Source organism: Variovorax sp. J22G73 (genome assembly GCF_030317035.1).
In the GTDB taxonomy this organism is placed as follows: domain Bacteria; phylum Pseudomonadota; class Gammaproteobacteria; order Burkholderiales; family Burkholderiaceae_C; genus Variovorax.
This window is the reverse complement of the sequence record NZ_JASZYK010000001.1, coordinates 340,145-454,114: the sequence shown is the minus strand read 5'-3', so window position 1 is coordinate 454,114 and position 113,970 is coordinate 340,145. Positions and strand designations below refer to the sequence as shown.

Below are 113,970 nucleotides of genomic sequence, written 5' to 3'. Positions count from 1 at the left end.
GCCGAAGGCAAGATCGTGCTGAAGCTGCACAACGAACTCGACCAGGTGCTGGGCGACGACACCGGCGTGACGGGCATCCGCATCAAGAACACGCAGACCGGCGCCACCGAGCAGATCGACCTCAAGGGCTGCTTCATCGCCATCGGGCACCACCCGAACACCGACATCTTCCAGGGCCAGGTGGAGATGAAGGACAACTACATCCTGACGCGCTCCGGCCTGCAGGGCTTTGCGACGATGACCAGCATTCCGGGCGTTTTCGCCGCCGGCGACGTGCAGGACAACGTGTACCGCCAGGCCATCACCAGCGCCGGCACGGGCTGCATGGCCGCCCTGGACGCCCAGCGCTTCCTGGAGCAAGACGGCACGCTCTGACCCAGCGGCGCCCGAAAGGGCTATAATCCGAGGCTTTGCCGAAATAGGGCCACCCTTCAACGAGGGGCAGGGTCACGGCAAAGTCGGGGTACCGCCACCCGTTTCTGGCGAGGTCAAGCTGCAAAACACCCTGCGACTTTCCGGTTGCGAGCGGTGCCAGCTGTTCAAGAAAGAGTGTCCTCATGGCACGCGTATGCGACGTAACGGGCAAAGGCCCGATGGTCGGAAACAACGTTTCCCACGCCAACAACAAAACCAAGCGCCGGTTCCTGCCGAACCTGCAATACCGCCGTTTCTGGGTCGAAACTGAAAACCGCTGGGTTCGCCTGCGTGTTTCGAGCGCTGCCCTGCGCCTGATCGACAAGAACGGTATCGACGCCGTGCTCGCAGACCTGCGTGCACGCGGCCAAGCTTAAGGAGCTGAATCATGGCAACGAGCAAAGGCGGACGCGAAAAGATCAAGCTGGAATCCACCGCGGGTACCGGCCATTTCTACACGACGAGCAAGAACAAGAAGACGATGCCTGAAAAGATGTCGATCATGAAGTTCGACCCCAAGGCACGCAAGCACGTCGAATACAAGGAAATCAAGCTGAAGTAATTCAGTTCTGGTTTTCCCAAACAAGAAACCCGCTGCTCACCCAGCGGGTTTTTTGTTGTCTGCAGTTTTCCATCACGCCCTCCTGCACCCCGCGGAAATGGCTGAGGGAAGGAAATGGGAAATGACAGGCACAAAAAAGCCGACCCTCAGGCCGGCTTTTTGATGAGCAAAACTTTCTCGTCAGGCGCGTGCTGCACGCAAGCGGGTCGAGAAGTCGCGCAGGCCAGCAATGCCGCTGGCTTCCGCGCGATGGCACCAAGCCGCCAGATCGGCCGCCAATTGCTCGCGGGACTGCGAGGTGTTCAGCCAGAGCTGGCGCAGCTCTTCGCGCATCGTCACCATCTTGTCGAGCACCGGGTGGGCAGCGCGCGCTTGCACGACGTGCGTACGGGCCGAGGCCGGCACTTTGTCGTCGTCACGGTGAAGCCAACGCTTCGCAGCCTTGAGCACCGACAGGTCGGCACCCTTCGTCTTCAGCGCTTCCAGTTCCAGGCTGGTGGCATGGCGCATTTCGCGCGCATAGCCAGCCATGACTTCATAACGGTTGGCGATGACGGCCTCGAGCGTCTTCTCGTTAGCCACGGGCTGGATGTCGCCCATCTGCATCTTCGGCGGCACCTTCTTGACCTTGGCCCAACCCAGCTTCTGGAACGCCTGGATGTAGACCCAGCCGATGTCGAACTCGTACTTCTTGACCGAGAACTTGGCCGAGGTCGGGTAGGTGTGGTGGTTGTTGTGCAGCTCTTCGCCGCCAATGATCAGGCCCCAGGGCATGATGTTGCGGCTGGCGTCCTGCGCCTCGAAGTTGCGGTAGCCCCAGTAGTGGCCAATGCCGTTGATGATGCCGGCGGCGGTGATGGGAATCCACAGCATCTGCACGGCCCACACGGCCATGCCGAGCGTGCCGAACAGCGCGAGGTTGATGACCAGCATCAAGCCGACGCCTTGCCAGCTGTAGCGGGTGTACAGGTTGCGTTCGATCCAGTCATCGGGCGTGCCATGACCGTAGCGCTCCATCGTTTCCTTGTTCTTCGACTCGGCGCGATAGAGCTCGGCGCCGCGCCAAAGCACTTCGTCGATGCCCTTGACCTGCGGGCTGTGCGGATCGTCGACGGTTTCGCACTTCGCGTGGTGCTTGCGGTGAATGGCGACCCATTCCTTGGTCACCATGCCGGTGCCCAGCCACAGCCAGAAGCGGAAGAAATGCGACGGGATCGGGCCCAGGTCCATGGCCCGGTGCGTTTGCGTCCGGTGCAGGAAGATGGTGACCGCGGCGATCGTGATGTGCGTGGTGACGAGCGTGTACAACACGACTTGCCACCAAGCGAGGTCCCACAGGCCGTGTCCGAGCCATTGGATGGCCGCGTCGAGAACGGCGGAGTCAGGAAGCAACATTGAGTCAGGTACTCCATGGCCACACGAAGGTGCAGCCTTCAGATAACCAGCGATTTTAAAGGGGCGGGCCTGACACAGACCCTTTAAACCTTCAAGAAAACCGCAGATTAACCCTCGTTTGGAGTACCGCCCCTATTTGCGGTTCCACACCGCCGCAAAGAAACCGTCCGTCGAATGGCGATGCGGCCAGAGACGCAGGTAGCGCCTGGCGCCCTCCCCGCCTGCGCAAAGCGCCTCGAAACCCTCCACTTTCAGGCCTTGCAGCAGTTCCGCGGCGTCCACAGGCACGAAATCGGGGTTGGCGGCACTGAACGCTTCGGCGATGGCCTCGTTTTCCTCTGGCAACACGCTGCACGTGGCGTAAACCAAACGCCCGCCCGATTTCACAAGCCGGGAAGCGCTTTGCAGGATGGCGGTCTGCTTGACCGTCAATTCCTCGACCGACTTGGCCGACTGGCGCCATTTCAGGTCCGGATTGCGCCGCAGCGTGCCCAGGCCCGAGCACGGCGCATCAACCAGCACGCGGTCGATCTTGCCCGCCAGGCGCTTGACCCGGTCGTCGCGCTCGTGCGCGATCGCGGCCGGATGCACGTTCGACAGCTTGCTGCGCGCCAGCCGCGGCTTGAGCGCGTCCAGCCGGTGCGCCGAGGTGTCGAAGGCGTACAGGCGACCGGTGTTGCGCATCGTCGCGCCGATGGCGAGCGTCTTGCCGCCCGCGCCGGCGCAGAAGTCGACCACCATTTCGCCGCGCTTGGCGTCCAGCAGCAGTGCCAGCAGCTGCGAGCCTTCGTCCTGCACCTCGATGGCGCCGCGAACGAAAGCGTCGAGCTTGGTCAGCGCCGGCTTGCCTTCGATACGCAAGCCCCAGGGCGAAAACGGCGTTACTTCAGATTTGATAGCAGCCTTGGCAAGCTCGGCCTTCACTTCCGCCCGCTTGTCGGTCAGCGCATTGACGCGCAGATCGAGCGGTGCAGGCTGCTGCAGGCTCTCGACCAGCGGCCAGAAGCCGTCGCCGAGCTGCGCTTTCAGCGGCGCGACCAGCCACTCGGGCAGGTTGTGGCGATGGCGCTCGAGCAGGTCGTCGGGCTTGACGGCGTCGCAGTTGTCGAGCCAGCGCTTTTCGGTGTCGTTCAGCGCGCTCTTCAGGAAATCGCGCGGGCCGTGAAAGCCCAGGATCGCCATGCGGCGCTCCTTAGAGCCGGAGCCCGAAGGCGAGAGATGGTCGAACAGCAGCTTCTTGCGAAGCACGGTGTAGACAGTTTCGGCGAGCGTCGCGCGCTCGCGCGGACCGAACTCGCGGTGGTCACGGAAAAACCGCGAAACGACCTGGTCGGCCGGGTGATCGAATTTCAGGACAAGGCCGACCAGATCGGCGGTGGCCTCCAACAGGGCTTTGGGGTGCATCCCCCGATTGTCTCAGCCAGCCGACCCCTTGGTCCCAAGGGGCGCCAAACAGGCTATGCGGCACGGGCCCAGAGTTCGCCGAAAGCCTGCCGTTCGATGTCTTCCACCGTGGGCGAATGGCCCGCCCACAGCACCAGCGCCGCCCCCGGCAGCGTCAGCGTCTGCTCCAGCTGGCGGCACATCTGCCAGCGGTCCTCGTCGTCCAGCCCTGGCAGGTCGACGAAGACGATGTAGGCGCGGCGCCACGGAAACTCGCGCAGGTTCTTGCGCACCAGCCACGCCCGCGACGCGGGCAGGCAGCGCACCAGGTCGGCCCGAAGCTCGCCCAACTCGTAGTCGCTCAGGTCGTGCCGCGAGATCTGGCTGAAAAAAGGCGTGCCGGTAATTTCTTCCCACGCGCGCGTCTCGGCCTCCTCAGCCTCCTTGAGGCGGCCGCGCCACAGCTTCAGCGCTTCTTCGTCGTGCGCGCCTGCATCGGGGTCTTCCAGCGAGGCCACGGCGCTCTTGGCGGCCCACCAGCGGCTGGCAGCGCCGGCGCCGTGCAGCCTTTCGAGCACGGCGAGGCGTCCACCCCTGTCGTTCGCGGGCAGCATCTGGGCCAGCCCGCGCAGCGCGCCCGGGTGCTCCGGCGCGATGCGCAGGGCGCTTTCATAGCGCGGGCGCACCGGCGCGGCCGGGTCGAGCCGGCGCTCCGAATCGGCCCACTCGACCATCTCGTCCGGCGTGTTGTGCTCGCCACGCGCCGCCAGCACCGAGATGCGTTCGCGAATGCGCGAGCGGTGCGCGTGGTGCTGCTTCCAGTCGGCGGCGTGGGCGCGGCGCCAGCGGTTGTCGAAGTGCTCGATCCACTTCTTGCGATCTTCCAGCAACTCGAGCGCCGAGCGCTGCGACCATTCGGGCAAGGCCGCCTTCTGGCCCAGCGCCTCGAGGCGGTCGCGCAGCACCGGGTGGGTGTCGTCCATGTCGCTCACACGGCGCATCGCCTCGCGCAGCGCCTGCCGCGCGAAGTCGTCGCCGGGGGGCGTGCGCACGCGCTTGCGCAACGCGGCGAAAGGGCCGGGCGGCTGCGGGTCGTGCTCGGCGCGCGACCAGTGCCAGGGCCAGAACTCGTTGGCATACCAGTTGCCCTTGATGGCGATCTCGGTCAGGGCCGCGGCCGCCACCGACGTGCCCAGCAGGCGCCCCGAAATACGGTCGGCCTCGTATTCGTCCTGCCGCGCCAGCGCGAAGGTCTTGGCCGCGAAGCGCGGGAAGTACCAGCGAAAGAACGCCCCCGAAAACAGCGCCATCACGCTCTCGTTGCGTTGCAGGTTGGCGTCGAGCTTGAGCCACGAGATCCGCGTGCGGTAGATCCACGCGCTGAGCTTGCCGTGGTTGCCGCGCAGGTGACCGTACTCGTGCGCCAGCACCGACAGCAGCCGGCGCCGGTCGAGCATCATCAGGAGCGGCAGGCCGATGCTCAGCGAATTGACGGCACCGCCGAACAGCCCGAAGCGCGGCACCTGGCGGATGCTGGCGTTGAATTCGTCATCCAGGTAGACGTGATGGACCTGCGGCCCCTTGATCTTCGCGCGAATGCGGTCCAGCGCCTCGAACAGCGCGGGCGCGTCGTCGCGATGGAGCTCGACGCCCTCGGGCTCCTCCAGGCGCACCCACAGCGCGCGCAGCGTGGTCCAGAGCAGGCCGCCGGCAAACAGCAGCACCCAGCCGCGCGTGAAGCTGAAGCGCTCCTCGCGGATCGACCACAGCGCCCACACAATGAGGCCCACCGCGAGCGCCAGGCAACCCAGCACCCACACATAACCGAGCGCGGCAAAGGCTGCCACGCTGCGTCGATAGCGCGCACTGTCGTCCGCACTGGCATGCTCGCTCAGTCGAACCAGGTGAACAAAATCAGCGCGATCCATCCGACTCCCGTCACATCAAGCCAAGACAGTTTTTGAAAGAAGCCCCGTTGAACGACGAAGACCTCCCTCCCCTCATCGAAACACCCCCCGGCCGCTACCGTCACTACAAAGGCGGCGAGTACGAGGTGATCGGCACCGTGCGCCACAGCGAGACGCTGGAGCCGATGACGCTGTACCGCGCCCTCTATGGCGCCCACGGACTCTGGGTCCGGCCGGCCGCCATGTTCGGCGAGACCGTCGTCATCGACGGCACCCCGCGGCAAAGATTCACCAAGATCTAGCACCCTGGGCAGGGCCCGCCCTGCGCCTAGATCACCCTCGTCGAGCCGATCAACCGCAGCGAACGTCCGTCACGCGGTTGCGCGCGTCCACGTCGAGGTTGAGCCGCCCGCCATTCAATTCGGTCGTTGCCGCTTCGTTCGGCTTCAGCACGCGCACCGTGCCGGCGCCGGCACGCACGCGGGCGGCGGCTTCCAGCTGGGGCGTCAGGGGCTGTCCGACGGCAAAACGCGCGCCGTCGGCGCTGCACTGGTAGACCGGTTCCGGCGGCGGCGCGGGGGCCGCCGCAGCGGCGGGGGCAGGCGCCGGTGCCGGAGCGGCACAGCCCACCAGCAGGAGAGCGGCACCAAAGGCGGTCAACAGCAACGATTGGGTTTTCACGTCAACACTCCCGGAAAACCCGCGAATATAAACAACTTTAACGAATGTGACTCAATGTATCTGCAAGCCATCCCGCGATGGCACGCGGATACAACAGATGCTCTTGCGCCAGCACCCGGCCGGCCAGCGTGGCGGCGGTGTCGTCGGGCAGAACGGGCACCACGGCCTGCGCCAGGATCGGCCCGTGGTCGAGTTCGGTGGTGACCTGGTGCACCGTCACTCCGGCCACCTTGCAGCCCGCCTCGATGGCCCGCTGGTGCGTGTGCAGCCCCGGAAACGCCGGCAGCAGCGAAGGATGGATGTTCACCAGCCGCCCCGCATAGCGACCCACGAAACCCGGCGTCAGGATCCGCATGAAGCCGGCCAGCACCACCAGTGCCGGGGAATGGGCGTCGACCACCCGGGCCAGTGCCTCGTCGAAGACCTCGCGGGTCGCGAAGTCCTTGTGCGGGACGACGGCGGTGTCGATGCCGTGCGCGCCGGCGATCGCCAGGCCGCCCGCGTCGGGCTTGTTGCTCACCACCGCGGCAATGCGCGCGCCGAAGCGTTCGGCCCAGCGCTCGTGCTCGGCGGCACGCACGATGGCGGCCATGTTCGAGCCGCCGCCGGAAATCAAGATCACGATGTTCTTCATGGGAGGCGGGATTATCCGTGCCCGCCTCCCATGTCGCGGCGCGGACACCGGATCGCAGCACGACCGTGCTAAAACTCCGGGTTCCGGAGACACACCGCGTCTGCGGTGAACCGATCAACACAGCGAGGCACGCATGGATTTGAGCTTCACACCCGAAGAACAGAAGTTCCGCGAAGAGGTTCGCGCCTGGGTCAAAGAAAACCTTCCCAAGGAGATTTCGCACAAGGTGCACAACGCGCTCGAACTGACGCGCGACGATCTGCAAGGCTGGGCCAAGATCCTCGGCAAGAAGGGCTGGCTGGGCTACGGCTGGCCGAAGGAATTCGGCGGCCCGGGCTGGACCGCCGTGCAGCGCCACCTGTTCGAGGAAGAAACCGCGCTGGCCGGCGCGCCGCGCATCATCCCCTTCGGCCCCGTCATGGTGGCCCCGGTGATCATGGCCTTCGGCAACGCCGAGCAGCAAAAGCGCTTCCTGCCCGGCATCGCCAGCGGCGAGGTGTGGTGGAGCCAGGGCTACAGCGAGCCGGGCTCGGGCTCCGACCTGGCCTCGGTCAAGACCAAGGCCGAACGCAAGGGCGACAAGTACATCGTCAACGGCCAGAAGACCTGGACCACGCTCGGCCAGTACGGCGACTGGATGTTCAACCTCGTGCGCACCAGCAACGAAGGCAAGCCCCAGACCGGCATCAGCTTCCTGCTGCTGGACATGAAGTCGCCCGGCGTCACCGTGCGCCCGATCAAGCTGCTCGACGGCGGCCACGAGGTGAACGAGGTGTTCTTCGACAACGTCGAAGTGCCGGCCGAGAACCTGATCGGCGAAGAAAACAAGGGCTGGACCTACGCCAAGCACCTGCTCAGCCACGAGCGCACCAACATCGCCGACGTGAACCGCGCCAAGCGCGAGCTCGAGCGCCTGAAGCGCATCGCCAAGACCGAAGGCGTCTATGAAGACGCGCGCTTCCGCGACGAGATCGCCAAGCTCGAAGTCGACGTCGTCGCGCTCGAGATGATGGTGCTGCGCGTGCTGTCGGCGGCCACCTCGGGCAAGAACTCGCTCGACGTGGCGGGCCTGCTGAAGATCCGCGGCAGCGAGATCCAGCAGCGCTACAGCGAACTGATGATGCTGGCCGGCGGCCCGTACTCGCTGCCGCTGATCCGCGAGGCCATGGAGGCCGGCTGGCAAGGCAACTTCCCGGGCGGCAACCCGGCGCTCGCGCCGCTCACGTCCACCTTCTTCAACATGCGCAAGACCACCATCTACGGCGGTTCGAACGAAGTGCAACGCAACATCGTCGCGCAGACGGTCCTGGGCTGAGGAGACACGAACATGGATTTCAATTTCACCGACGACCAGGAACAGCTGCGCGACGCCGTTCGCAAGTGGGTCGACAAGGGCTATGACTTCGAGCGCCGCCGCGGCATCGAGGCCAAGGGCGGCTTCTCGCGCGAAGCGTGGGACGAACTGGCCGAGCTCGGCCTGGGTGGCCTGTACATCGGCGAGGACGACGGCGGCCTGGGCATGGGCCCGGTGGCCGGCATGGTCGTCATGGAAGAACTGGGCCGCGGCATCGTGCTGGAGCCCTTCGCGCAGACGTTGATCGCCGGCGCCGTGCTCAGCGGCTATGCCGACGGCGGCACGAAGGAAAGCTGGCTGCCGCGCATCGCCGGCGGCCAGGCCATCGTGGTGCTGGCCTACCAGGAGCGCAAGGCGCGCTACCGCCTGGACGTGTGCGAGGCCACGGCCGTGAAGTCGGGCGACGTGTACGCGCTGACCGGCGCCAAGAGCGTGGTGCCCGTGGGCGACGAGGCCGATGCCTTCATCGTCCCCGCCAAGCTCGACGGCAAGATCGCCCTCTTCCTGGTCGAGCGCAGCGCCAGCGGCGTCGAGGCCCGCGGCTACGGCACGCAGGACGGCAGCCGCGCCGCCGAGGTGGTGTTCGACAAGGCCGACGCCACGCTGGTCACGGCCGACGGCCTGGCCGCGCTGGAATACGCGGTGGACGTGGGCATTGCCGCCACCTGCGCCGAAGCGGTCGGCGTCATGGACAAGACCGTGGCACTGACCGTCGAGTACCTGAACCAGCGCAAGCAGTTCGGCGTGGTCATCTCCAGCTTCCAGGCGCTGCGCCATCGCGTGGCCGACATGAAGATGCAGCTGGAGCTCGCACGCTCCATGAGCTACTACGCCACGCTCAAGCTCAACGCCCCGGCCGACGAGCGCCGCCAGGCGCTGGCCCGCGCCAAGTACCAGCTGGGCACGTCGATGCGCTACGTGGCCGCCAACTCGGTGCAGCTGCACGGCGGCATCGGGGTGACCGACGAATACATCGGCAGCCACTACTTCCGCAAGCTCACGCAGATGGAACTGACATTCGGCGACACGCTGCACCACCTGGGCGAAGTCTCCGCGCGCATGCAGGACACGGCCGGCGTGTTCGCCTGACATTTTTCTGCCCTAGCATCCAACGCCCGCCCGCCTTGCGCCGGCGGGCGTTTTTACGTGGAACGCCACCCCAGGAACGAAACATGCAATCCCGCCGTACCTTCATTGCCATGGCCGCCACCACCACCTGTGCGACCGTCGCCACCGCCATGCTGACCGCCTGCGCCATCGCCCCCGCCCCCGACGCCCCGCCGACGCTGGCGGAGCGGCCGCCCATCGTGTTCGTGCACGGCAACGGCGATTCGGCCGCGCTGTGGCAAACCACGATCTGGCGCTTCGAGTCGAACGGCTGGCCCGCCGAACGGCTCTTCGCCTTCGACCAGCCGAACCCGCTCGCGCGCGACGACGACGCCGTGGCCCAGCCCGGACGCAGCTCGACGAGCGAGTCGGCGGCGTTCCTCAAGGCGAATGTCGAGCAGGTGCTGAAGGCCACGGGCGCGAGCAAGGTGGTGCTCATCGGCAATTCGCGCGGCGGCAACACCATCCGCAACTACGTGCAGAACGGCGGCGGCGCGGCCGTGGTGAGCCAGGTGGTGCTGGGCGGCAACCCGGCGCACGGCATCTGGGCGGTGAAGGCGTTTCGCGAAAACAACGAGTTCTCGGGGCTGTCGGGCTTCATGCAGCAGCTCAATGCGCCCAAGGGGCCGAACGGCGACGAGGTCACGCCCGGCGTGAAGTGGCTGACCCTGCGCTCCGACAACAACGACAAGTACGCCCAGCCCGACGGCGTGTGGATCGGCGCGCCCGGCAAGCCGACGAACATCGGCTTCGACGGACCGGCGCTGAAGGGCGCGACCAACGTGGTGCTGCCACGGGTCGACCACCGCGAGACTTCGTTCTCGCCGGCCGCCTTCGCGGCGGCATGGCAATTCCTGACCGGCCAGGCACCGCGCACGACCAGCTTCGTGTCGCAGGGAGGCCCGGTGCTCGACGGCCGCGCCATCGGGGCGGAAAACCAGTCGCTGAACGGCGCGACGGTGACGGTGTATGCCGTCGACCCGGCCACCGGGGCGCGCCTGGGCGAGGCCGTGCACAGCAAGGTCATCGGCGCCGACGGCCGCTGGGGCCCGTTCAACGCGTACAACATCACGACGAGCTATGAGTTCGTGCTGGCCGCGCCCGGCTTCGGCACCACGCACATCTACCGCAGCCCGTTTCCGCGCAGCGGCAACTTCGTGCACCTGAAGCCCGAGCGCATCGTGGCTGCAGACAACGGCGCCAGTTCGGTGGTCGTGTTCACGCGTCCGCGCGGGTATTTCGACGCGCAGCGCGACACCATGCGCTTCGACGGCAAGAGCCCGCCGCCCGGCGTGCCGCCGCAGGGCGCGGGCGTGGCGACCTCCCGGCTGCGGCTGGAAGGCGGCGGAGCCCCGCGGGCGGTTACGGGCGAGTTCAACCGCGAGCGCGTCACGGGGCTGACGTGGCCGGCCGCGAGCGAGCACACGACCGTGCTCGAGCTGACGTACTGAAACCAGGGATGGCGGCGCCGGCTAGGCCGGCCCAAGAACGCGCCAGCGGTCCGCAGGTCGCCTGCGCCGAAGCTAGCTGTCGTGCAGCCGCGAGCTTTGCGGCAGGTGCGCCATCAGGAACTCCATCTGGTCGGCCAGGATGCGGCGGTTGCGCAGGATGAAGTCTTCCCAGAGGCTGGGCACGTACGGCGCGTACAGCAGCGGCATGTTCGCCTGCTCGGGCGTGCGGCTGCTCTTGCGGTGGTTGCAGGGCTTGCAGGCCGTGACCACGTTCATCCAGGTGTCGATGCCCTTCTGGGCGAACGGGATGATGTGCTCGCGCGTGAGCTCGTCTTCATGAAAATGCCCGCCGCAGTACGCGCACACGTTGCGGTCGCGCGAGAACAGCTTGCTGTTGGTGAGGCCGGGGCGCTGGGTGAAGGGGTTGATGCGCGGCACGCCCTTGGTGCCGATGATGCTGTTGATGGCAATCTGCGACTGCTCGCCGGTAACCGCGTTGTGGCCGCCACGGAAGACCGCCACTTGCGCGCCCACCTCCCAGCGAACTTCGTCCGCCGCATAGTGGATCACCGCTTGTTCGAGCGAAATCCATGACTGGGGCAGCCCTTGGGCCGACAGCTTCAAGACCTTCACACACGCCTCCTCAAAAAAGGGAGAGAACACGGAAAGACCAGGGACACGGAGTGCGCCGGAAACCCACGCCAATCAACGCACTGCGTCACAATATACCGGCTTTGTGACAAATCGGCCTGATTCGCCCATTTGGCGGGCAAAAGGCGCTATCAAAAAGATACTCACCGATGCAGGTTTTTCGCGGCTTTCGGCACCCGGGCGTGGCCCCTGCCTGCGCTCTCACCATTGGCAATTTCGACGGCGTGCACCGTGGCCACCAGGCCATGCTCGCGCTGTTGCAGACCGAGGCCCGCCAGCGCGGGCTGCCGAGCTGCGTGCTCACCTTCGAGCCCCATCCGCGCGACTATTTCGCCGCGCTCACCAAGAAACCCGACCTGGCGCCGGCGCGCATCGGCACGCTGCGCGACAAGCTCAGCGAGCTGGCCGCCTGCGGCGTGGCGCAGACCATCGTGCTGCCGTTCGACGGGCGCCTGGCCTCGCAATCGCCGGAAGAGTTCATCCAGAACGTGCTGGTCGATGGCCTGCGCGCGCGCTACGTGCTGGTGGGCGACGACTTTCGCTTCGGCGCCAGGCGAGCGGGCGACTACGCCATGCTCGACGCGGCCGGCGACGCCCGCGGCTTCGACGTGGCGCGCATGAACAGCTACGAGGTGCACGGCCTGCGGGTTTCCAGCTCCGCCGTGCGCGAGGCGCTGGCCGAAGGCCGCATGGCCGACGCCCACACGCTGCTGGGGCGGCCGTACACCATCTCTGGCCACGTGGTCCACGGCCGCAAGCTGGGCCGCGCGCTGGGCGCCTCGGCGCCGGGCCAGGACGACGGCTTTCGCACGCTGAACCTGCGCTTCAAGCACTGGAAGCCGGCCGCCAGCGGCATCTTCGCGGTGCTGGTGCACGGCCTGTCCGACCGGCCGCTGCCGGGCGTGGCCAACCTGGGCGTGCGCCCTTCGCTGGACGCCAACGACGTCAACGGCGGGCGCGTGCTGCTGGAAACCCATTGCCTGGAGTGGCCCTCCCATCTCGGGACCGAAGGGGCCTACGGTAAAATCGTGCGCGTGGAACTGCTGCACAAACTGCACGACGAATTGCGCTACACCAGCCTCGAGGCCCTCACAGCGGGCATCGCGAAGGATGGGCGCGACGCACGTGCGTTCTTTGCATCGACCCACGCAGAAACCCATCGCCAGACCACGCGCGATCGAATTTAGCCCTGCACGCACCGTGCTGCCGCCCTTCGACAAGCTCAGGGCGAACGGCTTTATCTTCCGCACCGACACGCTTCCCGCGCTTCGGGCTGAGCCTGTCGGAGCCCTCCTGTTTCGCCGCACCCCACCATGTCTGACGCCGCTTCCCCCAAAGATTACCGTTCCACGCTGAACCTGCCCGACACCCCCTTCCCGATGCGCGGCGACCTGCCCAAGCGCGAGCCGGGCTGGGTGAAGGAATGGAACGACGAAGGCCGCTACCACCGCCTGCGCGACGCCCGCCACGGCGCGCCCAAGTTCATCCTGCACGACGGCCCGCCCTACGCCAACGGCCAGATCCACATGGGCCACGCGGTGAACAAGATCCTGAAGGACATGATCACCAAGGCGCGCCAGCTCGAAGGCTTCGACGCGCTCTACGTGCCCGGCTGGGACTGCCACGGCCTGCCCATTGAGAACGCGATCGAAAAGCAGTTCGGCCGCAACCTGAGCCGCGACGAGATGCAGGCCAAGAGCCGCGCCTACGCCACCGAGCAGATCGCCCAGCAGATGGCCGACTTCCAGCGCCTGGGCGTGCTCGGCGAATGGGACCACCCCTACAAGACGATGGACTTCGCCAATGAAGCCGGCGAGCTGCGCGCGTTCAAGCGCGTGATCGAGCGCGGCTTCGTGTACCGCGGCCTGAAGCCCGTGTACTGGTGCTTCGACTGCGGCTCCTCGCTGGCCGAGTTCGAAATCGAATACGCCGACAAGAAGAGCCAGACCATCGACGTGGCCTTCAAGGCGCACGAGCGCGAGAAGGTGCTCAAGGCCTTCGGCACCGACCACACGATCCTGGGCGACATCTTCGCGGTCATCTGGACCACCACCGCGTGGACCATCCCGGCCAACCAGGCGATCAACCTGAACCCCGAGCTGGAGTACTCGCTGGTCGACACCGAGCGCGGCCTGCTCATCCTTGCCAACTCGCTGGTCGAGATGTGCATGACGCGCTACGCGCTGGACGGCAAGGTGCTGGCCACGGTGAAGGGCGAGGCGCTCGGCGGGCTCGAGTTCGAGCACCCGCTGTACGACGTGGACGCTGGCTACAAGCGCCTGTCGCCCGTGTACCTGGCCGACTACGCCACCGCCACCGACGGCACCGGCCTCGTGCACTCCTCGCCCGCCTACGGCGTGGACGACTTCAACTCCTGCATCGCCCATGGCGTGGCGTACGACGACATCCTGAACCCGGTGCAGGGCAACGGCAGCTACGCGCCCGACTTTCCGCTGTTCGGCGGCCAGAACATCTGGAAGGCCGTGCCGGTCGTCATCGCCGCGCTGCGCGACGCCGGCCGCCTGCTGACCACCGAGACCATCACGCACAGCTACCCGCATTGCTGGCGCCACAAGACGCCGGTGATCTACCGCGCCGCGGCCCAGTGGTTCGTGCGCATGGACGAGGGCGAAGGCGTGTTCACGAAGGACAAGGCGCCCAAGACGCTGCGCCAGACCGCGCTCGACGCCATCGAGAAGACCAGCTTCTACCCCGAGAACGGCAAGGCCCGCCTGCACGACATGATCGCCGGGCGGCCCGACTGGTGCATCAGCCGCCAGCGCAGCTGGGGCGTGCCGATTCCGTTCTTCCTGCACAAGGACTCGGGCGAGCTGCATCCGCGCACCATGGAAATCCTCGACCAGGCCGCCGACATCGTCGAGAAGGGCGGCATCGAGGCCTGGAGCCGCGTGACGACCGAGGAAATCCTCGGCGCCGAAGACGCCCCCAGCTACACCAAGAGCACCGACATCCTGGAGGTGTGGTTCGACTCGGGCTCGACCTTCTATCACGTGCTGCGCGGCACGCACCCCAAGGTGCACCACGACGCAGGCCCCGAGGCCGACCTGTACCTCGAAGGCCACGACCAACACCGCGGCTGGTTCCATTCGTCGCTGCTCATCGCCTGCATGCTGGAAGACCGCGCGCCGTACCGCGGCCTGCTCACGCACGGCTTCACGGTCGATTCCAAGGGAATCAAGATGAGCAAGTCGCTCAAGAACGGCATCGACCCGCAAGAAATCAGCACCAAGCTGGGCTCTGAAATCATCCGCCTGTGGGTGGCCGCGAGCGACTACTCGGGCGACATCGCGGGCGACGACAAGATCCTGGCGCGCGTGGTCGATGCCTACCGCCGCATCCGCAACACGCTGCGCTTCCTCATGGCGAACACCAGCGACTTCGACATCGCGAAAGACGCCGTGCCGCTCGACCAGCTGTTCGAGATCGACCGCTACGCGCTGGCGCGCGCCGCGCAGTTCCAGGCCGAGATCCTCGCGCACTACAAGGTGTACGAGTTCCACCCGGTGGTGGCCAAGCTGCAGATCTACTGCTCGGAAGACCTGGGCGGCTTCTACCTCGACATCCTGAAGGACCGGCTCTACACCACGGCCCCCGGCTCGCTGGCGCGCCGCAGCGCACAAACGGCGCTGTGGCACATCTCGCAAGCCATGCTGCGCTGGATGGCGCCCTTCCTGAGCTTCACGGCCGAGGAGGCCTGGAAGTTCGTGGGCACCGGCAAGCCGGGCGAGTCGATCTTCACGCAGACGTACAGCCAGTTCGACGCACCCGACGAGGCGCTGCTGGCCAAGTGGCAGCGCATCCGCGAGATCCGCGACGCGGTGAACAAGGACATCGAGGCCGTGCGCGCCGACGGCAAGGTGGGCTCGTCGCTGCAGGCCAACCTGCAGGTGACCGCGCCGGCCGACGACTTCGCGCTGCTCGGTTCGCTGGGCGACGACCTGAAGTTCGTCTTCATCACCTCGGCCATCGCGCTGGCGGCCGGCGACGCGCTGGCCACGGTGGTCACGCCCAGCACCGCGCAGAAGTGCGAGCGCTGCTGGCATTACCGCGACGACGTGGGCGTGGACGCCGCGCACCCGACGATCTGCGGTCGCTGCACCAGCAACCTGTTCGGCGCCGGTGAATCGCGGAGCTTTGCCTGATGGCCACGACACGTTCCACACGCTCCGCATCGGCGTCGCGTTCGCGCGGTGGCAGCCTGGGCATCTGGCCCTGGCTGGGGCTGGCGGTGATCATCGTGATCATCGACCAGTTCACCAAGACGCTGATCCTGGGCTACTACAAGCTCGGCGACGCGACCTACGTGACGAGCTTCTTCAACGTCGTGCGCGCGCACAACACGGGCGCGGCCTTCTCGTTCCTGGCCGACCACTCGGGCTGGCAGCGCTGGCTGTTCACGGCCATCGGCGTGGGCGCGGCCATCTTCATCGTGTGGATGCTGCGCTCGCACGCGGGGCAGAAGCTGTTCTCGTTTTCCATGGCCTGCATCCTGGGCGGCGCCATCGGCAACGTGGTCGACCGGATGATGCATGGCTACGTGGTCGACTTTCTGAGCTTTCACGCGGGCAACTGGTACTTTCCGGCGTTCAACGCGGCGGACAGCACCATCACGCTCGGGGCCATCTGCCTCATCGTGGACGAGATCCGGCGGGTGCGCCGGGGCAAGTAGGCGGCGTTTCTCGCAAGGGCTTTAGGGCCCTGCGTTCACCAGCAAGGGCCTTCGGGCCCTTTTTCTTTGGCGCCGCGGGGCGCCGAGGGTTTCTCCCGGCTTCAAACCCTGTCATCGCAAAGTCATACTGCCGCGGTCCAATGTAATCGATTACATGAACGCCGATCACTGACTTCCACGCGATGAGCATCCAAGCCGTAGCCGCCAAAGCCGGGGTCTCCGTGGCCACCGTGTCGCGGGCCTTCAACTTCCCCGACAAGGTCACGCCCGCCACGCGCGAGCTGGTGGAGCGCGTGGCGCGCGAGCTCAACTACCTGCCCAACGCCAGCGCGCGCACCTTGCGCACCCAGCGCAGCCGCGTGCTCGGCGTGGTGCTGCCCACGCTGCTGAACCCGACCTTCGCCGAGTGCCTGCAAGGCATCGCGCGCGCGGCGGTCGCGGGTGGCTACGCCATCATTCCCGTCACGACCGGCTACCGGCTCGACGAGGAAGAGCGCGCCGTGCACCTGCTGCTGGCCGGCAATGTTGACGGGCTGATCCTGGTGGTGTCGAACCCGTCCACGTCGGCCACCTTGCCCCGCCTGCAGGCCGCGGGCGTGCCCTATGTGCTGGCCTACAACCGCCACCCCGACCACCCGTGCGTGTCGGTCGACAGCGAAGGCGCCGTGGCCGATGCGGTCACGCGCCTGGTGCTGCTGGGCCACCGCCGCATCGCCATGGTCAGCGGCACGCTGGCTGCCTCCGATCGCGCGCAGCAGCGCTACCGCGGCTACCAGCGCGGCATGGCCGAGGCCGGGCTCGACGCACCCGCGCTGATCGAGGTGCCCTTCGTCGAGACCGCCGTCGATGCGCTGTGCGCCCAACTCCAGGTGCGCCAGCGCCCCACCGCGCTGGTCTGCTCGAACGACCTGCTGGCCATTCGCAGCATTCGCGCCGCGCACCTCAGCGGCCTGGCGGTGCCCGACGACCTGAGCGTGGTCGGCTTCGACGGCATTGCGCTGGGCGAAGACCTGACGCCTGCGCTCACCACCATCGCGCAACCCAACAGCGACATCGGCCGCCACAGCGTCGAGTTGCTGATGCAGGCCATGGCCGGCGGCACCGCGCTGCGTGCCGACGCCAGCCTGCTGCTGCCCCATGCCTTCAGAGACGGCGAGTCGTGCGCAAGCGCGCGCGAAGACAACAACGCCGCAGTGTCCTGACCTTTCGCCTCCCTCGTCCCTTCTCTCTTCCCCCGCTACCTCCCGTTCTTCGAACTCATCCTCCAAGGAGCTCCTCGATGTCTCTCCGCTTCCAACGATTCGCCCGCCTCGGCGTGCTGGCCGCCGTGTTCGCCGCCAGCGGCGCCATGGCGCAGACCGCCATTTGCTACAACTGCCCGACCGAATGGGCCGACTGGGGCACGCAGATCAAGGCCATCAAGGCCAAGACCGGCGTGACCGTGCCGCCCGACAACAAGAACTCGGGCCAGTCGCTCGCGCAGATGTCGGCCGAAAAGGCCAGCCCCGTGGCCGACGTGACCTACCTCGGCGTGACCTTCGCGGTGCAGGCCGCGAAAGACGGCCTGGTCGAGCCCTACAAGCCCGCCGCGTGGAAAGACATTCCCGACGGCCTGAAGGACCCGGCGGGCAACTGGTTCACCATCCATTCGGGCACGCTCGGCTTCATGGTCAACGTCGACGCGCTCAAGGGCAAGCCGGTTCCCAAGTCGTGGGCCGACCTGCTCAAGCCCGAATACAAGGGCCTCATCGGCTACCTCGACCCGGCCTCCGCCTTCGTGGGCTACGTGGGCGCGGTCGCGGTGAACGAGGCGCGCGGCGGCACGCTCGACAACTTCAAGCCGGCCATCGACTACTTCAAGGCCCTGCAGAAGAACGAGCCCATCGTGCCGAAGCAAACCTCTTACGCGCGCGTGTTGTCGGGCGAGATCGCGATCCTGCTCGACTACGACTTCAACGCCTACCGCGCGAAGTACAAAGACAAGGCCAACGTCGCCTTCGTCATTCCGAGCGAAGGCACCCTGGCCGTTCCCTACGTGATGAGCCTGGTCGCCAAGGCCCCGCACGCGGCCGACGCGAAGAAGGTGCTCGACTTCACCTTGTCCGACGAAGGCCAGGCCATCTGGGCCAAGGCCTACCTGCGGCCGGTGCGCGCCAGCGCGATGCCCAAGGACATCGAGGCGCAGTTCCTGCCTGCTGCCGAGTACGCACGGGCGAAGAGCGTGGACTATGGGCGCATGGCTGCTGCCCAGCGTGCCTTCTCTGACGAGTATTTGAAGGAAGTGCGCTAGATCTATTTGTTCCTTCGCGTTCAGGTCGCGATCACGCCGGCGGGGCACCCCTTTTCTCGAATGTCCCCCGGGGCTTCGCCCCTCCTCCTTTATTTCTCGAAAAGGGGCGCCCCACCGTCGTGATCGTTGTCAGCAGCGGTCGTTGATCGCCGTGAACCGACAGCGTGCCCAGGTGAACAGGGCGTCGGGTGCTTCCCGCAGCGAAATAAAGGGGGAGCCCGAAGGGCGGAGGACATTCGCGGAGGGAAGTACCCGGCGGCCTGTTCACACGCCCTGAACAGCAGCAACAACAAACACGAACAACACGAGCCAAAACCCGAAATGAAGTCCGACAACGCCTGGAACCCAAGCTGGCGCCTGCTGGCCTGCGTGGCACCCGCGGCCGCCTTCTTCGCGGCCTTCTGGCTGCTGCCGGTGGTGCGCCTGCTGACGCTGCCCGCCGACAAAGGCTGGGCCACCTACTTCGCCGTGCTCACGGACTCGCGCTACCTCGCGAGCATGGCCAACACCGTCGTGCTCTCCGTGGCCGTGACCCTGGCCACCCTGGTGCTGGGCGCCGCGGTAGGCATCTACCTCGCGCGCCACGACTTCGTCGGCAAGCGCATGCTGCTGTCGCTGCTCACGCTGCCGCTGTCGTTCCCGGGCGTGATCATCGGTTTCTTCGTGATCCTGCTGGGCGGCAGGCAAGGGGTGGTGGCCGACCTGAGCGACAGCCTGTTCGGCGAACGCATCACCTTCGCCTACGGCCTGCTCGGACTGTTCCTGGCGTACCTGTACTTTTCATTACCGCGCGCCATCGCGACCTACACCGCCGCCGCCGAATCGATGAACAGCCAGCTCGAAGAGGCCGCCCGCTCGCTCGGCGCCTCGCGCCTTCGCGTGGCCCGCGACGTGTGGATGCCCGAGCTCGCGCCCACCACGCTCGCCTGCGGCGCCATCCTGTTCGCCACCTCCATGGGCGCCTTCGGCACCGCCTTCACGCTGGCCAGCAAGTTCGAGGTGATCCCCATCACCATCTACAACGAGTTCACCAACTACGCCAACTTCGCGCTCGCCGCGTCGCTGTCGATCTCGCTGGGCATCGTCACCTGGCTCGTGCTGTTCGTGGCACGGCGCTTCGGCGCGAACCCCGTCGCACGCTGAGGGCCCGCACCATGCGAACCAACACACACGCCAAGGCGCCCTTCCTGCTCGCCGTGACCGTCATCGTGAGCCTGTTCATGGTCTCGCCGATGCTGCTGTCGGTCATGGCCGGGCTCGTCAACAACTACAGCGCCGGCCTGAAGAGCGGCCTCACCCTGCGCTGGCTCGGCGAGGTCTGGGAGAACTACGGCGGCACCGTGGGCTGGTCGATTGCGCTGGCCATTGCCTGCGTCGTGGGCACCGTGCTGCTGGGCGTGCCCTGTGCCTACGCGCTGGCGCGCAGCCGCTCGCGCGCGGCGCGCGTCTTCGAAGAGCTGCTGACGCTGCCGGTCGCGGTGCCGGGCCTTGCCACGGCGCTGGCGCTCATCCTCGCCTACGGCCAGCTCACCGCCTTTCGCCAGAGCTTCGCCTTCATCTTGGTGGGCCACATGATCTTCACGCTGCCCTTCATGGTGCGCACCGTGAGCTCGGCCTTCCAGCGCGACGACCTGCTCGCGCTCGAAGAGGCCGCGCGCTCGCTGGGCGCCAACTTTCGCCAGCGCTTCATGGGCATCCTGGTGCCGGCCGTGTTCCCCGCCATCGTGGCCGGCAGCCTGATGGTGTTCACGCTGTCGGTGGGGGAGTTCAACCTCACCTGGATGCTGCACACGCCGCTCACGCGCACCCTGCCCGTGGGGCTGGCCGACAGCTACGCCTCGATGCGCATCGAGATCGGATCGGCCTACACGCTGGTCTTCTTCGCCGTCATTCTTCCGGTGCTGTGGGGCCTGCAGTACCTTGCCAACCTGATGCAGAAACGCCATGGAACTTGAACGCATCCCCATCGACATCGCCAACTGCGCGAAAACCTACGCCGACGGCACGCGCGGCCTGCAGCCGACCGACCTGCGCGTGGAGGCCGGCGAAGTGCTGGCCCTGCTCGGCCCCTCGGGCTGCGGCAAGACCACGCTGCTGCGGCTGATTGCCGGGCTCGAATCCCCCGACGCGGGCACCCGCATCGTCTTCGGCGACCAGGACGTCACGCAGCGTCCGGTCGAGCACCGCGGCGTGGGCATGGTGTTCCAGAGCTACGCGCTCTTTCCGCAGATGACCGTGGCGGCCAACATCGGCTACGGGCTGCGCATTCGCGGTGTGTCGCCCGACGAGGAGAAGCGCAGCGTGGGCGAGCTGGTCGACCTGGTGCGCCTGGGCGGCCTGGAAAACAAGCGCCCCGCCGAACTCTCCGGCGGCCAGCGCCAGCGCGTGGCCCTGGCGCGCGCCGTGGCCGTGCGGCCGCGCGTGCTGCTGCTCGACGAGCCGCTGGCCGCACTGGACGCCAAGTTGAAGGAATCGCTGCGCGACGAGCTGGCCGAACTGCTGCGCCGGCTGCACATCACGGCCATCCACGTCACGCACGACCAGCAAGAGGCGCTGGCCATCGCCGACCGGCTGGCGGTAATGCGCGCCGGGCGCATCGTGCAGGTAGGCCGTGGCGAAGACCTGTACCGCGCGCCAGCGCACCCTTTCGTCGCCGAGTTCCTCGGCCGGGTCAACCGGCTGGCGCGCGAGGCCGACGCCATCACGCAGGGCGTTGTCCGACTCGGCGGCTCGGCCGTGCCCTGCCCGACCGTGTGGCTGGCCCATGCGAGCCTGCTGGTCCGGCCCGAAGACATCGAGGTCGACACGCCCCAGCCCGGATGGGGCGCCGCCACCGTCGAACGCCGCACCTTCCTGGGCGACCGGGTGCAGTTGCACCTGCGCACGGCGGACCAACCCGTGCTCGTGGCCGACGTAGGCCGCGACAACCCCTTCGGCCCCGGCGACGCGGTGGGCCTGCGCATTCACCCCGAGCGCCTGATGACGTCGCAGGAGAGCAACCCATGACGACCCCCACGAACAACCCGCTCACCGTGCTGGTCCAGCTGACCGACCTGCACATCCGCGAGCCCGGCCGCCTGGCCTATGGCCGCATCGACACGGCGCCCTACCTCGAGCGCGCCGTGCAGTCGGTGCTGGCGCTGCGCCAGCAGCCCGATGCCGTGGTCGTCACCGGCGACCTGACCGACTTCGGCCGCGCCGCCGAGTACGAGCACTTGGCGCGCCTGCTCGCGCCGCTGACGATGCCGGTCTACCTGCTGCCCGGCAACCACGACGACCGCGACCAGCTGCGCCGCAGCTTTCCGGGCCACGCCTACCTGGGCACGGGCGCAGACACGGACGGCTTCATCCAGTATTCGGTGCGCGTCGGCCCGCTTCGCCTGCTCACGCTGGACACCTGCGTGCCCGGCGCCAGCCACGGCTCGCTGTGCGAAAAGCGCCTGGCCTGGCTCGAAGCCCAGCTCGACGCCTGCCGCGACGAGCCGGTGGTGGTCGCCATGCACCATCCGCCGTTCCAGACGCTGATCGGCCACATGGACGAAATCGGCCTGCTGGAGGGCGCCGAGGCGCTCGAGGCGCTGCTTCGCCGCTACACGAATGTCGAACGCGTGATCTGCGGCCACCTGCACCGCGCCATCGACGTGCGCTTCGGCGGCACCATCGCCTCGACCTCGCCGGCGCAGGCGCACCAGGTCTGCCTCGACCTGGCAAGCGACGCTCCCTCGGCCTGGACGCTGGAGCCGCCCGCTTTCAGGGTGCATGCCTGGTCCCCCGCCGGAGGGCGGCTGGTGACCCATCTGGCCGCTTGCGGGCACTTCGAAGGGCCTTATCCTTTCCACGACAACGGAGCGCTGATCGACTGAAACGCGTATCTGTGGAAAATGGGGTCGAAAACGAACCAAAACGAAAAGGATAGAACCCGACACCCATGAAGCATCTTCTGAATCTGCTCGCGGCCATTGCCTTGCTGGTGTGGGGTACGCAACTTGTCCGAACCGGCGTGCTGCGCGTGTTCGGCGCCAACCTGCGCAAGATCCTGGTGCAGAGCATGCGCAACCGGTTCACGGCCGCCCTGTCGGGCATCGGCGTGACCGCGCTGGTGCAGTCCAGCACCGCCACCTCGCTCATGACCTCGTCCTTCGTCGGGCAGGGCCTGGTCACCTTGCCCGCGGCGCTGGCGGTGATGCGCGGGGCCGACGTGGGCACGGCGCTGATCTCGGTGCTGTTCTCGGCCGACCTCTCGTGGCTGTCGCCCATGTTCATCTTCGTGGGCGTGGTGCTGTTCATCACCCGCGCGGACACGGTGGCCGGGCGCGTCGGCCGGGTGCTGATCGGCCTGGGCCTGATGCTGCTGGCCCTGCAGCTGGTGGTGGAGGCCACCGAGCCCCTGTTCTCCTCCCCGGCCGTGCGCGCGCTGCTCGCCTCGATCAACAGCGACGTGCTGCTGGAGATCACCATCGGCTCGGTGCTGGCCATCGTGGCCTATTCGAGCCTGGCGGTGGTGTTGCTGGTCGCGGCCATGGCCACCTCGAACGTGGTGCCGCTGGACGTGGCGCTGGGCCTGGTGCTGGGCGCCAACCTGGGCAGCGGCCTGCTGGCCGTGCTCACCACCGCCAAGGCCAGCGTGCCGGTGCGCCAGGTGACCATCGGGAACCTGCTGTTCAAGGCGCTGGGCGTGGCGCTGGTCGCGCCCTTCATCGGCCTGTGGATCCGCTACGTGCAGCCCGAGCTGCCCAACCAGACGCACGGCGTGGTGCTGTTCCACCTGGCGTTCAACGTCGTGATCAGCGTGGGCTTCATCGGCCTCACGCAGTGGGTCGCCAAGCTGGTGACGCGCATGCTCCCCATGCCGCAGCAGGCCACCGGCACCAGCCGGCCGCACCACCTGGACCCGTCGGCGCTGTCCACGCCCTCGCTGGCCATTTCCAACGCCGCGCGCGAGGCGCTGCACCAGGCCGACATCGTGGAGACCATGCTCATCGGCGTGCTCGACGTGATCCGCAACAACGACACCCGCCTGTCGCAGGAGCTGCGGCAGCTCGACGACACGGTGGACGAGCTGTACTCGGCCATCAAGTACTACATGACGCGCATCTCGCGCGAGGCGCTGGGCGAGGAAGAGAGCCGGCGCTGGACCGACATCATCAGCTTCACGATCAACATGGAGCAGATCGGCGACATCATCGAGCGCGTGATCATCGATGTGGAAGACAAGAAGATCAAACCGCAGCGCAATTTCTCCGAAGCCGGCATGGCGGAGATCGTCGAGCTGCACGGGCGGCTGGTGGCCAACCTGCGGCTGAGCATGAGCGTGTTCCTGAACGGCAATGTGCGGGACGCGCAGAAGCTGCTGGAAGAGAAGGCGCGGTTCCGCGACCTGGAGCGTGCGTATGCGACGACCCACCTGGACCGGTTGTCGGACCGGACGACGCTGAGCATCGAGACCAGTTCGCTGCACATCGACCTGATCAGCGATCTGAAACGAATCAATTCGCACATTTGCTCTATTGCTTATCCGATTCTGGAATCGGCTGGGGCGTTGGCGCCTAGTCGGTTGAGGGAGTCTCGGCTTGGGAAGATTGAGGGGTAGGTTGTTTTTGTGACTGGTTTGGGTTCCGGGGTCGGGTCTCGCCCCGGCGGGCGATCTACTTTCTTTTGCTTCGCCAAAAGAAAGTAGACAAAGAAAAGGCGACCCCACTGTCTGCGTCCCTCCGCTTCGCTGCGGGCAACCTGCGGTGCTCGAGGTAGAGGGGGGTCCGCAGAACTCGCTTCGCTCAAACAGCTGCGGCCCTGATCCCCTCTACCTCTGCGCTCCTCGGCGCAGCCAGAGGGGCTTGGAAACCAGGCGGGCCATCGCTGCGCTCGGCCCCAGGCCGCCGCGGCGCTTCGCGCCTGCGGCGGCTGGAATGCATTGACTGTTGGCTATTTACAGGCCGAGCGAAGCGACGGCTTGTTGGTCTTACCCCTTCTGGATGCGCCGAGGAGCGGAGCGTTTCGCGGATCAGGGCTCGCCCTTGTTTGAGCGAAGCGAGTTTGGGCGAGACCCCGCGAAACGTGAGCACCGCAGGTTGCCCGAAGCGAAGCGCAGGGACGCAGCCAGCAGGGGTCGCCTTTCTTTGCTTACTTTCTTTGGCGAAGCAAAGAAAGTAAGTCGCCCGCCGGGGCGAGACCCGGCCCCGGGAAAAAACCTACTCAGCAGCCTTCAACCCGCCAGAGGCAGAGGCAGGAGCAGCAGGCTCAACAGCCCTGCGCGCATACCGCTGCGCCAACACAGCACAAACCATCAACTGCATCTGATGAAACAACATCAGCGGCAAAACAATCGCCCCCACCGCATGCGAGGCAAACAAGACCTTCGCCATCGGAATCCCACTGGCCAGGCTCTTCTTCGAGCCGCAAAAAACAATGGTGATCTCATCGGCCACATCAAAGCCGAACTTGCGCGCCATGAAGGTAGTGAGCGTCAACGCCAGCGCCAGCAACACGGCGCAAACCAGCAGCAACCCCAGCAGCGCACTCACGGGAATCTGCTTCCAGAGCCCCTCGATCACCGCAGCGCTGAACGCCGTGTAGACCACCAGCAGGATCGACCCCTGGTCGACGAACTTCAGCACGGCAGCCCGCTTCTGCACCCACTTGCCGATCAACGGCCGCAGCAGGTGCCCCGCCAGGAACGGCACCATCAGCTGCAGCAGGATGCGCCCGATCGAATCGAAGGAAGACGTCGCGTTGCCCCCGTGCGGCAGCACCACCAGGTTCACCAGCACCGGCGTAATGAACACCCCCAGCAGCGTGGAAGCCGACGCGCTGCAGATGGCCGCCGGCATGTTGCCGCGCGCCATGGCGGTGAACGCAATGGCCGATTGCACCGTCGCAGGCAGCACGCAGAGAAACAGCACGCCGGTGTACAGGTCGGGCGTCACCAGCGGCGACAGCACCGGCTTCAGCGCCAGCCCCAGCGCCGGGAACAGCACGAAGGTGCTCGCGAACACCAGCAGGTGCAGCCGCCAGTGCGTGATGCCGGCCATGATCGCCTCGCGCGAGAGCTTGGCCCCGTGCAGGAAGAACAGCAGCCCGATGGCGACGGTCGTCAGCCCCTCGAAGAAATGGGCAACTCGCCCGCTGGCGGGCAGCAGGCTGGCAAGGGTCACGACCGAGACGAGCGCGAGCGTGAAGTTGTCGGGGAGATAGCGTGAACGTGACATGGCCCGAATTGGACGCCCGCGCCATTCAAAAGAGAAATGGATTTATCGGATGGATATATGATTTCAGCGCATGAATGTCACCCTGCGCCAACTCCGCGTGTTCCGTTCGGTGGCCGAGGGCCGCAACTTCAGCCGCGCGGGCGACCAGGTCGGGTTGAGCCAGCCGGCGGTGAGCCGCTCGATCCTGGAGCTTGAATCGCAGCTCGGCCTGAAGCTGCTCGACCGCACCACGCGCGAAGTGGTGCTGACCGAGGCCGGCCAGTGGCTGGCGGCCCGGCTGGAGCGCGTGCTCGACGACCTCGACCAGACGCTGCAGGACGTGGCCGGCCTGGCCAGCGCGCGCGGCGGCAAGGTGCGGGTGGCGAGCAGCCCCACGCTCTCGGCCAACCTGATGCCGGCCTGCATCGCCACCTGCGCCGAGCAGGCGCCGGGCATCCAGTTCCTGTTGCTCGACCGCATCCAGCAGGACGTGCTCGACAGCGTGCGCAGCGGCGAGGTCGATTTCGGGGTGGTCATCGAGCCCTCGGAGGCCGACGACCTGCACTGCGAGGCCATCCTGAACGACCCCTTCGTGCTGGTGCTGCCGCCCTCGCACAAGCTGGCGCAGAAGCCCTCGGTACGCTGGAGCGCGCTCGACGGCCAGCCGCTGGTGCTGCTCGACCATGCGTCCGGCAGCCGGCGCCTGATCGACCAGGCGCTGGAGCGCCATGGCGCGCAATGCGAAGTGAAGCAGCAGTTGGGCCACCCGACCACGGTGTTCCGCATGGTCGAGGCGGGCATCGGCATCAGCGTGATGCCGGGCATGTCATTACCACCGGAAGGGTTGGCGCAACTGGCGGTACGCCCGCTGGTGCCGCGCGTTCAGCGCGCCATCATGCTCATCCGGCGTGGCAACCGCGCCCTGTCTCCCCTCGCGCAGCGCGTGTGGGGCATGGTGCGCGACACGGCCGCGCTCAGTGCGGCAGCGGGTTCTGGCGCGACGACGGCTGAAGGTTGAAGTACAGCTGGCGCTGGCGCACGCAGTAGTCGATCAGGTCTTCCACCTCGGTGGCCTTGTCGAACACCGCATCGGCGCCCAGCAACGCGCACTTGCGGCGCATCTCGGGGGTGGCGTAGTTGCTCAGCACCACCATCTTCTGCGCCGGATTGCGGTCGCGGCAGGCCTCGAGCACGCGAAAACCCGTGCCGTCCTTCAGGAACAGGTCGACGATGGCCAAGTCCCACTGCGCCAGGTTGGTTGCAAGCCAGCGCGTGCCTTCGGCTTCGGATTCAGCCTGCCCGATGGGCTCGATGCGAGCGACCTCGCGCAGGGTGCCGACCAGGTTCTCCCGGATGGTGGGGTTGTCTTCGACGATGAAGGTACGAATGGTGGTCATCACTGCCTGAGCTTGAAATTGGTGCGCTTTGCGCTTGGGTCCAAGGCTACAAAGTGCATTCCGCACAAGTCGAAGGCATGACACCCCAGCGCGGGTAGGACAAGACTGGCTTGCCCGCACCAAAGGTGCGCCGAATACGTGCTGGAGGTGTGCCTGAGCTCCGTCAAAGCGTCAGGATCGTGCAGCCCGTGGTCTTGCGCGCTTCCAGGTCGCGGTGCGCCTGCTGCACGTCGGCCAGCGGGTAGCGCTGCGCGATGGGGATCTTCACCGCGCCGCTGCGCACCACCGCGAACAGGTCGTCGGCCATGGCCTGCGTGCTCTCGCGCGAATGCATGTGCGTGAACAGCGTGGGCCGCGTCACGTACAGCGAACCCTTCGACGCCAGCGTGCCCAGGTTGATGGGCGGCACCGGGCCCGAGCCGTTGCCGAACACCGCCAGCAGGCCGAAGGGGCGCAGGCAGTCGATGGAGCCCTCGTAGGTGTCCTTGCCCACCGAGTCGTACACCACCTTCACGCCCTTGCCGCCGGTGATCTCCTTCACGCGGGCCGCGAAGTTCTCGGTGCTGTAGTTGATGGCGTGCGCCGCGCCGTGTGCGAGCGCAAGTTCGCACTTGGCGTCGCTGCCTGCCGTGCCGATCAGCTGCAGGCCCAGCGCCTTGGCCCATTGGCAGGCGATGAGGCCCACGCCGCCCGCGGCCGCGTGGAACAGCACGAAGTCGCCCGCCACCAGGCCTTCGGCCGGCAGTGTCTTCTTCAGCAGGTACTGCGTGGTCAGGCCCTTGAGCATCATGGCCGCGCCGGTGTCGAAGGAGATGTCGTCGGGCAGCTTGCACACGTTTTTGGCCGGCATCACGCGCAGCTCGCAGTAGGCGCCAGGCGGCGGGCTGGCGTAGGCGGCGCGGTCGCCGGCCTTCAGGTGCGTCACGCCCGCACCCACCGCCTCGACGACGCCCGAGGCTTCCATGCCGAGCTGCAGCGGCATCGCGAACGGGTAGAGCCCGCTGCGCTGGTACGTGTCGATGAAGTTCAAGCCCACCGCCTTGTGGCGGATGCGGATCTCGCCGGGGCCGGGCTCGCCGACTTCCACGTCGACGATCTTCAGTTCTTCGGGACCGCCGTGGCGGTCGATTCGGACGGCTTTGCTCATCATGTTTTCAGTCTCCATGCGCAGGGGAAAAACGGAGCACGCATCCTGCCACGCCCGGGTGTCCCGTGGCGGCGCAGGGCATCATTGCCCGGTAGAGTCGGCGGCCATGTCGACACCGCCGCAGCACCTTCCCCGCCACGCGCCGCTCACGGCCCTTACCGTTGTCCTGCTGCTCATTCCGCCGCTGCTGTGGGCCAGCAACGCCGTGGTCGGGCGCATGGTGCGCGAGCTGGTGTCGCCCCTCACGCTGAACTTCGTGCGCTGGGTGATCGCCTTCGTGCTGCTGCTGCCGTTCGCCGCGCCGGTGCTGCGCCGCCACAGCCCGCTGTGGACGCACTGGAAGCGCTACGCGCTGCTCGGGTTGCTGGGCATCGGCCTGTACAACGCCTTCCAGTACCTGGCGCTGCAGACCTCCACGCCCATCAACACCACGCTGGTGGGCTCCAGCCTGCCGCTGTGGATGCTCGCGGTGGGCAGCGTGTTCTTCGGCGCGCGCGTGAACGCGCGCGAAATAGGCGGCGCGCTGCTGTCGATGGTGGGCGTGCTGCTGGTGCTCAGCCGCGGCGAATGGCAACAGCTGCTCGGGCTGCGGCTGGTGCCGGGCGACCTCTACATGATCGTGGGCACCATCGCCTGGGCCTTCTACAGCTGGCTGCTGGCGCGCACGCACGAGCCGAAGGCGGTGCGCCAGGACTGGGCGGCGTTCCTGATGGCGCAACTGGTGTTCGGCCTGGCATGGTCGGGCGCGCTGGCCGCCGGCGAATGGACGCTGACCGACGCGCACATCGACCTGGGCTGGCCGCTGCTGGCGGCCATGCTGTTCATCGGCATCGGCCCGGCGCTGGTGGCCTACCGCTGCTGGGGCACGGGCGTGCAGCGCGCGGGCCCGCAGGCGGCGAGCGTCTTCATGAACCTCACGCCGCTGTTCGCGGCGGTGCTGTCGGCCGCCTTCCTGCGCGAGCCGCCGCACTGGTACCACGGGGTGGCGTTCTTGCTGATCGTGGGCGGCATCGTCGTGGCGGCTCGGCGCTGAAGTTGCGCCGCGGCGCCAACCCGGCGGGTTCACCCCGCGTGTTCACCCGGCAGCGGGCTCCGGCGCGAACTCGATGCGGTAGCCGTTGCGCTCGAACATCTGCAGGATCTCCCGCTCGCCGTACCACGCGTCCAGCTGCGACAGCGGAATCAGCGAGCGCAGCGTCAGCGGCGACAGGCTCACCAGCTGCCGCACCCTGGCGTGATGCCCGAACAGAAGGCTCGCGTCGTAGCCGTGGTGCAGCTGCGGCCCCGCATGCTCGATGGCGAAACCGCGCGCCAGCTCCAGCGGCGCAAAGCGCAGGCCCACCGCTTCGAGCGCCGGCCGCAGCACGCCGCTGAGCTGCACGTCTTCGAGAAGCGCGTTGTGCTGCCAGTGCATCTTCAGCGGCTCGCCCTCCACCGCATCGGGTGGCGGCACTTCGACACGGATGTGCGGGTGGTCGACCAGCGCGCGCATGAAGCGCTGGCTGCGCAGGCTGAAGCCGCCGTTCTGGATGGGCGTGACCACGTGGCCGGGCTTGCCCAGCTCGTCCGCCCACGCGAAGCGGTTGCGCCAGTACGTGCCTTGCGGCGTGTCGATCTTCGCGAGATGAATGGGCGCGCCGATGTAGTCGCAGCCCAGGAACTCGTCGCGCCAGTTGCCGGCGTTGACGACCCAGCCGTCTTCCTGCACGACCAGCGCGAACTCGGTGGACACCACGCGCCAGAGCGCGAACATCATGAACCAGCTGTACTCGTGGTAGTTCAGCGGCGCGATCGCGCGGTGTTCGATGCCGGGCGCCAGCTGCTCCGGCGCGCGCGGGCTGCACAGCAAGGCGCGTGCGCCGGGCATCTGCGCCAGGCTGTGCTGCAGGGCCATCGCGGCGCCGCCCGCGTCGGGCAGCCCGGTGACCGAGACCAGTGTTATTTTTTCGAAAGACGCCCTGTTCACGATGCGCCTTTCGTCGTGCGCTTGAAGTCGCTCAGTAGGTGCCCGGGTAGGCGCCACCGTCGGCCAGCACGTTCTGGCCCGTCATGTAGCCCGCCTGCACGCTGCACAGGAACGCGCAGATGGCGCCGAACTCCGCCGGCGTGCCGAAGCGCTTGGCCGGAATGTTCTTCTTGCGCGCTTCCCACACGGTGTCGAAGTCCTGCCCTGTCTTCTGCGCGGTGCCGGCCATCGTGCCCTTCAGGCGGTCGGTGTCGAAGGAGCCCGGCAGCAGGTTGTTGATGGTCACGCCCTGCGCCGCGATGGGCGTGCGTGCCACGCCGGCCACGAAGCCGGTGAGGCCGCTGCGCGCGCCGTTCGACAGGCCCAGGATGTCGATGGGCGACTTCACCGAGCTCGACGTGATGTTCACGATGCGGCCGAACCCGCGCTGGGCCATGCCGTCGACCGTGGCCTTGATGAGCTCGATGGGCGTGAGCATGTTGGCGTCGACCGCCTTGATCCACGCCTCGCGGTCCCAGGTACGAAAGTCGCCGGGCGGCGGGCCGCCGGCGTTGGTGACCACGATGTCGAAGTCGTGGCCCAGCGCGAACACCGCCGCGCGGCCTGCCTCGGTGGTGATGTCGGCGGCCACGTGCTTCACGAACGCGCTCGCTGTACCCGCCGCGCCCGCGGCTTGCGCCAGCGTCTTCGCGGCGGCGTCCAGCGCCTCGGCGCCGCGCGCCACGATCACCACGTTCACGCCCTCGCGCACCAGCGCCTCGGCGCAGCCGTAGCCCAGCCCCTTGCTTGCGCCGCACACCAGTGCGGTCTTGCCTGCGATACCCAGATCCATGTCGTTGCTCCAGTCGGTCTTGTTGATTTCGAGAAAGTTCGAAGGGGCCTCAGCGCCCCTTGCGCGTGAAAACGAAGATGCCCGCGATGACGAGCACCGTGCCGGCGGCGATCCACGGCGTGAACGGCTCGCCGAGTATCACCACCCCCATGAGGATGGTCGACAGCGGCCCGATCATGCCGGTTTGCGCCGCCACCGCCGGGCCGATGCGCTCGATGGCCATCATCACCATCAGCACCGGCACCGCCGTGCACAGCGTGGCGTTCAGCACCGACAGCCACACCACCTCGGGCGCCACCTCGAAGGCCGCACCCAGCGGCCGCGTGAGCACGAACTGCAGGATGCACAGCACGCACGCCACCGTGGTCGCCAGCCCCACGAGACGCAGCGACCCCAGCCGCTTGACGAACTCGCCGCTGTACACGAGGTAGCCCGCGTAGCTCACCGCGCTCAGGAACACCAGGAACGCACCCCACGCCGCCGCCCCGCCGCCCTTGCCGCCCCCGCCGGTCCACAGTTCGTGGCCGAACACCAGCAGCACGCCGGCATAGCTCACGACCATGCCCAGCACCTGCGGTCGCGTGGCGCGGCGCCGGTACATGAGCCAGCCGAACAGCAGCACCAGCGTCGGGTTGAGATACAGAATGAGCCGCTCGAAGCTGGCCGAGATGTACGCCAGCCCGGCAAAGTCGAGAAAGCTCGCGAGGTAGTAGCCCGAAAAGCCCAGGCCGAACACACCGAGCCAGTCGCGCGAGGTGAGCCTGGGCTTGCCGCGCCCCGCCCACCACGCCATCACCGCGAACAGCGGCAGCGCGAAGAGCATGCGCAGCATGATGAGTGTGATGGCGTCCACGCCGTGGCGGTACGCCAGCTTGACGATGATGGCCTTGCCGCTGAACGCGATGGCGCCCAGCGTGGCCAGCACCAGGCCTGTGGCGTAGCCCTTGCGCGGTGCTTCGAGAGGGGGAATGCCGGCCGATGCGGCTGTCTTGTTCATCCCCCGATCATCGCGGCAAGCGCAAACCCCGTGCCGCCGCTCGCGTTCAGCAACGCGTGGCCACGCGCGTTCAGGCTTTCGTTCAGGCTTTCGTTCAGTAGCCCGCGGCCACGCCGTCGCGGCGCGGGTCGCTCGCGGCCACGTAGCCTTCCACCGAAGGCTCGCCCGCGCGCCAGATGAACTGGCCCGCGCCGAAGTCCTGGTACGAATCGTTGATCACTTCCAGGTGGTGGCCCAGGTCGCGCAGGCCTTGCAGCGCCGCCGGGTTCATCGCGGCCTCGACGTTGATCTCCAGGCCCGCGTTGAAGCGCCAGCGCGGCGCGTCGCAGGCGGCCTGCGGGTTCTGCTTGTAGTCGAGCATGCGCACCAACGTCTGCATGTGGCCCTGCGGCTGCATGTTGCCGCCCATCACGCCGAAGCTCATCACCGGCTGGCCGTCCTTGGTGAGGAAGGCCGGAATGATGGTGTGGAACGGGCGCTTGCCAGGTGCCACCACGTTCGGGCTCTCGGCCTTCAGGCTGAAGCCGTGGCCGCGGTTCTGCAGGCTGATGCCGAACTCGGGCTCCACGCAGCCCGAGCCGAAGCCCATGAAGTTGCTCTGGATGAAGCTCACCATCATGCCGCTCTCGTCCGCGGCCGTGAGGTAGATGGTGCCGCCCTTCACCGGGTTGCCGGCCTTGAAGTCCTGCGCCTTCTTCACATCGATGAGGCGTGCGCGCGAGGCCAGGTAGGCGTCGTCGAGCATCTGCTCGGTCGTCACTTCCATGGTGCCGCGCTCCGACACGTAGCGGTACACGTCGGCAAAGGCCAGCTTCATGGCTTCGATCTGCAGATGCTGCGACTGCACCGAGTCGACCGGCAGCGAGGCGATGTCGAACTTCTCGAGGATGCCCAGCGCGATCAGCGCCGCGATGCCCTGGCCGTTGGGAGGAATCTCGTGCAGCGTGTGGCCGCGGTAGTCGCGCGAAATCGGCTTGACCCACTCGGGCTGGTAGGCGGCCAGGTCGGCCACGGTGAGCGCGCCGCCCTGCTCGGCCGAGAACCTGGCCAGCGCCTCGGCGATCTCGCCGTTGTAGTAGGCCTCGCCCTTGGTGCGGGCAATGGCCTTGAGCGCGCGTGCAGCTGCGGTGAAGCGGAACAGCTCGCCCACCTCGGGCGCGCGGCCCCAGGGCAGGAAGGTCTGCGCAAAACCCGGCTGCGACTGCAGCACCGGTGTGGCCGCGGCCCACTTGCCCTGCACCACCGGCGGCACCAGGTAGCCGCGTTCGGCGATGTCGATGGCCGGTGCCAGCAGGTCGGCGAACGGCAGCTTGCCGAAGCGATCGCTCATGGCCACCCAGCCGCGCACCGCGCCCGGCACCGTGACCGAGTCGATGCCGCGCATGGGCGGCGTGGTGGCGTCGGCGCCGTACTTGGCCTTGAAGTACTCGGGCGTCCAGGCCTTGGGCGCCGGGCCCGAGGCGTTCAGGCCGTGCAGTTCCTTGCCGTCCCACAGAATGCAGAAGGCATCGCTGCCCAGGCCGTTGCTCACCGGTTCCACCAGCGTCATGACCGCGGCCGTGGCGATTGCCGCGTCCACCGCATTGCCGCCCTGCTGCAGGATGCGCAGCCCGGCCTGCGAGGCCAGCGGGTGCGAGGTCGACACCACGTTGCGCGCGAAGATCGGAATGCGGGTGGAGAGGTAGGGGTTGTTGAAGTCGAAGTTCATGTCGGCGTGCTCTTGCTTATTCGTTGGTGATCTTGCGGTCGACCACGATCTTTTTCCACTTGGCGGCGTCGACCGACACCATCTTCGCGAACTGGTCGGGCGTGCCCGGCGTCGCGGGCTCGATGCCCAGGCGCGCGAGCTTCTCCTTCACCTCGGGGTCGGCCAGCGCTTCGTTGGCGGCCTTGTTGACCTTGGCGACGATGTCCGCCGGCAGGTTCTTCGGGCCGTAGAAGCCGAACCAGGTGTTCGACTCGTAGCCCGGCAGCGTGTCGGCGATGGGCGGCAGCTCGGGCGCGAGCGGGCTGCGCTTGAGCGAGGTGACGCCGAGCGCGCGCAGGCGCCCGTCGCGCACGTGCGGCATGCCGGTGGGCAGCGAGTCGAACAGCACGTCGACCTTGCCGCTGATCAGGTCGGGAATGGCCAGCGCCGTGCCCTTGTACGGAATGTGCGTGACGAACACGCCGGCCTGCGCCTTGAACAGCTCCGCCGTCAGCTGCACGATGGTGCCGTTGCCGCTGGAGGCGTAGTTGAGCTTGCCGGGGTTCTTCTTGGCGTAGTCGATCCACTCGCGCACGGTCTTGGCCGGCGAATTGACCGGCACCAGCATGATGCTGGCCGCGTCGCCCACGTGGGCGATGGGCGTGAAGTCGCGCACCGTGTCATAGGGCAGCTTGCTGATGGCCGGGCCGATGGAATGCGTGCTGGTGGTGGCCAGCAGGATGGTGTAGCCGTCGGGCGCGGCCTTGGCGGCCTGGTCGGAGCCGATGGCGCCGCCGGCGCCGGGCTTGTTGTCGACCACCAGCGTGGTGCCCAGCTTCTCGCCCATCTTCTGGCCCAGCGTGCGGGCGAAGAGGTCGGTGGCGCCCGCCGCCGGAAACGGCACGATCAGGCGAATGGGCTTGTTCGGGTAGCCCTGGGCCAGGCTGGCGGACGACGCTGCCACGCCAAGCGCAAGGGCGAGCACCTGGAGGAACTGGTTTCTTTTCATGTGCAGGATTCTGAGCGTCTGAGGGGAAAAACGGATGCTATTCAGCACCGGCGCATCAAGCCAGATAATTCAGCTTATTCAACTATCAATGCCGCTTATGTCAAAGCCCGCCACGGAAGCCATCTCGCTGCAGCAGTTGCGCGCCCTGGCGGCGGTGGCCGAAACCGGCAGCTTCACGCTCGCGGCAGAGGCCCTGCAGCTCACCCAGCCGGCCATCAGCCACCTCATCAAGCGCATGGAGGAAGAACTGGCGCAGCCGCTGGTGGTGCGCGGGCGCCGCATCCGCATGACGAATGCGGGCGAGATGATGGTCGACACGGCGGTGCGCGCGCTGCGGCTCATCGATGAATCGGTGGGCGCCTGCCGGTCGCAGTCGCAGCTGCGCGAAGGCCGCGTGGTGCTCGCGGTGGGCCACCTGACGGCGGGCGCCCTGCTGCCGCCGTTGCTGGGCCGCTTTTCGCAGCAGCATCCGACGCTGGCGACCACGCTGCTCGACAGCACGGCCGAGCAGATGATTTCACGCGTGCTGTCGCAGGAGGCCGACCTGGGCTTCGGCTCGGACATCGGCCAGAAGCATTCGGAACTGGCGACCGAGCCCTTGTTCTCGGAGCGCATGGCCTTGTTCGTGCGCGACGACCATCCGTTGGCGCAGCGCGTGGTGGTCGACGCCCGGCACCTGGAGTCGCTTCCCTTCATCCACGTGAACCCCGACGCCAACGTATGGCGCGCGGTGAGCCGCCAGCTGTCGAGCACGGCCAATGTGTACCCGCAGGTGGTGCACCATGTGTCGATGCTCTCGACGGCGTTCGGCCTGATCCAGGCGGGTGCGGGCGTGGCGTTGTTGCCGCGCTATGTGGAGGTGCTGATGCCGGCCAACCTGCGCGCGGTGGCGGTCACGCGCCCGATACTGGAATACCCCGTGGTCGCCGTGCGGCTGGCCAAGCATCCGCTGAGCCCGGCGGCGCTGGCCTTCCTGGCCATGGCGCGGCAACACATGAAGCCGCCTCGCTCGAGCAAGTCTTAGTTTTTGGGTTTTTTCCAGGACTGTTGTTCAGGGCGCGATCACGCCGACGCGGTACCCCTTTCCTCGAATGTCCCCCGGGGCTTCGCCCCTCCTCCTTTATTTCTCGGAAAGGGGTACCGCGCCGTCGTGATCGTTGTTCGCATCGGTCGTCGATCAGCGGTTCACCAGGAGCGTGCCCAAGTGAACAGGGCGTCGGGTGCTTCCCGCAGCGAAATAAAGGAGGAGCCCGAAGGGCGGAGGACATTCGCGGAGGGAAGTACCCGACGGCCTGTTCACACGCCCTGAACAACAGCGACAACAACAAACAAAAACGGCGCCCGAGGGCGCCGTTTTTCAAGCGTAAGAAACCCGAAGGATCACTCCTCGACAAACGCCTCTTCGCGCTTCGACTTCACCGCAGGCAAGAGCACGATGATCAGCAGCAATGCAGCCGCGGCCAACAGGCTCGCCGAGATCGGACGCGTCACGAACACGCTCCAGTCGCCACGCGACAGCAGCAGCGAGCGGCGCAGGTTCTCTTCCATCATCGGGCCCAGGATGAAGCCCAGCAGCAAGGGCGCGGGTTCGCATCCCAGCTTGAAGAAGGTGTAGCCCACCAGGCCGAAGATGCCCACCATCCAGATGTCGAAGGTGTTGTTGTTGGTCGAGTACACGCCAATCGCGCAGAACAGCACGATCGCCGGGAACAGGTACTTGTACGGCACCGACAGCAGCTTGATCCACATGCCGATCAGCGGCAGGTTCAGGATGATCAGCATCGCGTTGCCGATCCACATCGAGGCGATCAGGCCCCAGAACAGTTCCGGGTTGCTGGTCATCACCTGCGGGCCGGGCTGGATGTTGTGGATCGTCATCGCGCCCACCATCAGCGCCATCACCGCGTTGGGCGGAATGCCCAGCGTCAGCAGCGGGATGAAGGAGGTTTGCGCACCGGCGTTGTTGGCCGACTCAGGTGCCGCCACGCCGCGGATGTTGCCCTTGCCGAAGGGCACTTCGCCCGGCTTCAGCTTGGTCTTCTTCTCGATCGTGTAGGCCGCGAAAGCCGCCAGCAGCGCGCCGCCGCCGGGCAGGATGCCCAGGGCCGAACCCAGTGCCGTGCCGCGCAAGACCGCAGGCACCATGCGCTTGAAGTCTTCCTTGGTCGGGAACAGGCCGGACACCTTGGCGGTGAACACTTCGCGCTCGTCGTCCGGACGCGAGAGGTTGGCAATGATTTCGCCGTAGCCGAACACGCCCATGGCGATGGCCACGAAGCCGATGCCGTCGGTCAGCTCAGGGATGTCGAAGCTGTAGCGAGCGACACCCGAGTTCACGTCGGTACCGACCAGGCCCATCAGCAGGCCCAGCACGATCATCGCGATGGCCTTGAGCAGCGAGCCCGAAGCCAGCACCACGGCGCCGATCAGGCCCAGGATCATCAGCGAGAAGTATTCGGCGGGGCCGAACTTGAAGGCCAGCTCGGTCAGCGGCGGCGCGAAGGCAGCCAGGATGAGCGTGCCCACGCAACCGGCAAAGAACGAGCCCAGGCCGGCGGCAGCCAGCGCGGGACCCGCACGGCCCTTGCGTGCCATCTGGTAGCCGTCGATCACGGTCACCACCGACGAAGACTCGCCAGGCAGGTTGACCAGGATGGCGGTGGTGGAGCCGCCGTACTGGGCGCCGTAGTAGATGCCGGCCAGCATGATCAGCGCCGACACGGGTGGCAGCGCGTACGTGGCGGGCAGCAGCATCGCGATGGTCGCGACCGGGCCGATGCCCGGGAGCACGCCAATCAGCGTGCCCAGGATGCAGCCGACCAGGCAGTACAGCAGGTTGGTGAAGGTAAAGGCAACGCCAAAACCCATCGAGAGGTGTTCAACCAATTCCATGATGTGAGCAGCTTTCTTCTCAGCCGGTGATGAAGGTCGGCCAGACCTGGATCTGGAGCTTCAGCGCCCAGATGAATGCAACGTAGCTGCCCACGGCCAGGACGGTCGCGAGGGCAATGACCTTCTTCAGGTCGAACTCGTTGCCCGCGAGGCTCGAGATGATCACCAGCGCGTAGATGGCGATGATCATTCCCATGGCCGGTACACCCAGGCTCGGCAGGCCGCCGAGCAGGACGCCGAACGCAAGGTTGGCACCCAGGATGAACACGACCTGCTTCCAGGCCCACTTGCCGATTTTTTCGCCGTCGGTCGTTTCAACGGTCAAGCCGGTAAACATGATCCCGAGGCCGATGACGGCCATCAGGATGCCGAGCATCAACGGGAAATAACCCGGACCCATTCGGGCACCCGAGCCCACCGTGTAGGTGGTGGCGCCCCATGCGAACGCCACACCGACCACGGTGAACATCAGACCCGAGAAAAAGTCTTTCTGACTTTTGATCTTCACGAACAGTCTCCTCGAACAATTTCGATGCGGGATTGTCCGGTCAGCATCCGGTCAGGTTGATGTGGATTCCACTAACGAAAGGCCTAGGGATAACCCGAAATACCTCAGCCCCGCGCGGCCGCGCGAAGCGCCGCCGATGTCAGGTCATCTGTCAGGTCATTCGAGCGGCGGGGTCGCGCTCAGCACCTCTTCGATGGTCGTCACACCCTCGGCCACGCGCAGCGCGCCGGCCAGCCGCAGCGGCCGCATGCCGTCGATCACGGCCTGCCTGCGCAGCCCCGACAGGTTGGGCTCCTTGGTCACCTGGTTCTTGAACGGCTCGCTGATGCTCAGCAGCTCGTACAGCCCCATGCGGCCCATGAAGCCGGTCATGCGGCAATCGACGCAGCCCACCGGTTTGTAGGCACGCACCGAACCCGTGATCTGCCAGGGCTTGACGATGGTTTCCAGCTTCTCGCGCGTGATGGTGTCGTCGGGCTGCTTGCAGCTGGGGCACAGCGTGCGCACCAGCCGCTGCGCGAGCACGCCCAGCATCACCGCGTTGACCAGGTACGAAGGCACGCCCAGCTCCATCAGCCGGGTGATCGCGCTGGGCGCGTCGTTGGTGTGCAGCGTGCTGAACACCAGGTGGCCCGTGAGCGCAGCCTGCACCGCCATCTCGGCCGTGGCCAGGTCGCGGATTTCGCCGACCATGATGATGTCCGGGTCCTGCCGCATCAGCGCGCGCAGGCCCTCGGTGAAGCCGAAGTCCAGCTGCGGCTGCACCTGCGTCTGGTTGAACGCGGGCTCGATCATTTCGATCGGGTCTTCCACCGTGCTCACGTTCACCTCTTCGGTCGCCACGCGCTTCAGCGTGGAGTACAGCGTGGTGGTCTTGCCCGAGCCCGTGGGCCCGGTCACCAGGATGATGCCGTTGGGCCGCGTCACCAGCTGTTCCCAGCGCTGCGCGTCGTGCTGCGCGAAGCCGAGCGCGTCGAGGTCTTTCACCGCGGTGTCAGGGTCGAAGATCCGCATCACCATCTTCTCGCCGAAGGCGGTGGGCAGGGTCGACAGCCGCATTTCGACTTCGTCGCCGCGCATGTTGCGCGTCTTGATGCGGCCGTCGAGCGGGCGGCGCTTTTCCACCACGTCCATGCGGCCCAGCAGCTTGATGCGCGCCACCATTGCGTTCATCACGCCCATGGGCATCTGGTACGCCGGATGCAGGATGCCGTCGATGCGAAAGCGCACCACGCCCTGCTCGCGGCGCGGCTCCAGGTGGATGTCGCTCGCGCGCTGGTCGAAGGCGTACTGCCACAGCCAGTCGACCACCTGCACCACGCTCTGGTCGTTGGCGTCGAGCAGCTTGTTGCTCTTGCCCAGCTCCACCAGCTGCTCGAAGCTCGCGCCGCCGGTGTTGCCGCCGGCCTTCTGCGCCGCGCGCACCGACTTCGCCAGCGCGAAGAACTCCGCCGTGTAGCGCTGGATGTCGGCCGGGTTGGCCACCACGCGGCGCACCGCGCGCTTCGCCTGGCGCTCCACCTCGGAGATCCAGTCGGTGAGAAAGGGCTCGGCCGTGGCCACCACCACCTCGTGCGCCAGCACCTGCACCGGCAGCACCTTGTGGCGCTCGGCATAGCCCGCGCTCATGGTGTCGGCGACCTTGCCCACGTCGACCTTCAGCGGGTCGATGCGCAGGTAAGCAAGGCCGGCGCGGCCCGCCAGCCATTGCGTGAGCATCTCGAGGTCGAGCGGCTTGCCGTCGCTTTCCCGGGTCATGGCCACGTTGGCCAGCCGCACCAGCGGGGCCTGCCGGCTTTCGGCCTGGGCGCAGCGCGCCATGGTGCGCTTGGCCTCGGCGGGGGAGATCACGCCGTCGGTGGCGAGCCACTCGATCAGGCGGCGCAGTTCGAGCGGGCCTTCATGGCGCGGCGTGGCGGAGGTGACCGACGTGGAGATGGAAGCAGCAGGAACAGCGCTCATGAACCGGAAAGAATTAAGAAAAGCGGGGCTCGACCGCCACCACGGCACAGGGGTGCGCGCGCAGGCGGGCGAGGCCCAGCGAGTCTGGATGGTTTGCACGCGCTCGGCAAGCCCGCCGGGTGTCATTCGACCCGCTTTGCCGCCGGAACCGGGTCGGCCGTGACACGCCCGCCACAGGTGGCGCGCCGTGCTTTCTCATGCACGACAAGCACTTAGCGCTCGCGCGCATCGCAACGCGGCGTGGCACAGCGATTGCACCCTTGGCAGGGATGCGCACCGGCCCACCCGGTGCAACCGCCAGTCCACACGAGCGAAGGGAACGCTATGGTCCAGGTGACATACCCCGGCGTCTACATCCAGGAGCGCGCCAGCGGCGTGCACACCGTCACGGGGGTCGCGACCTCCATCGCCGCCTTCGTGGGCTACACCCGCAAGGGCACGCCCGACACGGCCGTGGCGATCACGAGCTTCTCGGACTTCGAGCGCGGCTACGGCGGGCTCGACCACGACAGCCCGCTGTCGTATGCCGTGCGGCAGTTCTATGCCAACGGCGGCAGCCAGGCGCTCGTCGTGCGCGTGGCCAGCGGCTTTGCCACCGCGGCCTTCGTGCTGAACGACGACACGCCCGCCCCCGTGCTCGACGTGAGCGCAGCAAGCCCAGGCAGCTGGGCCAACAGCCTGCGCATCGCCGTCGACCGCACCGCCGTGCGCAACCCCGACGCCGAGTTCAACCTCGTGGTGCAGCAGCTCGGCAGCGACGGCGTGACCCTGCAGACGCTGGAAACCCACCGCAACCTCAACCTCGATTCGAACTCGCCGCAGTACGCGGTGTCGGTGGTCAACGGGGCCTCGGCCGCCATCACCCTCGCGCGGCGGGCGCTGGTGTTCGCCAACGCCGGCTTCGCTGTGGGCACCGACAGCTCGACGCTGGCCTGGCCCATCAACCCGGCGCAGCGCACCATCGCCGGCGTGCTCGACGGCACCACGCCCTTCACGCTGGCCGTGGGCGCCGGCCCCTTCGCCGACCTGGCCGCCGTCATCACCGCCGTCACCGCCGCCATCACGGCCGCGGGCGTGGTCGGGCTCACCGCCTCGGAAACCGGCGCCGACGGCACAGCCGGCACCGACCACCTGAGGCTGGCCTCGGCCACCGCGGGCGAGTCGTCGGGCGTGAGCATCGGCGGCGGTGCCTTCGGCGGGCTGGCCGCGCTGCTCGGGCTGGGCCTGGCCAACGGCGGGCGCGAGTTCACCGGCAGCGCCGAGCACCGCCCCGCCGTGGTGGCCGCGCCGCTGCCCGCGCCGTCCACGCCGGGCGTCGACGGCGTGCGCGCCGGCGCGGTCGAGCTGGTCGGCAGCCCGCTCGCCAAGACAGGCATGCAGGCGCTGCTGGACACGGACCTGTTCAACCTGCTGGTCATTCCCGAAACCTTCGACATGACCGACGCGCAGGCCGCGGCCGTCATCGCCTCGGCGGCCGACCTGTGCGAGAGCCGGCGCGCCTTTTACATCCTGGACGCACCCTCGGGCAAGACGCTGTCCAACATCGCCGCCTGGGCCAACGGCGTCACGCAGACGCGCAATGCCGCCGTGTACTTTCCGCCGGTGCGCATCGTCGACCCGCTGGACGGCCTGCGCCCGCGCGCCATGCCGCCCTCGGGCACGCTGGCTGGCGTGTACGCGCGCACCGACGCCACGCGCGGCGTGTGGAAGGCGCCGGCCGGCACCGACGCCACGCTGAACGGCGTGATCGACCTCGGCCTGCCCATCAGCGACCTGGAAAACGGCAACCTCAACCCGCACGGCATCAACGTGCTGCGCAGCTTTCCGGCGTACGGCCGCGTCGTGTGGGGCGCGCGCACCACGCGCGGCTCCGACGCGCAGGCCGACGACTACAAGTACGTGCCCATCCGCCGCCTGGCCCTGTTCCTGGAAGAAAGCCTGTACCGCGGCACGCAGTGGGTGGTGTTCGAGCCCAACGACGAGCCGCTGTGGGCGCAGATACGGCTGAACCTGGGCGTGTTCATGAACGGCCTGTTCCGCCAGGGGGCCTTCCAGGGCTCGACCCCGCAGGAGGCCTACTTCGTGAAGTGCGACAAGGAGACCACCACGCAGGCCGACCGCAACCTCGGCATCGTGAACATCGAGGTCGGCTTCGCGCCGCTGAAGCCGGCGGAGTTCGTGGTCATCACGATCCAGCAAATGGTCGGCGACCTGTCCTGACCCCATAGAAGGGAGCTGCACATGCCCAAGGGTTTCATCGTCAACGCGCACCGCGTCGACCCCTACAAGAACTTCAAGTTCCAGCTCATGTGGGACGGCCGCGTGGTGCTGGGCATCAGCAAGGTGGGCGCGCTCAAGCGCACCACCGACGTCGTCAAGCACCGCGAGGGCGGCGACAACAGCACCGACCGCAAGTCGCCCGGGCGCACCACCTACGACGCCATCACGCTGGAGCGCGGCATTACGCACGACCTGGAGTTCGAGAAGTGGGCCAACCTGGTCCACCCCATCACCGACGCGGGCATGGACCTGAAGAACTTCCGCAAGGACGTGGTGCTGCTGATGAACAACGAGCGCGGCCAGACCGTGAAGCGCTACAAGATCTACCGCGCCTGGGTCAGCGAGTACACCGCCGTGCCCGACCTCGACTCGAACGCCAACGCCATCGCCATCGAGCACCTGAAGCTGGAAACCGAGGGCTGGGAGCGCGACATCGATTCGCCCGAGCCCGACGAGACCGGCGCGGTGCCGCAACCGGCGGGCTGAGCTTGCCCGCCACCGCCCATGGACGCCACGCCATGCCGACACCGTCGATCACGCTGCGGGCGTTCGGCCGTGCCGAAGACCTGGACATTCCCCTGGACATCGCGCTGGACGCCTCGCTGGACACCACCGCGCGGGCCGACCGCCCGGCGCTGGTGACGCAGCTGCTCGAGCGCTGCGACGACCGGGGCCGTGCTGGCGACCGCGAGGCCTTCTGGTGGTCGCGCCCGGTCGGCATGCGCATCGGCGCGCTGCTGCGGCTGGTGGCGCTGACCGAAGCCACCGACAGCCTGGGCGTGGTGCTGCGCTGCGTGCAGCCCGACTGCGGCGAGCGCTTCGAGATCGAGCTACCGCTGGGCGAACTGGCGGCACGTGCGCCAGACGCCCCGGAGGCACCGGACTCACCGGGCTCATCGAACTCGACCACCAGCAACGTGCCGCTGCGCCTCGCGCTGCCCGGCGGCCGCTCGGCCAGCCTGCGCCTGCCGACCGGCAACGACCTGCGCGACTGGGCCACGCTGCCGCACGCCGGCTCCGCGGACGCCATCGCCGCCGTCATCGCCTCGCTGCGCATCGACGGCGACCTGCAACCGGGCGACGCCGCCGCGCTGGCCGAGGGCATTGCCGCGCACGACCCGCTGGTGGCCTTCAGCGTGGCCAGCACCTGCCCGGCTTGCGGCGCGGAAGACGAGCTGCCGGTCGACCTCGAAGGCCTGGCGCTGCAGAAGCTCGCGCAACACCAGCAACGGCTGGTGATGGACGTGCACCGGCTGGCCTCGCGCTACGGCTGGACCGAACAGCAGGCGCTGGCCGTGCCGCCGCGGCGCCGCGAGCGCTACCTCGCGCTGATCGACAACGACGCCGGGGACGCGCTGCCATGAGCACCCCCTACTTCGGCGCGTTGCTGCGGGCGGCAGGCTGGCAGGCAGGCGTTGCCGCGCCACCGCGCGCGAATGCCTCGCACGGTGCGGACCTGACGGAGATCGATGCGGAGCGCGAGGTGCGAGCGCCCGCGTCGCCCGCGTCGCGCAGCCCGGTTGCGCAGCCGCAGCAGCCAGTGTCGCCATCGCCATCCAGCAGGGCGATCGCACACGCCGAGCCAGAAGCCGAAGCGCCGCGAACACGCGCCGCCGCTGCTGCTAAAGCCCTGCCCAAACAGCGCGATGCCCAACCCGCCGCACCCGAGGCGCATGCCGTCGCTCCACCACCTTTGCACGCCGCCGTGCAGGCCGCGGTGTCCTGGGTCGCATCGGACCCGCAGGGCCGCGCCGATGTCTCTGCTGCCCAGATGCTGATAGCCGAAAGCACGGTCGTGCAAACGCAGGCCGACATCAGCGAGATAGAAGAAGAGACGCAGGAAGCGCAAGGCATCGATCCCGACATGCCGATGCAAAGCGACATCGACGACGAAGGCATGCCCTATCCCTCGTCCCCCGCCCTCGTTCACCGCCGCGCGCCAGCGCCCCGCGCGGAACGGCACATGCGCGCATCACCTGCCGCCGCGCCGCGCGAGGAAGCCATCGAAATCACCATCGGCGCCATCCACCTGCACGTCGAGGCGCCGCAGGCCACCGGCGTCGTGCCCGCAGCCGCACCGGCCCCACCGCCCGCAGCCCCTTCGCTGCGCTCCCCTGCCCCGCGCTCGGCGCTCTCGCGCCGCGCCCTCTACCGGCTCTGACGCGCCATGGCACTCGTCGACTCCGGCAGGGCCATCGGCGCGGTCACGCGGCTGCTGCAAGACCACCTGATCCGGCGCGGCTTCGACGTGAGCATCGGCAAGCCCGAGGACGCGGCCGGCAACAACGCCAACGCCAAGCTCAACCTCTTTCTCTACGAGACCGGCTTCGACCCGCACCTGCGCAACCACTCGCTGCACAGCGGCCAGCCCGCGCCGCTGTGGCTGGTGCTCAAGTACCTGCTGACCGCCTTCGACCGCGGCGAGGACAGCGACAGCGCCGACGCGCACGAGCTGCTCGGGCGCGGCCTGGGCGCGCTGCACGAGCTGAACTTCCTGGCGCTCGATGCCGCCGTCGCGCCCGCCGTGGCGCAGGCGCTGGAGAACAACCCCGAGCCGCTCAAGCTCAGCTTCGACGACTCGGGCGTGGAGCTGCTGTCGAAGATCATGCAGGGCACCGACGAGCGCTACCGCCTGTCGGTCGCGTTCGAGATGCGCCCCGTGATGATCGTGCCCGGCACCGACCCGGCCTCCTCGCTGCTGGTGGGTGTCGACTACGAGACCACGCCGAATACCGTCATCGGCGGCGAGGGCGTGCAGGTCGACGTGCAGCCCACGCTCGGCCCCACGCTGGAGCGCGTCGAGCCCGAGGCCTTCGAGGCCGGCGACACCCTCACCCTGTTCGGCGACGACCTGAACGGCGGCGACCTCGAGGCCGTGCTCGACGGCGTGGTGCTCACCGTCACCGGGCGCCGGCCCGATCGCCTGCAGGTGAAGGCCGAGGGCTCGCCCGCCGTCACGCCGGTGGCCGACGGCACCGTCATCTCGGCCGGCGAGCACCCGCTGACCGTGCGGCGGCGCATCTCGCCCACGCGCACGCGCTCCAGCAACCTCGTGGCCGCGCGGCTGCTGCCCACGTTGACCGGCGCGGCCATGGCCGGCGGCGACCTCACGCTCAGCGGCAACCTGCTGGGCACCGACGCCGACGACGTGATCGTCGCGCTGCTGCGCAACGGCGTGGCGGTGCGGCAGTTCGACACCGTCGTCGCCTCCGGCGCGCCCGCCGTGCCGCCCTGGCAGCAGACCCTGACCGTGCCCGGCGTGGCCGCCGCCGTCGGCGCGGGCGTGTACCGCGTGGTGCTGCGCGTGAACGGCCAGCAGGCGCGCTCCAGCCCGGACGTGACGGTGCCGTGATGACCACCCACACACCGCTGCAACGCCACGCCGAGGCCGTGGCCTTCCTGCCCGGCGCGCGCGGCGAAGACAGGCTCGCTCAGCACTGGCTGCGGCAGGTCACGCTGCGGCTGCGGCGCGAGGTGTGCTGGCTGTGGCGCGAGCGCGCGGCGCAGGGCATGGCGAACAACGAGGTGCACGCCGACGGCCTGCTGCCGCCTTTTGCCGACCGCGCGCTGGGCTCGCTCGACCTGCTGCGCTATGCCGACGACAAGCGCCGCTTCTTCGCCGAAGACGCCACGGCGCGCCACCTGGGCGAGCTGATCGACGCACCACCGCCGTCGGTGCCATCACCGGCACCATCGATGGCCAGCGGCGCGCCGCGCGGCTCCTTCGCCTGGCTGGCGCAGGCCCTGGCGCTGAGCCCGCTCGACCGCTTCGTGCTCGCGATGGCGCTGCTGCCGGCCATCGACAGCGCCGCCGCCCCGGTGATCGCCACCTGCCTGAGCGACCCCGCCCGCACCGAGCCCACGCTCGCGCTCGCGCAGCGCCTGTGGGACGAGCCCGACGCGCTGCTGCGCAGCTTCGACGCGGCGCACCCGTTGCTGCGCCATGGCGTGCTGTCGGCCGACGGCGCCGGCTGGCATGCGCCGCTGTCGGTCGCGGCACCGGTCGCGCGCGAGCTGCTGTTCGCAGGCCGCGAGGCGCCGTCTTCGCTGCACCGCGTGCAACCCGGCAGCGGCGTCACCGCGCCGCACGGCCTGTTCGCGACAGGCACGCACGCGCACATGCGCGTCGTTCCGCTGGTCGGCCCGGTGGGCGCCCCGTTGGCGGAAGTCGCAGCGGCGGCTTGCGCCCCCGCCCATGTGCAGCTCGTGCAGCCCAGCCCCGCGCTCACGCGCGAGCACCTGCCGGCCTTTCTTGTCACCGCCTGGCTGCGCGGTTGCGCGGTGTACCTGCCGGTCGAGCTGCTCGCGGACGGTTGCGCACACGACGCGAATGTCGAACCCCCGCCCTTGCCCGCGTTGCCGCTCACCGTCTTCGTCGGCCTGCACGATCGCGAGCCGCTGCGCGGCCTGGGCCCGAACGCGATGCCGCCGACGGAAATACCGCCGATGACGCACGCCGAGCGCCTGGCCTGCTGGCGCGACGCGTTGCCCGGCGTGCACGATGCGAACCTGCTGGCCGAGATGGCGCGGCGCTTTCGCTACGAGCGCGAAGCCATCCGCCGCATCGGCGCCGACCTTGCTGCCGCGGGCGGGGTGCCCACCATGTCCACCATGTCCACCGTGCCCACCACCCCCACCGCCCACGCCGTGTACGAAGCCGCCCGCGCCGACCTCGACCTGGGCGCGCTCGCGCAGCCGGTCGCGCCACGCTTCAGGCTCGACGAACTCATGCTGCCCGCCGAGCAGACCCGCCAACTGCAAGAGATCATCACCGCCATGCGCAACCTCACGCGCGTGCACTACGAGTGGGGCACGGCCCGCGCGTGGAACGAAGGCGGCCTGGCGGCCTTGTTCGCCGGCCCGCCCGGCACCGGCAAGACGATGGCGGCCGAGGCCATCGCCCACGAGCTCGCCCTGCCGATGTACCGCATCGACCTGTCGCAGGTGGTCAACAAGTACATCGGCGAGACAGAAAAGAACCTGCGCCGCCTGTTCGACGCGGCCGATGCCGCCGACGTGATCCTGTTCTTCGACGAGGCCGATGCCCTCTTCGGCAAGCGCACCGAGGTAAAGGACGCGCACGACCGCTACGCCAACCTCGAGGTCAGCTACCTGCTGGAACGCATGGAACGTTTCAAAGGGCTGGCCATCCTGGCCACCAACCGCAAGAAGGACCTGGACGAAGCCTTCCTGCGCCGCCTGCGTTTCGTGCTCGAACTGCCGTTGCCCGGCCCCGCGGAGCGCCTGCGCATCTGGCAAGGCGCCATGCCACCGGATGTGGACGCGAGCGCGCTCGACCTGCCCTTTCTCGCCCAGAACTTCGCATTGGCCGGCGGCCACATCCGCGGCATCGTGTTCCAGGCATGCCTTCAAAGCGCGAGCGAAGGCGCTCCGCGTTCGTTGGGCATGCCGGCCGTCATCCGCGCCGTGCACCGCGAGTACGCGAAGCTGGAGCGGGCGCACAGCCTGGACCAGTTCGGACCTTATGCGTCGCTTGTTGCTGCGCCCAGGAACGCGTCATGAACTCTTGTTCTTTTACTTGTCGCGTTGGGTTTGGACTTTGCTGTTCAGGGCGCGATCACGCCGACGCGGTGCACCGGCAGCGTGCCCAGGTGAACAGGGCGTCGGGTGCTTCCCGCAGCGAAATAAAGGAGGAGCGAAGCGGGGGACATTCGCGGAGGGAAACACCCGGCGGCCTGTTCACACGCCCCGAACAACAGCCGGAGGAAACAACATGACCAAGCGCATCGTCATCGACCGCCTCGACCTGAACTTGCGCGGCATCGACCAGGCCACGGCACACGCGGCGGCCAGGCTTCTGGGCCCTGCCCTGTCACGAGCACTGCAACAGAGAAATTTCACGGCACGCGCCATCGACACCCTCGACGCAGGCCACATCGACACACCCGCCTCGCCGCAACCCGCCGAGCTGGCCACTCGCATCGCGCGGCAGATCGCGCGACACACCAGCACCCCACGCACTCCGCACACCCCGCAGAACAACACCCGGAAGCACACGCCATGACCATGCTGCGCGGCGCCCTCATCGAATACGGCACCGACCTGATCGGGCCGATTCCGAACGTCGTCATCTTCCAGTACAACCCCGAGTCGCTCTCGCGCGTGCTGCAGATACCGCCGCGCCCCACCGGCGCCACCCAGCGCGAAACCACCCAGGCCGGCGAGCACACCTTCGAGAAGATCAGCTTCAAGGCCCACTTCAGCGCCGCCAACCTGCTGGCCGACGACAAGACGCTCGCGCGCACCTTCGGCATCGGGCCGCAGCTCAGCGCGCTCGAGAAGATGGTGCTGCCCAGCAGCAAGCTCGCGGGCTTGGTGGGCGCGGCCATCGACGCCATCGGCAGTGCCATCTCGGGCGGTGGTGCAACACCCGCGGCGCAGCCCATTCCGCGCGAGAAATACCCGCGCATTCTTTTCATCTGGGGCCTCACGCGCGTGCTGCCCGTGACCATCGACAGCATGACCATCGGCGAGCTGGAGTACGACGCCGTGCTCAACCCGCTGCGCGCCGAAGTCGACATCTCGCTCAGCGTGATCGCCGTAGATGGCTGCTCCGACGACGTGCTCGCCAAGGGCGCGCTGGAGTTCACCACCCTGGCCAAGGAAGCACAGGCCATCGCCAACCTGGCCAACACCGTCGACCAGGTGGCCGACCTCATTCCGCTGTGAAAAAAGAGAAGGAGCCTTCATGTTCCTCGCCAACTCCCGCTACGCCAACGTCGCCACCGTCGAAACCGTTGCGTCCACCGGCGAGCGCGTGACCGCGCTGCGCCTGCGCAAGCTCACGCCCGTCACGGGTGACACGCAGACCGTGCAGGCGCACGACCGGCTCGACCTGTTCGCGCAGGCCAACCAGGGCGATGCCACCCAGTTCTGGCACGTGGCCGACGCCAACACCGCGCTCGACGGGCGCACCCTGGTCGACGTTCCGGGCGACACGCTGGCCGTGCCGAAAAGCTGATGGCCGACATGCGCTTTCGCCTCTGGTTCGGTGACCGCGCCGCGAGCGCGGACGAACTCGCGCGCGTGGAGCAGATCGAGGTCACGCAGGAGATGGACGCCTTCTGGGAAGCGCATGTGCGCATGGCGCTGTGCCTGGACGCCAACGGCACCTGGCAGCACTGGCCGGGCGACACGGCCACGCCCTTTTCGCGCGTGCGCATCGAGCTCGACCTGGGCAGCGGGCGCTTCGTGCCGCTGATCGACGGGCCGCTGGCCAGCGTCGACGCGGGCCTCGACGCGCAACCGGGCCGCAGCACCGCGACCATGGTGGTGCGCGACGACAGCGCCTTCCTCGACCGCGACGAAGAGGCCGAGAGGCCTTTCGAGAACAAGAGCGACAGCGAGGTGGCGCGAATCCTGTTCGAGCGCTTCTCGCAGGTCATCGGCGAAACGCGCATTCCCGCGACGCAGGGCACGCCCGCCACCACCACCCGGCGCGGCACGGTGCTGACCTTTCTGCGCCGCCTGGCGCGGCTGAACGGCCGGCACGCCTATGTGCTGCCCGCCGAGCAGCAAGGCGGCAAGAGCATCGGCTGCTTCCTGCCCGACCCCGGCGCCGCGGACGGCGCGCCCGACCTGCCCGCGCTGGTGATGATCGGCATCGAGCGCAACCTGGCCGACGCCGAGATCACCGAAGACCCGCGCGGCCCCGAGCGCACCCGCTCGCGCGTGCTGCGCGTGAACGACCAGGGCGTGACCACCTTCGAGACCAGCGCGCAAGACCTCGGCCTGATGCGCGACCTGCCCGCCACGCCCGCCGACCTGACGCCGCGGCGCCTGCTGCACCCCGCCGACAACCACCGCGAAGACCCGAGCGCCGCGGTGAGCGGCCAGGCCCGCCGGCGCGGCTACGTGTACCACCTGCGCAGCCGCGTGGTGCCGGGCTGCTACGGCGCGGTGCTCAAGCCCTACAAGAAGGTGCGCGTCGACGCAGGCGCCACGCCGTACAGCGGCGACTACCTCATCACCCGCGTGGTGCACCGCATCACGCCATCGCTCTACACCCAGGAGTTCGAAGCGCAGACCGACTCGACCAGCACGGTGCCCGGTGCCGCCGTGGCGGAGGCACTGGGCGGTGGGCTAGGCGTTTCGGTCTCCGCCAGCGTGGGAATCTTCTGACCATGATCGACCTTGCCGAACTCACCCTGGAGCGCGTTGTCGAGCGTATCGGTTCCACCTACTACGGCAAGTACCGCGGCCTGGTGAGCGATGTGTCCGACCCCGAGAACCGGTGCCGCATCAAGGCCACGCTGCCGGGCCTGCTCGACGGCGAGGAGTGCGGCTGGGCCATGCCGGTGCTGCCCTTCGCGGGCGACGGCCACGGCATGGTCATGCTGCCGGCCGTGGGCTCGGGCGTGTGGATCGAGTTCGAGGCCGGCAACCTCGACCTGCCGCTGTGGTCGGGCTGCTGGTTCGCCGACGGGCAGCGGCCCGACCCGCAGGGCGAGAAGGTGCGCGTGATCGTCTCGGAGAACGGCCACAGGATCGTGCTCGACGACGAGAGCGACGAGGTGAAGATCGTGCACAGCGGCGGCGCGGAAATCGTGCTGAGCGGCGACGGCATCGCGTTGAGCTTTCAGGCCTGCAAGCTGGAGATCAGCGGCACGAACATCTCGCTGAACAACGGGTTGATCAAGGTCGGCCTGGCGGGCGTGAGCCTTGTGAACGGCGCGATGGCGTTCGGGGTGCCGCCATGATCCCGCTGCTCACCACGGCCAGCACGGTGATGTGTCCGCACGCGGGCATGGCGCAGCTCTTCACCACCAACACCGAGGCGGTGATCGACGGTGCGCCGGCGCTGCTCGAAACCGATGTGCACCCCGTGGTCGGCTGCACGTTCTTCTCGGGCCCCAACCCGATGCCGTGCCTGCTCATCCGCTGGACCTGCGGCGCGGTGCAGACCAAGCTGCACGGCGTCGGTTTTCTCCTGCAGTCGAGCGTCGGTGTTTGCTACAACGCGCTGCAGGCACCGCAAGGCGTCGCGATCGTGGTGCAGACGCAGACGCGGGCGACGGGGGTCTGAGATGAACATCCGTTCTTCTGCTTGCCGCCGTCGTGGTCGTTGGGCGCAGCGGTCGTCGATCGCGGTTCACCCACAACGTGCCCAGGTGAACAGCAACACAAAAGGGAGTCCCTGACATGGCCACCCTCCCCAACGGACGCCATCTCGCCTTTCCCTTCCGCATCGGCCGCGACGGTCGCACGGCCGCGCCGGTGTCCGATGCGGACCAGGTGCGCGACGAGCTTCTGCAGCTGCTGCTCACGGCCCCCGCGGAACGGCTTTTTCTTCCCGAATTCGGCGCCGGCCTGCGCAAGCTGGTGTTCGAGCCCGCGTCCGATGTGCTGCGCGGCGTGGTCAAGGCGCGCATCACGCAGGCGCTGTCGCGCTGGCTCGGGCAGCGGCTCACGGTGGAGCTGATCGAGGTCGACTGGGACGACGGGCTCGCCATGCTGTCGGTCACCATCAAGTACCGGCCTGCGGGCAGTCCCGATTCGCGGATCGTCAAGTTCCAGAGGGCCGGGTCATGAGCGAAGTCGTGTTCCAGGAACTGGTCGACGACCGCGCCGACGTGCTCGCAGGCAAGAACCTCAACGGCATGAAGCTGGTGCTGGTCGCGCTGCCGCCGGGTGCCGACCCCGACCACGCCGACCTGGACCTGCGCTTCTTCAACGAACTGCACGTGGCCGCGATCCTGGCCGAGATCACGGCCACGCCCGCGCGCGCGGGGCAGATCTTTCGCGTGCGGGGCGGCACGCGCGTGCCGGCGGGCGCGGCGGCCGGGCAGGTCAAGGTCACGGCGGTGGCGGGGGTGGACGCCACGCGGCTTTCGCTGCGCGTGGCACCGGTGGGCGACTACTCGACCTACACGCTCGAGCTGGTGTGGGACGGCAGCCGCATCGACCCCTTCTTTTCCGCCATCGGCTTCAAGTTCCGCCCCGGCTGCTTCACCAACGACTGCGCGCCGCCGCAAGACGGCCCGCCGTTGTCGCCCGGCCCGAAGATCGACTACCTGGCGCGCGACTACGACTCCTTCCGCCACACGCTCATGACCGCCATGGCCGAGCGCGTGCCGGGCTGGAAGAGCACCAGCGAGGCCGACCACGACCAGGTGCTGATCGACCTGTTCGCCGCCGCCGCCGACGAGCTGGCCGACTACCAGGACCGCGTGATGGCCGAGGCCTACCTGGCCACGGCGCGCAAGCGCGTGACACTGGCGCGGCAGGCGCGGCTCATGGACTACCACCTGCACGAGGGCAACCAGGCCAGCACCTGGCTGGCGCTCGAAGTGGTGGCCGGGCAGGCGCCGTTTCGCCTCGACGACCAGGACGTGCTGGTGTGGACCGGCGTGTCGCCCGCTGAAGACGACGCGGTGTTCTTCGCAAGCCGCGAGCGCTTCCTGCCGAGCGCGCAACGCCAGCGCTTCGACCCGCTGGTCAACCGGCTGCGCATGCACACCTGGCGCAACGCGCACCCTGCGTTGCGCGCGGGCAGCACCGTGGCCGACGTGGTGCCGCTGGTGCCCGGCGCGGGCCAGGCCGAGGCCGATGCGCTGCGCGACCTGGTGCGCGCGGGCGCGCTGCCGCAGCTGCTCATCGCCGAGCAGCTCAACCCGCTCACCGCGCTGCCGCCGGGGCGCAACCGCAACAAGCGCCAGCTGCTGCGGCTGCTGGCGGGCAACCACGCGGCGCAGACGCTGCACGACCCCGTCACCGACACCTGGCTGGTGCGCCTGCAGTGGCGCGAAGAAGACCGGCTGCGCTTCGACTACAGCTTCACCACCTTCTGCGCCGGCGTGCCGAAGGAAGACATCTCGCTGTTCTTCGGCAACCTGGTGCCGGTGCACGAAGGCCTGCCGATGGCGGTCGATTTCTTCGAGGCAGGCGCGGTGCTGCCCACCGACACACCCGACCACAAGCACCGCTACCACCAGCGGCTGGAGCGCCAGGGCGACCCGAACGACTGGGTGCTGGCCGCGCTGCCCGAAGGGCCGCTGGCGTACCTGCCCAAGCCGATGGACGGTGCCGTGGATGGCGCCGTGGATGGCGCCTTGGATGGCGAAGTACCCGCGCGCTCCACGCTGCAGGTCAGCGTGCTCACCGGCATCGAGACCCAGGCATGGAGCGAGACCGAGAGCCTGGTGCACAGCGACGACTCGGCCTCGTTCGGGCGCCGCTTCATGGTCGAGACCGACGAGCGGCAACGCAGCACGCTGCGCCTGGGCAACGGCATCAACGGCCAGCTGCTGCCCTTCGGCGCGGTGCTGCGCACGCAGTACCAGATCGGCGGCGGGCACCAGGGCAACGTCGGCGCCGACCAGCTGGTGAACGTCGCCAAGCTTTCCGGCGCGCTCGAAGGCGCCTTCACCGACGCCTGGAACCCTTTCGACGTGACCGACGGCCGCGACCCCGAGACACCCGAGCGCATCCGCCGCAACGCGCCCGAGGCCTACCGCGCGCGCCAGTTGCGCGCGGTGACGCTGGCCGACTACGTGCGCCGCGCCGAAGAGGTGCCGCGCGTGTCCCGCGCCGTGGCCCGCTACGCCTGGACCGGCAGCTGGCGGACCGTGCGCGTGGTGATCGACCCCGCCGGCAGCACCACGCTCGACGAGGCCCTGCGCGCCGACGTGGCCGCGCACCTGGAGGCCGTGCGCCTCATCGGCGAAGACCTGGAGCTGCGCCCGCCGCACTACATCCCCATCGAGCTGCGCATCGTGGTGTGCGCGCAGCCCGACCAGTGGGTCGAAGACCTGCGCTTCGTGCTGGAGCAGGCGTTCTCCGACGGCTACACCGCCGCCGGCCGGCCCGGCTTCTTCCACCCCGACGCCTGGACCTTCGGGCAGGACCTGCACCGCAGCGCCATCGAAGGGCGGGTGCACGGCGTGGCGGGCGTGGCGCACCTGGTGTCCATCGTGATGAAGCGCTTCGACGCGCCCACGCCGGGGCTGCCCGGCACCGAGGTGCTGGAGATGGGGTTCGACGAGGTGGTGCTGTGCGCCAACGACCCCGACCACCTCGAACGCGGCCTGGTGCGCATCGACGTGCAGGGCGGGAGGCAATAGCGATGGCCTGCGATGCGCTCATTACTGACGGCTTCCGCTTTCCGCGGCTGCCCTTCAACCGGCCGGGCCTGCCGCGCATGGCGTGGCGCATCGGCCGCTACCCCGACTTCGTCGAGGCCATGACGCGCCGCATCGACGCCGCGCCCGAGCTCGCCGAATGGACGCACCGCGACCCCGACGACCCGGCCATCGCGCTCATGCAGGGCGCGGCCGTGCTCGGCGACATCCTGAGCTTCTACCAGGAGCACTACGCCAACGAGGCCTTCCTGCGCACCGCCGCATGGCGCACCAGCGTGAGCGACCTGGTGCGGCTCACCGGCTACCGGCTCGCGCCCGGCATCGGCGGGCGCGCGACCTTCGCCTTCGAGGTGCGCGGCACGCAGCCGGTGACGGTTCGCGCGGGTTTTCCGGTGAAGGCCGACCTGCGCGACGTGAGCGCGCCGGCGGACTTTCAGACGGTGGACGAGCTGGTCGCGTGGCCGCACCTGGGGCGCTTCAACCTGTACCGGCAGCGGCAGTACGGCTGGGTCATCGGCGCGGGGCAGGCGCGCGTGGAGCTGGCCACGGTGGGCGGCGCGGGCGACTCGGCCTCGCTCGAGGCGGTGGAACTGAAGAAGGGCGACCGGCTGGTGTTGGTACCCGAGGAGAACCTGCTGGGCCTGCAGTTCCAGCTGGCGCTGGGGTGGACGCTGAACCAGAGCTACGAAGAAATCGTGGTGGTGGAGAAGGTCGAGCGCCAGCTCGGGCGCGTGGTGCTCACGCTGGCCGGCAACTTCACGCACGGCTGGTTCACGCACTGCCGGGCCTTCCTGCTGGGGCGCAGCTTCAGGCACTTCGGCGCGAGCGCGCCGCCGCAGTTCGTGGAGAGCAGCGGCGGCAGCGCGCCCGTCACCACGGTGAGCAACACGCCCTTCACGCGCGGCAGCAAGTCGACCGTGGCCTACGCGAGCCCCTACATGGCGCTCGATGCGCAGACCTTTCCGCTGGAGCAGGAGGTGCACGACCTGGCCGCCGGCGGCACCGCGCTCGTCACCGGCACGGTGGGCTTCCCCATCGCGGTGACGCGCACCATCGCCACCGTGCGCTCGCAGCCCGCGCGCTGGGGCAACCTGAACATGCCCGCCAGTTTCGTGCGGCTGGACCGCGCCTTCGCGCCCGACTGGACATCGGCCTTCCCCACCTTCCAGGCGCTGGCCGACCTGCGCACCTTGCGGCTGCACGAAACCAGGGGGCCGATGCTGCAGCTGCGCCCGCTGGCCACCTTCGACGGTTCGGCCTTCGCCAACGGCACGCAAGCGTTGAGTTTCTACGGCAGCGCCGCGCAGGCCGGCGCGCTGGCGGGGCGCAAGCTGTACCTGTCGCATGCCGACGGGCGCAGCGTGGAGCTGACCTGCACGAACGTGCCCGCGGACTTCTCCGCACCGGTGCCACCTGCACAAAACGTTGCGCGCATGTGGCCGCTGTCTTTCGACCGCGCGCCTGCGCCCTTCACGCGCGCCGACTTCGACGAGGCCACGCCGGCCGTCACCGTGTTCGGCAACCTGGCCGATGCCACGCAGGGCAAGCAGGAGGCCGACGCGGTGCTGGGCAACGGCGACGCGCGCCAGGCGCTGCAGACCTTCGTGCTGCCCAAGTCGCCGCTGACCTACTGGCTGTCGAACGGCGCGGTGCCGCCGCAAACGCCGTTCCTCGACGTGTGGGTGGGCGGGCGCCTGTGGACGCGGGTCGATGCCTTCTTCGGCCGCGGCCCGCAGGAAGAGATCTACATCGTGCGCGAAGACGCCGAGGGCCGCAGCTTCGTGCAGTTCGGCGACGGCGAGACGGGCGCGCGCCTGCCTTCGGGCATGAAGAACGTGGTGGCGCGCTACCGCAGCGGCACCGGTGCGCGCGGGCCGGTCAAGCCCGGAGCCACGCCTTCGTCGAGCGAGCGGCCCGAGGGCTTCGACAAAGTGTCGCTGGCGGGCATCGTGTCGGGCGGCGCCGACCCCGAAGACCTGGAGAAGGCGCGCGAGGCCGCACCCGGCAAGGTGCAGAGCCTGGGCCGCCTCGTGAGCCTGCGCGACTTCGAGACCGAGACGCTGTCGGTGCCCGGCGTGACGACCGCCACCGCGGCGTGGGACCTGTACCAGGGCGTGCCCGCGGTGATTCTCCGGGTGCTGCTGGAGGCCGGGCGCGAGGCCGAGTTCGCGGACGTGCGCGCCACGCTCGCGCACGCGCAGCGCTGCCGCGGCCCCGACCGCTTTCCGGTGATCGTGCAGCAGGCCTTGCTGCGCTACGTGTTCGTCGACGTGAGCTACGCGCGCGACCCGACGTACCGGGCGGAGGACGTGGCCGCGGCATTGCGCGCGGCCATGGGCCTGGCCGGCGATGCGGACCACGAGCGCACCGGGCTCTTCGGCCTGCGCGCGCGCCGGCTGGGCGAGCGCGAGTACGCGAGCCGCATCGAGGGCCGGCTGCAGAACGTGCCCGGCGTGCTGTGGTGCCGCGTGAGCGCGATGGGGCGCTTTGCCGCGGGGGTGACGGACACGGCGACGCTGGCGCTGCCGAACCCGCCGCGCCCGATGGCCGCGCTGCTGCCCTGCACGCCGCGCGAGCTGCTGCAGCTGCTGCCGGCGCACCTCACGCTGACACCGGCGGTCGAGCCGTCGGCAGGGGAATGCGCATGAACACGAAACCCACGACGGTCTCGCATTGCTCCTTCCCCCTTTGGGGGAAGGCCGGGATGGGGGCAGCCAGAGCGCCCGATGGACACGCCGCGTGCCCCCACCCCAACCCTCCCCCAAAAGGCGAGCGAGAAAGAAAACAACTGGGAGCGCCCGCATGAGCACCCCCACCGTCCCCCTCTTCGACCGCCTCCCCGAGATCTACCGCACGCGCGACTCGGAGCAGTCTCCCGCCTACCCGCTGCGCGCCTACCTCGGCGCCATCGAGGAGGCCTTCGGCGCGCTGCACGACGACATCGGCCGGCTCTACGACAACCTCTTCATCGACACCTGCGAAGACTGGGTCGTGCCCTACCTGGGCGACCTGCTGGGCACCACGCACCTGAAGGGCGAGCCGCGCACGCTGCGCGCCGACGTGGCCGACACCATCGCGCTGCGCCGCCGCAAGGGCACGCTGGGCGCCATCGAGCGGCTCGCGGCCGACCTCACGGGCTGGGCCTGCCGCGGCGTGGAACTGCGCGAGAACCTGGGCTGGCGCCAGCACCTGAACCACCAGCGCCCCGACGCCGGCGGACTGCCGCCGTGGGGCGGAGACGGCATCACGCGCTTCATGGTCCCGCGCGGCGGCACCGCCCCCGTTCGCGACCCGGCCTCGCTCGCCCTGCTGGGCACGCCCTTCGACACCTTCGCGTACAGCGCCGACGTGAAGCCGGCGGTGGACGACGTGCGCCACGTCAACCTGCCGAACCTCGCGATCTTCCTGTGGCGGCTCTCCGCCTGGCAGTGGCCTGCGCTGCCGCCGCTGGTGAAGGGCACGAGCGACCTGGGCGCGCAGCCCGCGCCGCTCGCGCGCTTCGCGATACGGCTGGACCTGCACCCGCTGGACCGGCCGGTGCGGCTCTTCAACATCGCGCGGCCCGCCGACCTCGACCTGAGCGCCTCCGGCGGCGTGGTCGCGCCCCTCACGCAGCCCGACGCCGTGCCCGGCCCCATGCTCGACGCGCGCATCACGACCGGGGCCACCAGTACCACCGGCGCGCAGGCCGGCCACCCCGAGGCCTATGTGCACATCGACTTCTTCGACGACACCGCCGCCCCGCCCACCGGGCTCGACCTGGCGAACGTCGGGCTGAACCTGTTCCTGCCGCAGTCATCGCAGGCACTGTTCGCCGCGACCGCGTGGCGCTTTCGCGGCGACAACCTCTGTGCCTGGGAAACCGGCCTGCGCCAGCCGGTCGCCGACGGCGAGGTCGTCATCGACCCCGACATCGGCCGCGTGCTGGTCGGCGTGGGCACCGCGGCGCAGCGCGATGCGCTGGTCACGGGCACGGAGGCGCGCTTGTACGCCAGCTTCACCTACGCGAGCCCCGGCCCGGTGGGCGCACAGCCGGTGGTGCGCCGCCCGTTCGAGCGCGACGGCGTCGAGGTGCGCGAAGCCAGCGCATTGCCCGGCGGCACGCCGCTGCAGGCGCAGATGGACAACCTGGCCACCGCCACGCAGCCGGTCGTCATCGAGCTGCAGGACAGCGGCGTGCACACGCTGGACATCGGCGCGCTCGCAGGCACGGCCATCGACGGCGGCGTGTCGGTGCGGCTCGCGCATTCGCTCACCGTGCGCGCTGCCGACGGGCAGCGGCCCGTGGTGCTGCTCGCGCGACCGCTGGGTTTCAGGCCCGTCGACGCGGTGGACGCGACGCTGGACGCGCCCGCCGTGCGGCTCGAAGGCCTGCACCTCGCGCCCGGCGCAGGCTTTGCGGCGGGCAGCGCGCTCATCGCGCGTGCCGCCCTCGCGCGGCTGGAAATCATCGGCTGCACGCTGGACCCCGGCGGCCACGCGCTGCGCGACGACAGCCGCGCGCCGATGACGCCCGCGCTGCATCTGGAAAACGGCTACGGCTTCGCGCAGGCCGCCGACCGCGACGCCTTCGTGCCGACGCCCGACATCGTGGTGCAGCGTTCGGTCGTGGGGGCCATCGCGGTGGACGACCGCTACCGGCTGGACATCGCCGACAGCGTTGTAGACGCAGGGCTTGGCGTGGACGATGTACCGAACGGCACCTTCGCCATCGGCGCCGCCACCGACCCTGGCAACGCCTGGGCCGCGCCGCTGCAGTTCCAGGGCGTCACGGTGTTCGGCCCCGTGCGCACCAGCGCGGTGGGCGGCGCGGGTGGCCTGTTCGCGCAGCGCTTCGAGGTGCTCGACAACCAGCACGGCTGCATCAAGTGGAGCTGGTTCAGCGCAGGCGCGAACCGCCTGCCGCCCAACCACTTCTGCCTGCACGCGGGCGATGCGCGCCTGGCCTTCACCGCCGAGCGCTTCGGCGACCCGGGCTATGCGCAGCTGGCGCGCGGCAGCGACGTGCGCATTCGCACGCGCGGCCCCGACGACGACGCGATGGGCGCCTTCGGCTTTCTGCTGGAGGCGCACAAGTGGACCAACCTGCAGGTGCGGTTGCGCGAGTTCATGCCGGTCGGCGTGCGGCCGCTCGTCGTGCCTGTGACATGACAAAGAGGGGGCTGTGATGCAAGGCGATTTCTCCAACCTCGACTTCGATCCGCATGCGCACGAGCGCGGCGTGGCGCCCGCCGCCAACGGCGTGCTGCGCAACGTCAACGGGGTGCTGCACCAGCAGGGCCGCGTGTCGCTGGACACCGACTTCACCGACGGCCAGCTGCTCGAGCTGGGCTGGCAGGCGCAGGCCGGGCGCGACGTCATCGGCGCGGGCGTGTGCGCGGTGCCGGCCGACGAGGCCGACGGCTTCAAGGTGCAGTCGGCCGCGGTGGTGAACGGGCAGGTGCATGTGCAGCTGCACCCCGGGCGCGCGTGGGCCGACGGCATCCTCGCGCGGCTGGCCGGCGCGGCGGCCGACCCGGCGGCGCTGGTCGAGCGCACGGCCACCTACTTCGGCCCGCCACTTTCCAGCCCGCTGCCCTCCAGCCCGTTGCCCACGCCCGACAGCATCGACGACGGCGTGCGCGACGCGGTGATCCTCGAGGTGTCCGAAGAGTCGCTGCACGGCTTCCAGTACCCGGAGCGCCTGATCGAGCCCGCGCTCGGCGGGCCCGACACCACCGAGCGCGCCTACGTCAACTACCGCATCCGCCTGCTGCGGCTGGGCGCGGACGAAGACTGCGACACCATTCGCGCCAAGCTGCGCGACGACCTGTCGGCCAAGGGCCGGCTCACCGCGTCGCTGGCGCCGGTGATCGCCATCGCGGGCGACTGCCCGGTGGTGGGCGGCGGCGGGTACACGGGCTTCGAGCACAACCTGTACCGCATCGAGATCGCCGAAACCAGCCAGGGCACGGCGCGCTTCAAGTGGTCGCAGTGGAACGGCGGGCTCGCCGCGCGCGGGCGCTTCGACGCCACGGTGAACCCGCCGCGCGTGACGCTGGACGCGGGCCGCGCGGCGGTCATCCACTCGGGCCTGAATGCCTTCTACCTGGAGGCGCTGCAGTACGACGAGGCCATCGGCGCGTGGCAGCCGAGCTATGGCGCCATGGCCACGCTCACCACCGACCACGACCTGGAGCTGGCCGTGCCACCGGTGTTCGGCGCCTTGCCCTCGACCACCGATTCGGTGTTCTTCCGGCTGTGGAACGGCATCGCCGATGTGGCCGCCTTCACCAACGCGGTCGACCCGGTCGAGCTGCGCGACGGCATCCGCCTGCAGTTCGACGCACCGGGCGCGGGCAACTATCGCCCCGGCGACTACTGGACCTTTGCCGTGCGCGCGGGCGAAATCGCCAACCCCGCCGTGCTGGTGGACGACGCGCCGCCCACGGGCATCGTCTACCACCGCGTGGCGCTCGCCGAAATCGACTGGACGGGCCGGCGCAACACCGACATCTCGGGCGCCATCGAAGACTGCCGCAAGCGCTTTCGCCCCCTCACCAACCAGAAGATCTGCTGCACCTTCCTGGTGGGCGACGGCGTGTCCAGCTTCGGCGACTTCAACGCGCTGGAAGAAGCCGCGCGCCACCTGCCGCTGGCCGGCGGCGAGCTGTGCCTGCTGCCCGGGCTGCACCGCGCCAACCTCGCGCTCACGGGCCGGCGCAACGTGGTGGTCCACGGCTGCGCGCGCCGCTCCATCGTGCTGCCGCGCACCGACACGCGCACCCAGCCCATCCTGTCGTTCACCGATTGCGACGGCATCGAGGTGCGCGAGCTCGACCTGGTCACCTACGACGGCATCGCCATCGCCATCGAAGGCACGGCCGAGGGCAGCTGCCGCGACCTGCGGGTGCACGGCTGCCGCGTCATCGCGCGCACCAACGCCATTCGCGCCACGCAGGCGGCCGAGCTGAAGATCGACGACAACCGGCTGCACCTGCTCGACACGGTGGACGGGCGCGCCACCATTTCCATCAACGCCGACGACGTGCTCATCGAGCGCAACACGCTGGTGCTGCTGCCCTTTGTGGACGACACGCCCGACGACCCCGACACGCCCGACGACGACCCCACGCGCGACCCTGCCGACCCCTGCGCGCGGCCGCAGGTGATCTACAGGTTTCCGAAGCTGGTGCTGCTCTATGCGTTCAAGGTGTGGGCCTTCGCGCTGGTGAAGCTGGTGCCCCGGCAGCCGTACCGCGCCTTCGGCGGCATCCATGTGCGCCAGGGCTCGGAGCGCGTGCGCATCGTGCAGAACCGCATCGTGGGCGGCGGCGGCAACGGCATCACGCTGGGGGGCGACATCGACCCGCCGCCGCCGGTGATCATCGAGCGCGCGAACCCGGGCAATGTGACCGGTGGGAGCCTGAGCGCGTCGCTCTCCACGGCGTCCTTCGCGACCGCTGCAGCGGCAGCCGCCCCCGATGCGCCGGGCGCCGCCGTGAACGTGACGGCCAACGGCCAGTTCCTCGCGCTGGTGCAGGACGAGAAGGGCAAGCCCGTGCCCGATGTCGACGTGTACCTCGAGGCCGACACCACCGCCACCGACCGCAGCGACGCCCAGGGCATGGCCAGCGTGAAGACCGCCGCCGGCGCCTACACGCTGGACGTGTCGCCGCAGTACCGCGTGCTGCGCGTGGCCGAGGCGCGCGACGCCGACGGGGTGCTGGTGAACGCGGTCACGGTCGCGCCGCGCGCGGTGGACGTGGCCGCGGCCAAGCGCGGCTTCCTGCACGAGATCGGCATCGAGGGCAACGACGTGTCGATGATGGGCCTGTCGGGCATCGGCTTCGCGCTGCGCGACGGCGCCACGCTGGCCGCCAAGACGCCGGCCATTCCGGCCAACGACCCCAAGGGCGCGCTGCTGGCGTACATCGACGCGGCCATCCTCAACCTGGGGCTCACGCCGCTGCTGCGCGCCACCGACCCGGTGCGCGACCTGGTGGTGCTGGCCAACCGGCTGCACCACAACCTGCGCAACCCGTTCACCGACCCGATGGTGAAAGACGCGCAGAGCATCGGCCGCGGCGGCGTGTCGCTGGCCATCGTGGAATCGGCGGTGCTCAGCGGCAACCACGTGTACGAAAACGGGGCCAGCCTGATCGACCCGGTGTGCGGCGTGTTCGTCGGCTACGGCAACGACCTCGAAATGACCGACAACGTGCTGGCCGCGAACGGCCCCGTGGGCACCGCGGCCGACGACAACCGGCGCGCCGGGCTGCGCGGCGGCTTCTACGTTCGCTTCGCGGGCGCGCTGACCTCGCAGGCCTCGACCGCCACCGGGCGCAAGCCGGCCTTGCGCGTGCACGACAACCGGGTGGACCAGCCGGCGGGTCGCGCGCTCACGGCCTATGCCTTCGGGCCGGTGTCCGTCGCCAACAACCACCTGAACAGCGAGTTCAGCGGGCGCTTCGGCCTGCTCGACACGGTGGTGGGCGGCGTGCTGCTGTTCAACCTGGGCGGCATCCACCGGCTGCTGGCGCGCACGCTGGGCAAGTACTTCGACAACGCCAATGCCTACGCGGCGCGCGCCGAGGCGGTGCTGCCGGGCGGCGAGACGCTGTTCGACGACAACTACGTGCGCCTGGGCAGCGTGAACCGCTCGCTGGTGTCGCAGGCGCTGCTGTGCTTCGACGACCTGGGCTATTCGGCCAACACCGCGTCGGTGTTCAGGCGCGAGCCCTTCCTGGCCAATGCGGTGCTGATGGGCGACACGGTGCGCGTCACGGGCTCGCGTTTTCGCGAGGACGCGAACCACACCATCTCGGCGCTCACGCAGGGCTTTCGCACCAACATCACCACGCTCAACCAGGCCGACCACTGCATCGTGGCACGGCCCGCGCGCGTGGGCGCCAACCCGCTGCCGACCATCGACACGGCCAACCAGGTGCTGGACGCGGCCTTCTGCGACCGCACCTTCGGCAACGCGGCGGGGCTGTCGCAGTTCGCCACGCAGTCGCTCTCGGCCAATGCGCGCGAGCTGGGCGGCGCGCTGCCCGACAACGCCTTCACCACGGCCGAGATGGCCGGGCTCTCGCGACAGTACGCGGCGCGCTCCATGGCCGTGGCCAACGAGACGCACGTGGCGACCACGCAGGCCTACAGCTACGAGGCGCAGCGCCTCGCGGTGAAGCTGGGCGCCGACCACCCGATGGCGCAGGCGCTGCGCTCGCAGGCCGATGCGGGCGCGCAGACCGCGCAGCTCATCGCCAGCAGCGCCGAGGTGGCGACGGTGCAGGTGGCCGCCCCGGTGGAGGGCGGCTCCGCGCTGGGCGGGCGCTTCGTGAACGCGCGCGGCCAGGGCCAGCAGGGCTACGTGGTCGGGCTGCTGCGCGGCAACGGCACGCAGATCGAAGTGGTCGGCACCACCGACGAGGCGGGCGCCTTCTCGGCCGTGTACGACCCGAAGCAGACGGCCGTGCTGCAGAAGGAAGGCGACCTGTTCCTGCGCGTGACCGACGCGGCCGGCAAGCAGGAGATCGTGCGCAGCAAGGAGCCGGTGCGGCTCGCGCCGGGTGCGAACGTGCAGGTGACGCTGACCGGGCCGGTGCGCATCGTGCCGAAGTCGGTGGCGCTGGACGGCACGGTGATCTTCGGGACGCGCACCACGCCGGCCACGCCAGCCACGCCACCGGCACCGCCAGCGCCCACGCCTCCGGCCCCGACACCGCCTGCGCCGCAACCGCCGGCGCCACCCTCCGACACCGTGCGCACCCCGCTCGACAAGCTCGACATCGACGCGGCCACCCGCAAGCGGCTCAACGAAGCAGGCGTGCGCGATGTCGAGGGCGTGCTGGAGATCGCGCCGGCCAAGCTGGCCGATGCGCTGGGCGACAAGCAGCTCGCCACCACGCTCATCGAGCGCGCCAAGCGGCTGCTGGCCTCGCAGCCCGGGCCGGTGAAGACGGCGCGCAAGCGGGCGCCGAAAAAGAACCCGTGAAACCCTGGACGCCTGCACCCCTTAACTCGTCTCGGGCGAACCGCACAAGGAGCACGCCATGTCGGTCTTCCAGTCGGTCTCGCGCTTCGGCAACGAGCGGCATGCACGCCGGCATGCGCCGCAGGCCGCGCGCAGCGAAGCGCGCGCGGGCCCTGCCCCTTCTTCCTCGCCGCCGACCTCCTGCGCATGCGGCGGCAGCTGCCCGCGCTGCGGCGCGAAGAAGGAAGCCGGCGAGCGAAAGAACGGCGTGGTGCACGGCCCCGCCGGCACGGCCAACCGCTTCGACGACTGCCCCGCCAACTGGAAGCCGGTGGCCAACGCGGCGCAGACGCTGGGCGCCAGCTGGCTGGGCAACGTGGTGACCGGGCTGGGCGCGCTGCCGAGCCCGCTGCCGGCGCGGGTGTCGGCGCTGCTCACCACACACTTCCACACAACCTACGACAAGGACATCGCGAAAATCCTCGAACGGTTCAAGAAGCTGAACACCGCGATCAAGCAGTCCATCGACTTCCAGTGCGAGAGTTCGTGCGACAAGAACGTGCTGGCCTATGTGTACTCGGTGTGGAGCGACCTGCACGTGTGCCCCTACTGGTTCGGCTCTGCGCCCGACCTGCAGGCCAGCACGGTGATCCACGAACTGGCGCACGACGTGGTGGGCTGCGACGACAACGCCTACGAATGGGAGAGCGCCAAGTACGCAAAGATGTCGGTGAGCGACGCGATGAACAACGCCGACTCGTATGCGCACTTTGCCTGGGATGCGTCCAAGCCCTGAGGGCGCGCCGCGACAGCGGGCCGCGCAACGATCGATGACGGATGAAGGAGCCTCGCCATGCCAGACCTCCAGCCCCGCGCGAAGCCGGCCACCCGGCCCTCGGCAAGGCATCGCGCCGCGCCTGTGCGCACGCAGGTGGAACGCCGCGAGTACCGTCTGCCGGCGGGTCGGCCGCATGCATCGGCGTCCGTGCAGGCATCCGCGCACGGGGCCGCACCGTCGCGCACCGCAAGTGCCTGCGCCTGCGGCGGCGGTTGCCCACGCTGCCGCGCGAAGGCCGCGCCCCAGGGTCCGGCGCTGAGCCAGCCCGGCGACGCGCACGAGCGCGAGGCCGATGCCATCGCCGCGCGCATCGTCGCGGGCGGCCACGCGACCGGTGCGACCCGTGCGACGAGTGCCGCCGAACGCGGCACCGGCCTGCAGCGCGCGCCGCGTGGCACATCAGCGCCGCGCGCCCCCGCGGGCCTCGACACCGGCGGCCTGCGCTCCGCCTCGCGCCCGCTCGACGCCGCCACGCGCCGCTTCATGGAAGCGGGCTTCGGGCACGACTTCGGCGCGGTGCGCGTGCACACCGGCGCCGACGCGGCACGCAGCGCGGCCGGCGTCGATGCGCGCGCGTACACGGTGGGCGAGCACATCGTGTTCGGCCCCGGCGAGTACGCACCGGGCCGCGCCGAAGGCCGGCGCCTGCTGGCGCACGAGCTGGCGCACGTGGTGCAGCAATCGCGCGGCGCGGGGGGCTTCGGCACGTCGGCGCTGCAGCGCGCGCCGACCATCCAGGTGCTGCCCGCCGACTTCATCGGCCCGCCCTCGCCCACGCAGCGGCGCGCGGCCGTGTCGTGCCCCATCTCTTGCTGCTTCCAGCACCTGGGCACGCTGCACGCGATGCCGCTGGCCTTCACCGATGTGCGCCGCGGCTTCGCGGCGGCCGGCAGCGACCTGGCCTCGGGCATCGCGGCGGAGCTGCATTTCATGGCCGACACGAACCAGCCGGCCGCCGCCGACGGCTGCCACTGCGACGGCTTCCACATGATCCAGATCATCAACAGCACGCACCCGTACGACGCGCGCGGGCGCAACGACTTCGTCGACAACGACCCGAACAGCGCGCAGCCCTTCTACGGCACGCCCTCGGGCCCCTACCTGGCGGGCCAGGGCGAGCACGAGATACCGCGGGGCTTTCCGCTGCCCGACGCGGGCGAGCGCGTGAGCAGCACGGAGTCGATCTACGACATTCCGTACCGCACGCCCGCCATGCTGGGCACCACCAGCCTGAGCTGGACGGCCGAGACCTGCGTGTCGTGCGTGAAGGACAACGCGCCCGACCGGGTGCTGGGCTGCGTCACCTACGGCTTCACGCGGGCCTACAACGGCACCACGCACGCCTTCGACCCGATGGTGGCGGTGGCGCCCGACTGCCGCTCCTTTCCGTCGCAGGCGTTCGCGCGCACGCTGCGCACCGACCGCACGACCGCCGGCTACGACTTCGTGGCCGGGCCCGACTTTCCCGATTGCCCGGTGGGCGACTTCCCGGTGCCGGGCGGCGACACGCGGGTGGCTTGACGAGGGCGCGCAGCATGACGGACATCACCTTCACCTCTCCGCTGGACGCGCTGCAAGTCATCGACAGCCACGGGCGCGTGCAGCCGCCGGCCGCGCGGCTGGCGGTGGACCTGCTCGCGCTGCTGCGCCCGGCCTCCGGCGCGCACGAGACCCGCGTGCGCGTGGTGTCGGGAGCGCAACTGCCCGCCACGCTGGCCGGCAGCAGCTTCGTCGGGCTCACGCCGTCGGTGCCGATGTCGGCCGCCTCGCTGCACGGCGGCTGGCTGGTGGCGCGCGTGCCGGGCGAATTCTTCACCACCGACACGGCCACGCCGGTGCGGGTGGACGCGGTCGGCGAGGCGTGGTCGATCGACCTGCACATCGCGCACGTCGAAAACCCCAACGGCACGGCCGCGCCCTGCGACCTGTGGGTGCTGCTGGGCCTGCGCACCGACCAGCGCGCGCCGCACACGCTGCGGCTGCACTTTCCGGCGCGCTGGCTGTGGGCCGACGGGCAAGCGGCGCCGCACGCCGACGGCGCGCCGCGTCCCGCAGCGGAGAGCTTTCAGCTTGAGTTCCGCTAAGGGGCGCACAGCGCCGGTGCCGAAGCGGCAGGGCGCAAAAGCCGCGAAGGCCGGAAAGGCGCTGTCGCGCTCGCGCCCTGCCGCGTCGAGCAACGACACGCAAGCGCACCCTGAGACGGCGGCGAATGCGTGCGCATGCGGCGGCTCGTGCCCACGCTGCGCGGCCACCGCAGGCGCACCGCTGGCGTCTTCGCTTCGCACGGCGTTCGAACGCGGACTCGGACAACCGCTGGACACCGTGCGCGTGCATGCATCGAACGAAGCCGCGCAAACCGCGCATGACGTGGGCGCGCGCGCCTTCGCGACGGCCGACGCCATCGTGCTCGGCGGGCCCATGCCGTCCGCGCGGCGCATCGGCGAACGCTTTCTGCTGGCGCACGAAGTCGCGCACGTGGCGCAGATGCGCGGCGCGGGCGAGCGCCCGGACGATGCGGCCGGTCACACCCCCGACCGCATGGCCCGTCACAGCAACGACTTCGCAGCCGAAAAGGAAGCCGACCGCGCCGCCGTGCAACTGGCCTTCGGCCTCGGCCCGGCGCGCATCACGCACCGCCCCGCGCCCGATGCGCTGCTGGCCAGCCCGCTCTCCGACAGCGTGGACGCCATCTGGCTGTCCGCCGCCGACAAGGGCCGGGTGTTCGATGCCTTGCGCGCGCAGGGCCGGCCGGTGACCGACCCGGACCTCGACGCGGTGCTCGCGCGCATCTTCCCCGCCGGCTCCGACGACCTGTGGCTCGCGCAGGCCATCGCGCGCAACGGCCCCGAGCCCCTGTGGCCCACCGCCGACCTCGACGAGCGGCGGCGCCGGCAGCGCGACCACGGCTGGGCCGAGGAGCGCGGCGGCATCGCGGCGTCGTTGCTCACCACGTCGGGCGGGCGCTCGGTCGATGCCTTCTTTTTTCCCGGCACCAGCGACGAACGCGCGCTGGTCATCGCGGGCGTGCACGGTTCGGAGCAAGGCGGCATCGAGGTGGCGCAGATGCTCATCCAGACGCTGCAGAACGCGCTGCTGCGGCCCTACTACACGGTGATCGTCGTGCCCGTGCTCTTCCCGGACAACGCGGCCACGCGCACGCGCGAACGCGCCACGCCGACCAACCGCAACTTTCCGAGCCCCGGCCAGGGGCTGGACGCGGCCACCCCCGGGGGCAGTGCGACGCCGATGGACGCGGGCTCGCCGGCGCGTGCGGTGCTGCCGGAAAACATCGCGCTGATGCGGCTCATCGAGCGCTTCCGGCCCAGCCGCATCGCCAGCGTGCACGGCTCGACCACGCGCGATGCGGCGGGCATCTTCAGCGACGCGCACACGGTGTCGGCCGGCGCGCTGGCACGGGCGGCCGACCCCGCCGCGGCCGCCGCGCTGCAGGCGGCCGCGTCGGCGCGCACCGCGAGCGACCAGGCGCTGGCGCTCGCGATGGCCGGCGACATGGCGCGGCGCGGTTTCGGCCGCGGTGTGCAGGGCAACCACCTGGGCGGCACGCCGACCACGGGCTGGAGCGGCGCGATTCCGGGCGGCACCTCGCTGGGCGGCTGGGGGCCGCAGGACATCACCGAAGGCCGCGCGACCGACCGCCCGTCGATGAGCGTCATCACGGTGGAGGTGGCGACCAACACGCGCAGCACCGACCTGCGCGGCGCGGCGGCCACGGCACGCAGCGCCGAACTGGCGAGCTACCGCGACGTGATCCAGGAGATCTTTCTCGGGCGGCCCTGAGGCACCCTGTACAGCGATGTTGAAGCGGTATTGAAACGGTGGCTCAGTTCGCCTCTGCCACGCCGCGTCGGTCGATGCCGTACTTCTTCAGCAGCTTCCCGAAGGCGCGTCGCTCCTTGCCCGCGATGCGCGCGGCCTGCGTCACGTTGCCGCCGGACTGGCGCAGCACGTTGACCACGTAGTCGCGCTCGAAGCTGCGCACGGCCTCGGCCTTGGCGTCCTGGAAGTTGGCGTGGTCCTGCGTGCGCCAGCGCATGCTGTCGGCACCCTGGAAAGCTTGAGACGGTTGCGAAGGCGCGGCGGCGTGGCCCACGGTGTTGCCGTCGGCCATCAGCAGTTCGCGATGCACCCAGTTTTCCAGCTCGCGCACGTTGCCGGGCCAGGGCTGGCGGTGCAGCCAGTCGAGCGTGGCCTCGTCGAAGCGGCGCCCCGGCAGGCCGTACTTCGCGCAGAAGGCTTCGAGGAAATAGCGCGCGAGCAGCACCGCATCGCCGGGTCGCTCGCGCAGCGCGGGCAGGCGCACCTGAAGGATCTTCAGCCGGTACATGAGGTCGGCGCGAAAGTCGCCGGCCTCCACCGCGATGTCCAACGGGCGGTTGGTGGCGGTGACCAGTCGCACGTCGGTGCGCAGTTCGCGCGCGCTGCCCAGCGGCCGGTAGCGCTGGTCTTGCGCGAAGCGCAGCAGCACCACCTGCGCCTTGGCGCTCAGCGCATCGACCTCGTCGAGAAACAGCGTGCCGCCGTTGGCCTCGGCCACCAGGCCGCGGCGCGCGGCCTTGGCGTCGGTGAAGGCGCCGCGCTCGTGGCCGAAGAGCTCGGCCTCCAGCAGGTGGTCGGGCAAGGCACCGCAGTTGACGGGCACGAACGGGCCCTTGCTGCGCGCGCCCCATGCATGCACCGCGCGCGCCGCCAGTTCCTTGCCGCAGCCGGTCTCGCCTTCGACCAGCACCGGCGCGTCGCTTGCCGCCACGCGGCGCAACTGGCCGAGCATGCCGACGAAGCGGGGCGAGGCGCCGACGAGGGGCTGGCCCGACACATCGACGCCGTGGCCGGTGTGCAGCTCGCTCGGCAAGGGCGATAGAAAGCAGGCTTGGAACACGCAATGACCCGGAAGGTGGATGACGCGGTAATCGACTGGCGGGCCATCGTGAGCCGGAGGTCCCTCCCCGGTCAATATTCCATTAGTGAAGGCAGGCCTTACGTACTACCGTTTTCCGTAGGAAGTTAAACGTAAAGGCCTCTTGCCGGGGCACGGAGATGTTTCACAACGAAACCTGCATCGGCTTGAACACGCGCAGCCACTTCGGCGCGGGCAAGCTCCAGCGCGTCTGGATGGTCTGCGCGCGCTCGGCCAGCAGCTCGCGCTTGGGCCGGCTCGGCGTGCGCTGCGCGAGCACCACGGTGTTGCCTTCGCGCGTCGGCTTGAAGGCCCACACCGCGTTGGCACCGAACGCGGCGGCGATCTTCTCGAGGCTGCGTTCGTAGCTCGACGAGCGGCCGAACAGGTTCACCGTCATGCAGCCGTCTTCGGTGAGCAGCGCGCGGCAGTCGGCATAGAAGTCTTCGCTGTCGAGCACGGGCGCGGCGGCCTCGTGGTCGTACAGGTCGACCTGCAAGGCATCGACGGTGCCGTGCCACTCGGGCTTGCGGATCTCGGCCGCGGCATCGGCGATGACCACGCGCAGCTTCGGGTCGTCCGGCGGCAGCTTGAACCAGCCGCGACAGGCCGACACCACCTGCGGGTTGAGCTCGATGGCGGTGGTGCGCATGCGCAAGACCTTGCGGCTGAACTTGGTGAGCGTGGCCGCGCCCAGGCCGAGCTGCATGGCATGGCGGCTGGCCACGGTCTTGCCGTCGGCGAACAGCAGCCAGGCCATCATGCGCTGCACGTACTCAAGCTCGATCTCGAAGGGCGCGTCGATCTTCATCGAGCCCTGGACCCATTCGGTGCCCAGGTGCAGGTAGCGGATGTCGCCCCAGTCGGAGAAATTGACTTCGGGAAGGACGAGGGATTGGGCGGGTGTTTTGCTCGATGCCATCAGACGACAAGGTGGTGGGCTGCGAAGACCTCGCGCCAGGCCGCGAGCTTGCGCTCGAAGCTCCACGACGCGTTGGCGGGGCTGGTGGATGGCAGCGAATGAACCGGCACGCCGAGCGCGCGCGTGTGGCGTGCGTGCTTGAAGCTCTCGCCGCCGTTGTGCGCGATGGCGGCGAGCCTGGGCAGGTGCAGGCCGGCAATGTCGTTCACCACCGGCGAGCGAATGGCCGAGTCGAGGCTGCCTTCGCGCTCGCAGGCGCCGTACACGTCCCACACGCCCAGGCCGCGGTCGAGCAGCCACTGGCAGCGTTGGGCGTAGCTGTCGGCGCCCGAAGGCAGGGGAATGTCGGGCCACACGGCTTGCAGGATCTTCCAGAACTGGTTTTGGGGGTGTGCATAGTACTGCTGCCGTTCGAGCGACTTCACACCGGGAAAGCTGCCGAGCACGAGCACGGCGGTGTTCGGCGAGACGATGGGCGCGAGGCCCGTGAGCACGGCGGCGGATGCAGTGGAAAGCGTCATGGGCGGCATCGTGCCACTGTCGCGGCCCATGAAAAAACCCGCCGAAGCGGGTTCTTTGGGGGTTCTTTGGGGGTTCTTCGGAGAGAGGCCGGAAAGCTTATTGCTTCTTGGCGGCTGCGTTCTCGGCCGTGCCGGGAATCTTCTCGCCAATGGCGGCGCCGGTGCTGCGCATGCCGTCGGCGGCCTTGTGGCCGGTGTTTTCAACCGCGTCGCCGGTCTTCGCTGCCACGTTCTTGGTGGCGGTGGTGGCCTTCTTGGTGGTGCGCTTGGTGGCGTTCCATGCCTTCTTGCTGCCGTTTTCGGTGGCGTTGGCGGCCTTCTTGGTGGTGCGCTTGGTGGCGTCCCATGCCTTTTCAGCGCCGTTCTCGGTGGCGTTCACGGCCTTCTTGGTCGTGCGCTTGGTGGCGTCGACGGCGTTGCTGCCGGCTTCCTTCACCTTTTCGCCGGTAGTGGGTTCGGCCGTGGCCGGGGCTGCGGTGGTGGCGGGAGCCGTGGTCTGTGCCACTGCCGACACGCCGATGGAGGCGAGCGCCAGCGCGAGGACGACGGGCATGGTGCGAACAAAAGACGTGGTCATGAAAAGGCTCCTTGTTGGATGAAGTTTTGAAGTGACTGACGTGCCACTGGTCTATGCAACGAACTTCCGAACCTCAAGGATGACAGCAAATGCATGGCATCTGCACACTCGGTTGCAGGTCGGGACATTGGCCTACGCGGGGTGCGGCGGGCGTTCCGACACGGGCATCAGACTTTTCAGCCGCGGCAGCGTTTCGAGCGCATTGCGGGTGGTGGCTTCGGCCAGTTCGTCGATGCCGATGCACCGCAGCCCGGCCACCACCTGCGCGATGCGCGGCAGCTCCCCGGGCTCGTTGCGGCCCTGCGCCTCGCCGGCGTCGCGCTGGGCCTGGGTGCGGTAGAGCCAGTGCGGCTGGATGTCGGGTGCGTCGGTTTCCATGACGATCGACGCCAGCGGCAAGGTGCTGGCCAGGCGGCGCAGCTGCAGCGCGCGCTCGAAGGTCACGGCGCCGCCGAAGCCCAGCTTCAGACCGAGCGCGATGCAGGCCTGGGCCTGCTGCTCGCTGCCGTTGAAGGCATGGGCAATGCCCTGCCACGGCCTGCCGCCCGCCGTCTGGCGCAGATGCTTGAGCACCTTGTCGACCGAACGCCGCACATGAATCAGCACGGGTAACCCGTGCTTGCGTGCCAGTTGCAACTGAGTGTGAAAGAAACGCTCCTGTCGGGGGCCGTCGAGGCCTTCCACGAAGTAATCGAGCCCGATCTCGCCGACCGCGACCAGGCGCGGATCGTCGCGGCGGGCGCCGAGCTCGGCGTCGAGCGCGTCGAGGTCCTCGTCCTTCGCCTGCCCGGTGCACAGTGGATGAATGCCCAGCGCATAGGCGTCGCCCTGCGTGTGGGCCAGCTCGCGCACGGTGGCGAAATTGAACGCGGCCACCGCGGGAATGACGCACATCGCCACCCCTTGCTGCGCCGCGCGGGCGCGGATGACGGGCATCTGCGCACCGAATTCGGGCGCGTCCAGGTGGCAGTGGGTATCGACGAAGGTAGCCATCGCACCATGATGCCCGAAGGGATGCACAGCAGAAGAAAGCGTGCTACTGTGAACTCCTTCACGCGATATTTCTTTGCCGGAGGTGCTCCGATGCGCAGGCCCGCTTTCTACAGCCGTTCGCCCCGCACGCCGCCACCGGCCGCAACGGATGCGGCCGATCAGGCGGACGCGCCGGCATCGCCTGACGCAGCGCAGGCGGCCGATGCCGGCAGCGCCCTGCAGGCCGCGCCGGTGAAAAAAGCCGGCTGGCAACCCGGGCGCCGCAGCTTCGCCTTGCTCGTCGTGCTGTCGGCCGCGCTGGTCGGCGGTGCCATCTGGGCGCCGCGCCCCGGTGCCAAAGCCCTCACCCAGAAAGACATCGACGCGGCGGTGCTGCGCACGCTGCAGACCAACACCCTGCCCTCGCCCGCGGCCAAGGCGGCCGACATCATCCGGCCCTCGGTGGTGCGCGTGGTGAGCTACGGCGAGGAAAAGAACACCCCCGAGGCCAAGACGCAGAAGCGCGGGCGCAACGTGGCCAAGGGCAAGCCGCCCGAAGCACCCAACGACGGCGGCCCCACCGGCGAGGTGGAGCGCGGCGTGGGCACGGGCGTGGTGATCGTCGACAAGGGCGTGATCCTCACCAACCTGCACGTGGTCGCGGGCGCGGACAAGATCAGGGTCACTTTCTACGACGGCCTGGAGGCCGTGGCCACCATCACCGGCGTGCAGCCCGAGAACGACCTGGCGGTGCTGCAGGCGCAGAAGGTGCCCGACGACCTCATTCCGGCCACCATGCGCTCCACCGCCGACCTGCGCCCGGGCGACCAGGTGGCGGCGGTGGGCTTTCCGTTCGGCATCGGGCCGTCGGTGTCGGCCGGCGTGGTGTCGGGGCTGAAGCGCTCGTTCCGCTCGCCCGAGGGCAAGCAGGAGCTGGGCAACCTGATCCAGTTCGACGCGGCGGCCAACCCCGGCAATTCGGGCGGGCCGCTCATCAACATGGACGGCGAGGTGCTGGGCATCGTCACCGCCATCCTCAACCCCACGCAGCAGCGCACCTTCATCGGCATCGGCTTCGCGGTGCCCATCGAGAACGCGGCTTCGGCGGCGGGTTCGCCACCTTTCTGATCTTTCTTTCCCGCACTCCTTTCCTCTACGAAAGCCCTTCGCATGAGCACAGAGACCCCCAGCAGCACCTTCGCCACGCCCGTCGCCACCGCGGAGTTGATGGAGCAGATCCTCTACGAGGTCAAGCGCGTGGTGGTCGGGCAAGACCGCTTCCTGGAACGCGTGATGGTCGCCATGCTCGCGGGCGGCCACCTGCTGGTCGAAGGCGTGCCGGGGCTGGCGAAGACGCTCACCATCAAGACGCTGGCGGACACCGTGCGCGGGCATTTCAAGCGCATCCAGTTCACGCCCGACCTGGTGCCGGCCGACCTGGTGGGCACGCGCATCTACAACCAGAAGACGGGCGAGTTCAGCACCTCGCTGGGCCCGGTGTTCGCCAACCTGCTGCTGGCCGACGAAATCAACCGCGCGCCGGCCAAGGTGCAGAGCGCGCTGCTCGAAGTGATGCAGGAACGCCAGGTCACCATCGCGGGCGAAACGCACAAGGTGCCGCGCCCCTTCCTGGTGATGGCCACGCAGAACCCCATCGAGACCGAAGGCACCTACCCGCTGCCCGAGGCGCAGGTCGACCGCTTCATGATGAAGGTGCTGGTCGACTACCCCACCGACGAGGAAGAGTTCGTGATCGTGCAGCGCGTGATCGGCCCGCCGGTGGAAGCCACCGCGGTCGCGACCACCGAGCAGCTTGCCGCGCTGCAGGCCGAGGCCCGCCGCGTGTACGTCGACCCTTCGCTCATCCAGTACGCGGTGAAGCTGGTGTCGGCCACGCGCACGCCCGAGAAGCACGGCTTGAAGGACCTGCGCCGCTTCATCACCTTCGGCGCCAGCCCGCGCGCGAGCATCAGCCTGACCGAGGGCGCGCGCGCGCTGGCCCTGCTGCGCGGACGCAGCTACGCGCTGCCCGAAGACATGACCGCGCTGGTGCCCGACGTGCTGCGCCACCGCGTGACGCTGTCTTACGAAGGCCTGTCCGAAGGGCTCACGCCCGACGGCCTGGTCGAGAAGATCATGCGTGCGGTTCCCGCCCCTCCCAAGCCACTCGAACATGAAAAGCTGGGGGCGTAAGGCCCCCGCGGCCGCGAACGACGAACGGCTCGCTGCGGAAGCGGCCGTGGCCGGCGGCGCCGAGCGCGCGCTGCGCAGGCTCGAATGGACCGTCATTCGCCGCCTCGACGGCCTGCTGCAGGGCGACTACCGCACGCTGATGCGCGGCGCCGGCCTCGACCTGGCCGACCTGCGCGAATACCAGCACCACGACGACGTGCGCCACATCGACTGGAACGTCACCGCGCGGCTGCAGACGCCCTATGTGCGCGTGTTCACCGAAGACCGCGAGATGGCCGCCTGGTTCGTGCTCGACCTGAGCCGCTCGGTCGACTTCGGCTCGGGCCTGAAGGCCAAGCGCGAGATTTCGGCCGGCTTCGTCGGCGTGCTCGCGCGGCTGCTCACGCGGCACGGCAACCGGGTCGGCGCGCTGGTGTACGGCAAGGACCTCGAGGCGGTGATTCCGCCGCGCAGCGGTCGCCGCCATGTGCTGCACCTGCTGCACGCCATGGAAAAGCGCGCCGAAAAAGCCGAGGCGGCGCCCACGCAAAAAGGCATGACGCGGCTGGACGACCTGCTGAAATCGGCCGCCAACCTGATGCCGCGGCGCTCCACGGTGTTCGTGGTGTCCGACTTCCTGAGCGAGCCCGGCTGGGAACGCCCGCTGGGGCAGTTGGTGCAGCGCCACGAAGTGATCGCGGTGCGCTTGTTCGACCCGCTCGAGCTCGAGCTGCCCGACCTCGGCCTGGTGCCGCTGCGCGACGCCGAGACCGGCGAGCAGCTGTGGGTCGACACGCATGACAGCGGCTTTCGCAAGCGCTTCGCCAAACTGGCGGCCGAACGCGAGAGCACGCTGCGCGCCTCGCTGGCCAAGGCCGGCGTCGATGCGCTGGAGCTGTCGACCAGCGACGACCTGGTCGAGGCCATCGTTCGTTTTGCCGATCTGCGCAAGCGCCGCACGCGCATCGGCTCCGCAGGTGTGAAGGCGGTGGCAGCATGACCTTTCTCTGGCCTCAATTCCTCTGGCTGCTGGCGGCGTTGCCGCTGCTGGTGTTGCTCTACATCTGGCTGATTCGCCGCAAGAAGAAGATGGCGGTGCGCTACGCCAGCCTGTCGATCGTGCGCGAGGCCATGGGCACCGGGCAGAGCCTGCGGCGACATATTCCGCCGCTGCTGTTCCTGCTGGCCATGGCCGCGATGCTGGTGGCGGCCTCGCGGCCCATGGCGGTGGTGGTGCTGCCGTCGAACCAGCAGACCATCATCCTGGCGATGGACGTGTCGGGCAGCATGCGCGCGGCCGACGTGCTGCCCAACCGGCTGGTGGCCGCGCAGGAGGCGGCCAAGAGCTTCATCAAGGACCTGCCGCGCAGCGTGAAGGTGGGCATCGTCGCCTTCGCGGGCAGCGCGCAGGTGGCGCAGCTGCCCACCACCAACCACGAAGACCTGGTGACCGCCATCGACAGCTTCCAGCTGCAGCGCGCCACGGCCACGGGCAACGCCATCGTGGTGTCGCTGGCCACGCTGTTCCCCGACGCGGGGCTGGACGTGGAGCAGTTCAGCGCGCCCAGCCGCCAGCGCGGCGCGGCCATCGACTCGTCGGAGAAGAAGCTCAAGGACTTCACGCCCGTGGCGCCCGGCTCGTTCACCTCGGCCGCCGTCATCATGCTGACCGACGGCCAGCGCACCACGGGCGTGGACCCGCTGGACGCGGCCAAGGCCGCGGCCGACCGCGGCGTGCGCATCTACACGGTGGGTGTGGGCACGGTCGACGGCGAGACGATCGGCTTCGAGGGCTGGTCGATGCGCGTGCGGCTCGACGAAGACACGCTCAAGGCCATCGCCAACAAGACCAACGCCGAGTACTTCTACGCCGGCACCGCGAGCGACCTGAAGAAGGTCTACGAAACGCTGAGCTCCAAGCTCACCGTGGAGAAGAAGGAAACCGAGATCTCCGCGCTGTTCGCGCTGGGCGCGGCGGTGCTGACGCTGCTGTCGGCGGGGCTGTCGCTGCTGTGGTTCAACCGGATCCTGTGACCTCGTAGAGGCGCCCGCCCGGCCGGGCTCGGGGCTTCAGGCCTTCAGGCTTTTTGCATGGCCTGGAGGCCCTCGAGCACCTCGCGCAGTATTTCCTCGGACAGCACCTCGTCGTCCACCGCGCGCGCGAGCACCACGCCGCCGTACATCGCCGCGAGCATGCGGATCGCGTCGCCGCGCGCATTCTTCTTCGTGCGCCACGGAAAGTTGCGCGTGAAGCGGTCGATGACGGACTTCAGGTACGCCGTCAACGACGCGCCGACGCCCGCGGTGCCCTCCGCCTGGCCCGCGAAAGCCGCCACCAGGCAGCCTTCGGCGCGCGCGTCGCGGTGCTCGTGGCTCAGGTAGTCGCGCACGTAGGCACGCATGCGCTCGGGCGATTCGCCGGCCTCGTCGAGCTCCACCAGCGCGCCGGCGGCGGAGTGCGTGATGCACTCGGCCATCAGCGCCTCCTTCGAGTCGAAGTGGTTGTAGAAGGGCCCGTGCGTGAGGCCGGTGGCCTTCATGATTTCGCTCACGCTCACGCCGAAGCCGCGCTCCTTGAACAGGCGCGAGGCCTCGGACAGGATATTCTGGTGCTTTTCGGCGGTTTCCGCTGCGGGGTATCGCATGTGACCTCTTTCCGTTCCCGGGTACTTCGAACACTGGCTTGACGCTAAGCATGATAGCCATCATGCTTCGACCTGCCAAACATGATGGTCATCATGCTTAAACCGGCAGTGACCTGGCAATGACCCGGCAACGACCCGAATGTCTTCCTGAACCCACCTCTGAATGGAATCGAAATGAGCGAACAAGCAACCCTCGGCACCGCCGTCGTCACCGGCGCCTCGGCCGGCCTGGGCAAGATCTACGCGGACCGCCTGGCCCGCCGCGGGTACGACCTGCTGCTGGTGGCCCGCCGCGGCGACCGGCTCGACGAAGTGGCCGCCTCGCTGCGCGCCGAACACGGCGTGAAGGTGCAGACGCTGGTGGCCGACCTGGGCGCCGCCGCCGACCTGGAACGCGTGGCGCAGGTGGTGGCCACCGACCCCGCCGTCACCCTGCTGGTGAACAACGCCGGCACCTCCACGCTGGCGCCCGTGGCGCAAACCTCGAACGCGCAGATGCAGCAGATGCTCGACGTGAACATCGTGGCGCTGGCCCGCCTGAGCCACGCCGTGCTGCCCGCCTTCAAGGCGCGCAACCGGGGCACGCTGGTGAACATCGGCTCGGTGCTGGGCTTTCACACGCTGCCCATCAGCAGCATCTACAGCGGCACCAAGGCCTTCGTGGTCGCGTTCACGCGTGGGCTGCAGGACGAAGTGGCCGGCACCGGCGTGAAGGTGCAGCTGGTGCTGCCTGCGGCCACCGCCACCGACATCTGGGAGCTCTCGGGCGTGCCGATGTCGAACCTGGCCGAAGGCACCATCATGGCCGCCGAACACTGCGTGGACGCGGCGCTGGCCGGGCTGGACCTGGGCGAGCAGATCACGCTGCCGTCGGTGAACGACGCCGCGCTGCTCGCCACCTTCGTGGATGCCGGCGCCAAGCTGTTCGGCGCGTCGCAGAACGGCAAGCCGGCGGCGCGCTATTCGGTGACGTCCTGAGTCACTGAGTCACTGAATCACTGAGTCGCTGGATCCCTAGGTCGCCTGCGCTTCCATCGCGGCCTTCACCGCCGCGATGGCCGCGTAGTCCGGCGACTTCACCGCGCCGATGCCGCCCAGGAACAGGTCGGCCACGATGGGCGCGATGGCCGCGTGGTCGAGCCGGCCGTTGGGCTTCATCCAGGTGAACATCCAGTTGATCATGCCGAACAGCAGCATGGTCAGCGGCTTGGCCAGGTCGTCGCTGGGCGCGCCGGGGCGCAGCGCCGACACCGCGCGCGCAAAGCCCGCGACCACCTCGCGCTCCTTGTCGAGCACGCGCTCGCGGTCGGCTTCTTCCAGAAAGCGCACGTCGTCGGTCAGCACGCGGTGCGCGTCCTGCGCGCCGGCGTATTCCTCCACGATGCGGTAGATGAAGCGGCGCAGGCGCTCCTCGTCGGTCTGCGTCGAGGCCTCTTCCTCGGCCACCAGCGCCGCCAGCTTGGACACGTGCGTCTCGGCGATGCTGATCAGCAGGCTGCTCTTGTCCTTGTAGTAGTGATACAGCGTGGCCTTCGAGAGCCCGCAGGCCTCGGCCACCTGGTTCATGGAAGTGGCCGGGTAGCCGCTGCGCGCGAACAGCTGCGCGGCCTGCGCCAGGATCAGTTCACGCTGGTCGTCGTAGGTGGCGGATCTTCCACGCGGCATCGGGTCGGTTTCCTGGGTTCGGTGGTTGGGTGGTCGGGTGGTTCGGTTGCCGAGGGCGGCGCGCGATCTTGCACGAAGCGCGGGCGGCTTCAGCCTTTCGCGCCCACGCCTTCGCTCACACCCACGCCTTCAGCTTCACCTTCAGCTTCGCCGCGCTTCGTCGCGATGAGCGAGCGCACGTCCGTGCGCGGCAGGCTCGGCCGGTCGGCCTCCACCTGCGCGAGCGGCGCCACCTCGCGCAGGCTCGCCAGGCTGCGCACGGTGAGCGCCTGGTAGGTCTGCGTGCCTTCGAGCTTCCAGGCGATCTCGTCGTCGGTCAGCGCGCGCTTCACCTTCGCCGGAATGCCCGCCACCAGCGAGCGCGCCGGCACCTTCATGCCCGCGGGCACGAAGGCGCAGGCCGCCACGATGGCCTTCTCGCCGATCTCGGCCTCGTCCATCACCACCGCGTTCATGCCCACCAGCGCGTCGCGCCGCACGATGCAGCTGTGCAGGATGGCGCCGTGCCCGATGTGGCCGTTGACCTCCACCACCGTGTCGTTCTCGGGAAAGCCGTGGATGCAGCAGTGGTCCTGCACGTTGGAGCCCTCCTCCAGCACGATGCGACCGAAGTCGCCGCGCAGGCTGGCGCAGGGGCCCACATAGCAGTGCGGGCCGACGATCACGTCGCCGATGAGCACGGCCGTGGGGTGCACGTAGGCGCTGGGGTGGACGACGGGAATCACGCCGTCGATGGCATAGCTGGGCATTCGGTCTCCTTTTGTTCGTGGGCGCGCGGGGTCGGCGGCTGGCGATTGGCCCACGGCCTAGGGTTTGCCCTAAACCGCTCCCGCTTGTGCCGGCATCGAGGTCGATCCTAAAATCAACCGAACGGTCGGTCAATAGTGTTTGCACGTTGGCCACGCCTCCCACGAAGGATGAAAGAGACACGCATGACTGAGCCTTTGGTACTCATCAGCAACGCCGGCGCGGTGCGCACGCTGAGCCTGAACCGCCCCGCGGCGCTCAACAGCTTCACCACCGGGCTGCATGCCGAGCTGCTGGCCGCGCTCGAGTCGGCCGCCGCCGACGACGACGTGCGCTGCGTGGTGCTCACCGGCGCCGGCCGCGCCTTCTGCGCGGGCCAGGACCTCGCCGACCCTTCGGTCGCGCCCGACCCCACGCCCGGTGCCGCCCCCAAGGACCTGGGCCACGTCATCTCCACCTACTACGCCCCGCTGGTCGCGCGCCTGCGCTCCATGCCGGTGCCCGTGGTCGCGGCCGTGAACGGCGTGGCCGCCGGCGCGGGCGCCAACCTGGCGCTGTGCTGCGACCTGGTGGTGGCGGGCCGCTCGGCCAGCTTCATCCAGGCCTTCACCAAGATCGGCCTGGTGCCCGACACCGGCGGCACCTGGCTGCTGCCGCGCCTGGTGGGCTCGGCGCGCGCGCTGGGCATCGCGTTGCTGGGCGACAAGCTGCCCGCCGAAGAAGCGGCGCGCATCGGCCTCATCTGGCAGTGCGTGGACGACGCGGCCCTGGCCGAAACGGCCGCCGCCCTCGCCACCAGGCTGGCCGGCATGCCCACCCGCGCCCTGGTCGCCACGCGCCAGGCGATGGCCGCCGCGCAGCACATGGACCTGGACACGGCGCTGGCCGAAGAAGCCCGCCTGCAGCGCGACATGGGCAGTGCCGCCGACTACCGCGAAGGCGTGGAAGCCTTCCGCGCCAAGCGCGCCCCCGTTTTCAAGGACCGTTGATGACCGACACGTCTCCCATCACCCGCACCCCGCAGCAGACCGCCGAGTACGTGCGCGACGGCATGTTCGCCAACGACAACGCCACCCAGGGCCTGGGCATGCGCATCGTCGAGGTCGGACCCGGCCAGGCCACGCTGGAAATGCGCGTGCGCCCCGACATGCTCAACGGCCACGCCACCTGCCACGGCGGCTTCATGGCCACGCTGGCCGACTCGACCTTCGCCTTTGCCTGCAACTCGTACAACGAGCTGACGGTGGCCTCGGGCTTTTCCATCGACTTCATCGCCCCGGCGCGCGAGGGCGACGTGCTCACCGCGCGCTGCCACGAGGTGTCCAAGGCCGGGCGCACCGGCGTGTACGACACCGAAATCACCAACCAGCGCGGCGAGCGCATCGCGATGTTCCGCGGCCGCTCGTACACGGCCAAGGGCCGTCCCGCTGTCGCAGCCTGAGGAGACAAAGCCATGACCGTGAAACGCCCCGCCCCCGGCGACCTCGACCCCATCGAAACCGCCAGCCGCGACGAGATCGCCGCGCTGCAGCTCACGCGCCTGCGCGCCACGCTGCAGAACGCCTACGACAACGTGCCCCACTACCGCCAGGCCTTCGATGCCAAGGGCGTGCAACCCGGCGACCTGAAGTCGCTGGCCGACCTGTCGAAGTTCCCGTTCACGGTGAAGAGCGACCTGCGCGACAACTACCCCTTCGGCATGTTCGCCGTGCCGCGCGAGAAGGTCGCGCGCATCCACGCCTCCTCGGGCACCACCGGCAAGCCGACCGTGGTCGGCTACACGCTGAAGGACATCGACACCTGGGCCGACCTGGTGGCGCGCTCCATCCGCGCGGCGGGCGGGCGGCCGGGCGACATGATCCATGTGTCTTACGGCTACGGCCTGTTCACCGGCGGCCTGGGCGCGCACTACGGCGCCGAGCGCGCGGGCTGCACCGTCATCCCGATGTCGGGCGGGCAGACCGAGAAGCAGGTGCAGCTCATCCAGGACTTCAAGCCGAACATCATCATGGTCACGCCCAGCTACATGCAGGTGATCATCGAGCAGTTCGAGCGCCAGGGCCTGGACGCCAAGGACAGCTCGCTGCAGGTCGGCATCTTCGGCGCCGAGCCCTGGACCGAGGCCATGCGCCGCGACATCGAGGCCAAGGCCGGGCTGGACGCGGTCGACATCTACGGCCTCTCCGAAGTGATGGGCCCGGGCGTGGCCAGCGAATGCGTGGAGAGCAAGGACGGCCCCGTCATCTGGGAAGACCACTTCTACCCCGAGATCATCGACCCCGAGACGGGCGAACTGAAGGCCGACGGCGAAGAGGGAGAGCTCGTCTTCACCTCGCTGAGCAAGGAGGCCATGCCCATCGTGCGCTACCGCACGCGCGACCTCACGCGGCTGTTGCCGCCCACCTCGCGCGCGTTCCGCCGCATGGGCAAGATCGTCGGGCGCAGCGACGACATGATGATCATCCGCGGCGTCAACGTGTTCCCCACGCAGGTCGAAGAGATCGTGCTCGCGCACCAGGCGCTCTCGGGCCTCTACCAGGTGCACGTGAGCCGCGCGGACAAGCTCGACCAGGTCGAGGTGCACTGCGAGCTCAATGCGGCCGACGCCGCCGCGGCCGACCGCGCCGCCATCGGCGAATGGGTGCAGCACCGCGTGAAGACGCTCATCGGCATCTCCACGCGCGTGGTGGTGCACGCGCCCAACGAGATGGAACGTACCCAGACCGGCAAGGCGCGCCGCGTGATCGATACGCGCCCGCGCTGAACGCGCCCCCCCAACACTCACCCAAAGGACACGCACATGTACACCCAGGCCATGGACACCATGGGCAAGGACGCAGGCGACGGCAAGCAGAAAGCCGTGCGTTCGGCCGAGGAAATGCAGCTCGAGCAGCGCTTCGACGCGCACATCGACGCGGGCGACTTCATCGAGGCGAAAGACTGGATGCCCGAGCACTACCGCAAGACGCTGGTGCGCCAGATCAGCCAGCACGCGCACTCCGAAATCGTGGGCATGCTGCCCGAGGGCAACTGGATCAGCCGCGCGCCCACGCTCAAGCGCAAGGCCATCCTGCTGGCCAAGGTGCAGGACGAGGGCGGCCACGGCCTCTACCTGTACGCCGCCGCCGAGACGCTGGGCACCTCGCGCGACCAGATGTTCGACGCGCTGCACACCGGCAAGGCCAAGTACAGCTCGATCTTCAACTACCCCACGCTCACCTGGGCCGACATGGGCACCATCGGCTGGCTGGTCGACGGCGCGGCCATCATGAACCAGGTGCCGATCTGCCGCTGCTCGTACGCGCCGTACGCGCGCGCCATGATCCGCATCTGCCGCGAGGAAAGCTTTCACCAGCGCCAGGGCTATGAAGCGCTGCTGACGATGATGAAGCAGGGCACCGAGGCGCAGAAGGCGATGGTGCAGGACGCGGTCAACCGCTGGTGGTGGCCCTCGATCATGATGTTCGGCCCGCCGGACGACCAGTCGCCCAACAGCGCGCAGTCGATGCGCTGGGGCATCAAGCGCTTCAGCAACGACGAGCTGCGCCAGAAGTTCATCGACGCCACCGTCGAGCAGGCAGCCATCCTCGGCGTGACGCTGCCCGACCCCGACCTGAAATGGAACGAGGAGCGCCAGGCGCACGACTTCGGCACCATCGACTGGAGCGAGTTCTGGCGCGTGATTGGCGGCGACGGCCCGTGCAACCGCGAGCGCCTGCAGGCCCGCGTCGATGCCTGGGACGACGGCGCCTGGGTGCGCGAAGCCGCCATGGCCCACGCCAACAAACAACCGATGAAGGAAGCAGCATGAGCACCGAAGCAAAACAAGAATGGCCCCTGTGGGAAGTGTTCGTGCGCAGCAAGGCCGGCCTGGACCACAAGCATTGCGGCAGCCTGCACGCGGCTGATTCGAAGATGGCCATCCAGATGGCGCGCGACGTGTACACGCGCCGCCAGGAAGGCAGCAGCATCTGGGTGGTGCGCTCCGAGCAGATCGTGGCCAGCGACCCGGGCGAGAAGGACATGTACTTCGACCCGGCCGAAGACAAGGTCTACCGCCACCCGACCTTCTACGCGCTGCCCAAGTCCGTGGACCACATGTGAGCGGCCGTTGACGGGAACATCATGCAAGCATCGATCGAACTGAACCGCACGCCCGCCGTGCAGTACCTGCTGCGCATCGGCGACACCTGCCTCGTGCTCGCGCAGCGCCTGGGTGAATGGTGCGGCCATGCGCCCGTGCTCGAGGAAGACATCGCCATGGCCAACATCGCGCTGGACCTCGTGGGCCAGGCGCGCGCGCTGCTCACGCACGCGGGCAAGCTCGAAGGCGCGGGCCGGGAACACGACGAAGACCAGCTCGCCTACCTGCGCAACGAGCGCGACTACTTCAACCTCACCATCGCCGAGCTGCCGCGCGGCGACTTCGCCTTCGCCGTGGTGCGCAACACCATGGTGTCCACCCTGCTCAAGCTGCTGTGGCAGCGCCTGGCCACGTCGAGCGACGCCGAGGTGGCCGCCATTGCCGGCAAGGCCGTGAAGGAGGCGCGCTACCACCAGCAGCACTCCGCCGACTGGGTGGTGCGACTGGGCGACGGCACCGAAGAGTCGCGCCGCCGCACCGAAAAGGCACTGAAGCAGCTGTGGCTCTACATGCCCGAGCTGTTCGAGAGCGACGCGGTGGAAACCGAAGCCAGCGCCAGCGGCCTGGGCCCGGCCTGGAGCGAACTGCGCGCGCCGTGGCTCGCCGAAATGCAGCAGGTGCTCGACGCCGCCGGCCTCGCCGCGCCCAAGGAAGCCGCGTTCCGCAGCACCGGCAAGCAAGGTGTGCACAGCGAGCACATGGGCTTCATATTGGCCGAGATGCAGCACCTGCAGCGCAGCTTCCCCGGAGGCGTGTGGTGAACGACCACACCATGACCGCGTCGCGCGTCGATGCCGCATGGGCGGTGCTGCACACGGTGCTCGACCCCGAGGTGCCGGCCGTGTCGGTGTGCGACCTGGGCATCGTGCGCGAGGTGATCGAGCACGACGACGGCCTCGAGGTCGTGCTCACGCCCACCTACTCGGGCTGCCCCGCGACCGAGGCCATCGAGCACGACGTGCTGGCCGCCATCGAGCAGGCCGGCCTGGGCCGCGCGCGCGCCACGCTGCGCCGCGCGCCCGCCTGGTCGAGCGACTGGATCAGCGAGGCGGGCCGCGCCAAGCTCAAGGCCTACGGCATCGCGCCGCCGGCCCACCTGACGCCCGAGGCCGCCGCCGGCACGCCCATGCCGATCAAGCTGTTCGGGCGCATCGCCGGCGAGCGCATCGCCTGCCCGCGCTGCGCCAGCGAGCGCACCGAGCGGCTGTCGGCCTTCGGCTCCACGGCCTGCAAGGCGCTGTACCGCTGCATGGCCTGCCGCGAGCCTTTCGAACACTTCAAGCCGATCTGAGTTTCACGATGTCCACGATGAGCACCCTTTTCCATCCCCTGCGCGTGAAGGCCGTAGAGCCCGACACGGCCGAGGCCGTCATCGTCTCCTTCGACGTGCCCGGCGAGCTGCAGCAGGTCTTCGGCTTCACGCAGGGCCAGTACCTCACGCTGCGCAAGGACATCGACGGGCAGGACCTGCGCCGCTCGTATTCCATCTGCGCAGGCATCGACGACGGCGAGCTGCGCGTGGGCGTGCGCAAGGTGCGCGGCGGCGTGTTCTCCAACTGGATCAACGCGCACCTGCAACCCGGCGACGAGGTACAGGTGATGGCGCCGCAGGGCCGCTTCTTCGTGCCCATCGAGGCGCAGGCCGCGCGCCACCATGTCGGTATTGCCGGCGGCAGCGGCATCACGCCCATCCTGTCGATCATGAAGACCGTGCTGGCGCGCGAGCCGCAAAGCCGCTTCACGCTGATCTACGGCAACCGCCAGCTGCAGTCCACGATGTTCAAGGAAGAAATCGAGGACCTGAAGAACCGCTACATGACGCGCCTGGTGCTGCAGCACGTGTTCTCCGACGAGCACACCGACTCGCCGCTGGGCTTCGGCGTGATGAACCGCGAGAAGATCGGCGAGTTCCTGCGCAGCGTGGTGCCCGCCGCGCAGATCGACCACGTGTACGTGTGCGGCCCGTTCCAGATGAACGACGAGGCCGAGGCCGCGCTGCTTGCCGCGGGCGTGCCCGAGGAGCGCATTCACATCGAGCGCTTCGGCGTGGCGCTGCCTTCGGCAACCTCGGCGGCCCAGGTCGGCGCCGTGGTGCACGAAGCCTTGCCCGGCGACGCCAAGCAGGCGCGCATCACCATCGTGCGCGACGGCCTGCAGCGCGAAATCACTTTCACCGAAGGCCAGCCCAGCATCCTCGACGCGGCCTCGGCGGCCGGGCTCGAGGTGCCTTTCTCGTGCACCTCGGGCGTGTGCGGCACCTGCCGCGCCAAGTGCGTTGACGGGGAAGTCCGCATGGAAAGAAACTTCGCGCTCGACAAGAATGAGGTGGCCGCGGGTTTCGTACTGACCTGCCAGGCACATCCGATCACTGAACGCGTCACGCTGTCGTTCGACGAGCGCTGAGATACTTCAGGCCTCAACCTTCATTTCAACCCGGAGACAAACCAACCATGAAATTCTTCAAGCCCCTGCTGATTGCCGCCCTGTGCGCCACGGCCCTGTCGGCCTGGGCCGACGTCAACGTCGGCGTGACCATCTCGGCCACCGGCCCGGCAGCTTCGCTGGGCATCCCCGAGAAGAACACCATCTCGCTGATGCCCAAGACGATCGGCGGGCAGAAGATCAACTACATCGTGCTCGACGACGCGTCGGACACCACCGCGGCCGTGAACAACACGCGCAAGCTCATCGCGGAAAACAAGGTCGACGTGATCCTGGGCTCGACCACCACGCCGGCCTCGCTCGCCATGATCGACGTGGCCAGCGAAGCGCAGACGCCCATGATCTCGGTGGCCGCGTCGGCCCGCATCATCGAGCCGATGGACGCCAAGAAGAAGTGGGTGTTCAAGACGCCGCAGAACGACATCATGATGTCGCTGGCCATCGCCGAGCACATGGCCGGCAACGGCGTGAAGACCGTGGCCTTCATCGGCTTCTCCGACGCCTACGGCGAAGGCTGGTCGCAGGAATTCGCCAAGGCCGCCGAGCTGAAGAAGATCAAGATCGTGGCCAACGAGCGCTATGCGCGCACCGACACCTCGGTGACGGGCCAGGCACTGAAGATCATGTCCGCCAAGCCCGACGCGGTGCTGGTCGCCGGCTCGGGCACGCCCGCCGCGCTGCCGCAGAAGACGCTGAAGGAACGCGGCTTCACCGGCAAGATGTACCAGACCCACGGCGTGGCCAACGCCGACTTCCTGCGCGTGGGCGGCAAGGACGTGGAAGGCACCTTCCTGCCCGCCGGCCCCGTGCTGGTGGCCGACCAGCTGCCCGCCGCCAACCCGGTGAAGAAGTCCGCGCTCGCCTACGTGGCGGCCTATGAAGCGGCCTACGGCAAGGGCTCGACCTCGACCTTCGGCGGCCACGCCTGGGACGCCGGCCTGCTGATGACGGCGGCCGTGCCGGTCGCGCTGAAGAAGGCCCAGCCGGGCACGCCCGAGTTCCGCGCCGCGCTGCGCGACGCGCTCGAGCAGACCAAGGACGTGGCCGGCGCGCACGGCGTGTTCAACATGACCGCGGCCGACCACCTGGGCCTGGACCAGCGCGCCCGCGTGATGGTGAAGATCGAGAACGGCGCCTGGAAATACCAGCCCTGAGTTCCCGTCCTCTCTCCCTCCCCCGCTGGGGGAGGGCCGGGGTGGGGGCCGACGGCACTCGACGCCGCGCAGCCCTGAAGGCCGCGCGTGCCCCCATTCCAACCTTCCCCCAGAAGGGGAAGGAGCCAGGCAGCAACACCGGTTGATTGCGCCTGCAGCTCCCACTGACTCGCTACAAGGGCCGAGCCCGAAGGTTTTATATGGATTCGCAGATTGCCCTGTTGCTGGGGCAGGACGGCATCGTGAACGGCGCGGTCTACGGACTGATGGCGCTGGCACTGGTGCTGGTGTTTTCGGTCACGCGCGTGATCTTCATCCCGCAGGGCGAGTTCGTCGCCTTCGGCGCACTGTCCATGGCCATGCTGCAGACCGGCCGCGTGCCGGCCACGCTGTGGCTGCTGCTGGCGCTGGCCGCGGCGGTGCTGGTGGTGGAGTTCTGGCGCTGGAAGCGCGGCGCGGTGGTCGACTGGGCCTCCGCGCTCGCATGGTGCGTGGTGCTGCCGGCGGCGGCCGCCGCGCTGGTGCTGCTGCTCAAGCCCACGTCCATGACGGGGCAGACGCTGACCACGCTCGTTCTCATCATGCCGCTGGGCCCGCTGCTCTATCGCCTGGCCTACCGGCCGCTGGCGGATGCCAACGTGCTGATGCTGCTCATCGTCTCGGTCGCGCTGCACGGCGTGCTGGTCGGCCTGGGCCTGCTGTTCTTCGGTGCCGAAGGTTCGCGCACCGCGGCGTTTTCGGACGCGCGCTTCGACATCGGCGGCATCCCGGTCAGCGGGCAGTCGCTGGTGGTGGTGGGCGTCACGCTGCTGCTGGTGATTGCCATGTTCCTGTTCTTCGGGCGCTCCATGGTCGGCAAGGCGCTGCGCGCCACCGCCATCAACCGCGTGGGCGCGCGGCTCTCGGGCATTCCGACGGAACTGTCGGGCGACCTGAGCTTTGCGCTGGCGGCGCTCATCGGCGCCATCTCGGGCCTGCTGATCGCGCCCATCACCACGGTGTATTACGACACCGGCTTTCTCATCGGCCTGAAGGGCTTCGTGGCGGCCATCGTCGGCGGCCTCGCCAGCTACCCGCTGGCATTGGCCGGCGCGCTGCTGGTCGGCCAGCTCGAGGCCTTCGCCTCTTTCTGGGCCAGCCCCTTCAAGGAGGTGCTGGTCTTCACCCTGATCATTCCCGTGCTGTGGTGGCGTTCGCTCAACAGCCATCATGTGGAGGACGAGGAATGAGCGCGTCTTCGAACCCCGTTGCCGTGAACACCCCGCCCGAAGGCAAGCCGCTGGTCACGCCGCGCCAGCTCACGCTGGCGTGCGTGGTGCTGCTGGCATTGGCCTGGGGCTTCCTGCCCGAGTTCACCGTGTCGGTGCTCGCCAACATCGGCCTGTACGCGCTGGTGGCCGCGGGCCTGGTCATGCTGACCGGCGTGGGCGGCATGACCTCCTTCGGCCAGGCCGCCTTCGTCGGCATGGGCGCGTATGCCACCGCGTGGATCTGCACCTCGCCCGTGGCCGCGGGCTGGCTCGGCGCGGCGGCGAGCCCCGCGCTGCTGCCATGGGCCGGCCTGCTGCTGGGCCTGGTCTTCACCTTCGCGCTGGCCTGGATGCTGGGCGCGGTCACGCTCAAGCTGCAGGGCCACTACCTGCCGCTGTGCACCATCGCCTGGGGCCTGAGCCTGTACTACCTGCTGGGCAACATGGACTTCCTGGGCGGGCAGACCGGCATCACCGGCGTGCCGCCGCTGGTCATCGCGGGCGTGTCGCTGGCCACGCCGCGCATGCTGGGCGTGGTGATCTGGGCGGTGCTGCTGCTGGCGCTGTGGGCGCTGCACAACCTGCTCGACTCGCGCGAAGGCCGCGCCATCCGCGCGCTCAAGGGCGGGCGGCTCATGGCCGAGTCGATGGGCGTCGACACGGCACGCCACCGCATCAAGCTCTTCGTGCTGGCCGCGCTGCTGGCGGCGGTGTCGGGCTGGCTCTACGCGCACATGCAGCGCTTCGTGAACCCGACGCCCTTCAACCTGAACATCGGCATCGAGCTGCTGTTCATGGCAGTGGTCGGCGGCGCGGGCCACCTGTGGGGCGCGGTGCTGGGCGCCACGCTGATCACGCTGCTGAAAGAGAAGCTGCAAGACCTGCTGCCCGCGCTGCTGGGCACCAGCGGCAACTTCGAGGTGATCGTGTTCGGCCTGCTGATGCTGTTCGTGCTGCAGCGCTTCTCCGACGGCCTGTGGCCCACGGTGGCGCGGCTGGCGAGACGCTGGGTGCGCGCCGTGCCCAAGCCGGCGGGCGCCGGGCCCGTGGTGTCCACGCAGGCACAGCTGGCGCAGCGCACGCTGCCCGCCACCGGCACGCTGCTGCTGCAGGCCGACACCGTGAGCAAGCGCTTCGGCGGCCTGGTGGCGAACAATGAAATCTCCATGACGCTGAAGGCCGGGGAGATCCACGCGCTCATCGGCCCGAACGGCGCCGGCAAGAGCACCTTCTTCAACATGATCTCCGGCGTGGACGACCCGAGCTCGGGCGAAGTGCGCCTGGTGGGCGAGGCCATGTCGGGCAAGCCCTCGCGTGCCTTCGCCGCGCGCGGCCTGGGCCGCACCTTCCAGCACGTGCGCCTGCTGGGGCAGCGCAGCGTGCTCGAGAACGTGGCGCTGGGCGCCCACCTGCGCGCCAGGCGCGGCTGGCTCGCGGCCGCCCTGCGGCTCGACCGCCCGGAAGAAGCCGCGCTGATGGCCGAGGCCCGCAAGCAGATCGAACGCTGCGGCCTCGGCGCGCATGCCGACACGCCCGCCGCGTCGCTCTCGCTGGGGCAGCAACGCGTGGTCGAGATCGCCCGCGCGCTGGCCGGCCAGCCTTCGGTGCTGCTGCTGGACGAACCCGCCGCCGGCCTGCGCCATCTTGAAAAACGCGCCCTCTCGGTGCTGCTGAGCCAGCTGCGCGCCGAAGGCCTGGGCATCCTGGTGGTGGAGCACGACATGGAGTTCGTGATGAACCTGGCCGACCGCATCACGGTGCTCGAGTTCGGCACCGTCATCGCCACCGGCACGCCGGCCGAAGTGCAGGCCAACCCGCGCGTGCTCGAGGCCTACCTGGGCGGCGCCGACGACGAACTGCTGGAAGACGCACGATGAGCCACCCCCTGCTTCAACTCGACGCGTTCTGCGTCGCCTACCGCACCGTCGAAGCGGTGCACAGCGTGCGCCTGCAGGTGAACGAAGGCGAGATCGTCACCGTCATCGGCCCCAACGGCGCGGGCAAGACCACGCTGCTGTGCGCGGCCATGGGCCTGCTGCCTTCCACCGGCCAGCTTTCGCTGAACGGCGAGCGCATCGCGCGGCCCGGCGTGGAGACCATGGTGGCGCGTGGCGTGGCCCTGGTGCCCGAGCGGCGCGAGCTGTTCGGCGAGATGTCGGTCGAAGACAACCTGCTGCTCGGCGGCTTCTACCAATGGCGCAAGGGCAAGCGCGACCAGCGCGCGCGCATGGACGAGATCTTCGAGATCTTTCCGCGCCTGAAGGAGCGCCGCCCGCAGATGGCCTCCACGCTCTCGGGCGGCGAGCGCCAGATGCTGGCCATCGGCCGCGCGCTGATGGCGCGCCCGCGCCTGCTGATGCTCGACGAACCCTCGCTGGGCCTGGCGCCGCTGGTGGTGCGCGAAGTGCTGCGCGTGGTGTCGCAACTGCGCACGCACGGCGTGTCGGTGCTGCTGGTGGAGCAGAACGCGCGCGCCGCGCTGCAGGTGGCCGACCGCGCCTACGTGCTCGAAATGGGCGCCGTGGCGCTCGAAGGCAAGGCACGCGACCTGCTGCACGACCAGCGGATCATCGATACGTACCTGGGCATCGGCAAGAAAGAGTGACCCGGTTTTTCTCCCTCCCCTTCCGGGGGAGGGTTGGGGTGGGGGCACGCGGCGCCCGACAACGCACCGCGCCGAACCAGTGCCGCTTGCCCCCATCCCCGCCTTCCCCCAGAGGGGGAAGGAGCAAGGCAACACACCGTCAAAGGACACACGCACCATGACCACCACCCTCCAAAGCTACATCGCCGGCCGCTGGATCGGCCAGCAGGCGGCCCAGCAGCTGCGCAGCGCCGTCAACGGCCAGCCCGTGGCCAGCACGCATGCCGAGGCCATCGACTTCGCCGAGGCGCTGCAGTACGCGCGCCGCACCGGCATCCCCGCGCTCATGGCACTCGACTTCCAGCAGCGCGCCGAGCGCCTGAAGGCGCTGGCCAAGTACCTGGCCGCGAACAAGGAAACGCTCTACGCCATCTCGGCTCACACCGGCGCCACGCGCGCCGACAGCTGGATCGACATCGAAGGCGGCGCGGGCACGCTGAGCGCCTACGCCGGCATCGGCACCAACGAGCTGCCCTCGGGCAACCTGGTGCACGAAGGCCCGGCCTTTCCGCTCGGCAAGAAGGGCGGCTTCGCGGGCACGCACATCCTGGTGCCGCGCGGCGGCGTGGCGGTGCACATCGACGCGTTCAACTTTCCGGTGTGGGGCCTGCTCGAGAAGTTCGCGCCCAGCTTCCTCGCGGGCATGCCCTGCATCGGCAAGCCGGCCACGGCCACCAGCTACCTCACCGAGGCGCTGGTGCGGCTCATCGTGCAATCGAACATCCTGCCCGCGGGCAGCCTGCAGCTGGTCATCGGCAGCACGGGCGACCTGCTCGACCGGCTCGAAGGGCCCGACGTGGTCACCTTCACCGGCTCAGCCGACACCGCCGCCCGGCTGCGCGTGAACCCGAACCTGGTGCGCCAGTCGATTCCGTTCAACGCCGAGGCCGACTCGCTGAACTGCGCCATCCTGGCGCCCGACGTCACGCCCGACGACGAGGAGTTCGACCTCTTCGTGAAGGAAGTGGCGCGCGAGATGACCATCAAGGCCGGCCAGAAGTGCACCGCCATTCGCCGCGCGATCGTGCCGCGCCAGCACCTGGACGCGGTGGCCGAGCGGCTGCGCGCGCGGCTGGCCAAGATCGTCACCGGCGACCCGTCGCGCGAAGACGTGCGCATGGGCGCCCTGGCCTCGCGCGACCAGCAGGCCGACGTGGCCGAGCGTGTCGCCACGCTGCTGCAGGGAGCCGAGCTGGTGTACGGCGAGCGCGACGGCTTCTCGCCCGTGGGCGACGGCGTGGCCGAAGGCGCGTTCTTCGCGCCCACGCTGCTGCTGAGCCGCAAGCCGCTCGAACATGACGCGGCGCACGACGTGGAGGCCTTCGGCCCTGTCAGCACCTTGATGCCCTACGACGGTATCGACGAAGCGCTGGCGCTCGCCGCCCGCGGCCGCGGCAGCCTCGTGGGCACGCTGGTCACGCGCGACCCCGCCATCGCGGCCAAGGCCATTCCGGTGGCCGCCGCATGGCACGGCCGCCTGCTGGTGCTCGACCGCGAGGCCGCCGCCGAATCGACCGGCCACGGCTCGCCGCTGCCGCAGCTGAAGCACGGCGGCCCCGGCCGCGCGGGCGGCGGCGAAGAGCTGGGCGGCCTGCGCGCGGTGAAGCACTACCTGCAGCGCGCCGCGGTGCAAGGCTCGCCCACCATGCTGGCCGCCGTGACCGGCGAGCACGTGCGCGGCGCGGCCGTGCGCGAGAGCGAGGTGCACCCCTTCCGCCGCTACTTCGAAGACCTGCGCGTGGGCGATTCGCTGCTCACGCACCGCCGCACCGTGGGCGAGGCCGACATCGTCGCCTTCGGCGGGCTGTCGGGCGACTACTTCTACATGCACTTCGACGAGATCGCCGCGAAAGCGTCGCCCTTCGGCAAGCGCATCGCGCACGGCTACTTCGTGCTGTCGGCGGCGGCGGGGCTGTTCGTGTCGCCGGCGCCCGGCCCGGTGCTGGCCAACTACGGGCTGGACACGCTGCGCTTCACCAAGCCGGTGGGCATCGGCGACACCATTCGCGCGCGGCTGACCTGCAAGCGCAAGATCGACCGCAACAAGAAGGACGCCAGCGGCCAGGGCCAGGGCGTGGTGGCCTGGGACGTGGAAGTGACCAACCAGGACGGCGAGCTGGTCGCCAGCTACGACATCCTGACGCTGGTGTCGAAGAAACCCGACGCGCCGAGCGCCTGATGGGCCGCAGGGCTGGCAAGGCCGTGTAAATTCGGCCGCCATGCTCTTCTGGTTCCAGCTCTTCCTGTTCGTCGCCGGCACGGCCGCGCTGCTGTATGTGTCGCGCGGCCCGCTGAGCCAGCCCGGCTCGCATGGCTTCTACCGCTTCTTCGCGTGGGAGTGCATGCTGGTGCTGATCGTGCTGAACCTGCCGACGTGGCACGACGACCCGTTCTCGCCGAAGCAGATCGTCTCGTCGGTGTTCTTCGTGCTGTCGATCTGGCTGCCCATCCATGCGGTGCGCCTGCTCAAGGCCGTGGGCAAGCCCACCGAGGCGCGCGACGACGACCCTGCGCTCTACGGCTTCGAGAAGACCTCGTCGATCGTGAAGACCGGCGCCTTCCGCTACATTCGCCACCCCATGTACACGGCGCTGCTGCTGCTGGCGTGGGGCGCCTTCCTGAAGCAGTTCACCTGGCTCACGCTGGCGCTGGTGCTGGCGGCCACGGTGCTGCTCTTCTTGACGGCGCTGCGCGACGAGCAGGAGTGCATCGCGCACTTCGGCGACGACTACCGCGCGTACATGCGCGGCACGCGGCGCTTCATTCCTTTCGTGCTCTAGCAAGCGCGGCGCGTGCCGCACGCGTAGCACGGGCCTTGCGCACAACCTTGCGGGATGCTGACCCGGCCGATCAGGTTGCGTTCAGTCGATGCTCCTAGCATCCGCGCATGCTCCTCGCACGCGTTCGACGGTTCGCCGCCAGCCACCACACCCTGTGGTGCGTGCTGGGCATGCTGCTGATTCTTCTGCAGCCCTTCATCGCGGTGCACTTTCGCTGCGACGGCCTGGAAGACGAGCCCATGCTGCGCGTGCGCAGCCTGAGCGACACCGTGCAGTTCGAGGCCGACGACCGCGCCGACCATCCGGCCGACCACGAAACCACCGTCTTCGCGCAGGCACCCGCGAGCATCGACCACCCCGACGCCTTCGACTTCGCCCTCGGCGGGCTGCTGGCCATGGTGCTGGCGATGCTGCCGCTGGTGCTGGCGGTGGCGCGGCTTGCGGTGCCCATCGTGCGCGAGGCGCCCGAGCGGGTGCCGTTCCTCGGCGGCGCACCGCCCCCCTCGGCGCCCTGGCGGCGCCTGCCGCCCACCGCGGCCCCACCTTCGGCCGCCTGAGAAGCGATTTCGACGCCGCCGTGCGTCGACAGCGCCTGCGCCTTCCGCGCCAACCCGCGCCTTGCCGCCCCGCCTGCACCGTATCGCGCAGGCTGTGTGACGGCGGCATGACGGCTGGGTGATCGCGCGCAGCGAGGCCCCTCCTCTCTTCGACTGAAGGTTCGACCATGTCCCGCTTTGTCTGGTGCGCGCGCCGCGCCGGGTGCCGTCGCGCGCCCGTTTTCTTCACTTGCCTGCCGGGGGTCACCCCATGAACATGCTGAACGTCGCCCTCTTCCAATGGCTTACCGCCGGCAGCTATCCCACGCCGTGGGTGCTGTCCGTGGCGTCGGACTTCGCGCTGTGGGGCAGCTGGCTGAGCGCGGGCGTCGTCACGCTGGCGCTGTGGCGCCAGCCGGACGACCGTGCCTGGCTGTTCGTGGTGGCGGCGGCCGCGGGCCTCACGTCGCTGCTGGCGCACAGCATCGCCATGTCGCTCGACGTGCCGCGCCCCTTCGTGCTGGGCCTGGCGCCCGCCTACATCGCGCACGCGGGCCGCGGCTCGCTGCCGAGCACGCATGCGTCGGTCATGTTCATGGTGGCGCTGGCCTTCGCGCTGCGGCCCAGCCTGCGCTGGCTGTGCGCGCCGCTGCTGGTGCTGGCGGCGGTGACGGGCTGGGCGCGCGTGTACGTGGGCGTGCATTTTCCGCTCGACATCGTCGCCGGTCTGCTGCTCGGCGGGCTGGTGGCGGGCGCGCTGCGCAGCGCGCAATGGCTCGCGCACCGCTTCCTTTCTTTTCCGACGTCGCAAGCCGGCCGCTCGCGCGACATGGAGAACGCGGCCACGGCAGTCACGACACGCACGTCGACACCCACTTCCACACCCATTCCTCCGCGGAGGCAACCATGATCTCTTCGAAGACCACCCTGCACGCACGCGCCGGCCTGGGCGCCGATGCGCTGGCCGATCACAAGACCGCGACCACGTCCACGGCTACAGCGTCGCCGGCATCACCTGTGAACGCACCGCGCACCGACCTGCCCGACACACCCGCGGCGAACGCGCGCAGCATCTCCTGCGTGGTGCCCTGCTTCAACGAAGGCGCCAACCTTCGCCACCTGCTGCCCCGGCTCGAGGACATCCTCTGGGCCACGCAGCTGCGCTGGGAAATCATCGTGGTGGACGACGGCAGCACCGACGACACCGCCGCCGTCGCGCAGGCCTGGTGCGAGCTGCCGGGCTTTCGCTGCATCTCGCTGTCGCGCAATTTCGGCAAGGAGGCCGCGCTCACCGCGGGCCTGGCCGCGGCCACCGGAGACGCCGTGGTGCTGCTCGACGGCGACCTCCAGCACTCGCCCGACCTCATCCACAAGATGATCGCGCAGTGGCTGGCCGGCGCCGAGGTGGTGTACGCCGTGCGCGAGCAGCGCAACGACGAAAGCCGCTTCAAGCAGTGGGGAAGCAAGCTCTTCTACCGCCTGCTCGACACCTCCGACCGCTTCGTGGTGCCCAAGGACGCGGGCGACTTCAGGCTGATGGACCGCAAGGTGGTGGACGCGCTCATGAGCCTGCCCGAGCGCAGCCGCTTCATGAAGGGGCTGTACGCGTGGGTGGGGTTTCGCGCGGTGGCCATGCCTTACACGCCCGCGCCGCGCGCCGAAGGCGTCAGCAGCTTCAACGCGCGGCGGCTGGTGCGCCTGGCCATCGACGGGCTCACCGCCTTCACCACCTGGCCGCTGCGCATGGTGAGCGTGGTCGGGCTGCTGTTCGCGCTGCCGGCCTTTGCCTACGGCATCTTCGTGACGGTCGACCACCTGCTGTTCGGCAACGAGGTCTCGGGCTGGACCACCATCGTGGTGAGCCTGATGTTCTTCATCGGCGTGCAGATGATTTCCACCGGCATCGTGGGCGAGTACATCGCGCGCATCTACGAAGAGGTGAAGGGCCGGCCGCTGTACGTGGTGCGCCGCCAGGAAGGCAAGGGCCTGGCCGCGGGGGCGGAGACCGGCCAGCCATGAGGCGCCAGGCCACCGCCTGGTGGACCGCTCCGCAGCCCGTCTGGCTCATTGCGGGTCTTTTCGCCTGGCTGCTGGCCACGGCCTGGGTGCGCCCGCTGATGGCGCCCGACGAAGGCCGCTACGCGAGCGTCGCGCTGGCCATGCTGCACTCCGGCGACTGGCTGGTGCCGCGGCTCGACGGGCTGCCCTTCTTCCACAAGCCGCCGCTGTTCTACTGGATCGGCGCGGCCGCGATGGCGCTGACCGGCCCGGTCGAATGGGCCGCGCGCCTGCCTTCGGTGCTGGGCGCGGGCGCGGCGGCGTCGGCGCTCTTCCTGTTCCTGCGCCGCTGGTCGACCGTGCGCGTGGCGCTGCTGTCCACCGTGGTGCTGGTGACCACGCCCTTCTTCTTCCTGGGGGCGCAGTTCGCCAACCTCGACATGCTGGTGGCCGGCTGCATCGCCTGCACCGTGCTGCTGGCGGCCGGCGCCTTCATGGCCAGGGAGCGCGACGAGCCGTGGCGCGGCCTGCTGGCCGGCGCCTACCTGTTCGCCGCGGCCGGGCTGCTGGCCAAGGGGCTCATCGGGCTGGTGCTGCCGGCGATGGTGATCGCGCTGTGGTGCGCGGCAACACGCAGGCTCGCGGCGCTGAAGCTCGCGCTGTGGCTGCCCGGCTGGGCCGTGCTGCTGGCGGTGGCCGGCCCATGGTTCGTCGAGATGCAGTTGAAGTACCCGGAGTTCTTCGACTACTTCGTCGTCACGCAGCACTTTCGCCGCTTCGCGTCGTCGGGCTTCAACAACGAGCACGGCTTCTGGTTCTACCTGCCGGTGCTGGCCGGGCTCACGCTGCCGTGGTTCGCATGGGTGCTGGTGCCGCGCGGTGCGGACGAGCGAGCGAGCGCGAAGCGCTCCGACGTCGACGTGCTCATGTGGATCTGGTTCGCGGTGATCGTGGTGTTCTTCTCGCTGCCGCGCTCCAAGCTGGTGGGCTATGTGCTGCCGGCGCTGCCGCCGCTGGCCTGCCTGATCGCGCAGCGCGTGCTCGCGGGGCGCGCGCCGCAACGGCTGCTGCCCAAGGTGCGCGCCACCACGCTGGCCTCTGCCGCGCTGTGCGTGGGTTGCGTGGTGGCGGTAACGCTGTACGCGGTGCCGCCGGACACGCGGCTGCGCTTGCCCGCCGGCCAGCAGGTGGCGCCGGGCGAACAGGTGCTGATGCTCGACAGCTACAGCTACGAGATTCCCTTCTACTGGAACCTGCGCGAGCCGGTGCTGGTGTCAGACGACTGGCAGGCGGTGGCGCACGACCCGCGCGACAACTGGCGCAAGGAGCTGTACGACGCCGGCCGCTTCGAGCCCGCGCGCGCCGCCGCCACGCTGGTGCAGCGCGAGCGGCTCGCGTCCACGCTGTGCGTGCCGCGTGCCACCTGGATCGTCGCGCCGGCCAGCGCGCCACCGGCCGACCCCTGGCTCGGCCGCGCGCAGCTTGCGGCGGTGAACCAGGGCCTGGCCGCATGGCGCTTCGCGGGCAGCACGACCGCCGACGCGCACTGCCTGGACGGCGCACCGGCCGCCTCTTCCACACCAGCAACACCAGCAACACCAGCACCACCAGTCCACGGGACCGGCGGCAACGACTGACCTGACCTCCATGCAAGACAAGCCCCCCACCGCATCACGCCGCATCTGCATCTGCGCGGACGACTTCGGCCTGAGCAGCGGCGTGAACGCGGCCGTGGTCGACCTGGCCGAGCGCGGCAAGATTTCCGCCACCGGCGGCATGGTGCGGCGCAGCGCCTGGCTGGCCGGCGCGCAGGCGCTGCGCCGCTTCGCGCCCGCGCGGCTCGACGTCGGCCTGCACCTGGACCTGACCCGCCCCGCGCGCGTCGACGGGCCCGAGCCCGGCCTGGCCGGCCTGCTCGCGCAGACCTACTCGCGCACCGTGTTCGCGGCCGGGCTGAAGGCCGACATCCGCGACCAGATGACCCGCTTCGAGGACGCCATGGGCCGCGCGCCCGCCTTCATCGACGGCCATCGCCATGTGCACCAGTTCCCGGTGGTGCGCCAGCTGCTGGTGGAAGAAATCGCGCGGCGCTACACGGCCTCGCCGCCCTGGCTGCGCAGCACAGCGCCGGGCTGGCTGCAGGGAAGCGAGCGCTGGAAGGCGCGCGTGATCCATGCGCTGGGCGGCGCGCGCCTGAACGCGCTGGCGGCGCGGCACGGCATTCCAACGAGCCGGCACCTGCTGGGCGTGTACGACTTCGAGGGCGATGCCAGCGCCTATGCGAAGCGGTTGGGCGAATGGCTCGCGGCCAGCGGCGACGGCGACGTGCTCATGTGCCACCCGGCCGCGGGCATCCTGCCGAGCGACCCGCACGGCGCGGCGCGGCTGCGCGAGTACGCGGTGCTGCGCGAGCTGGTGCTGCCCGTGCCGGGGCAAGCGGACCGCTCAGGGCAACCAGGCCAACAGCCTCAGTCCGGCGGCATCTGGCTGCAGCCGCTGTCCCAGCTGCTGCGCCAGCGCAGCCCGGCAGCGGCAGGCGCCACGCGGCCGGTCGCGTAACATCCGCGCCACCTTCCGTCAGCGCCTCCGGCGCCCCGCTCCATGCCCTCCCCGAAAAGCGCGGCCTTCCCGTCGCTGGCGCAAGCCGCACTCCTGTTCGTGGCGCTGTTCCTGTGCGAGTTCGTCATGGGCGCGGCGCTGCGCGACGCCAACGGCTGGCTGGGGCTCAACACCATGCAGATCGGCGTGCTCTCGGCCGTGCTGGGCAACGGCTGCGTGTTCGCGGTGGTCATGCACTTCCAGAAGCTCACCTACCGCGAGCTGTTCCACCACTCGCCGTCGTCGCCCGGCGCCATGCTGATGCTGGTGGTGCCGCCGGTTTTGCTGCTGGTGCCGGCGCTGCTGCTGGCCATCACGTCGGCACTGCAGCTGCTCACGGCCCTGGTGCCGCTGTCGCGCTGGGAAGAATCGTTTTTCAGCCGCATGGCCGACGGCAGCGTGGCCGCGGTGCTGGCGGTGTGCGTGATGGCGCCGCTGCTCGAAGAGATGCTGTTCCGCGGCATCGTGCTGCGCGGCTTCCTGCGGCGCTATCCGCGGTGGCAGGCCATCTTGCTGTCGGCGCTGCTGTTCGGCGCGGCGCACATGAACATCTACCAGTTCGTGGTCGGCTTCGTGATGGGCACCGTGCTCGCATGGCTGTACGAGCGCACGCGCTCGCTCATTCCCTGCATTGCGCTGCACGCCACCTACAACACCACGACCTTGCTGCTGGCCGACTGGCTGGAGGCCGCGTCGCCCTCGCGCCTGCTGTGGGCCGTGCTGCTGGCGCTGGCGGCGGCGGTGTGCGGCGTGGTGGTGCTGCGCGCGATGCTGGTGCCGCGCGGGGCGCGCAACTCGGCTTGAACCGGCTTGAACCGGCTTGAACCGGCCCCTGCGCCAGGCTTGCCCGGGACCGGCTACGCCTTGCGCGCCAGCGGCCGCGCGTCGACCGCCTCGCCATCGACGATGAAGTGCCCGCCCGCCACGTGGTGCAGCGTGCGCAGTTCGTCGTGGCCGTCGAAGTTCCAGCGCCCGTTGGCGAACACGCGCGCATCGGCCTGCGCCGCGATCACCTCGCCCAGGAACAGGTCGTAGCGGTCCTGGATGTGCGCCTCCGGCAGCAGCCGGCATTCGAGCCAGGCCGCGCAGCCTTCGAGCAGCGGCGCGCCCGTGGCCGTGCCCTCGAAGGTCTGAAGCCCGTAGGCGGCGAACTTATCGTGGCCCGTTGCATCGACGATCTCGCGGCCCGAGCTGTTGCCCAGCGCCTCGGTCAGGTCGAGCTGCGCGCGCGTGGGCACCTGCAGCGCGAAGCTGCCGGCGCCTTCGAGCAGCACGCGCGTCCAGGTGCTCTTGTCGAGCACCACGGCCACCTTGGGCGGCGCGAAGTCCAGCGGCATGGCCCAGGCCGCGGCCATGATGTTGCGCTGGCCCCCGTGCGCGGCGCTCACCAGCACGGTCGGGCCGTGGTTCATGAGGCGGTAGGCCTTGTCGAGCGGAACGCTCTGGCGGTGCGATGCGTTGTTCATCGGGGGCGGTTGCGCTTCAGGTTTCAGGGTCGTCCGCCGGAAGCCGGCGCACGGCGACCGTGCGGATGCGCTGGGCATCGACCTCGGTCACCGCGAAATCGTACCCGTCGTGCACCCAGTGCGCGTCGCGTGGGGGCAAGCCGCCGAAGCGCGCCAGCAGAAAGCCCGCCACCGAGGTGTAGCTGTCGTCGTCGCTCACCAGGCCGTGCGTCTGCAGCGCCTGCTCCAGCAGGTGCAGGTCGGCGCCGCCCGACACGGTCCAGGCGTCGGGCGCGGTCTGCAGCACGTCGAGCGTCTCGTCCTCGTCGGGGAACTCGCCCGCGATGGCCTCCAGCACGTCGATGGGCGTGACCACGCCGGTGAGCGTGCCGTGCTCGTCGCTCACCAGCGCGAGCTGGCCGCGCGCGCCGCGCAGCGTGTCGATGAGCCGGATCACCGTGGTCGACTCGGGCACGTAGATGGGCGCACGCAGGCCGTGGCCCTCGTCGATCCTGCCGTGGCGCAGCAGGTGGCCCAGCAGGTCCTTGGCGCGCGCCACGCCCACCACCTCGTCGAGCGAGCCGCGGCACACCGGGAAGATGCCGTGCGGCGTGTCCAGCAGCTGCTCGCGCACGGCCTCGGGGTCGTCGTTCAGGTCCACCCACGAGATGTCGGTGCGCGGCGTCATCACCGAGCGCACCGTGCGCTCGGCCAGCGACAGCACGCCGCTGACCATGTTGCGCTCTTCCACCGCGAAGGCGGGCTGCACGGCCGTGGCGGCATCGGGCATGGCACCGGCCAGCGCCGGCTCGCCGGGCGCGCGGCCGCCGAGCAGGCGAATGATCGACTCGGCCGTGCGGTCGCGCAGCGGCCGGCGGGCCTCGTGCTTCAGCGCGTTGCGCTTGGCCCACTGGTTCAGCGTCTCGATCATCACGGAGAAGCCGATGGCGCCGTACAGGTAGCCCTTGGGAATGTGAAAGCCCAGGCCCTCGGCCACCAGGCTCAGGCCGATCATCAGCAGGAAGCTCAGGCACAGCACCACCACCGTGGGGTGCGCGTTGACGAAGCGCGTGAGCGGCTTGGAGGCCCACAGCATGATGCCGATGGAGATCACCACCGCGGCCATCATCACCGGCAGGTGGTCGACCATGCCCACAGCGGTGATCACCGCGTCGAGCGAGAACACGGCGTCGAGCACCACGATCTGCGTGACCACCAGCGTGAAGCTCGCATACGCCGCGGAACCGGTGGCCGTGTGCGTCACGCCTTCGAGCCGCTCGTGCAGCTCCGACGTGGCCTTGAACAGCAGGAAGAAGCCGCCCAGCAGCAGGATCAGGTCGCGCCCCGAAAAGCCCTGCCCGAACAGCGAGAACAGCGGCGTGGTCAGCGTGACCAGCCAGGACACGATCGACAGCAGCGCCAGCCGCATGAACAGCGCCAGGCTCAGGCCGATGACGCGCGCGCGGTCGCGCTGGCTCGGCGGCAGCTTTTCCGCCAGGATCGCGATGAAGATGAGGTTGTCGATGCCCAGCACGATCTCCAGCACGACGAGCGTGAGAAGACCGATCCAGGCGGCGGGGTCGGTGAGCAGTTCGATCATGCTGCGACAGGTGTTTTCGCAGCGCGGCGGCGCGGAAGGGAACTGGAAGAGGCGCGGGGCCTACTGGGGGGCTCGGAAGAAGATTTCACCCGGGCAGTCTACCCAAGGCCCTCAAATTGCCAGAGGGCCTGGGGACTCTTTGCAATGTCTTCAGCGGTACGCGTCGCAGAGCGCGAGGTACTCGTCGCCCGAGATCTCGAGCGCGGTGGCGCGGCGCAGCACGCGCGCCTGCGGCTTGGGCAGGTCGGTCCTGATCTGGATCTGCTTGCTGATCGGGATGCCCATGTAGCTCTGGTTCACCCAGGTGTTCTCCAGGATGTTGCTCCACGGCAGCAGCATGCCGTTCTCGAAGGTCAGGCCCTGGTGGCCCACCACGAACGCCGGCGTGCCGATGTTGCGCAGCGTGTTGAAGCACTTGAAGGTCAGCCATGCCGTGAGCAGCGCGAAGCAGGCCGCGATGAGGATGCCGACGTTCTTGTCCTGCGCGCGGATGCACAGCACCGCCAGCACCACCGTCACCACCGCCCAGAGCACGGTGCCGCTGACCAGGCGCGAGCGGGAATAGAACACGGGGCGGTCCTGGCGGGTCTTTTCTTGCTGTGCGGCGGAGCTGTAGATTTCCATTTTTTCTGTGTCGCTGAAAGCGCGTTGGAGTGGTTGGGAAAGGAGCGGGAAAACTTCAGGCCGCGGGCAGGCGCTGCATCAGGCAGGCCAGCAGCACGGGCTCGTTGTCGATCTTCGAGCGGTCGATCTTCCGGGCCTTGCCGTCGGCGACGATGACGAGGTGCTCGTCCACGTCCATGCCTTCTTCGTCGGCCTGCGTGCGGATGGTGTCGATGCTCGACCACGCGATGAGCTGGCCCTTGTGCACCAGCCCTTCGGCCTGCAGGCCGAGCACGCCGAACTTCACCGTCTCGCCCGCATGCACGCGGCGCTCGACGTCGTGGGTCATCACATCGCCCACCGCCTCTTCCACTTCGGCGAGCAGCGCATCGGGTTCGTCCCACAGGTCGAGCCGCAGGCGCAACGTCTTGCCGTCGCGCGTTGAGAGCAGCACATGGTTGCGGTTGTGGAGATGGCGAAAGCGCGTGATGTCCGCGAAGGCCAGCGTGCGTTCGCCGAGTTGCAGTCCGCGCTCGCCCACGGTGAGCTGGCCAGGAGCGCGAAGCCAAGCGAAGAAGTCGCTGCCCTTCCAGCAGATCAGGTAGATCGCGGAGGGGATGGCCAGGAACAGCACGATGATCGCGCCGCGGTGGCGAATGAAGTCCGGCGTGATCAGGTACGGAAGGATGTAGACCTTGATCGGCACCAGCATCATGGCGCAGAACACATAGATGGCGGCGAGCCCGCCGAGGACGCAATAGAACGAGTAGCGCGGAAAAATCTTGTCGTGGCGAATGGGCATGTGGCGAGCCCAATGCAACGACACGGGCGAGAAAAACTATCCGCGCACCATACCAGCGCGATGCGACTTTCATGAGGCTGCGCGTGTCAGCGAAGGCCTCTTTTTTCGAGTGAAAAAGGGGCTTCGTACGAAGGGCTTAGCCTGGAAGATTTAAGTTCTTCGCGGGCTGCGGGACGACCTGTTCTAAAGCATTCATCGGGCATCGCACGAGGTCGTCGGTGGCATGGCGTGGTCATCGCACGCAGCGGTCATCGCGCGCGGCGATCGCACGCGGACAGTGCGGGCAACGCGGCCCGCGACACCTCGTCAGCCTGTGGTCCGTCGAAAGCTGCTAGCGTGCGGCAGACCCGACGCACAAGCATCATGGCATCCACCCCGCCGAACATTCGCACAGCCCCTCGCCGCCCAGGCTTCGCCGACCTCGTCGCCGGCGTGTCCATCGCGGGCCTGCTGCTGCCCGAGGCCGTGGCGTACGCCAGCATCGCGGGCCTGCCGCCGCAGGCCGGCGTCATCGCGCTGTTCGCGGGCCTGCTGGTCTACGGCGTGTTCGGCAGCAGCCGCTTCGCGATCGTCTCGGCCACGTCGTCTTCGGCCGCAGTGCTGTTCGCGGCCACCATGTCGGTCACCGGCGTGGACGCGGCGACGCGGCTTGCGATGGGCGCGGGCATCGTGCTGCTGGCGGGCGTGTTCTTCGTGATCGCGGGCGTGGCCAAGCTCGGCGCGGTGTCCAGCCTGATCGCCAAGCCGGTGCTGCGCGGCTTCGCGCTCGGGCTGGCGCTGACCATCGTGGTCAAGCAACTGCCCACGGTGCTCGCGGTGCAGCCCGCGCACAGCGATTTCTTCAGGCTCGTGGCCGGGCTCGCCACCGACTGGCGGCACTGGAACCTGGCCGGCGGCGCCATGGCGCTGGTGGCGCTGGCGCTGCTGCGCGGCTTTGCGCGCTGGCGTGCGGTTCCGGCCGCGCTGCTGGTGATCGTGGCGGGCATCGTGCTCGACGTGAACGGCCTGTGCCATGCGTGGGGCGTGGCGGCGGTGGGGCCCATTTCGCTGGACTTCTCGCACCCGGGCGTGCCCTCGCTCGACCGCACGCAGTGGCAGAACCTGGGTGGGCTGGCGTTCGCGATGGCGCTCATCCTGTATGCGGAGTCGTACGGCTCGATCCGCACCTTCGCGCTGCGCCACGGCGACAACGTGTCGGCCAACCGCGACCTGCTGGCGCTGGGCGGCGCGAACCTGCTGTCGGCGCTGTTCCAGGGCATGCCGGTGGGCGCGGGCTACTCGGCCACCTCGGCCAACGAATCGGCCGGCGCGCAGAGCCGCGCGGCGGGCATCGTCGCGGGGCTGGTGGTGCTGGTGGCGGTGCTCACGCTGCTGCCGTGGATCGCGCACACGCCGCAGCCGCTGCTGGCCGCCATCGTGATCCACGCGGTGAGCCACACGCTCAACCCGGCCGCGCTGCGGCCCTACTTCCAGTGGCGGCGCGACCGGCTGGTGGCGCTGGTGGCCGTGGCCGCGGTGCTTCTGCTGGGCGTGCTCAACGGTTTGCTCGCGGCCATCGGCGTGAGCCTGCTGTTGCTGCTGCGCGGCTTCTCGCGCACCACCGTGAGCTGGCTCGGCCGGCTGGGCCAGAGCCACGACTACGTCGACACCGCGCGCCACCCCGAGGCCGTGGTGCCGCCACGCACGCTGATCGCGCGGCCCGAGGTGCCGCTGTTCTTCGGCAATGCCGACGCGGTGTTCGCATCGATCCGCACGCGCATCGACGCGACGCCGGGCCTGCAGCGGATGGTGCTGAGCCTGGAAGAGTCGCCCGACCTCGACGCCACCAGCATCGAGGCGCTGTGCGACTTCGCGGCCTACGTGCGCGTGCGCGGCGCGCGGCTGTTGCTGGCGCGCGTGAAGGACGACGTGCGCGACCTGCTGGCCAAGGTGAACTCGCCCGACCTCCACGCGGAGGTGTATGCGCCGTGGAGCGTGGACGATGCTGTGCAGCCGCAGCCCGCGAAGACGCTCAGCGCGGCACCACCGCCTGCCGCCTGAACTCGCTCGGGCTGCCGCGCAATCGTGCCGTTGTGAGCACGATGGCTCAGCCCGCAAGAAAGTCGGGCTGCCGAAACTTCTTCTCCAGGAACTGCCCGTTCGCCACCAGCGCGGCGGCGTCGCTGGAGGCCACGTTCGCGACGATCTCGCGCAGCTTGTCGTCGAGCAGGCCGAGCTGTTCGCCCAGCAGCTGGCGCGCGGTCTTGCCGTCTTTCACCGTGTGCGTGAGGCGGAAGGCCGGCGGCAGCGCGACGTAGTTGGCCAGCGTCTCGGGCAGGTAGCGCAGCACGGTCTCGCGCACGGTGAACAGGTCGTCGCCGCCCGTGCGCGCGCCCACCAGCCGCGGCAGCACCTCGCCGACGGAGCCGCGCACGTTGTCCAGGCTCTTGCGCATGTCTTCGGTGAGGTGCGGCTGCGCCTGCGCCACCACGCGGTCCAGGCGCTCCAGCGTCTGCTCCACGCTCAGGCTGTCCTCGATGCGGCGCTCCAGCTCGGGCGCCTTGCGGCCCAGCAGCCAACCCGCGACGTACAGCGCCGCGGTGATCAGCAGCCAACCGCGGTCGATCACGTTCGCGAACAGCAGCGCGGGCCCCAACAGCGCAAGCGCACAGCCGAGGATGTTGCCGTTGCCATAGAGGAACAGCAGCGCGCGCAGCTTCAGCGAACGCCCCGGCATCACTGGTAGCCCCGGATTTCCTTGAACACCTGGCCCAGCTGCAGCTTGCGCCCGTCGAACTCGCGCCCGCCCGAGGCCTGCGCGATCTGCTGCATCTCGGCCACGTTGGCCTCGCCGAACAAGATGGGGAAGATGCGCGCGGGCAGCCCGCCCGCGAAGCGCTCGCTGAACTCGCGCGGCTTCAGGCCCGAGTTGTTCTCGCCATCGGTCAGCAGCACGATGCTCACGAGGCGGCCCGGGTCGAGCTGCTGCTCCTTGCGCGCAAGGTCTTCGGCCGCGGCCAGCGCGGAGTAGATGGCGGTGCCGCCGTCGGCCTTCATCGCGTCGGCCTGGCGGCGCAGCTCGGCGCGCGCGGTGTCGAGCTGGTCGGCGTCGAAGCGCACCCACACCGGCGCCTGCACCTGCGTGGCGAAGGTGATGAGCACCACGCGCTCGCGGCTTTGAAAGGCGCTGTAGCGCGTGCTGGCGGTGGTGCCGGTGGTGGCGGTGCCGGTGTCCGCGCCCGACAGCAGCTTGAGCGCCTCGCGCATCGAGGCCAGCCGCTGGCCCGACATGGAGCCGCTGAGGTCGAGCACGAAGATCGAGGTGGCGGGCTTGCGCCATTGCGACTGGTAGGTGCCCAGCACCGCGTCGATCACCTCCAGCCGGTTGGGAAAGCCCAGCTCCACCGCGGCCGCGGTCGGCAGCGCGCTGGCGGCGGCCACCTCGGGGTTGGCGGGCCGCAGGAAGGCTGCAGCGAGCGCGTCGCGCTGGAACGGCGCGGCCTTCAGCGTGGTGACGAGCTGGGTGTAGGCCTCGCGCTTGCCGGCGTTGAGCAGCATCAGCGGGTAGTCGGCCGAGATCATGCCGTCGCGCGGGTACACCAGCATGAGCTGGTCGGCCTTGGCGAGCCTGTCGTTGGCGCGCAGGATCACGGCCTCGTAGTTGACCATCGCGTCGATGGCCGACGGGTCTTTCACGTAGGCGTCGGCCAGCCAGCCCGAGCTGCCGGCGGTGAGCTTCTGGCCCGAGAGAAAGGCCTTGAGCGTCTTCTCGTCCACGTCCTGCACCGCCAGGTCTTCGGTCTTGCCGGCCAGCGCGGAGGCCACCGCGAACAGCGCGCTCATGCCGGTGTTGGAGCTGGTGGCGTTGGTCATGCCGTAGCGCAGTTGACCGTCACCCGCGGCCTTGGCGATCTCGGCCCAGCCGGGCGGGCGCTTCGTCCAGCCCAGCTGCTCGGCCTTGGCGCGCTTCACGCCGAGCGCGATGCGCGAATAGAAGAGCTTGTCGCGCGCCACCGGCTTGGCCTGCAGCGCCAGCGCGGGGTAGGCGCCGTTGGGCGGCAGGATGGCGTCGAAGCGCTCGCCCGCGTTGATGCGCTCCACGATGTCGAGCGTGCCGGCATACGTGAACTTCACGTCCACGCCGGCCGCCTTCGCGGCATCGACGATGGGGCCCTCGATGTCCTTCAGCTCCGAGCCCGCGAGGATGGTGAAGGTGGCGTCGGAGGCCACGGGCGCGGCGTTCGTGGCCTGCGGTGCTTCTTGCTGCCCGCAGGCGGCAAGGCCCAGCGACGCCAAGGACAACGCACCCAGCGCCACCCATCGCACAAGCCATCGCACCCACCAGCCCGGCAGCAGGCTCACAGCGCGACCTCGCCGCGCGGCTGCTGCAGCGCCTCGGTCGTTTCCTGGCGGCGCACGCGGTCCAGGTAGGTGCGGCTCTTCGCCACCTCGCCGCTCAGCGTGTCGACCGTGGTCTGCATCGAATCGAGCGCCTTCGTCTTGAAGTCGGCGATCGTGTCCATCGTCTGGTAGATGTTGGCGAAGGCCTGCTGCAGCTTGGCGATCTCGATGGTGCTGGAGGCCGCCTGCTGGTGGATGGCGCCGCTCTGCTCGCGCAGCATCTCGCTGGTGCTGGCGATGAGGTTGCCGGTGGTGGCGTTGAGCGCGCTGATCTGGTCGAGCACCAGCTTCTGGTTGGCGAGCGCCTGCGCCACGATCACCGCGGTGCGCAGCGCGGCCACGGTGGTGGTGGTGGCACGGTCCACGCCCTTCATGAGCTCCAGGTTGTTCTTGCGGATCATGTCCAGCGCCAGGTAGCCCTGGATGTTCACCGCCAGCTGCGTGAGCAGGTCGGTGACCTTCTGGCGCGAATAGAACAGCATCTCTTCGCGGATCACGCGGGCCTTCTCGGGGTCGGTGGTTTCCAGCGCACGCGCCCTGGCGTCGAGCTGGCCGTCCAGCGCCTTGCCGATGTGCACGTACTTCTCGAGCCGCTCCATCAGCGTCCAGAGGTTGACCTTCTCCTGCTCGATGGCGGTGTTGTCGCGCAGCAGTTCGTCCTTGCCGCGCTTGAGCGCCTCGATGATCGCGTTCAGGTGCGACTGCGACGACTGGTAGCGCTCGAAGTAGGCCGCCAGCTTGTTGCCCAGCGGAATGAGGCCCAGCAGCTTGCGCGCGGAAAACAGGTCGCCCTGGCGCGAGGGGTCGAGCGCTTCCACCTGGCGGCGCAGGTCGACCAGCGACTGGCCGATCTGCGCGCCCTTGTCGAACAGGCCGTTGCGCAGCGAGCCCACCGGGCGCTCCAGCATGCGGTTGGAAACCGACGCCGAGGCCTCGATGTCCTTGGTGCCCATCGAGTGGATGCGCTCCACTGCCTCCTTGAACTGCGGGTGCTGGCTGTCGTGCACGGTGATGTCGTCGATGAAGCGCGCCACCTGCGCGTCGAGCTCGGCCACGTCCTCGGGCTTCAGGCGCACCTTGCCGCTGGCAGACTCCACGGGCACGGCCGCGACGGGCGCGGGCGGCTCCAGCGTGAAGGCCTGCGGCGGCTGCAGGTCGATGGGTGCGGCGGGCGCCGTGGTGGTGGGCGTCGCGGTGACAGGCGCGTTCATTCGGAGGTTCCTTGGTTGTTCACTTGAAGCGGGCCTCGATGCCCGCGGTCATTCGTTCGAGCCACTCGAAGCTCGGCGGGTCGATCACGTCGACCAGCACCTCGGGCACCTTCACGCCGCGCGCGGCCCAGGTCTCGGGGCCCTTGGTGTCGCCGCCGGTGCGGTAGCCGTACTCGTGCGCGAGCTCGCGCAGGGCGGGGTCGTTTTCCAGCGCGGCGCCGAGCCGCGCGCCGCCGGGCGTGTAGGGCACCAGCACGTGCTTCGAGTACACGGTGGGCTTGGGGTAGAGCAGCACCATGTCGCTCTTCAGGCGCTCGGGGTTCTTCAGCCAGAACTCCACCATCTGCGACTCGTAGGCCACCAGCAGCGGGGCCTTGCCCATGCCGAGCGCGAGGTAGTCCTCGAACGGGCCGGCCGACGACTGCTCCTGGAAGCCCTGGCGCAGGAACAGCGGCGCCACCACGGGCATGACGCGGTCCACGTCCTCCTGGCTCTGCACGATCTGCTGGCTGTTGGCGAGGTAGCTCGCCAGCGCCAGGTACATGGCGGCCGAGTTGGAGGTGCGCACGTCGGTCGAGTTGATGAGCAGCGACTTGCTGGTGGAAAACGCGCCGCTGGCCTTGAGCTCCTTCCAGCGCGTGCCCTTCTCGATCATGGCCATCAGGCCCGGCAGGTCGACCACGTAGTAGAAGTCGCCCTGCTTCGCGGCGATGCCGTTGGCCACCAGGATCTCGGCGATGGGCCGCCAGCTGGCCAGCACGATCGGCGTGTAGAACGGGTTGAAGACGCTGGGCGCCTTGGCCAGCGACTTGAGCTGCGCCGCGGCGGGCGCGCCCGAGGGAAAACCGAAGTCGAACTTGCTCGCGTCGTAGCGCCCGGCAATGGCGCGCGAGCCGGCCTTCTCGACCGTGACGGTGATGCCCTGCGCGGCCAGCGCCTGCTGCACGCGCGGGTCGGCGAAGAAGGTTTCTTTCTCGGAGCCGATCAGCCCGCGCAGCGTGACCTGCCTCTGCTGCTCGACGCGTGCCGCCGCGGCGGTGGCCGAGTCATCGTGCAGGCGGGTGTTCGAGTACCAGACACCGCCCCCCACCGCGGCCAGCAGGACCACCGCCAGAACCGGCGCGATCAGCTTGCGAATTTCCAAATCTCATGCTCCTCGCCCCCTGTGCGCAGGGGGTCGAGAAACATCCTACCGACCGAATATGACGGTTCGTGACAGGCCCGTGTCAGCGGCCCGCCGGGGCGCTTTCGCGTGCGATGTCCTGCGTGATGCGCAGGAACTTCTCCATGTCCGCCACCGAGTTGCAATGCAGCGGCGACACCCGCACCGTGCCCGCGAGGCCGAACGATTCGAGCATGCGCTTCGAATACAGGCTGGTCGCCACGCGCTCGTACACGGTGACGCCGCGCTTGCCGTACTCGACCACCGCCTGCGTGCAGTCGATGTGCTCGAAGCCGATGCCCAGGATTAGGTCGCGCTTGGTCAGGTCTTCGTGGTCGAGGAACACCTCCACGCCGCGCATCTCGCGCATGCCCGTCGCGTTCTGGTTGCCGTCGAGCAGCACGGCGAGCAGCGCGCGCTCGTGCAGCTCGATGTGCGTGATGCCCGCGACGAACAGTGCGCGGCGGTCGGTGGCCTGCGTGAACTTGCCGCCCAGCCAGCACACGTAGTCGACGATTTCGCTCAGCACCGCGAACTGCCACGGCGCCGAGCTGCCCAGGTCCCAGTAGTCGGGCTTCTTGGCGGCCAGCTTGTGGTGCGGCAGCACGGCCGCGCGCTCGGACACCCACGACAGCCCCGAGCCCCGGCAGCCGAAGAACTTGTAGGGCGCGAGGTTGATGCCGTCCACCGGCGTCTTCTGCAGGTCGATGAGGCCGTGCGGCGCGTGCTGCACGGCGTCCACCACGATGTACAGGTCGGGCTTGATCTCGCGCGCGCGGCGCACGATGGCTTCCATGTCGAGCTTGGCGCCCGAGATGTTCGACGCGTAGATCACGTTGAGCAGGCAGGTGTCCTTGTCGACCAGCCGCACGATCTCTTCCACGTCGATGCCGCCGGTGACCGGGTTGCTCGGCGCCACGCGCAGCTCGCGGCCCAGGCGCTGGGCGTAGAGGCTCATCGCGTCGAAGGCCGAGGGGTGCTCCAGCACGGTGGTGACCATGTTCGTGCCCGGCACGTTCTCGGCAATGGCGCGCACCATGTCGAACATGGCGCCCGAGGCCGTGAGCGAGGCGTACACGCTGCCGCCCGTGGCGTTCAGGATGGTGCGCAGGTCGTCGCAGCCGCGCGCCTGGATGTCCTGCAGCTCCACGGCCGTGGCGTGGATGCGCTCGGCGTTGTCGGGAATGGCATCGACCTGCGCGAGGCGCTCGACCGCGGCCTTCAGGCGGAACGAGCCGCCGGCGTTATCGAAGTACAGGCGCTCCTTGCCGTGGTGGTCGTGCCCCACGTTGAGAAAGCGCTGCTGCACCTCGCGCATGAGCGCGTCGGAAAAAGCGAGTCCGTGGGGATGCTGTGGGTGTTCGGAAGCCATCGCTCAGACGCCCTTGTTGTTCGGGTTCTTGTAGATCTCGCGCACCGCGTCCGACATCGGGAAGTTCAGGTTCGCGTTCTTCGGCGGAATCGGCGAGAGGAACCATTTGGTGTACAGCTGCTCGATGGCGCCCGACTTCATGAGGCCGGTGACGGTCTCGTCCACCAGCGCCTTGAACTGCGGGTCGTCCTTGCGCAGCATGATCCCGTAGGGCTCCTGGCGCAGCGACTCCTTCAGCAGCTTGTAGTCGCCGGGGTTGGTGGCGCTGGCGACCATGCCGGCGAGCTGCACGTCGTCGAGCACATAGGCGTCGGCGCGGCCGGTGGACAGCAGCAGGAAGCCGTCGGAGGTGTCCTTGCCGGCGATTTCGTTCACTTCGATGGCGCCGCTCTTGCGCGCGCCGCGCAGCAGCTGGATCGAGGTGCTGCCCGACACCGTGGCCACGTTCTTGCCGTTCAGGTCGCCCAGCGAGTTGATGCCCGAGGCCTTCTTCACCGCGGCGGTGATGTTGGTCACGAAGTGGCTGGGCGCGAAGTCGACCTGCGCCTGGCGCTGCGTGGTGTTGGTGGTGGTGGCGCAGTCGAGGTCGACGGTGCCGTTCTGCAGCAGCGGAATGCGGTTGGTCGAGTTGAGCATGGTGTAGCGCACGTCGATCTTGGCGAGGCCGAGCTTGGCCTTCACCGCGTCGACGATCTTCAGGCAGATGTCGTTGGTGAAGCCGATGGGCGCGCTGTCGGCGCTGAGCTTGTACGAGAACGGGATCTGGCTGTCGCGCGCGCCGATCTGGATCGTGCCGCTCTCCTTGATCTTCTGCAGCGTGCCGCCGTCCTGGGCGCTGGCGGCGCCGCCGGCGATAGCGAGCACGAAGCCGATGCCGAGCGCGAGGGGCAGTTTCTTGAAGTTCATTGGAGGTTCCTTGAAAAGTCGAGAAGAGTGAGAGGGCCTCGGGGCGTGGCCTGGGCCGCATCTTCTGCCCGCCAACGAATTTCTAAAAGCGATTTTTTGTGATCGAATCGCATGAATAAAAGCGTTCTTTCAACGCGCTTCTCGCCCTTTCGTGCCTTTCAGCAGGAGCCTCGCACCGTGATGACCTTCAAGCAACTCGAAGCCCTGTACTGGATCGGCCGGCTCGGCGGCTTCGCGCAGGCCGCCAGCCAGCTCAACGCCTCGCAGTCGGCCATTTCCAAGCGGGTGCACGAGCTGGAGCTGCTGTTCGACACCGAGCTGTTCGACCGCAGCCAGCGCACCGCGCGGCTCACCGAGAAGGGCGAGGAGATGTTCGTGCTCGCGCAGAAGCTGCTGGCGCAGCGCGACGCGGCGGTCGAGCAGTTCGGCAAGCCCGGCGTGGTGGAGCGGCGCATTCGCATCGGCGTGACCGAGCTCACCGCCATGACCTGGCTGCCGCGGCTGGTCGGGCTCATCCAGCAGCACTACCC

103 protein-coding genes (2 of these 103 only partly in view) are annotated in these 113,970 nt (G+C 69.0%); 68 read left to right on the top strand and 35 right to left on the bottom strand.

The features are described from left to right. From trxB to rpmG, 3 genes are all read left to right on the top strand, one after another. On the top strand, nt 1-375 hold the end of the coding sequence (gene trxB / locus QTI51_RS02015; protein WP_116908395.1) for a thioredoxin-disulfide reductase. Its footprint begins 585 nt before the window's first position; 375 of the gene's 960 nt are visible here — the last part of the coding sequence; the start codon falls outside the window, past its left edge; it ends in the stop codon at nt 373-375. 182 nt (nt 376-557) lie between these two features. Beyond that, entirely contained in the window at nt 558-791 is a 234-nt protein-coding gene (rpmB, locus tag QTI51_RS02010) for a 50S ribosomal protein L28 (protein ID WP_007830293.1), read from the top strand. A gap of 11 nt (nt 792-802) precedes the next feature. Then, nucleotides 803-976, top strand: a complete 174-nt coding sequence (rpmG, locus tag QTI51_RS02005) for a 50S ribosomal protein L33 (RefSeq protein ID WP_007830291.1) — start codon at nt 803-805, stop codon at nt 974-976. A 180-nt stretch (nt 977-1,156) separates the two neighbouring features. Here the strand turns inward: rpmG and QTI51_RS02000 are convergent, their stop codons facing one another. The 3 genes from QTI51_RS02000 to QTI51_RS01990 all read right to left on the bottom strand — a co-directional run bounded on the left by QTI51_RS02000 (nt 1,157) and on the right by QTI51_RS01990 (nt 5,682). Next, nucleotides 1,157-2,371: a DesA family fatty acid desaturase gene (locus tag QTI51_RS02000; RefSeq protein WP_116908396.1), complete on the bottom strand. Its 1,215-nt coding sequence runs from the start codon at nt 2,369-2,371 to the stop codon at nt 1,157-1,159. 132 nt (nt 2,372-2,503) lie between these two features. Beyond that, complete coding sequence (locus tag QTI51_RS01995; RefSeq protein WP_116908397.1) at nt 2,504-3,775, bottom strand: RsmB/NOP family class I SAM-dependent RNA methyltransferase; 1,272 nt, start codon at nt 3,773-3,775, stop codon at nt 2,504-2,506. 53 nt (nt 3,776-3,828) lie between these two features. Continuing rightward, complete coding sequence (locus tag QTI51_RS01990; RefSeq protein ID WP_116908398.1) at nt 3,829-5,682, bottom strand: M48 family metallopeptidase; 1,854 nt, start codon at nt 5,680-5,682, stop codon at nt 3,829-3,831. A gap of 47 nt (nt 5,683-5,729) precedes the next feature. On the opposite strand from QTI51_RS01990, the gene QTI51_RS01985 reads away from it, so the two are divergent. Beyond that, complete coding sequence (locus tag QTI51_RS01985; protein WP_116908399.1) at nt 5,730-5,963, top strand: DUF1653 domain-containing protein; 234 nt, start codon at nt 5,730-5,732, stop codon at nt 5,961-5,963. A 49-nt stretch (nt 5,964-6,012) separates the two neighbouring features. Here QTI51_RS01985 and QTI51_RS01980 read toward each other — a convergent pair whose 3' ends face one another. Together QTI51_RS01980 and purN are read right to left on the bottom strand one after the other, a co-directional pair. Further along, nucleotides 6,013-6,342 (bottom strand): I78 family peptidase inhibitor, encoded by a 330-nt coding sequence (locus QTI51_RS01980; RefSeq protein ID WP_116908400.1) that lies wholly within the window; start codon nt 6,340-6,342, stop codon nt 6,013-6,015. A gap of 37 nt (nt 6,343-6,379) precedes the next feature. Then, nucleotides 6,380-6,976 carry a phosphoribosylglycinamide formyltransferase gene (purN, locus tag QTI51_RS01975; RefSeq protein WP_116908401.1) on the bottom strand — a complete coding sequence of 199 codons (597 nt, stop codon included), beginning with the start codon at nt 6,974-6,976 and terminating at the stop codon, nt 6,380-6,382. A gap of 133 nt (nt 6,977-7,109) precedes the next feature. Here purN and QTI51_RS01970 point away from each other — a divergent pair, with 133 nt between their 5' ends. From QTI51_RS01970 to QTI51_RS01960, 3 genes are all read left to right on the top strand, one after another. Beyond that, nucleotides 7,110-8,291 carry an acyl-CoA dehydrogenase family protein gene (locus tag QTI51_RS01970; RefSeq protein WP_116908402.1) on the top strand — a complete coding sequence of 394 codons (1,182 nt, stop codon included), beginning with the start codon at nt 7,110-7,112 and terminating at the stop codon, nt 8,289-8,291. 12 nt (nt 8,292-8,303) lie between these two features. Then, entirely contained in the window at nt 8,304-9,419 is a 1,116-nt protein-coding gene (locus tag QTI51_RS01965; protein ID WP_116908403.1) for an acyl-CoA dehydrogenase family protein, read from the top strand. Nucleotides 9,420-9,502: 83 nt separating this feature from the next. After that, nucleotides 9,503-10,888, top strand: coding sequence for an alpha/beta fold hydrolase (locus QTI51_RS01960; RefSeq protein ID WP_116908404.1), 1,386 nt, complete (start codon nt 9,503-9,505; stop codon nt 10,886-10,888). Between the two features lie 72 nt (nt 10,889-10,960). On the opposite strand, the gene QTI51_RS01955 is transcribed toward QTI51_RS01960, so the two are convergent. Next, nucleotides 10,961-11,521 (bottom strand): HNH endonuclease, encoded by a 561-nt coding sequence (locus QTI51_RS01955; protein WP_093440106.1) that lies wholly within the window; start codon nt 11,519-11,521, stop codon nt 10,961-10,963. 167 nt (nt 11,522-11,688) lie between these two features. Here QTI51_RS01955 and QTI51_RS01950 point away from each other — a divergent pair, with 167 nt between their 5' ends. The 10 genes from QTI51_RS01950 to QTI51_RS01905 all read left to right on the top strand — a co-directional run bounded on the left by QTI51_RS01950 (nt 11,689) and on the right by QTI51_RS01905 (nt 24,109). Continuing rightward, complete coding sequence (locus QTI51_RS01950) at nt 11,689-12,726, top strand: bifunctional riboflavin kinase/FAD synthetase (RefSeq protein ID WP_116908405.1); 1,038 nt, start codon at nt 11,689-11,691, stop codon at nt 12,724-12,726. Between the two features lie 126 nt (nt 12,727-12,852). Next, nucleotides 12,853-15,702: an isoleucine--tRNA ligase gene (ileS, locus tag QTI51_RS01945; RefSeq protein ID WP_116908406.1), complete on the top strand. Its 2,850-nt coding sequence runs from the start codon at nt 12,853-12,855 to the stop codon at nt 15,700-15,702. After that, nucleotides 15,702-16,229: a signal peptidase II gene (gene lspA, locus QTI51_RS01940; protein ID WP_116908407.1), complete on the top strand. Its 528-nt coding sequence runs from the start codon at nt 15,702-15,704 to the stop codon at nt 16,227-16,229. Before ileS ends, lspA begins: the two co-directional genes overlap by 1 nt. 182 nt (nt 16,230-16,411) lie before the next feature. Next, nucleotides 16,412-17,431 carry a LacI family DNA-binding transcriptional regulator gene (locus tag QTI51_RS01935; RefSeq protein WP_116908408.1) on the top strand — a complete coding sequence of 340 codons (1,020 nt, stop codon included), beginning with the start codon at nt 16,412-16,414 and terminating at the stop codon, nt 17,429-17,431. Nucleotides 17,432-17,508: 77 nt separating this feature from the next. Further along, nucleotides 17,509-18,519: an ABC transporter substrate-binding protein gene (locus QTI51_RS01930; RefSeq protein ID WP_116908409.1), complete on the top strand. Its 1,011-nt coding sequence runs from the start codon at nt 17,509-17,511 to the stop codon at nt 18,517-18,519. Nucleotides 18,520-18,840: 321 nt separating this feature from the next. Next, the gene (locus QTI51_RS01925) at nt 18,841-19,662 is read left to right on the top strand and encodes an ABC transporter permease (protein ID WP_116908410.1); all 822 of its coding nucleotides are present in this window, start codon (nt 18,841-18,843) and stop codon (nt 19,660-19,662) included. An 11-nt stretch (nt 19,663-19,673) separates the two neighbouring features. Further along, nucleotides 19,674-20,474 (top strand): ABC transporter permease, encoded by an 801-nt coding sequence (locus QTI51_RS01920; RefSeq protein WP_116908411.1) that lies wholly within the window; start codon nt 19,674-19,676, stop codon nt 20,472-20,474. Then, a complete protein-coding gene (locus QTI51_RS01915; protein WP_116908412.1) occupies nt 20,464-21,525 on the top strand; it encodes an ABC transporter ATP-binding protein in 1,062 nt (353 codons plus the stop codon). Before QTI51_RS01920 ends, QTI51_RS01915 begins: the two co-directional genes overlap by 11 nt. After that, nucleotides 21,522-22,382, top strand: a complete 861-nt coding sequence (locus QTI51_RS01910) for a phosphodiesterase (RefSeq protein WP_116908413.1) — start codon at nt 21,522-21,524, stop codon at nt 22,380-22,382. The genes QTI51_RS01915 and QTI51_RS01910 overlap by 4 nt, the downstream gene beginning before the upstream one ends. Before the next feature lie 65 nt (nt 22,383-22,447). Continuing rightward, entirely contained in the window at nt 22,448-24,109 is a 1,662-nt protein-coding gene (locus QTI51_RS01905) for a Na/Pi cotransporter family protein (protein WP_116908414.1), read from the top strand. A gap of 598 nt (nt 24,110-24,707) precedes the next feature. Here QTI51_RS01905 and QTI51_RS01900 read toward each other — a convergent pair. After that, nucleotides 24,708-25,724 (bottom strand): bile acid:sodium symporter family protein, encoded by a 1,017-nt coding sequence (locus QTI51_RS01900; protein WP_116908415.1) that lies wholly within the window; start codon nt 25,722-25,724, stop codon nt 24,708-24,710. Nucleotides 25,725-25,794: 70 nt separating this feature from the next. Here QTI51_RS01900 and QTI51_RS01895 point away from each other — a divergent pair, with 70 nt between their 5' ends. Beyond that, the gene (locus QTI51_RS01895; RefSeq protein ID WP_116908416.1) at nt 25,795-26,721 is read left to right on the top strand and encodes a LysR family transcriptional regulator; all 927 of its coding nucleotides are present in this window, start codon (nt 25,795-25,797) and stop codon (nt 26,719-26,721) included. On the opposite strand, the gene QTI51_RS01890 is transcribed toward QTI51_RS01895, so the two are convergent. Then, nucleotides 26,678-27,100, bottom strand: coding sequence for a response regulator (locus tag QTI51_RS01890; protein ID WP_116908417.1), 423 nt, complete (start codon nt 27,098-27,100; stop codon nt 26,678-26,680). The genes QTI51_RS01895 and QTI51_RS01890 overlap by 44 nt on opposite strands. Before the next feature lie 163 nt (nt 27,101-27,263). Next, nucleotides 27,264-28,247, bottom strand: a complete 984-nt coding sequence (locus QTI51_RS01885; protein WP_116908573.1) for a quinone oxidoreductase family protein — start codon at nt 28,245-28,247, stop codon at nt 27,264-27,266. Nucleotides 28,248-28,353: 106 nt separating this feature from the next. Between QTI51_RS01885 and QTI51_RS01880 the strand changes: the two genes are divergently transcribed. Further along, nucleotides 28,354-29,280, top strand: a complete 927-nt coding sequence (locus QTI51_RS01880; RefSeq protein WP_116908418.1) for a DMT family transporter — start codon at nt 28,354-28,356, stop codon at nt 29,278-29,280. A 42-nt stretch (nt 29,281-29,322) separates the two neighbouring features. On the opposite strand, the gene QTI51_RS01875 is transcribed toward QTI51_RS01880, so the two are convergent. The 5 genes from QTI51_RS01875 to QTI51_RS01855 all read right to left on the bottom strand — a co-directional run bounded on the left by QTI51_RS01875 (nt 29,323) and on the right by QTI51_RS01855 (nt 34,738). Continuing rightward, a complete protein-coding gene (locus QTI51_RS01875; RefSeq protein ID WP_116908419.1) occupies nt 29,323-30,213 on the bottom strand; it encodes a DUF5672 family protein in 891 nt (296 codons plus the stop codon). Nucleotides 30,214-30,244: 31 nt separating this feature from the next. After that, the gene (locus tag QTI51_RS01870; RefSeq protein WP_116908420.1) at nt 30,245-31,045 is read right to left on the bottom strand and encodes an SDR family oxidoreductase; all 801 of its coding nucleotides are present in this window, start codon (nt 31,043-31,045) and stop codon (nt 30,245-30,247) included. 49 nt (nt 31,046-31,094) lie between these two features. Beyond that, entirely contained in the window at nt 31,095-32,042 is a 948-nt protein-coding gene (locus QTI51_RS01865; RefSeq protein WP_116908421.1) for a DMT family transporter, read from the bottom strand. Nucleotides 32,043-32,136: 94 nt separating this feature from the next. Next, nucleotides 32,137-33,750, bottom strand: coding sequence for a gamma-glutamyltransferase family protein (locus QTI51_RS01860; RefSeq protein ID WP_116908422.1), 1,614 nt, complete (start codon nt 33,748-33,750; stop codon nt 32,137-32,139). Between the two features lie 16 nt (nt 33,751-33,766). After that, complete coding sequence (locus QTI51_RS01855) at nt 33,767-34,738, bottom strand: Bug family tripartite tricarboxylate transporter substrate binding protein (RefSeq protein WP_116908423.1); 972 nt, start codon at nt 34,736-34,738, stop codon at nt 33,767-33,769. Between the two features lie 97 nt (nt 34,739-34,835). Here QTI51_RS01855 and QTI51_RS01850 point away from each other — a divergent pair, with 97 nt between their 5' ends. Then, the gene (locus QTI51_RS01850) at nt 34,836-35,762 is read left to right on the top strand and encodes a LysR family transcriptional regulator (protein WP_116908424.1); all 927 of its coding nucleotides are present in this window, start codon (nt 34,836-34,838) and stop codon (nt 35,760-35,762) included. 356 nt (nt 35,763-36,118) lie between these two features. On the opposite strand, the gene QTI51_RS01845 is transcribed toward QTI51_RS01850, so the two are convergent. The 3 genes from QTI51_RS01845 to tfpB form a co-directional block, all read right to left on the bottom strand. After that, complete coding sequence (locus tag QTI51_RS01845; RefSeq protein ID WP_116908425.1) at nt 36,119-37,630, bottom strand: tripartite tricarboxylate transporter permease; 1,512 nt, start codon at nt 37,628-37,630, stop codon at nt 36,119-36,121. A 19-nt stretch (nt 37,631-37,649) separates the two neighbouring features. Next, the gene (locus tag QTI51_RS01840) at nt 37,650-38,138 is read right to left on the bottom strand and encodes a tripartite tricarboxylate transporter TctB family protein (protein ID WP_116908426.1); all 489 of its coding nucleotides are present in this window, start codon (nt 38,136-38,138) and stop codon (nt 37,650-37,652) included. A 156-nt stretch (nt 38,139-38,294) separates the two neighbouring features. Next, nucleotides 38,295-40,100, bottom strand: coding sequence for a type IV pilus assembly ATPase TfpB (gene tfpB / locus QTI51_RS01835; RefSeq protein ID WP_116908427.1), 1,806 nt, complete (start codon nt 40,098-40,100; stop codon nt 38,295-38,297). A gap of 324 nt (nt 40,101-40,424) precedes the next feature. Here tfpB and QTI51_RS01830 point away from each other — a divergent pair, with 324 nt between their 5' ends. The 21 genes from QTI51_RS01830 (at nt 40,425) to QTI51_RS01730 (ending at nt 69,075) form a co-directional block, all read left to right on the top strand. Further along, nucleotides 40,425-42,320, top strand: coding sequence for a phage tail sheath family protein (locus tag QTI51_RS01830; protein WP_116908428.1), 1,896 nt, complete (start codon nt 40,425-40,427; stop codon nt 42,318-42,320). A gap of 21 nt (nt 42,321-42,341) precedes the next feature. Beyond that, complete coding sequence (locus QTI51_RS01825; RefSeq protein ID WP_093123620.1) at nt 42,342-42,866, top strand: phage tail protein; 525 nt, start codon at nt 42,342-42,344, stop codon at nt 42,864-42,866. Between the two features lie 32 nt (nt 42,867-42,898). After that, entirely contained in the window at nt 42,899-43,744 is an 846-nt protein-coding gene (locus QTI51_RS01820; protein WP_116908429.1) for a hypothetical protein, read from the top strand. Then, nucleotides 43,741-44,541: a hypothetical protein gene (locus QTI51_RS01815; protein ID WP_132748746.1), complete on the top strand. Its 801-nt coding sequence runs from the start codon at nt 43,741-43,743 to the stop codon at nt 44,539-44,541. Before QTI51_RS01820 ends, QTI51_RS01815 begins: the two co-directional genes overlap by 4 nt. A gap of 6 nt (nt 44,542-44,547) precedes the next feature. Continuing rightward, nucleotides 44,548-45,732, top strand: coding sequence for a Pvc16 family protein (locus QTI51_RS01810; protein WP_116908431.1), 1,185 nt, complete (start codon nt 44,548-44,550; stop codon nt 45,730-45,732). Continuing rightward, on the top strand, nt 45,732-47,903 hold the full coding sequence (locus QTI51_RS01805) for an ATP-binding protein (protein WP_116908432.1): 2,172 nt from the start codon (nt 45,732-45,734) through the stop codon (nt 47,901-47,903). The genes QTI51_RS01810 and QTI51_RS01805 overlap by 1 nt, the downstream gene beginning before the upstream one ends. Before the next feature lie 211 nt (nt 47,904-48,114). Then, nucleotides 48,115-48,405: a hypothetical protein gene (locus QTI51_RS01800; protein ID WP_116908433.1), complete on the top strand. Its 291-nt coding sequence runs from the start codon at nt 48,115-48,117 to the stop codon at nt 48,403-48,405. After that, nucleotides 48,402-49,070, top strand: a complete 669-nt coding sequence (locus QTI51_RS01795) for a hypothetical protein (protein ID WP_116908434.1) — start codon at nt 48,402-48,404, stop codon at nt 49,068-49,070. The genes QTI51_RS01800 and QTI51_RS01795 overlap by 4 nt, the downstream gene beginning before the upstream one ends. Before the next feature lie 19 nt (nt 49,071-49,089). Next, nucleotides 49,090-49,362 carry a hypothetical protein gene (locus QTI51_RS01790; RefSeq protein WP_116908435.1) on the top strand — a complete coding sequence of 91 codons (273 nt, stop codon included), beginning with the start codon at nt 49,090-49,092 and terminating at the stop codon, nt 49,360-49,362. Further along, entirely contained in the window at nt 49,362-50,522 is a 1,161-nt protein-coding gene (locus QTI51_RS01785) for a hypothetical protein (protein WP_116908436.1), read from the top strand. Before QTI51_RS01790 ends, QTI51_RS01785 begins: the two co-directional genes overlap by 1 nt. 2 nt (nt 50,523-50,524) lie before the next feature. Further along, nucleotides 50,525-51,100: a phage baseplate assembly protein V gene (locus tag QTI51_RS01780; RefSeq protein ID WP_116908437.1), complete on the top strand. Its 576-nt coding sequence runs from the start codon at nt 50,525-50,527 to the stop codon at nt 51,098-51,100. After that, on the top strand, nt 51,097-51,426 hold the full coding sequence (locus QTI51_RS01775; protein WP_116908438.1) for a hypothetical protein: 330 nt from the start codon (nt 51,097-51,099) through the stop codon (nt 51,424-51,426). The genes QTI51_RS01780 and QTI51_RS01775 overlap by 4 nt, the downstream gene beginning before the upstream one ends. A 116-nt stretch (nt 51,427-51,542) precedes the next feature. Next, a complete protein-coding gene (locus QTI51_RS01770) occupies nt 51,543-51,932 on the top strand; it encodes a GPW/gp25 family protein (RefSeq protein ID WP_116908439.1) in 390 nt (129 codons plus the stop codon). Further along, the gene (locus tag QTI51_RS01765; RefSeq protein WP_116908440.1) at nt 51,929-54,463 is read left to right on the top strand and encodes a baseplate J/gp47 family protein; all 2,535 of its coding nucleotides are present in this window, start codon (nt 51,929-51,931) and stop codon (nt 54,461-54,463) included. The genes QTI51_RS01770 and QTI51_RS01765 overlap by 4 nt, the downstream gene beginning before the upstream one ends. A gap of 2 nt (nt 54,464-54,465) precedes the next feature. Then, on the top strand, nt 54,466-57,129 hold the full coding sequence (locus tag QTI51_RS01760; protein WP_286513065.1) for a baseplate J/gp47 family protein: 2,664 nt from the start codon (nt 54,466-54,468) through the stop codon (nt 57,127-57,129). A 154-nt stretch (nt 57,130-57,283) separates the two neighbouring features. Further along, the gene (locus QTI51_RS01755) at nt 57,284-59,632 is read left to right on the top strand and encodes a phage tail protein (protein ID WP_116908442.1); all 2,349 of its coding nucleotides are present in this window, start codon (nt 57,284-57,286) and stop codon (nt 59,630-59,632) included. A 16-nt stretch (nt 59,633-59,648) separates the two neighbouring features. Then, entirely contained in the window at nt 59,649-64,460 is a 4,812-nt protein-coding gene (locus QTI51_RS01750; RefSeq protein ID WP_207786648.1) for an Ig-like domain-containing protein, read from the top strand. A gap of 58 nt (nt 64,461-64,518) precedes the next feature. Continuing rightward, complete coding sequence (locus tag QTI51_RS01745) at nt 64,519-65,235, top strand: M35 family metallo-endopeptidase (protein ID WP_116908443.1); 717 nt, start codon at nt 64,519-64,521, stop codon at nt 65,233-65,235. A gap of 57 nt (nt 65,236-65,292) precedes the next feature. Further along, entirely contained in the window at nt 65,293-66,798 is a 1,506-nt protein-coding gene (locus QTI51_RS01740) for an eCIS core domain-containing protein (RefSeq protein WP_116908444.1), read from the top strand. Between the two features lie 14 nt (nt 66,799-66,812). After that, entirely contained in the window at nt 66,813-67,361 is a 549-nt protein-coding gene (locus tag QTI51_RS01735) for a hypothetical protein (protein WP_116908445.1), read from the top strand. A gap of 16 nt (nt 67,362-67,377) precedes the next feature. Beyond that, nucleotides 67,378-69,075 (top strand): eCIS core domain-containing protein, encoded by a 1,698-nt coding sequence (locus QTI51_RS01730; protein ID WP_286513739.1) that lies wholly within the window; start codon nt 67,378-67,380, stop codon nt 69,073-69,075. 43 nt (nt 69,076-69,118) lie between these two features. On the opposite strand, the gene QTI51_RS01725 is transcribed toward QTI51_RS01730, so the two are convergent. The 5 genes from QTI51_RS01725 to QTI51_RS01705 all read right to left on the bottom strand — a co-directional run bounded on the left by QTI51_RS01725 (nt 69,119) and on the right by QTI51_RS01705 (nt 73,205). Further along, nucleotides 69,119-70,147, bottom strand: a complete 1,029-nt coding sequence (locus QTI51_RS01725) for a sigma-54 interaction domain-containing protein (protein WP_286513070.1) — start codon at nt 70,145-70,147, stop codon at nt 69,119-69,121. A gap of 190 nt (nt 70,148-70,337) precedes the next feature. Continuing rightward, nucleotides 70,338-71,114, bottom strand: coding sequence for a class I SAM-dependent methyltransferase (locus QTI51_RS01720; RefSeq protein ID WP_116908447.1), 777 nt, complete (start codon nt 71,112-71,114; stop codon nt 70,338-70,340). Then, nucleotides 71,114-71,635: a DNA-deoxyinosine glycosylase gene (locus QTI51_RS01715; protein ID WP_286513074.1), complete on the bottom strand. Its 522-nt coding sequence runs from the start codon at nt 71,633-71,635 to the stop codon at nt 71,114-71,116. The genes QTI51_RS01720 and QTI51_RS01715 overlap by 1 nt, the downstream gene beginning before the upstream one ends. 97 nt (nt 71,636-71,732) lie before the next feature. Continuing rightward, the gene (locus QTI51_RS01710; RefSeq protein WP_116908449.1) at nt 71,733-72,212 is read right to left on the bottom strand and encodes a hypothetical protein; all 480 of its coding nucleotides are present in this window, start codon (nt 72,210-72,212) and stop codon (nt 71,733-71,735) included. A gap of 132 nt (nt 72,213-72,344) precedes the next feature. Continuing rightward, nucleotides 72,345-73,205 carry a TatD family hydrolase gene (locus QTI51_RS01705; protein WP_116908450.1) on the bottom strand — a complete coding sequence of 287 codons (861 nt, stop codon included), beginning with the start codon at nt 73,203-73,205 and terminating at the stop codon, nt 72,345-72,347. Nucleotides 73,206-73,295: 90 nt separating this feature from the next. On the opposite strand from QTI51_RS01705, the gene QTI51_RS01700 reads away from it, so the two are divergent. From QTI51_RS01700 to QTI51_RS01685, 4 genes are read left to right on the top strand one after another with little or no spacing between them, the layout of a single operon-like run. Further along, nucleotides 73,296-74,312 (top strand): S1C family serine protease, encoded by a 1,017-nt coding sequence (locus tag QTI51_RS01700; RefSeq protein ID WP_116908451.1) that lies wholly within the window; start codon nt 73,296-73,298, stop codon nt 74,310-74,312. A 42-nt stretch (nt 74,313-74,354) separates the two neighbouring features. After that, a complete protein-coding gene (locus QTI51_RS01695) occupies nt 74,355-75,377 on the top strand; it encodes an AAA family ATPase (protein WP_286513077.1) in 1,023 nt (340 codons plus the stop codon). Beyond that, on the top strand, nt 75,358-76,356 hold the full coding sequence (locus tag QTI51_RS01690) for a DUF58 domain-containing protein (RefSeq protein ID WP_286513079.1): 999 nt from the start codon (nt 75,358-75,360) through the stop codon (nt 76,354-76,356). The genes QTI51_RS01695 and QTI51_RS01690 overlap by 20 nt, the downstream gene beginning before the upstream one ends. Then, on the top strand, nt 76,353-77,390 hold the full coding sequence (locus tag QTI51_RS01685; RefSeq protein ID WP_116908454.1) for a VWA domain-containing protein: 1,038 nt from the start codon (nt 76,353-76,355) through the stop codon (nt 77,388-77,390). The genes QTI51_RS01690 and QTI51_RS01685 overlap by 4 nt, the downstream gene beginning before the upstream one ends. Nucleotides 77,391-77,434: 44 nt before the next feature. On the opposite strand, the gene QTI51_RS01680 is transcribed toward QTI51_RS01685, so the two are convergent. Next, the gene (locus QTI51_RS01680; RefSeq protein ID WP_286513082.1) at nt 77,435-78,001 is read right to left on the bottom strand and encodes a TetR/AcrR family transcriptional regulator; all 567 of its coding nucleotides are present in this window, start codon (nt 77,999-78,001) and stop codon (nt 77,435-77,437) included. A 174-nt stretch (nt 78,002-78,175) separates the two neighbouring features. Here QTI51_RS01680 and QTI51_RS01675 point away from each other — a divergent pair, with 174 nt between their 5' ends. Beyond that, a complete protein-coding gene (locus QTI51_RS01675) occupies nt 78,176-78,979 on the top strand; it encodes an SDR family NAD(P)-dependent oxidoreductase (RefSeq protein WP_116908456.1) in 804 nt (267 codons plus the stop codon). A gap of 36 nt (nt 78,980-79,015) precedes the next feature. Here the strand turns inward: QTI51_RS01675 and QTI51_RS01670 are convergent, their stop codons facing one another. Both QTI51_RS01670 and QTI51_RS01665 read right to left on the bottom strand, forming a co-directional pair. Then, the gene (locus tag QTI51_RS01670; protein WP_116908457.1) at nt 79,016-79,666 is read right to left on the bottom strand and encodes a TetR/AcrR family transcriptional regulator; all 651 of its coding nucleotides are present in this window, start codon (nt 79,664-79,666) and stop codon (nt 79,016-79,018) included. 89 nt (nt 79,667-79,755) lie between these two features. Further along, nucleotides 79,756-80,415, bottom strand: a complete 660-nt coding sequence (locus QTI51_RS01665; RefSeq protein ID WP_116908458.1) for a phenylacetic acid degradation protein PaaY — start codon at nt 80,413-80,415, stop codon at nt 79,756-79,758. A gap of 183 nt (nt 80,416-80,598) precedes the next feature. Here QTI51_RS01665 and QTI51_RS01660 point away from each other — a divergent pair, with 183 nt between their 5' ends. From QTI51_RS01660 to QTI51_RS01565, 20 genes are all read left to right on the top strand, one after another. Beyond that, complete coding sequence (locus tag QTI51_RS01660; RefSeq protein ID WP_116908575.1) at nt 80,599-81,402, top strand: enoyl-CoA hydratase-related protein; 804 nt, start codon at nt 80,599-80,601, stop codon at nt 81,400-81,402. Continuing rightward, on the top strand, nt 81,402-81,854 hold the full coding sequence (gene paaI, locus QTI51_RS01655; RefSeq protein ID WP_116908459.1) for a hydroxyphenylacetyl-CoA thioesterase PaaI: 453 nt from the start codon (nt 81,402-81,404) through the stop codon (nt 81,852-81,854). The genes QTI51_RS01660 and paaI overlap by 1 nt, the downstream gene beginning before the upstream one ends. 12 nt (nt 81,855-81,866) lie before the next feature. Beyond that, nucleotides 81,867-83,177, top strand: coding sequence for a phenylacetate--CoA ligase PaaK (paaK, locus tag QTI51_RS01650; RefSeq protein ID WP_116908460.1), 1,311 nt, complete (start codon nt 81,867-81,869; stop codon nt 83,175-83,177). Nucleotides 83,178-83,213: 36 nt separating this feature from the next. Beyond that, on the top strand, nt 83,214-84,224 hold the full coding sequence (gene paaA, locus QTI51_RS01645) for a 1,2-phenylacetyl-CoA epoxidase subunit PaaA (protein ID WP_116908461.1): 1,011 nt from the start codon (nt 83,214-83,216) through the stop codon (nt 84,222-84,224). Beyond that, the gene (gene paaB, locus QTI51_RS01640) at nt 84,221-84,517 is read left to right on the top strand and encodes a 1,2-phenylacetyl-CoA epoxidase subunit PaaB (protein WP_116908462.1); all 297 of its coding nucleotides are present in this window, start codon (nt 84,221-84,223) and stop codon (nt 84,515-84,517) included. The genes paaA and paaB overlap by 4 nt, the downstream gene beginning before the upstream one ends. A 21-nt stretch (nt 84,518-84,538) precedes the next feature. After that, nucleotides 84,539-85,318, top strand: a complete 780-nt coding sequence (paaC, locus tag QTI51_RS01635; protein ID WP_116908463.1) for a 1,2-phenylacetyl-CoA epoxidase subunit PaaC — start codon at nt 84,539-84,541, stop codon at nt 85,316-85,318. Between the two features lie 11 nt (nt 85,319-85,329). Continuing rightward, nucleotides 85,330-85,848: a 1,2-phenylacetyl-CoA epoxidase subunit PaaD gene (gene paaD / locus QTI51_RS01630; RefSeq protein WP_116908576.1), complete on the top strand. Its 519-nt coding sequence runs from the start codon at nt 85,330-85,332 to the stop codon at nt 85,846-85,848. Nucleotides 85,849-85,865: 17 nt separating this feature from the next. Further along, nucleotides 85,866-86,960: a 1,2-phenylacetyl-CoA epoxidase subunit PaaE gene (gene paaE, locus QTI51_RS01625; protein WP_116908464.1), complete on the top strand. Its 1,095-nt coding sequence runs from the start codon at nt 85,866-85,868 to the stop codon at nt 86,958-86,960. A gap of 47 nt (nt 86,961-87,007) precedes the next feature. Further along, nucleotides 87,008-88,153, top strand: coding sequence for an ABC transporter substrate-binding protein (locus QTI51_RS01620; RefSeq protein WP_116908465.1), 1,146 nt, complete (start codon nt 87,008-87,010; stop codon nt 88,151-88,153). Nucleotides 88,154-88,353: 200 nt separating this feature from the next. After that, nucleotides 88,354-89,382, top strand: a complete 1,029-nt coding sequence (locus QTI51_RS01615; RefSeq protein WP_116908466.1) for a branched-chain amino acid ABC transporter permease — start codon at nt 88,354-88,356, stop codon at nt 89,380-89,382. Further along, nucleotides 89,379-91,280 (top strand): branched-chain amino acid ABC transporter ATP-binding protein/permease, encoded by a 1,902-nt coding sequence (locus QTI51_RS01610; RefSeq protein ID WP_116908467.1) that lies wholly within the window; start codon nt 89,379-89,381, stop codon nt 91,278-91,280. Before QTI51_RS01615 ends, QTI51_RS01610 begins: the two co-directional genes overlap by 4 nt. Beyond that, nucleotides 91,277-92,008: an ABC transporter ATP-binding protein gene (locus tag QTI51_RS01605; protein ID WP_116908468.1), complete on the top strand. Its 732-nt coding sequence runs from the start codon at nt 91,277-91,279 to the stop codon at nt 92,006-92,008. Before QTI51_RS01610 ends, QTI51_RS01605 begins: the two co-directional genes overlap by 4 nt. Nucleotides 92,009-92,165: 157 nt before the next feature. Beyond that, nucleotides 92,166-94,226: a phenylacetic acid degradation bifunctional protein PaaZ gene (paaZ, locus tag QTI51_RS01600; protein ID WP_286513093.1), complete on the top strand. Its 2,061-nt coding sequence runs from the start codon at nt 92,166-92,168 to the stop codon at nt 94,224-94,226. Between the two features lie 40 nt (nt 94,227-94,266). Further along, nucleotides 94,267-94,827, top strand: coding sequence for a methyltransferase family protein (locus tag QTI51_RS01595; RefSeq protein ID WP_116908471.1), 561 nt, complete (start codon nt 94,267-94,269; stop codon nt 94,825-94,827). A 107-nt stretch (nt 94,828-94,934) separates the two neighbouring features. Then, nucleotides 94,935-95,384: a hypothetical protein gene (locus QTI51_RS01590; protein ID WP_116908472.1), complete on the top strand. Its 450-nt coding sequence runs from the start codon at nt 94,935-94,937 to the stop codon at nt 95,382-95,384. A gap of 250 nt (nt 95,385-95,634) precedes the next feature. Next, nucleotides 95,635-96,273, top strand: coding sequence for a phosphatase PAP2 family protein (locus tag QTI51_RS01585; RefSeq protein WP_116908473.1), 639 nt, complete (start codon nt 95,635-95,637; stop codon nt 96,271-96,273). Beyond that, entirely contained in the window at nt 96,270-97,382 is a 1,113-nt protein-coding gene (locus tag QTI51_RS01580; protein WP_116908474.1) for a glycosyltransferase family 2 protein, read from the top strand. Before QTI51_RS01585 ends, QTI51_RS01580 begins: the two co-directional genes overlap by 4 nt. Beyond that, complete coding sequence (locus QTI51_RS01575) at nt 97,379-98,998, top strand: ArnT family glycosyltransferase (RefSeq protein ID WP_286513097.1); 1,620 nt, start codon at nt 97,379-97,381, stop codon at nt 98,996-98,998. The genes QTI51_RS01580 and QTI51_RS01575 overlap by 4 nt, the downstream gene beginning before the upstream one ends. 10 nt (nt 98,999-99,008) lie before the next feature. Beyond that, a complete protein-coding gene (locus QTI51_RS01570) occupies nt 99,009-99,920 on the top strand; it encodes a ChbG/HpnK family deacetylase (protein WP_116908476.1) in 912 nt (303 codons plus the stop codon). Between the two features lie 42 nt (nt 99,921-99,962). Further along, nucleotides 99,963-100,763 (top strand): CPBP family intramembrane glutamic endopeptidase, encoded by an 801-nt coding sequence (locus QTI51_RS01565; protein WP_286513099.1) that lies wholly within the window; start codon nt 99,963-99,965, stop codon nt 100,761-100,763. Nucleotides 100,764-100,816: 53 nt separating this feature from the next. On the opposite strand, the gene QTI51_RS01560 is transcribed toward QTI51_RS01565, so the two are convergent. From QTI51_RS01560 to QTI51_RS01545, 4 genes are all read right to left on the bottom strand, one after another. Then, the gene (locus QTI51_RS01560; protein ID WP_116908478.1) at nt 100,817-101,425 is read right to left on the bottom strand and encodes a flavin reductase family protein; all 609 of its coding nucleotides are present in this window, start codon (nt 101,423-101,425) and stop codon (nt 100,817-100,819) included. A gap of 16 nt (nt 101,426-101,441) precedes the next feature. Beyond that, nucleotides 101,442-103,001, bottom strand: a complete 1,560-nt coding sequence (locus QTI51_RS01555; RefSeq protein WP_116908577.1) for a TerC family protein — start codon at nt 102,999-103,001, stop codon at nt 101,442-101,444. 153 nt (nt 103,002-103,154) lie between these two features. Further along, a complete protein-coding gene (locus QTI51_RS01550; RefSeq protein WP_116908479.1) occupies nt 103,155-103,628 on the bottom strand; it encodes a hypothetical protein in 474 nt (157 codons plus the stop codon). A gap of 55 nt (nt 103,629-103,683) precedes the next feature. Further along, nucleotides 103,684-104,409 (bottom strand): hypothetical protein, encoded by a 726-nt coding sequence (locus QTI51_RS01545; RefSeq protein WP_286513103.1) that lies wholly within the window; start codon nt 104,407-104,409, stop codon nt 103,684-103,686. Nucleotides 104,410-104,772: 363 nt separating this feature from the next. On the opposite strand from QTI51_RS01545, the gene QTI51_RS01540 reads away from it, so the two are divergent. Continuing rightward, nucleotides 104,773-106,449, top strand: coding sequence for a SulP family inorganic anion transporter (locus QTI51_RS01540; RefSeq protein WP_207786649.1), 1,677 nt, complete (start codon nt 104,773-104,775; stop codon nt 106,447-106,449). Nucleotides 106,450-106,495: 46 nt separating this feature from the next. Here QTI51_RS01540 and QTI51_RS01535 read toward each other — a convergent pair whose 3' ends face one another. The 6 genes from QTI51_RS01535 to QTI51_RS01510 form a co-directional block, all read right to left on the bottom strand. Continuing rightward, nucleotides 106,496-107,125: a hypothetical protein gene (locus QTI51_RS01535; protein ID WP_116908480.1), complete on the bottom strand. Its 630-nt coding sequence runs from the start codon at nt 107,123-107,125 to the stop codon at nt 106,496-106,498. Beyond that, on the bottom strand, nt 107,125-108,750 hold the full coding sequence (locus tag QTI51_RS01530; protein WP_286513105.1) for a vWA domain-containing protein: 1,626 nt from the start codon (nt 108,748-108,750) through the stop codon (nt 107,125-107,127). The genes QTI51_RS01535 and QTI51_RS01530 overlap by 1 nt, the downstream gene beginning before the upstream one ends. Next, entirely contained in the window at nt 108,747-110,000 is a 1,254-nt protein-coding gene (locus tag QTI51_RS01525) for a toxic anion resistance protein (protein ID WP_116908481.1), read from the bottom strand. The genes QTI51_RS01530 and QTI51_RS01525 overlap by 4 nt, the downstream gene beginning before the upstream one ends. Nucleotides 110,001-110,019: 19 nt before the next feature. Continuing rightward, nucleotides 110,020-111,144 carry a hypothetical protein gene (locus QTI51_RS01520; RefSeq protein WP_116908482.1) on the bottom strand — a complete coding sequence of 375 codons (1,125 nt, stop codon included), beginning with the start codon at nt 111,142-111,144 and terminating at the stop codon, nt 110,020-110,022. 82 nt (nt 111,145-111,226) lie between these two features. Next, nucleotides 111,227-112,534, bottom strand: a complete 1,308-nt coding sequence (locus QTI51_RS01515; RefSeq protein WP_286513108.1) for an aminotransferase class V-fold PLP-dependent enzyme — start codon at nt 112,532-112,534, stop codon at nt 111,227-111,229. A 3-nt stretch (nt 112,535-112,537) separates the two neighbouring features. Beyond that, the gene (locus tag QTI51_RS01510) at nt 112,538-113,440 is read right to left on the bottom strand and encodes a transporter substrate-binding domain-containing protein (protein WP_116908484.1); all 903 of its coding nucleotides are present in this window, start codon (nt 113,438-113,440) and stop codon (nt 112,538-112,540) included. A 180-nt stretch (nt 113,441-113,620) separates the two neighbouring features. Here QTI51_RS01510 and QTI51_RS01505 point away from each other — a divergent pair, with 180 nt between their 5' ends. Next, a protein-coding gene (locus QTI51_RS01505; protein ID WP_286513110.1) for a LysR family transcriptional regulator crosses the window boundary here: on the top strand, nt 113,621-113,970 show its start. 637 nt of this gene lie beyond the right edge of the window; the window shows 350 of its 987 coding nt (coding positions 1-350); it begins with the start codon at nt 113,621-113,623; the stop codon falls past the right edge of the window.

Coding starts and splice junctions, on each gene's coding strand:
- rpmB (WP_007830293.1), top strand. CDS start 558: ATGGCACGCGTATGCGACGTAACGGGCAAAGGCCCGATGGTCGGAAAC.
- rpmG (WP_007830291.1), top strand. CDS start 803: ATGGCAACGAGCAAAGGCGGACGCGAAAAGATCAAGCTGGAATCCACC.
- QTI51_RS02000 (WP_116908396.1), bottom strand. CDS start 2,371: ATGTTGCTTCCTGACTCCGCCGTTCTCGACGCGGCCATCCAATGGCTC.
- QTI51_RS01995 (WP_116908397.1), bottom strand. CDS start 3,775: ATGCACCCCAAAGCCCTGTTGGAGGCCACCGCCGATCTGGTCGGCCTT.
- QTI51_RS01990 (WP_116908398.1), bottom strand. CDS start 5,682: ATGGATCGCGCTGATTTTGTTCACCTGGTTCGACTGAGCGAGCATGCC.
- purN (WP_116908401.1), bottom strand. CDS start 6,976: ATGAAGAACATCGTGATCTTGATTTCCGGCGGCGGCTCGAACATGGCC.
- QTI51_RS01970 (WP_116908402.1), top strand. CDS start 7,110: ATGGATTTGAGCTTCACACCCGAAGAACAGAAGTTCCGCGAAGAGGTT.
- QTI51_RS01965 (WP_116908403.1), top strand. CDS start 8,304: ATGGATTTCAATTTCACCGACGACCAGGAACAGCTGCGCGACGCCGTT.
- QTI51_RS01960 (WP_116908404.1), top strand. CDS start 9,503: ATGCAATCCCGCCGTACCTTCATTGCCATGGCCGCCACCACCACCTGT.
- QTI51_RS01950 (WP_116908405.1), top strand. CDS start 11,689: ATGCAGGTTTTTCGCGGCTTTCGGCACCCGGGCGTGGCCCCTGCCTGC.
- ileS (WP_116908406.1), top strand. CDS start 12,853: ATGTCTGACGCCGCTTCCCCCAAAGATTACCGTTCCACGCTGAACCTG.
- lspA (WP_116908407.1), top strand. CDS start 15,702: ATGGCCACGACACGTTCCACACGCTCCGCATCGGCGTCGCGTTCGCGC.
- QTI51_RS01935 (WP_116908408.1), top strand. CDS start 16,412: ATGAGCATCCAAGCCGTAGCCGCCAAAGCCGGGGTCTCCGTGGCCACC.
- QTI51_RS01930 (WP_116908409.1), top strand. CDS start 17,509: ATGTCTCTCCGCTTCCAACGATTCGCCCGCCTCGGCGTGCTGGCCGCC.
- QTI51_RS01925 (WP_116908410.1), top strand. CDS start 18,841: ATGAAGTCCGACAACGCCTGGAACCCAAGCTGGCGCCTGCTGGCCTGC.
- QTI51_RS01920 (WP_116908411.1), top strand. CDS start 19,674: ATGCGAACCAACACACACGCCAAGGCGCCCTTCCTGCTCGCCGTGACC.
- QTI51_RS01915 (WP_116908412.1), top strand. CDS start 20,464: ATGGAACTTGAACGCATCCCCATCGACATCGCCAACTGCGCGAAAACC.
- QTI51_RS01910 (WP_116908413.1), top strand. CDS start 21,522: ATGACGACCCCCACGAACAACCCGCTCACCGTGCTGGTCCAGCTGACC.
- QTI51_RS01905 (WP_116908414.1), top strand. CDS start 22,448: ATGAAGCATCTTCTGAATCTGCTCGCGGCCATTGCCTTGCTGGTGTGG.
- QTI51_RS01900 (WP_116908415.1), bottom strand. CDS start 25,724: ATGTCACGTTCACGCTATCTCCCCGACAACTTCACGCTCGCGCTCGTC.
- QTI51_RS01895 (WP_116908416.1), top strand. CDS start 25,795: ATGAATGTCACCCTGCGCCAACTCCGCGTGTTCCGTTCGGTGGCCGAG.
- QTI51_RS01890 (WP_116908417.1), bottom strand. CDS start 27,100: ATGACCACCATTCGTACCTTCATCGTCGAAGACAACCCCACCATCCGG.
- QTI51_RS01885 (WP_116908573.1), bottom strand. CDS start 28,247: ATGAGCAAAGCCGTCCGAATCGACCGCCACGGCGGTCCCGAAGAACTG.
- QTI51_RS01880 (WP_116908418.1), top strand. CDS start 28,354: ATGTCGACACCGCCGCAGCACCTTCCCCGCCACGCGCCGCTCACGGCC.
- QTI51_RS01870 (WP_116908420.1), bottom strand. CDS start 31,045: ATGGATCTGGGTATCGCAGGCAAGACCGCACTGGTGTGCGGCGCAAGC.
- QTI51_RS01865 (WP_116908421.1), bottom strand. CDS start 32,042: ATGAACAAGACAGCCGCATCGGCCGGCATTCCCCCTCTCGAAGCACCG.
- QTI51_RS01860 (WP_116908422.1), bottom strand. CDS start 33,750: ATGAACTTCGACTTCAACAACCCCTACCTCTCCACCCGCATTCCGATC.
- QTI51_RS01855 (WP_116908423.1), bottom strand. CDS start 34,738: ATGAAAAGAAACCAGTTCCTCCAGGTGCTCGCCCTTGCGCTTGGCGTG.
- QTI51_RS01850 (WP_116908424.1), top strand. CDS start 34,836: ATGTCAAAGCCCGCCACGGAAGCCATCTCGCTGCAGCAGTTGCGCGCC.
- QTI51_RS01845 (WP_116908425.1), bottom strand. CDS start 37,630: ATGGAATTGGTTGAACACCTCTCGATGGGTTTTGGCGTTGCCTTTACC.
- tfpB (WP_116908427.1), bottom strand. CDS start 40,100: ATGAGCGCTGTTCCTGCTGCTTCCATCTCCACGTCGGTCACCTCCGCC.
- QTI51_RS01830 (WP_116908428.1), top strand. CDS start 40,425: ATGGTCCAGGTGACATACCCCGGCGTCTACATCCAGGAGCGCGCCAGC.
- QTI51_RS01825 (WP_093123620.1), top strand. CDS start 42,342: ATGCCCAAGGGTTTCATCGTCAACGCGCACCGCGTCGACCCCTACAAG.
- QTI51_RS01820 (WP_116908429.1), top strand. CDS start 42,899: ATGCCGACACCGTCGATCACGCTGCGGGCGTTCGGCCGTGCCGAAGAC.
- QTI51_RS01815 (WP_132748746.1), top strand. CDS start 43,741: ATGAGCACCCCCTACTTCGGCGCGTTGCTGCGGGCGGCAGGCTGGCAG.
- QTI51_RS01810 (WP_116908431.1), top strand. CDS start 44,548: ATGGCACTCGTCGACTCCGGCAGGGCCATCGGCGCGGTCACGCGGCTG.
- QTI51_RS01805 (WP_116908432.1), top strand. CDS start 45,732: ATGACCACCCACACACCGCTGCAACGCCACGCCGAGGCCGTGGCCTTC.
- QTI51_RS01800 (WP_116908433.1), top strand. CDS start 48,115: ATGACCAAGCGCATCGTCATCGACCGCCTCGACCTGAACTTGCGCGGC.
- QTI51_RS01795 (WP_116908434.1), top strand. CDS start 48,402: ATGACCATGCTGCGCGGCGCCCTCATCGAATACGGCACCGACCTGATC.
- QTI51_RS01790 (WP_116908435.1), top strand. CDS start 49,090: ATGTTCCTCGCCAACTCCCGCTACGCCAACGTCGCCACCGTCGAAACC.
- QTI51_RS01785 (WP_116908436.1), top strand. CDS start 49,362: ATGGCCGACATGCGCTTTCGCCTCTGGTTCGGTGACCGCGCCGCGAGC.
- QTI51_RS01780 (WP_116908437.1), top strand. CDS start 50,525: ATGATCGACCTTGCCGAACTCACCCTGGAGCGCGTTGTCGAGCGTATC.
- QTI51_RS01775 (WP_116908438.1), top strand. CDS start 51,097: ATGATCCCGCTGCTCACCACGGCCAGCACGGTGATGTGTCCGCACGCG.
- QTI51_RS01770 (WP_116908439.1), top strand. CDS start 51,543: ATGGCCACCCTCCCCAACGGACGCCATCTCGCCTTTCCCTTCCGCATC.
- QTI51_RS01765 (WP_116908440.1), top strand. CDS start 51,929: ATGAGCGAAGTCGTGTTCCAGGAACTGGTCGACGACCGCGCCGACGTG.
- QTI51_RS01760 (WP_286513065.1), top strand. CDS start 54,466: ATGGCCTGCGATGCGCTCATTACTGACGGCTTCCGCTTTCCGCGGCTG.
- QTI51_RS01755 (WP_116908442.1), top strand. CDS start 57,284: ATGAGCACCCCCACCGTCCCCCTCTTCGACCGCCTCCCCGAGATCTAC.
- QTI51_RS01750 (WP_207786648.1), top strand. CDS start 59,649: ATGCAAGGCGATTTCTCCAACCTCGACTTCGATCCGCATGCGCACGAG.
- QTI51_RS01745 (WP_116908443.1), top strand. CDS start 64,519: ATGTCGGTCTTCCAGTCGGTCTCGCGCTTCGGCAACGAGCGGCATGCA.
- QTI51_RS01740 (WP_116908444.1), top strand. CDS start 65,293: ATGCCAGACCTCCAGCCCCGCGCGAAGCCGGCCACCCGGCCCTCGGCA.
- QTI51_RS01735 (WP_116908445.1), top strand. CDS start 66,813: ATGACGGACATCACCTTCACCTCTCCGCTGGACGCGCTGCAAGTCATC.
- QTI51_RS01720 (WP_116908447.1), bottom strand. CDS start 71,114: ATGGCATCGAGCAAAACACCCGCCCAATCCCTCGTCCTTCCCGAAGTC.
- QTI51_RS01715 (WP_286513074.1), bottom strand. CDS start 71,635: ATGACGCTTTCCACTGCATCCGCCGCCGTGCTCACGGGCCTCGCGCCC.
- QTI51_RS01710 (WP_116908449.1), bottom strand. CDS start 72,212: ATGACCACGTCTTTTGTTCGCACCATGCCCGTCGTCCTCGCGCTGGCG.
- QTI51_RS01705 (WP_116908450.1), bottom strand. CDS start 73,205: ATGGCTACCTTCGTCGATACCCACTGCCACCTGGACGCGCCCGAATTC.
- QTI51_RS01700 (WP_116908451.1), top strand. CDS start 73,296: ATGCGCAGGCCCGCTTTCTACAGCCGTTCGCCCCGCACGCCGCCACCG.
- QTI51_RS01695 (WP_286513077.1), top strand. CDS start 74,355: ATGAGCACAGAGACCCCCAGCAGCACCTTCGCCACGCCCGTCGCCACC.
- QTI51_RS01690 (WP_286513079.1), top strand. CDS start 75,358: ATGAAAAGCTGGGGGCGTAAGGCCCCCGCGGCCGCGAACGACGAACGG.
- QTI51_RS01685 (WP_116908454.1), top strand. CDS start 76,353: ATGACCTTTCTCTGGCCTCAATTCCTCTGGCTGCTGGCGGCGTTGCCG.
- QTI51_RS01680 (WP_286513082.1), bottom strand. CDS start 78,001: ATGCGATACCCCGCAGCGGAAACCGCCGAAAAGCACCAGAATATCCTG.
- QTI51_RS01675 (WP_116908456.1), top strand. CDS start 78,176: ATGAGCGAACAAGCAACCCTCGGCACCGCCGTCGTCACCGGCGCCTCG.
- QTI51_RS01670 (WP_116908457.1), bottom strand. CDS start 79,666: ATGCCGCGTGGAAGATCCGCCACCTACGACGACCAGCGTGAACTGATC.
- QTI51_RS01665 (WP_116908458.1), bottom strand. CDS start 80,415: ATGCCCAGCTATGCCATCGACGGCGTGATTCCCGTCGTCCACCCCAGC.
- QTI51_RS01660 (WP_116908575.1), top strand. CDS start 80,599: ATGACTGAGCCTTTGGTACTCATCAGCAACGCCGGCGCGGTGCGCACG.
- paaI (WP_116908459.1), top strand. CDS start 81,402: ATGACCGACACGTCTCCCATCACCCGCACCCCGCAGCAGACCGCCGAG.
- paaK (WP_116908460.1), top strand. CDS start 81,867: ATGACCGTGAAACGCCCCGCCCCCGGCGACCTCGACCCCATCGAAACC.
- paaA (WP_116908461.1), top strand. CDS start 83,214: ATGTACACCCAGGCCATGGACACCATGGGCAAGGACGCAGGCGACGGC.
- paaB (WP_116908462.1), top strand. CDS start 84,221: ATGAGCACCGAAGCAAAACAAGAATGGCCCCTGTGGGAAGTGTTCGTG.
- paaC (WP_116908463.1), top strand. CDS start 84,539: ATGCAAGCATCGATCGAACTGAACCGCACGCCCGCCGTGCAGTACCTG.
- paaD (WP_116908576.1), top strand. CDS start 85,330: ATGACCGCGTCGCGCGTCGATGCCGCATGGGCGGTGCTGCACACGGTG.
- paaE (WP_116908464.1), top strand. CDS start 85,866: ATGAGCACCCTTTTCCATCCCCTGCGCGTGAAGGCCGTAGAGCCCGAC.
- QTI51_RS01620 (WP_116908465.1), top strand. CDS start 87,008: ATGAAATTCTTCAAGCCCCTGCTGATTGCCGCCCTGTGCGCCACGGCC.
- QTI51_RS01615 (WP_116908466.1), top strand. CDS start 88,354: ATGGATTCGCAGATTGCCCTGTTGCTGGGGCAGGACGGCATCGTGAAC.
- QTI51_RS01610 (WP_116908467.1), top strand. CDS start 89,379: ATGAGCGCGTCTTCGAACCCCGTTGCCGTGAACACCCCGCCCGAAGGC.
- QTI51_RS01605 (WP_116908468.1), top strand. CDS start 91,277: ATGAGCCACCCCCTGCTTCAACTCGACGCGTTCTGCGTCGCCTACCGC.
- paaZ (WP_286513093.1), top strand. CDS start 92,166: ATGACCACCACCCTCCAAAGCTACATCGCCGGCCGCTGGATCGGCCAG.
- QTI51_RS01595 (WP_116908471.1), top strand. CDS start 94,267: ATGCTCTTCTGGTTCCAGCTCTTCCTGTTCGTCGCCGGCACGGCCGCG.
- QTI51_RS01590 (WP_116908472.1), top strand. CDS start 94,935: ATGCTCCTCGCACGCGTTCGACGGTTCGCCGCCAGCCACCACACCCTG.
- QTI51_RS01585 (WP_116908473.1), top strand. CDS start 95,635: ATGAACATGCTGAACGTCGCCCTCTTCCAATGGCTTACCGCCGGCAGC.
- QTI51_RS01580 (WP_116908474.1), top strand. CDS start 96,270: ATGATCTCTTCGAAGACCACCCTGCACGCACGCGCCGGCCTGGGCGCC.
- QTI51_RS01575 (WP_286513097.1), top strand. CDS start 97,379: ATGAGGCGCCAGGCCACCGCCTGGTGGACCGCTCCGCAGCCCGTCTGG.
- QTI51_RS01570 (WP_116908476.1), top strand. CDS start 99,009: ATGCAAGACAAGCCCCCCACCGCATCACGCCGCATCTGCATCTGCGCG.
- QTI51_RS01565 (WP_286513099.1), top strand. CDS start 99,963: ATGCCCTCCCCGAAAAGCGCGGCCTTCCCGTCGCTGGCGCAAGCCGCA.
- QTI51_RS01560 (WP_116908478.1), bottom strand. CDS start 101,425: ATGAACAACGCATCGCACCGCCAGAGCGTTCCGCTCGACAAGGCCTAC.
- QTI51_RS01550 (WP_116908479.1), bottom strand. CDS start 103,628: ATGGAAATCTACAGCTCCGCCGCACAGCAAGAAAAGACCCGCCAGGAC.
- QTI51_RS01545 (WP_286513103.1), bottom strand. CDS start 104,409: ATGCCCATTCGCCACGACAAGATTTTTCCGCGCTACTCGTTCTATTGC.
- QTI51_RS01540 (WP_207786649.1), top strand. CDS start 104,773: ATGGCATCCACCCCGCCGAACATTCGCACAGCCCCTCGCCGCCCAGGC.
- QTI51_RS01535 (WP_116908480.1), bottom strand. CDS start 107,125: ATGCCGGGGCGTTCGCTGAAGCTGCGCGCGCTGCTGTTCCTCTATGGC.
- QTI51_RS01525 (WP_116908481.1), bottom strand. CDS start 110,000: ATGAACGCGCCTGTCACCGCGACGCCCACCACCACGGCGCCCGCCGCA.
- QTI51_RS01515 (WP_286513108.1), bottom strand. CDS start 112,534: ATGGCTTCCGAACACCCACAGCATCCCCACGGACTCGCTTTTTCCGAC.
- QTI51_RS01510 (WP_116908484.1), bottom strand. CDS start 113,440: ATGAACTTCAAGAAACTGCCCCTCGCGCTCGGCATCGGCTTCGTGCTC.